Origin of the sequence: Streptomyces sp. NPDC048415 (assembly GCF_040651675.1) — a bacterium.
Taxonomy (GTDB): domain Bacteria; phylum Actinomycetota; class Actinomycetes; order Streptomycetales; family Streptomycetaceae; genus Streptomyces.
This window is the reverse complement of the sequence record NZ_JBEZKJ010000011.1, coordinates 1-115,343: the sequence shown is the minus strand read 5'-3', so window position 1 is coordinate 115,343 and position 115,343 is coordinate 1. Positions and strand designations below refer to the sequence as shown.

At 69.3% G+C, this 115,343-nt stretch carries 90 protein-coding genes, 4 pseudogenes and 1 riboswitch (1 of these 95 running past the window's edge); of the genes and pseudogenes, 63 read left to right on the top strand and 31 right to left on the bottom strand.

The features are described 5' to 3' along the window. The 10 genes and pseudogenes from lepB (AB0D27_RS10985) to AB0D27_RS10940 form a co-directional block, all read left to right on the top strand. Positions 1–613: pseudogene (lepB, locus tag AB0D27_RS10985) on the top strand (signal peptidase I) (it extends 480 nt beyond the left edge of the window). Next, complete coding sequence (gene lepB, locus AB0D27_RS10980) at positions 498–1,433, top strand: signal peptidase I (protein ID WP_362505299.1); 936 nt, start codon at positions 498–500, stop codon at positions 1,431–1,433. Before lepB (AB0D27_RS10985) ends, lepB (AB0D27_RS10980) begins: the two are co-directional and overlap by 116 nt. 133 nt (positions 1,434–1,566) lie before the next feature. Further along, positions 1,567–2,340 carry a signal peptidase I gene (lepB, locus tag AB0D27_RS10975; protein WP_362505296.1) on the top strand — a complete coding sequence of 258 codons (774 nt, stop codon included), beginning with the start codon at positions 1,567–1,569 and terminating at the stop codon, positions 2,338–2,340. Next, on the top strand, positions 2,330–2,830 hold the full coding sequence (locus AB0D27_RS10970; protein WP_362505293.1) for an NUDIX hydrolase: 501 nt from the start codon (positions 2,330–2,332) through the stop codon (positions 2,828–2,830). Before lepB (AB0D27_RS10975) ends, AB0D27_RS10970 begins: the two co-directional genes overlap by 11 nt. A 55-nt stretch (positions 2,831–2,885) precedes the next feature. Continuing rightward, a complete protein-coding gene (locus AB0D27_RS10965; RefSeq protein ID WP_003965949.1) occupies positions 2,886–3,194 on the top strand; it encodes a DUF2469 domain-containing protein in 309 nt (102 codons plus the stop codon). Positions 3,195–3,311: 117 nt separating this feature from the next. Continuing rightward, entirely contained in the window at positions 3,312–3,683 is a 372-nt protein-coding gene (locus tag AB0D27_RS10960; protein ID WP_362505290.1) for a YraN family protein, read from the top strand. Next, a complete protein-coding gene (locus tag AB0D27_RS10955; RefSeq protein ID WP_362505287.1) occupies positions 3,683–5,308 on the top strand; it encodes a YifB family Mg chelatase-like AAA ATPase in 1,626 nt (541 codons plus the stop codon). The genes AB0D27_RS10960 and AB0D27_RS10955 overlap by 1 nt, the downstream gene beginning before the upstream one ends. Beyond that, positions 5,305–6,450: a DNA-processing protein DprA gene (dprA, locus tag AB0D27_RS10950; RefSeq protein WP_362505284.1), complete on the top strand. Its 1,146-nt coding sequence runs from the start codon at positions 5,305–5,307 to the stop codon at positions 6,448–6,450. The genes AB0D27_RS10955 and dprA overlap by 4 nt, the downstream gene beginning before the upstream one ends. A gap of 281 nt (positions 6,451–6,731) precedes the next feature. Then, positions 6,732–7,574 (top strand): RNA polymerase sigma factor WhiG, encoded by an 843-nt coding sequence (gene whiG / locus AB0D27_RS10945; protein ID WP_330307583.1) that lies wholly within the window; start codon positions 6,732–6,734, stop codon positions 7,572–7,574. Between the two features lie 141 nt (positions 7,575–7,715). Next, positions 7,716–8,273 (top strand): helix-turn-helix domain-containing protein, encoded by a 558-nt coding sequence (locus AB0D27_RS10940; protein ID WP_362505356.1) that lies wholly within the window; start codon positions 7,716–7,718, stop codon positions 8,271–8,273. Between the two features lie 115 nt (positions 8,274–8,388). Here the strand turns inward: AB0D27_RS10940 and AB0D27_RS10935 are convergent, their stop codons facing one another. Then, positions 8,389–9,003: a M23 family metallopeptidase gene (locus AB0D27_RS10935; RefSeq protein WP_362505281.1), complete on the bottom strand. Its 615-nt coding sequence runs from the start codon at positions 9,001–9,003 to the stop codon at positions 8,389–8,391. 270 nt (positions 9,004–9,273) lie between these two features. Between AB0D27_RS10935 and rpsB the strand changes: the two genes are divergently transcribed. The 5 genes from rpsB (at position 9,274) to AB0D27_RS10910 (ending at position 13,968) form a co-directional block, all read left to right on the top strand. Continuing rightward, positions 9,274–10,215 carry a 30S ribosomal protein S2 gene (gene rpsB / locus AB0D27_RS10930; protein ID WP_362505278.1) on the top strand — a complete coding sequence of 314 codons (942 nt, stop codon included), beginning with the start codon at positions 9,274–9,276 and terminating at the stop codon, positions 10,213–10,215. 95 nt (positions 10,216–10,310) lie between these two features. Then, positions 10,311–11,147, top strand: coding sequence for a translation elongation factor Ts (gene tsf, locus AB0D27_RS10925; protein ID WP_362505275.1), 837 nt, complete (start codon positions 10,311–10,313; stop codon positions 11,145–11,147). A gap of 191 nt (positions 11,148–11,338) precedes the next feature. Then, positions 11,339–12,109 (top strand): UMP kinase, encoded by a 771-nt coding sequence (gene pyrH / locus AB0D27_RS10920; protein WP_362505272.1) that lies wholly within the window; start codon positions 11,339–11,341, stop codon positions 12,107–12,109. A gap of 171 nt (positions 12,110–12,280) precedes the next feature. Further along, positions 12,281–12,838: a ribosome recycling factor gene (gene frr / locus AB0D27_RS10915; protein WP_362505269.1), complete on the top strand. Its 558-nt coding sequence runs from the start codon at positions 12,281–12,283 to the stop codon at positions 12,836–12,838. Next, positions 12,838–13,968 carry a phosphatidate cytidylyltransferase gene (locus tag AB0D27_RS10910; RefSeq protein ID WP_362505266.1) on the top strand — a complete coding sequence of 377 codons (1,131 nt, stop codon included), beginning with the start codon at positions 12,838–12,840 and terminating at the stop codon, positions 13,966–13,968. Before frr ends, AB0D27_RS10910 begins: the two co-directional genes overlap by 1 nt. Positions 13,969–14,184: 216 nt before the next feature. On the opposite strand, the gene AB0D27_RS10905 is transcribed toward AB0D27_RS10910, so the two are convergent. Together AB0D27_RS10905 and AB0D27_RS10900 are read right to left on the bottom strand one after the other, a co-directional pair. Further along, complete coding sequence (locus AB0D27_RS10905) at positions 14,185–14,388, bottom strand: hypothetical protein (protein WP_362505263.1); 204 nt, start codon at positions 14,386–14,388, stop codon at positions 14,185–14,187. Between the two features lie 1,211 nt (positions 14,389–15,599). Continuing rightward, positions 15,600–16,046, bottom strand: coding sequence for a hypothetical protein (locus AB0D27_RS10900; protein ID WP_362505260.1), 447 nt, complete (start codon positions 16,044–16,046; stop codon positions 15,600–15,602). A 623-nt stretch (positions 16,047–16,669) separates the two neighbouring features. Here AB0D27_RS10900 and AB0D27_RS10895 point away from each other — a divergent pair. The 7 genes from AB0D27_RS10895 (at position 16,670) to AB0D27_RS10865 (ending at position 23,911) form a co-directional block, all read left to right on the top strand. Beyond that, a complete protein-coding gene (locus AB0D27_RS10895; RefSeq protein WP_362505257.1) occupies positions 16,670–17,074 on the top strand; it encodes a hypothetical protein in 405 nt (134 codons plus the stop codon). Positions 17,075–17,147: 73 nt separating this feature from the next. Then, positions 17,148–17,726 (top strand): VanZ family protein, encoded by a 579-nt coding sequence (locus tag AB0D27_RS10890; protein WP_362505254.1) that lies wholly within the window; start codon positions 17,148–17,150, stop codon positions 17,724–17,726. Between the two features lie 221 nt (positions 17,727–17,947). After that, positions 17,948–19,054 carry a 23S rRNA (adenine(2503)-C(2))-methyltransferase RlmN gene (rlmN, locus tag AB0D27_RS10885; RefSeq protein WP_362505251.1) on the top strand — a complete coding sequence of 369 codons (1,107 nt, stop codon included), beginning with the start codon at positions 17,948–17,950 and terminating at the stop codon, positions 19,052–19,054. Positions 19,055–19,123: 69 nt separating this feature from the next. Continuing rightward, positions 19,124–19,229: riboswitch (TPP riboswitch) on the top strand. A gap of 78 nt (positions 19,230–19,307) precedes the next feature. After that, positions 19,308–20,393 carry a thiamine ABC transporter substrate-binding protein gene (locus tag AB0D27_RS10880; RefSeq protein WP_362505248.1) on the top strand — a complete coding sequence of 362 codons (1,086 nt, stop codon included), beginning with the start codon at positions 19,308–19,310 and terminating at the stop codon, positions 20,391–20,393. A 38-nt stretch (positions 20,394–20,431) separates the two neighbouring features. Further along, a complete protein-coding gene (locus AB0D27_RS10875; protein WP_362505245.1) occupies positions 20,432–22,066 on the top strand; it encodes an iron ABC transporter permease in 1,635 nt (544 codons plus the stop codon). Then, a complete protein-coding gene (locus AB0D27_RS10870; protein WP_362505242.1) occupies positions 22,067–23,101 on the top strand; it encodes an ABC transporter ATP-binding protein in 1,035 nt (344 codons plus the stop codon). It abuts the gene before it with no gap. 9 nt (positions 23,102–23,110) lie between these two features. Continuing rightward, entirely contained in the window at positions 23,111–23,911 is an 801-nt protein-coding gene (locus AB0D27_RS10865; RefSeq protein WP_362505239.1) for a maleylpyruvate isomerase family mycothiol-dependent enzyme, read from the top strand. Positions 23,912–23,981: 70 nt separating this feature from the next. Here AB0D27_RS10865 and AB0D27_RS10860 read toward each other — a convergent pair whose 3' ends face one another. The 7 genes from AB0D27_RS10860 to AB0D27_RS10830 form a co-directional block, all read right to left on the bottom strand. Further along, a complete protein-coding gene (locus AB0D27_RS10860) occupies positions 23,982–24,668 on the bottom strand; it encodes an LAETG motif-containing sortase-dependent surface protein (RefSeq protein WP_362505236.1) in 687 nt (228 codons plus the stop codon). 159 nt (positions 24,669–24,827) lie between these two features. After that, positions 24,828–25,943 (bottom strand): Rossmann fold nucleotide-binding protein, encoded by a 1,116-nt coding sequence (locus AB0D27_RS10855; RefSeq protein WP_362505233.1) that lies wholly within the window; start codon positions 25,941–25,943, stop codon positions 24,828–24,830. A gap of 581 nt (positions 25,944–26,524) precedes the next feature. Continuing rightward, positions 26,525–26,932, bottom strand: coding sequence for a VOC family protein (locus AB0D27_RS10850; RefSeq protein WP_362505230.1), 408 nt, complete (start codon positions 26,930–26,932; stop codon positions 26,525–26,527). A gap of 238 nt (positions 26,933–27,170) precedes the next feature. Next, positions 27,171–28,784, bottom strand: coding sequence for a hypothetical protein (locus AB0D27_RS10845; RefSeq protein ID WP_362505228.1), 1,614 nt, complete (start codon positions 28,782–28,784; stop codon positions 27,171–27,173). Then, positions 28,766–29,503 carry an ATP-binding cassette domain-containing protein gene (locus AB0D27_RS10840; protein WP_362505353.1) on the bottom strand — a complete coding sequence of 246 codons (738 nt, stop codon included), beginning with the start codon at positions 29,501–29,503 and terminating at the stop codon, positions 28,766–28,768. The genes AB0D27_RS10845 and AB0D27_RS10840 overlap by 19 nt, the downstream gene beginning before the upstream one ends. Positions 29,504–29,745: 242 nt before the next feature. Continuing rightward, positions 29,746–31,128: an aspartate aminotransferase family protein gene (locus tag AB0D27_RS10835; RefSeq protein WP_362505225.1), complete on the bottom strand. Its 1,383-nt coding sequence runs from the start codon at positions 31,126–31,128 to the stop codon at positions 29,746–29,748. Further along, on the bottom strand, positions 31,113–31,628 hold the full coding sequence (locus AB0D27_RS10830) for an Lrp/AsnC family transcriptional regulator (RefSeq protein WP_362505222.1): 516 nt from the start codon (positions 31,626–31,628) through the stop codon (positions 31,113–31,115). Before AB0D27_RS10830 ends, AB0D27_RS10835 begins: the two co-directional genes overlap by 16 nt. 165 nt (positions 31,629–31,793) lie before the next feature. On the opposite strand from AB0D27_RS10830, the gene AB0D27_RS10825 reads away from it, so the two are divergent. Then, positions 31,794–33,233 carry a gamma-aminobutyraldehyde dehydrogenase gene (locus tag AB0D27_RS10825; RefSeq protein ID WP_362505219.1) on the top strand — a complete coding sequence of 480 codons (1,440 nt, stop codon included), beginning with the start codon at positions 31,794–31,796 and terminating at the stop codon, positions 33,231–33,233. Between the two features lie 73 nt (positions 33,234–33,306). Here the strand turns inward: AB0D27_RS10825 and AB0D27_RS10820 are convergent, their stop codons facing one another. Beyond that, positions 33,307–33,888: a hypothetical protein gene (locus AB0D27_RS10820; RefSeq protein WP_362505217.1), complete on the bottom strand. Its 582-nt coding sequence runs from the start codon at positions 33,886–33,888 to the stop codon at positions 33,307–33,309. On the opposite strand from AB0D27_RS10820, the gene AB0D27_RS10815 reads away from it, so the two are divergent. Together AB0D27_RS10815 and AB0D27_RS10810 are read left to right on the top strand one after the other, a co-directional pair. Further along, positions 33,864–34,703, top strand: coding sequence for a HAMP domain-containing sensor histidine kinase (locus tag AB0D27_RS10815; RefSeq protein ID WP_362505214.1), 840 nt, complete (start codon positions 33,864–33,866; stop codon positions 34,701–34,703). The genes AB0D27_RS10820 and AB0D27_RS10815 overlap by 25 nt on opposite strands. An 82-nt stretch (positions 34,704–34,785) precedes the next feature. Then, a complete protein-coding gene (locus tag AB0D27_RS10810) occupies positions 34,786–35,976 on the top strand; it encodes a spermidine/putrescine ABC transporter substrate-binding protein (protein WP_362505211.1) in 1,191 nt (396 codons plus the stop codon). Positions 35,977–36,466: 490 nt separating this feature from the next. On the opposite strand, the gene AB0D27_RS10805 is transcribed toward AB0D27_RS10810, so the two are convergent. Together AB0D27_RS10805 and AB0D27_RS10800 are read right to left on the bottom strand one after the other, a co-directional pair. Then, a complete protein-coding gene (locus tag AB0D27_RS10805) occupies positions 36,467–37,420 on the bottom strand; it encodes a 5'-nucleotidase (RefSeq protein ID WP_362505208.1) in 954 nt (317 codons plus the stop codon). 255 nt (positions 37,421–37,675) lie between these two features. After that, positions 37,676–39,196 carry a TerD family protein gene (locus AB0D27_RS10800; RefSeq protein ID WP_362505205.1) on the bottom strand — a complete coding sequence of 507 codons (1,521 nt, stop codon included), beginning with the start codon at positions 39,194–39,196 and terminating at the stop codon, positions 37,676–37,678. A 529-nt stretch (positions 39,197–39,725) separates the two neighbouring features. Between AB0D27_RS10800 and AB0D27_RS10795 the strand changes: the two genes are divergently transcribed. The 4 genes from AB0D27_RS10795 to AB0D27_RS10780 all read left to right on the top strand — a co-directional run bounded on the left by AB0D27_RS10795 (position 39,726) and on the right by AB0D27_RS10780 (position 44,087). Beyond that, on the top strand, positions 39,726–40,952 hold the full coding sequence (locus AB0D27_RS10795) for a VWA domain-containing protein (RefSeq protein WP_362505202.1): 1,227 nt from the start codon (positions 39,726–39,728) through the stop codon (positions 40,950–40,952). A 41-nt stretch (positions 40,953–40,993) separates the two neighbouring features. Then, positions 40,994–41,650 (top strand): DUF6308 family protein, encoded by a 657-nt coding sequence (locus tag AB0D27_RS10790; RefSeq protein WP_362505199.1) that lies wholly within the window; start codon positions 40,994–40,996, stop codon positions 41,648–41,650. 733 nt (positions 41,651–42,383) lie between these two features. After that, a complete protein-coding gene (locus AB0D27_RS10785; RefSeq protein WP_362505196.1) occupies positions 42,384–42,638 on the top strand; it encodes a hypothetical protein in 255 nt (84 codons plus the stop codon). 396 nt (positions 42,639–43,034) lie between these two features. Continuing rightward, positions 43,035–44,087 carry an ATP-binding SpoIIE family protein phosphatase gene (locus tag AB0D27_RS10780; RefSeq protein ID WP_362505193.1) on the top strand — a complete coding sequence of 351 codons (1,053 nt, stop codon included), beginning with the start codon at positions 43,035–43,037 and terminating at the stop codon, positions 44,085–44,087. A 239-nt stretch (positions 44,088–44,326) separates the two neighbouring features. Here the strand turns inward: AB0D27_RS10780 and AB0D27_RS10775 are convergent, their stop codons facing one another. After that, positions 44,327–45,754: a hypothetical protein gene (locus AB0D27_RS10775; protein WP_362505190.1), complete on the bottom strand. Its 1,428-nt coding sequence runs from the start codon at positions 45,752–45,754 to the stop codon at positions 44,327–44,329. A 224-nt stretch (positions 45,755–45,978) separates the two neighbouring features. Here AB0D27_RS10775 and AB0D27_RS10770 point away from each other — a divergent pair, with 224 nt between their 5' ends. The 3 genes from AB0D27_RS10770 to AB0D27_RS10760 all read left to right on the top strand — a co-directional run bounded on the left by AB0D27_RS10770 (position 45,979) and on the right by AB0D27_RS10760 (position 49,381). After that, a complete protein-coding gene (locus AB0D27_RS10770) occupies positions 45,979–47,268 on the top strand; it encodes an acyl-CoA dehydrogenase family protein (RefSeq protein WP_362505187.1) in 1,290 nt (429 codons plus the stop codon). Positions 47,269–47,341: 73 nt separating this feature from the next. Continuing rightward, complete coding sequence (locus AB0D27_RS10765) at positions 47,342–48,559, top strand: CoA transferase (RefSeq protein ID WP_362505184.1); 1,218 nt, start codon at positions 47,342–47,344, stop codon at positions 48,557–48,559. Between the two features lie 42 nt (positions 48,560–48,601). Next, positions 48,602–49,381, top strand: coding sequence for a crotonase/enoyl-CoA hydratase family protein (locus AB0D27_RS10760; protein ID WP_362505181.1), 780 nt, complete (start codon positions 48,602–48,604; stop codon positions 49,379–49,381). 286 nt (positions 49,382–49,667) lie between these two features. On the opposite strand, the gene AB0D27_RS10755 is transcribed toward AB0D27_RS10760, so the two are convergent. Then, positions 49,668–50,930, bottom strand: a complete 1,263-nt coding sequence (locus tag AB0D27_RS10755; RefSeq protein WP_362505179.1) for a helix-turn-helix domain-containing protein — start codon at positions 50,928–50,930, stop codon at positions 49,668–49,670. Positions 50,931–51,508: 578 nt separating this feature from the next. Between AB0D27_RS10755 and AB0D27_RS10750 the strand changes: the two are divergent. Together AB0D27_RS10750 and AB0D27_RS10745 are read left to right on the top strand one after the other, a co-directional pair. Continuing rightward, positions 51,509–51,802 (top strand): annotated as a pseudogene (locus tag AB0D27_RS10750) (SpoIIE family protein phosphatase); the annotation flags it as partial. Positions 51,803–51,998: 196 nt separating this feature from the next. Then, entirely contained in the window at positions 51,999–53,498 is a 1,500-nt protein-coding gene (locus AB0D27_RS10745; RefSeq protein WP_362505176.1) for a long-chain fatty acid--CoA ligase, read from the top strand. 203 nt (positions 53,499–53,701) lie between these two features. Here the strand turns inward: AB0D27_RS10745 and AB0D27_RS10740 are convergent, their stop codons facing one another. The 6 genes from AB0D27_RS10740 to AB0D27_RS10715 form a co-directional block, all read right to left on the bottom strand. After that, positions 53,702–54,571 (bottom strand): carbohydrate ABC transporter permease, encoded by an 870-nt coding sequence (locus AB0D27_RS10740; RefSeq protein WP_362505173.1) that lies wholly within the window; start codon positions 54,569–54,571, stop codon positions 53,702–53,704. Beyond that, entirely contained in the window at positions 54,568–55,527 is a 960-nt protein-coding gene (locus AB0D27_RS10735; RefSeq protein ID WP_362505170.1) for a sugar ABC transporter permease, read from the bottom strand. The genes AB0D27_RS10740 and AB0D27_RS10735 overlap by 4 nt, the downstream gene beginning before the upstream one ends. Continuing rightward, a complete protein-coding gene (locus tag AB0D27_RS10730) occupies positions 55,521–56,861 on the bottom strand; it encodes an ABC transporter substrate-binding protein (RefSeq protein ID WP_362505167.1) in 1,341 nt (446 codons plus the stop codon). Before AB0D27_RS10730 ends, AB0D27_RS10735 begins: the two co-directional genes overlap by 7 nt. Next, positions 56,858–57,838: a GNAT family N-acetyltransferase gene (locus tag AB0D27_RS10725; protein ID WP_362505164.1), complete on the bottom strand. Its 981-nt coding sequence runs from the start codon at positions 57,836–57,838 to the stop codon at positions 56,858–56,860. Before AB0D27_RS10725 ends, AB0D27_RS10730 begins: the two co-directional genes overlap by 4 nt. A 669-nt stretch (positions 57,839–58,507) precedes the next feature. Beyond that, positions 58,508–59,704: a DUF1343 domain-containing protein gene (locus AB0D27_RS10720; RefSeq protein ID WP_362505161.1), complete on the bottom strand. Its 1,197-nt coding sequence runs from the start codon at positions 59,702–59,704 to the stop codon at positions 58,508–58,510. A 205-nt stretch (positions 59,705–59,909) separates the two neighbouring features. Then, positions 59,910–61,016 (bottom strand): serine hydrolase domain-containing protein, encoded by a 1,107-nt coding sequence (locus AB0D27_RS10715; protein WP_362505159.1) that lies wholly within the window; start codon positions 61,014–61,016, stop codon positions 59,910–59,912. A gap of 467 nt (positions 61,017–61,483) precedes the next feature. Between AB0D27_RS10715 and AB0D27_RS10710 the strand changes: the two genes are divergently transcribed. Together AB0D27_RS10710 and AB0D27_RS10705 are read left to right on the top strand one after the other, a co-directional pair. After that, positions 61,484–62,848, top strand: a complete 1,365-nt coding sequence (locus AB0D27_RS10710; protein ID WP_362505156.1) for an FAD-dependent oxidoreductase — start codon at positions 61,484–61,486, stop codon at positions 62,846–62,848. Positions 62,849–62,911: 63 nt separating this feature from the next. Then, positions 62,912–63,433, top strand: coding sequence for a hypothetical protein (locus AB0D27_RS10705; protein ID WP_362505153.1), 522 nt, complete (start codon positions 62,912–62,914; stop codon positions 63,431–63,433). Here AB0D27_RS10705 and AB0D27_RS10700 read toward each other — a convergent pair. Further along, positions 63,426–64,577, bottom strand: coding sequence for a serine hydrolase domain-containing protein (locus tag AB0D27_RS10700; RefSeq protein WP_362505151.1), 1,152 nt, complete (start codon positions 64,575–64,577; stop codon positions 63,426–63,428). The genes AB0D27_RS10705 and AB0D27_RS10700 overlap by 8 nt on opposite strands. Before the next feature lie 297 nt (positions 64,578–64,874). Here AB0D27_RS10700 and AB0D27_RS10695 point away from each other — a divergent pair, with 297 nt between their 5' ends. Continuing rightward, positions 64,875–66,539, top strand: a complete 1,665-nt coding sequence (locus tag AB0D27_RS10695; RefSeq protein ID WP_362505149.1) for a sigma-70 family RNA polymerase sigma factor — start codon at positions 64,875–64,877, stop codon at positions 66,537–66,539. Between the two features lies 1 nt (position 66,540). Here AB0D27_RS10695 and AB0D27_RS10690 read toward each other — a convergent pair whose 3' ends face one another. Both AB0D27_RS10690 and AB0D27_RS10685 read right to left on the bottom strand, forming a co-directional pair. Next, positions 66,541–67,224, bottom strand: coding sequence for a glycerophosphodiester phosphodiesterase (locus AB0D27_RS10690; RefSeq protein WP_362505147.1), 684 nt, complete (start codon positions 67,222–67,224; stop codon positions 66,541–66,543). Positions 67,225–67,332: 108 nt separating this feature from the next. Next, complete coding sequence (locus AB0D27_RS10685; protein WP_362505351.1) at positions 67,333–68,448, bottom strand: adenosine deaminase; 1,116 nt, start codon at positions 68,446–68,448, stop codon at positions 67,333–67,335. A gap of 534 nt (positions 68,449–68,982) precedes the next feature. Here AB0D27_RS10685 and AB0D27_RS10680 point away from each other — a divergent pair. Next, the gene (locus tag AB0D27_RS10680) at positions 68,983–69,840 is read left to right on the top strand and encodes a DUF4190 domain-containing protein (RefSeq protein WP_362505145.1); all 858 of its coding nucleotides are present in this window, start codon (positions 68,983–68,985) and stop codon (positions 69,838–69,840) included. A 31-nt stretch (positions 69,841–69,871) separates the two neighbouring features. Here AB0D27_RS10680 and AB0D27_RS10675 read toward each other — a convergent pair whose 3' ends face one another. Further along, positions 69,872–70,453 (bottom strand): NADAR family protein, encoded by a 582-nt coding sequence (locus tag AB0D27_RS10675; RefSeq protein WP_362505143.1) that lies wholly within the window; start codon positions 70,451–70,453, stop codon positions 69,872–69,874. 178 nt (positions 70,454–70,631) lie between these two features. Here AB0D27_RS10675 and AB0D27_RS10670 point away from each other — a divergent pair, with 178 nt between their 5' ends. The 8 genes from AB0D27_RS10670 to AB0D27_RS10635 all read left to right on the top strand — a co-directional run bounded on the left by AB0D27_RS10670 (position 70,632) and on the right by AB0D27_RS10635 (position 80,355). Further along, positions 70,632–72,158 (top strand): gamma-aminobutyraldehyde dehydrogenase, encoded by a 1,527-nt coding sequence (locus AB0D27_RS10670; RefSeq protein ID WP_362505141.1) that lies wholly within the window; start codon positions 70,632–70,634, stop codon positions 72,156–72,158. A 75-nt stretch (positions 72,159–72,233) separates the two neighbouring features. Further along, the gene (locus tag AB0D27_RS10665; protein WP_362505139.1) at positions 72,234–73,481 is read left to right on the top strand and encodes a spermidine/putrescine ABC transporter substrate-binding protein; all 1,248 of its coding nucleotides are present in this window, start codon (positions 72,234–72,236) and stop codon (positions 73,479–73,481) included. After that, a complete protein-coding gene (locus AB0D27_RS10660) occupies positions 73,478–74,638 on the top strand; it encodes an ABC transporter ATP-binding protein (protein WP_362505136.1) in 1,161 nt (386 codons plus the stop codon). Before AB0D27_RS10665 ends, AB0D27_RS10660 begins: the two co-directional genes overlap by 4 nt. Then, entirely contained in the window at positions 74,638–75,567 is a 930-nt protein-coding gene (locus AB0D27_RS10655) for an ABC transporter permease (protein ID WP_362505133.1), read from the top strand. Before AB0D27_RS10660 ends, AB0D27_RS10655 begins: the two co-directional genes overlap by 1 nt. Further along, positions 75,568–76,368, top strand: coding sequence for an ABC transporter permease (locus tag AB0D27_RS10650; RefSeq protein ID WP_362505130.1), 801 nt, complete (start codon positions 75,568–75,570; stop codon positions 76,366–76,368). It begins immediately after the preceding gene. Positions 76,369–76,399: 31 nt separating this feature from the next. Next, positions 76,400–77,827, top strand: coding sequence for an FAD-dependent oxidoreductase (locus tag AB0D27_RS10645; protein WP_362505127.1), 1,428 nt, complete (start codon positions 76,400–76,402; stop codon positions 77,825–77,827). Positions 77,828–77,961: 134 nt separating this feature from the next. Then, positions 77,962–78,414 carry a hypothetical protein gene (locus AB0D27_RS10640; protein WP_362505124.1) on the top strand — a complete coding sequence of 151 codons (453 nt, stop codon included), beginning with the start codon at positions 77,962–77,964 and terminating at the stop codon, positions 78,412–78,414. Between the two features lie 129 nt (positions 78,415–78,543). Further along, complete coding sequence (locus tag AB0D27_RS10635; protein ID WP_362505121.1) at positions 78,544–80,355, top strand: glycoside hydrolase family 18 protein; 1,812 nt, start codon at positions 78,544–78,546, stop codon at positions 80,353–80,355. On the opposite strand, the gene AB0D27_RS10630 is transcribed toward AB0D27_RS10635, so the two are convergent. After that, positions 80,294–81,148 (bottom strand): phosphatase PAP2 family protein, encoded by an 855-nt coding sequence (locus AB0D27_RS10630; RefSeq protein ID WP_362505118.1) that lies wholly within the window; start codon positions 81,146–81,148, stop codon positions 80,294–80,296. The two genes, AB0D27_RS10635 and AB0D27_RS10630, sit on opposite strands and share 62 nt — an antisense overlap. 170 nt (positions 81,149–81,318) lie before the next feature. Then, complete coding sequence (gabT, locus tag AB0D27_RS10625; protein WP_362505115.1) at positions 81,319–82,653, bottom strand: 4-aminobutyrate--2-oxoglutarate transaminase; 1,335 nt, start codon at positions 82,651–82,653, stop codon at positions 81,319–81,321. 303 nt (positions 82,654–82,956) lie between these two features. On the opposite strand from gabT, the gene AB0D27_RS10620 reads away from it, so the two are divergent. From AB0D27_RS10620 to AB0D27_RS10610, 3 genes are all read left to right on the top strand, one after another. Beyond that, on the top strand, positions 82,957–85,092 hold the full coding sequence (locus tag AB0D27_RS10620) for an ATP-binding protein (RefSeq protein ID WP_362505112.1): 2,136 nt from the start codon (positions 82,957–82,959) through the stop codon (positions 85,090–85,092). A 115-nt stretch (positions 85,093–85,207) separates the two neighbouring features. After that, positions 85,208–86,866, top strand: a complete 1,659-nt coding sequence (locus tag AB0D27_RS10615) for a PucR family transcriptional regulator (protein ID WP_362505109.1) — start codon at positions 85,208–85,210, stop codon at positions 86,864–86,866. Between the two features lie 453 nt (positions 86,867–87,319). Then, the gene (locus AB0D27_RS10610; protein ID WP_362505106.1) at positions 87,320–88,765 is read left to right on the top strand and encodes an aldehyde dehydrogenase family protein; all 1,446 of its coding nucleotides are present in this window, start codon (positions 87,320–87,322) and stop codon (positions 88,763–88,765) included. Between the two features lie 174 nt (positions 88,766–88,939). Here AB0D27_RS10610 and AB0D27_RS10605 read toward each other — a convergent pair whose 3' ends face one another. Then, the gene (locus AB0D27_RS10605; RefSeq protein ID WP_362505103.1) at positions 88,940–91,783 is read right to left on the bottom strand and encodes a glycoside hydrolase family 3 C-terminal domain-containing protein; all 2,844 of its coding nucleotides are present in this window, start codon (positions 91,781–91,783) and stop codon (positions 88,940–88,942) included. A gap of 364 nt (positions 91,784–92,147) precedes the next feature. On the opposite strand from AB0D27_RS10605, the gene AB0D27_RS10600 reads away from it, so the two are divergent. From AB0D27_RS10600 to AB0D27_RS10570, 7 genes are all read left to right on the top strand, one after another. Beyond that, complete coding sequence (locus tag AB0D27_RS10600) at positions 92,148–93,833, top strand: extracellular solute-binding protein (protein ID WP_362505100.1); 1,686 nt, start codon at positions 92,148–92,150, stop codon at positions 93,831–93,833. 26 nt (positions 93,834–93,859) lie between these two features. Further along, a complete protein-coding gene (locus AB0D27_RS10595; RefSeq protein ID WP_362505097.1) occupies positions 93,860–94,894 on the top strand; it encodes an ABC transporter permease subunit in 1,035 nt (344 codons plus the stop codon). After that, complete coding sequence (locus tag AB0D27_RS10590) at positions 94,891–95,829, top strand: carbohydrate ABC transporter permease (protein ID WP_362505094.1); 939 nt, start codon at positions 94,891–94,893, stop codon at positions 95,827–95,829. Before AB0D27_RS10595 ends, AB0D27_RS10590 begins: the two co-directional genes overlap by 4 nt. Before the next feature lie 260 nt (positions 95,830–96,089). Further along, positions 96,090–98,309, top strand: a complete 2,220-nt coding sequence (locus AB0D27_RS10585; protein WP_362505091.1) for a 1,4-beta-glucanase — start codon at positions 96,090–96,092, stop codon at positions 98,307–98,309. Next, positions 98,309–100,291: a beta-galactosidase gene (locus AB0D27_RS10580; RefSeq protein WP_362505088.1), complete on the top strand. Its 1,983-nt coding sequence runs from the start codon at positions 98,309–98,311 to the stop codon at positions 100,289–100,291. The genes AB0D27_RS10585 and AB0D27_RS10580 overlap by 1 nt, the downstream gene beginning before the upstream one ends. Beyond that, positions 100,288–102,588: a glycoside hydrolase N-terminal domain-containing protein gene (locus AB0D27_RS10575; RefSeq protein ID WP_362505085.1), complete on the top strand. Its 2,301-nt coding sequence runs from the start codon at positions 100,288–100,290 to the stop codon at positions 102,586–102,588. The genes AB0D27_RS10580 and AB0D27_RS10575 overlap by 4 nt, the downstream gene beginning before the upstream one ends. A gap of 37 nt (positions 102,589–102,625) precedes the next feature. Next, positions 102,626–103,339 (top strand): hypothetical protein, encoded by a 714-nt coding sequence (locus tag AB0D27_RS10570; protein WP_362505082.1) that lies wholly within the window; start codon positions 102,626–102,628, stop codon positions 103,337–103,339. 106 nt (positions 103,340–103,445) lie between these two features. On the opposite strand, the gene AB0D27_RS10565 is transcribed toward AB0D27_RS10570, so the two are convergent. Then, positions 103,446–105,491, bottom strand: coding sequence for a glycoside hydrolase family 31 protein (locus AB0D27_RS10565; RefSeq protein WP_362505079.1), 2,046 nt, complete (start codon positions 105,489–105,491; stop codon positions 103,446–103,448). A gap of 576 nt (positions 105,492–106,067) precedes the next feature. Further along, a complete protein-coding gene (locus AB0D27_RS10560; RefSeq protein ID WP_362505076.1) occupies positions 106,068–107,081 on the bottom strand; it encodes a LacI family DNA-binding transcriptional regulator in 1,014 nt (337 codons plus the stop codon). 213 nt (positions 107,082–107,294) lie between these two features. On the opposite strand from AB0D27_RS10560, the gene AB0D27_RS10555 reads away from it, so the two are divergent. The 4 genes and pseudogenes from AB0D27_RS10555 (at position 107,295) to AB0D27_RS10540 (ending at position 110,795) form a co-directional block, all read left to right on the top strand. Next, positions 107,295–108,101 (top strand): endo-1,4-beta-glucanase, encoded by an 807-nt coding sequence (locus AB0D27_RS10555; protein WP_362505073.1) that lies wholly within the window; start codon positions 107,295–107,297, stop codon positions 108,099–108,101. A 134-nt stretch (positions 108,102–108,235) separates the two neighbouring features. Beyond that, positions 108,236–110,167, top strand: coding sequence for an acyl-CoA dehydrogenase family protein (locus tag AB0D27_RS10550; RefSeq protein ID WP_362505070.1), 1,932 nt, complete (start codon positions 108,236–108,238; stop codon positions 110,165–110,167). A 99-nt stretch (positions 110,168–110,266) separates the two neighbouring features. Continuing rightward, positions 110,267–110,590 (top strand): annotated as a pseudogene (locus tag AB0D27_RS10545) (hypothetical protein); the annotation flags it as partial. Further along, complete coding sequence (locus AB0D27_RS10540) at positions 110,493–110,795, top strand: hypothetical protein (RefSeq protein ID WP_362505067.1); 303 nt, start codon at positions 110,493–110,495, stop codon at positions 110,793–110,795. The pseudogene AB0D27_RS10545 and the gene AB0D27_RS10540, both read left to right, overlap by 98 nt. A 25-nt stretch (positions 110,796–110,820) precedes the next feature. Here the strand turns inward: AB0D27_RS10540 and AB0D27_RS10535 are convergent, their stop codons facing one another. Further along, positions 110,821–111,270: a lamin tail domain-containing protein gene (locus AB0D27_RS10535; RefSeq protein WP_362505064.1), complete on the bottom strand. Its 450-nt coding sequence runs from the start codon at positions 111,268–111,270 to the stop codon at positions 110,821–110,823. Positions 111,271–111,454: 184 nt separating this feature from the next. Between AB0D27_RS10535 and dxr the strand changes: the two genes are divergently transcribed. The 3 genes and pseudogenes from dxr to ispG all read left to right on the top strand — a co-directional run. Then, entirely contained in the window at positions 111,455–112,711 is a 1,257-nt protein-coding gene (dxr, locus tag AB0D27_RS10530; RefSeq protein ID WP_362505061.1) for a 1-deoxy-D-xylulose-5-phosphate reductoisomerase, read from the top strand. Further along, positions 112,708–114,012, top strand: coding sequence for a site-2 protease family protein (locus tag AB0D27_RS10525; RefSeq protein WP_362505058.1), 1,305 nt, complete (start codon positions 112,708–112,710; stop codon positions 114,010–114,012). The genes dxr and AB0D27_RS10525 overlap by 4 nt, the downstream gene beginning before the upstream one ends. Positions 114,013–114,173: 161 nt before the next feature. Beyond that, positions 114,174–115,247, top strand: a pseudogene (ispG, locus tag AB0D27_RS10520) (flavodoxin-dependent (E)-4-hydroxy-3-methylbut-2-enyl-diphosphate synthase); the annotation flags it as partial. Between the last annotated feature and the right edge of the window lie 96 nt (positions 115,248–115,343).

The window sequence follows — 115,343 nt, the reverse complement described above, 5'->3', positions numbered from 1 at the left end:
AAGCGGGTCATCGGCGTCGGCGGCGACACGGTCAAGTGCTGTGACACGCAAGGCCGGGTGACCGTCAACGGCACGCCGTTGAGTGAGCCCTACATCCAACCCGGCAACAAACCGTCCGAGTTCGCCTTCGAGGTGAAGGTGCCTGAGGGACGCCTGTTCGTCATGGGCGACCACCGGGCCAACTCCGCCGACTCCCGCTACCACCGCACCGACAAGTTCAGCGGCACCGTCTCCCAGAAGTCGGTCGTGGGCCGGGCCATGCTCATCGGCTGGCCCATCGGTCACTGGACCCGCCTGAAGGAGCCGAACACGTTCGCGACCGTGGCCGACGCGCCTGGAGGGTCGAACTCCGCTCTCGCTCTGTCGCATAGGGTGGCTCCTGCGGATCCAGACGGATTGATCCCGCTCCCGACCCCTGCGGAACTCCCGCTCGTTATGGGAGTGGTGGGCCTGCGTCGAAGACGACGCGGGCGGCGGCACGGAACTGAGGAGTGGATGTGGGGGATGTGGCGGTCGGCGCACGGTCCGGACACGAAGGTCCCGAAGGGCAGCCGGAGCGGCCCGACGATTCGGCAGCCCCGGCCGTAGAGGGCGTATCGAGCTCCGGGAGTGAGTCCGAGGACGGTGACGCTTCGACCGAGCGCGCCGAGCAGGACGCGAAGTCCAAGAAGCAGCGCTCCTTCTGGAAGGAGCTGCCGATCCTCATCGGCATCGCCCTGGTGCTCGCGCTGCTCATCAAGACCTTCCTGGTGCAGGCGTTCTCGATCCCCTCGGACTCGATGCAGAACACCCTTCAGCAGGGCGACCGCGTCCTGGTCGACAAGCTGACCCCCTGGTTCGGCTCCGAGCCGGAGCGCGGCGAGGTCGTCGTCTTCCACGATCCCGACAACTGGCTGGCGGGCGAGCCCACGGCCAACCCGAACGCCCTGCAGACGGTCCTCAGCTGGATCGGCCTGATGCCGTCCGCCGAAGAGAAGGACCTCATCAAGCGGGTCATCGGCGTCGGTGGCGACACCATCCAGTGCAAGGGCACAGGCCCCCTGACCGTCAACGGCAAGGCGCTGAACGAGGCGTCGTACGTGTACGCGGGGAACACCCCGTGCAGCGTCGACGAGGAGGGCGGCCAGTTCAAGGTCAAGGTGCCCAAGGGCATGATCTGGGTGATGGGTGACCACCGCCAGAACTCGCGGGACTCCCGCTACAACCAGGCGGACAAGAACCACGGCATGGTCCCCGTGGACAAGGTCGTCGGGCGCGCCATCGTGAAGGCCTGGCCCATCAACCGCTGGGGCACCCTCCCGGTCCCGGACACCTTCGGCCAGACCGGCCTGAGCAGCCAGGCGGCGGCCGCCGTCACCTCGCCGGGCGCCATGGCGCTGGTGGGCGCGGTGCCGCTGGTGCTGGTGCGGCGCCGCAGGAAGGCGTCCAAGTAACGCCCTGAAGTGTCTCCCGGGGCCGGTCGGCTCGGATTCGTCCGAGCCGGCCGGCCCCTTCTCGTCGGGAGCCGGGATCGTGATCAATCCATGGGCTGACCTCGGACCGTACCCCCGGGTAAGGTGCGGACCCATGGGTGGCGAGAGCACAACACGTACGGCCCCGCGCGGCGGTGGCGCCAGCAAGGGCACAGCGGGCGGCCGCATCGGACAGAGACTGTCCGGACTGGCCGTCGCGCTGGGCCTTGTGCTGTTTCTCGGAGGGTTCGTGTGGGGGGCGCTGGTCTACCGCCCGTACACCGTGCCCACCAGTTCGATGACGCCGACGATCGACGCGGGTGACCGGGTGCTGGCGCAGCGCGTCGCCGGGAGCGACATCAAGCGCGGCGATGTCGTCGTCTTCAAGCAGTCGACCTGGGGCGACGTGCCGATGGTCAAGCGCGTGGTAGCCATCGGCGGGGACAAGGTCGCCTGCTGCACCGGCGGGAAACTGACCGTCAACGGGAAGCAGATCGAGGAACCGTATCTGCCCAAGGGCTCGGCGGCCGAGCTGACCGGCATCCCGAGCGTCACGGTCCCGGACGGCAACCTGTTCCTGCTCGGCGACGAGCGAAGCGGCTCCCTGGACTCCACGGCCCACCTGACGGACTCCGCCAGCGGCACCGTGCCGCGCGGAGCCGTCAAGGGACGCGTCGACGCCGTCGTGTGGCCCATGAACGGCATGCTCCAGCGGCCGACCGGCTTCGAGGCGCTGGGCTCCCTCTCCCAGCCAGGGCCGCTGCGGCTGATCATCGGCGCGGTCATCGCCGGAGCGGTGCTCGTCCTGGGCGGTGCGGCGTACGGTCCGATCGCCAAGCGCGCCGGCCGGCGGGACCGCGCGCGGACGGAGCTCGCGGGTGCCCGCTGAGGACGTGGGTGGCCCTCGCAAGGTCGCTCGCGTAGTGCTGCTCGACCCCGAGGAACGCATTCTGCTGCTGCACGGGCACGAGCCGGACGATCGTGCGGACGACTGGTGGTTCACGCCCGGCGGCGGCCTCGAGGGCGACGAGACGCGCGAACAGGCCGCACTGCGGGAACTCGCCGAGGAGACAGGTATCACCGAGGTCGATCTGGGCCCGGTGCTGTGGCGGCGGATGTGTTCCTTCCCGTTCGCGGGGCGCCGCTGGGACCAGGACGAGTGGTACTACCTGGCCCGTACGACCCAGACGGCGACGGTGGCCGCGGGGCTGACGGACCTGGAACGGCGCAGTGTCGCCGGAGCGCGTTGGTGGACGTGCCAGGAACTGACCGAGGCACATGAGACGGTGTATCCGACCAGACTCGCCGAGCTGCTGCGCAGGGTGCTCGACGAAGGTCCCCCGGCCACGCCCGAGGTCCTCGACACCGAAATCGTCTAGGGGCTCGCGGGGCTGGCGCACAATAGGGGGACGCACGGCTGAAGGGGAACATGCCATGAGCGCCGAGGACCTCGAGAAGTACGAGACCGAGATGGAGCTGAAGCTCTATCGGGAGTACCGCGATGTCGTCGGTCTGTTCAAATATGTGATTGAGACCGAACGGCGCTTTTACCTCACCAATGACTACGAGATGCAAGTGCACTCGGTGCAGGGCGAGGTGTTTTTCGAGGTGTCCATGGCGGACGCCTGGGTGTGGGACATGTACCGGCCCGCCCGATTCGTTAAGCAGGTACGGGTACTCACGTTCAAGGACGTGAATATCGAGGAGCTGAACAAGAGCGACCTGGAGCTGCCGGGCGGCTGATGACCTGCGGTAATCGCTCGTGCGGGTGAGGGAGTTTTCCCCAACCGTTCGCTTGTCCACCAAGATCCAATAGCAAGTCGAAGTGGCCTCAATGTTGGCGCCGGAGGTGGTGCCGACATGAGCACGGGCAATGCACGCAGTGCACTTGGCAGGTATGGCGAGGATCTGGCCGCGCGGCGGCTGACCGAGACTGGGATGACGGTTCTGGCGCGCAACTGGCGCTGCGGCAGGAGCGGCGAGATCGACATCGTGGCCCGCGACGGCGACGCACTGGTCGTCTGCGAGGTGAAGACCCGCAAGACAGGTGCCTTCGAGCACCCGATGGCGGCCGTCACACCGGCCAAGGCCCAGCGCCTGCGCGGCCTGGCCGAACGCTGGCTCCAGGAACACGGGGGAGCGCCACCCGGCGGCGTCCGCATCGACCTGATCGGCGTCGTCCTCCCCGATCGCGGCGCGCCCGTGGTCGAGCACGCGCGGGGGGTGGCCTGATGGGATTCGCGCGTACGTGCTCGGTGGCCCTGGTCGGGGTCGAGGGCGTGGTGGTGGAGGTTCAGGCCGACCTGGAGCCGGGCGTCGCGGCCTTCACCCTGGTCGGCCTCCCCGACAAGAGCCTGACGGAGAGCCGGGACCGGGTCCGGGCCGCGGTGGTCAACTCCGGCGCTGAATGGCCCCAGAAGAAGCTGACCGTGGGGCTGAGCCCGGCCTCCGTGCCCAAGGGCGGTTCCGGTTTCGATCTCGCCGTCGCCTGCGCGGTGCTGGGCGCTTCCGAGCGCATCGATCCCCGCGTGCTCGCCGACATCGTGATGATCGGCGAGCTGGGGCTGGACGGCCGGGTCCGGCCCGTCCGGGGCATCCTGCCGGCAGTGCTCGCCGCGGCCGACGCCGGATATGAGCAGGTTGTGGTGCCGGAGTGCGCGGCCGCCGAGGCCTCGCTGGTGCCCGGCGTCTCGGTCCTGGGGGTCCGCAGCCTGCGCCAGCTGATCGCGGTGCTCACGGACGAGCCGGTCCCCGAGGAGGAACCCGACGAGCAGGGCCGCCCGGATCCGCTGTTGGCGGGCCTGCGCGTGCCCGGCACGGGGGAAGCCACCGGCCTGTGCGGCATCGCGGTGCCGGAGCACGACGGGGGGCACGACCTCGCCGACGTGGTCGGCCAGATGTCCGCGCGGACCGCGATGGAGGTCGCGGCGGCCGGCGGACACCATGTCTTCCTGCAGGGGCCACCCGGTGCGGGCAAGACGATGCTCGCCGAGCGGATGCCGTCGCTCATGCCGCGCCTGTCCCGGCAGGAATCCCTGGAGGTCACGGCGATCCACTCCGTCGCCGGTCTGTTGCCACCGGGCAAACCGATGGTGGACGTCCCGCCGTACTGCGCTCCCCACCACTCGGCGACCATGCAGTCGCTCGTCGGCGGCGGCAAGGGGCTCGCGCGGCCCGGCGCGGTCTCGTTGTCGCACCGAGGCGTGCTCTTTCTCGACGAGGCACCCGAATTCAGCGGTTTCGCGCTCGACGCCCTGCGCCAGCCCCTGGAGGCCGGACATGTGGTGATCGCGCGCAGCGCCGGTGTGGTGCGATTCCCGGCGAAGTTTCTGATGGTGCTGGCCGCCAACCCCTGTCCGTGCGGGCGCTTCAGCGCGGTGAACGACTTCTGTGAGTGCCCGCCGTCCTCCGTCCGCCGCTATCAGGCAAGGCTCTCCGGGCCGCTCCTCGACCGGGTCGATCTACGCGTGGAGGTCGAGCCGGTCACCCGGTCGGAGCTGACGGCTCGCGGGGTACAGGGCGAGTCGACGCGCACGGTCGCCGACCGGGTGAGCGCCGCCCGCGAGCGCACCGCCGCCCGGCTGACGGGGACCCCTTGGCATACCAACAGCGAGGTGCCGGGACGCGAGCTGCGCAGCCGCTGGCAGGCGCTGCCGGGAGCGATGGACGAGGCCGAGCGCGGACTGGAGCGAGGTGTGCTGACGGCCCGTGGACTGGACCGGGTGCTCCGGGTGGCCTGGACCGTCGCCGACCTCTCGGGACACGACCGACCCGATGCCGGGGATGTCGCCCTGGCTCTCCAGCTCCGCACCGGAATCCCGCGAGGGGTGCCGATGATGATCGGTTCGCCGACATGACGGACGACGAGCGCATGGCCCGAGTCGCCCTCGCCGGCGTCATCGAACCCGGTGACGAGGTCGGCGGGCGATGGCTGCGGGAGTTCGGGGCCGTGGAGGTGGCGCGGCGGCTGACGGAGGGAGGAGAGCCGCTGCCGGGGGTGAGCGGAACGCGGTGGGAGGGACTGCGGGGGCGGGCCGGCCGAGTGCGCCCGGAGCAGGACCTGGCCCGTGCCCGGGCCGCCGGAGTGAGATATATCTGCCCCGGTGAGCCCGAGTGGCCCGCCCAGCTCGACGATCTGGGAGACGCCCGACCCACTGGGCTCTGGGTGCGCGGGCGGCCCAGCCTGCGGATATGGGCGCTGCGCTCCGTCGCCGTCGTCGGAGCCCGGGCCTGCACGGAGTACGGCGCCCACATGGCGGCCACCCTCGGCGCGGGGCTCGCGGAGCGAGGCTGGGTGGTGGTGTCCGGCGGCGCCTACGGCGTGGACGGAGCCGCACACCGGGGAGCCCTCGGGGCAGGCGGCGCCACGGTCGCCGTGCTGGCCTGCGGCGTTGATCGGCCCTACCCCCGCGGACACACGGAGCTGATCACCAGGATCGCGGAGCAGGGTCTCGTGGTGGGCGAGTTGCCACCAGGTGACCACCCGACGCCGAGCAGATTCATCCTCAGGAACAGGGTCATCGCGGCGCTCACCCGGGGCACCGTGGTCGTCGAGGCGGCCTATCGCAGCGGTGCGCTGGTCACGGCTCGGGCGGCCCACCGCCTCGGGCGGTTCACCATGGGGGTGCCGGGTCCCGCCACGAGCGGGCTGTCCGCCGGGGTGCACGAACTGTTGCGCGGGGAAGCGGTGCTGGTCTCCGACGCCGCGGAAATCGCCGAGCTGGTGGGCGACATGGGCGAGCTGGCCCCGGACCGGCGCGGGCCCGTACTGCCGCGCGACCTGCTGGAGCCCGGCGCCGGACGCGTACTGGCCGCCCTGCCGGCGCGCGCTCCGGCAGCGGCGGAGGAGGTCGCCCGGGGTGCCGGGACCACCGTGGACGACGCGGTCGGGAGACTGTACGAACTCCGAGCACTTGGTTTCGTCGAACGACACGGCGATGGCTGGAAGTTGACACGCCAGGCGATGATCTCCCTCCGCCACGATCGGAGAGACTGCTGACCGAGCGTGTTCGGCCGTCCGGGGGAACGCCGAAAGCCTTGCGAATTCCCGCAGTTGGCGTCTCCCGGCGGTCACGCAGGGCGACGGTGGTGATGTTCGGGCGCGCCTCGTGGGATGTCCCCGCGTGCGGGTGATCCCCTGTTCTTCGCGCACTGCGACACGACAGTCACGCTACGCTCACGAGGATTCCGACTCAGACAGGCGATCTCGGCATCAGGCCGACAGCTCAAACAGCTCCCCTAGGCACTCCCAGTTCACGGCAGAACGGCACAAGGCGACGAATGCCCCAGCACACCTCCGGGTCCGACCGGGCGGCGATCCCGCCAGCCGCCCGCGACGGCGGCAGCGTGCGCCCGCCCGCTCCCTCGACGCTCGACGAGCTGTGGCGGTCGTACAAGGCGACGGGTGACGAGCGGCTGCGGGAACAGTTGATCCTGCACTACTCACCCTTGGTGAAGTACGTCGCGGGGCGGGTGAGCGTGGGTCTGCCGGCCAATGTCGAGCAGGCGGACTTCGTCTCGTCGGGGGTGTTCGGGCTGATCGACGCGATCGAGAAGTTCGACATCGAGCGGGAGATCAAGTTCGAGACGTACGCGATCACCCGGATCCGGGGCGCGATGATCGACGAGCTGCGTGCGCTGGACTGGATCCCGCGGTCGGTGCGGCAGAAGGCGCGCAATGTGGAGCGGGCCTACGCGACGCTGGAGGCGCGGCTGCGACGAACCCCCTCGGAGGGCGAGGTGGCCTCGGAGATGGGCATCGGGGTGGAGGAACTCCACGCGGTGTTCAGCCAGTTGTCGCTGGCCAACGTGGTGGCGCTGGAGGAGCTGCTGCACGTCGGCGGCGAGGGCGGTGACCGGCTGAGCCTGATGGACACGCTGGAGGACACCGCGGCCGACAACCCGGTCGAGGTCGCCGAGGACCGGGAGCTGCGGAGATTTCTGGCTCGGGCGATCAACACCTTGCCCGACCGGGAGAAGACCGTGGTCACGCTCTACTACTACGAGGGCCTCACGCTCGCGGAGATCGGCAATGTGCTCGGGGTGACCGAGAGCCGGGTGAGCCAGATCCACACCAAGTCGGTGCTCCAGCTGCGGGCGAAGCTGGCGAGTTTCGGCCGCTGAGCCCGACGGGGGCGCCGCGCTGAATCGTCCCTGCCCTTCTCGACTCGCACCTGCTCCTCCGGTCGGGGTGGGTGGAGTGGCTGCCGTCCGGGGCGGTCCCTCCGTACAGTGGTTGACGTGCCAAGGATTCGAGCGGCCTCCGTGGCCGAGCACCGGTCGATGCAGCGAGCCGCCCTGCTGGACGCGGCGCGGTCCCTGCTGTCCGAGGGCGGCACGGAGGCGCTGACCTTCCCGGCTCTCGCCGAGCGCACGGGGCTCGCGCGGTCCTCCGTGTACGAGTACTTCCGGTCGCGGGCGGCCGTCGTCGAGGAGCTGTGCGAAGTCGACTTCCCCGTCTGGGCGGCGGAGGTCTCGGCGGCGATGGAGCGGGCGGACGGCCCGGAGGGCAAGGTCGAGGCCTACGTCCGGCAGCAGCTGGCGCTGGTCGGGGACCGGCGGCATCGCGCCGTGGTCGCCATCTCCGCGAGCGAGCTCGACTCCGGGGCGCGGGAGAAGATCCGCGCCGCGCACGGCGGGCTCGTCGCGATGATCGTCGAGGCGCTCGGGGAAATCGGGCACGGGGAGCCGCGGCTGGCCGCGATGTTGCTCCAGGGTGTGGTGGACGCCGCCGTGCGGCGGATTGAGCTCGGTGCCGCGGAGGATCCGGCCGCCATTACCGATGCGGCGGTCTCCATGGCTCTGCGGGGCGTTCGGGGCTGAGGCTCTGTTTCTGGGCCCCCGGCGTCGGGGCTGAACTCCGGGTGGGCGCCTCGCAGGTGCTTGCAGGATGCCGCTGTGCCCACCCGTACCGCCCTGGCAGGACGATTGCCCACAGCTAGGACGGTCTTCCCAGCACCGGCAGCAGTCGCGACGGGCCCGCGTGCAACAGCCACGGTGGGAGCAGGGACAACGGGTCCAGGTACGTTTGCCCTCTGCGCAGGCCCCAGTGGAGGCAGGACGCCGGGCAGTGCGAGGCGCCGGGTTCCACCATGCCCAGTACTTCGCCCGCCATCACCTCGTCGCCCTGGTGAACCGTTGCCCGCACCGGCCCGTACGTCGTACGGAGCGGGGGTGTCCCCGTGCCCGACAGCTCCACCGAGATCACCCCGTGGCCCCCGACCCTGCCCGCGAAGGACACGCGGCCCGGTGCGACGGCCCGTACCGGCGTGTCCACATCCGCTGCGAGGTCCACGCCCCGGTGCCCCCGGCTGTATGCCGTCGCCGGGGGTTCCCAGCCCCGTACGACCAAGGGACGTACACCCACGGGCCAAGTGCGGGCGACAGCCGGAACCTGCGCATCGGTTCCCCCGGGCTCGGCCGCCTCCGACGGTCCCGGTGGGGCGGGGCTGTTCGGGCGGGCCAGGGCTGAGGGGGTCAGCGCGCCCAGGACGGTCACCGTCAAGCCCAGCAGCAGCCCCAGCCACGTCCGCACACATCGTTTCGCTCGCATGCGAGAACCGTCCCGCATCGGGCGGATCACGGCCGGGATCTGTGGAGTACCGGCCGGTTGTGGACAGCGGCGTCACCCGGTGCCTCCCGGGTCCCGTACACTTCTGATGGCGATCCGGGTCACCGGGTCGACTTCGCACGCCCCGACATCTGGTCATCAAAAGCCGGTGTCAGCGCCTCTCGGTCCCTAGTGGCAAGGCGCATCGCGGGCGTCAGGCGCGAGTGCCGTCCGGCACACGCGGCACAACCGAGAACACCAAGGAGAACGGCCATGGCCGTCGTCACGATGCGGGAGCTGCTGGAAAGCGGCGTCCACTTCGGTCACCAGACCCGTCGCTGGAACCCGAAGATGAAGCGCTTCATCTTCACCGAGCGCAACGGCATCTACATCATCGACCTGCTCCAGTCGCTGTCGTACATCGACCGCGCCTACGAGTTCGTCAAGGAGACCGTCGCCCACGGCGGCACGGTCATGTTCGTCGGCACGAAGAAGCAGGCGCAGGAGGCCATCGCCGAGCAGGCCACCCGCGTCGGCATGCCCTACGTCAACCAGCGCTGGCTGGGCGGCATGCTTACCAACTTCTCGACCGTCTACAAGCGTCTGCAGCGCCTCAAGGAGCTCGAGCAGATCGACTTCGAGGACGTCGCCGCGTCGGGTCTCACCAAGAAGGAGCTTCTCGTGCTCTCGCGCGAGAAGGCCAAGCTGGAGAAGACCCTCGGTGGTATCCGCGAGATGCAGAAGGTGCCCAGCGCCGTCTGGATCGTGGACACCAAGAAGGAGCACATCGCGGTCGGCGAGGCCCGCAAGCTCAACATCCCGGTCGTCGCCATCCTCGACACCAACTGCGACCCCGACGAGGTCGACTACAAGATCCCGGGCAACGACGACGCGATCCGCTCCGTCACCCTGCTCACCCGCGTGATCGCCGACGCCGTCGCCGAGGGCCTCATCTCCCGCTCCGGCGCCGGCAAGGCCGAGGGTGAGAAGGCCGCGGGCGAGCCGCTCGCCGAGTGGGAGCGCGACCTGCTCGAGGGCGAGAAGAAGGCTGACGAGGCTGAGGCTCCGGCCGCCGCCGAGGCCGAGAAGCCGGCCGAGGCCGCTGCTGAGGCTCCGGCCGAGGAGGCCCCCGTCGCCGAGGCCCCTGTCGCGGAGGCCCCCGCTGCCGAGGCCCCCGTTGCCGAGGCTCCGGCCGCGGACGCCGAGCAGGCCTGACCCCTCACCCCTTCGGGTTGTGAACGGCGGGGGCTCACAAAGCCCCCGCCGTTCGGCCCGTAGATCTTCAGACTTCGAGAGAGATTCCAGGAATCATGGCGAACTACACCGCCGCCGACGTCAAGAAGCTCCGCGAGCTCACCGGCGCCGGCATGATGGACTGCAAGAAGGCGCTGGACGAGGCCGAAGGCAACGTCGACAAGGCCGTCGAGGCCCTGCGCATCAAGGGCCAGAAGGGCGTCGCCAAGCGCGAGGGCCGCTCCGCCGAGAACGGCGCCGTGGTCTCCATCATCGCTGACGACAACACCTCCGGTGTCCTGGTCGAGCTGAAGTGCGAGACGGACTTCGTCGCCAAGGGCGAGAAGTTCCAGGCCGTCGCCAACCAGATCGCCGAGCACGTCGCCGCGACCTCCCCGGCCGACCTCGAGGCGCTCCTCGGCTCCGAGATCGAGTCCGGCAAGACGGTTCAGGCGTTCGTCGACGAGGCCAACGCCAACCTGGGCGAGAAGATCGTCCTGGACCGCTTCGCCCAGTTCTCCGGCGCCTACGTCAGCGCGTACATGCACCGCACCATGCCCGACCTGCCCCCGCAGATCGGTGTCCTGGTCGAGCTGGACAAGGCCGACGCGGACCTCGCCAAGGGCATCGCGCAGCACATCGCCGCCTTCGCGCCGAAGTACCTCTCCCGTGAGGACGTTCCGGCCGAGGTCGTCGAGACCGAGCGCCGTGTCGCCGAGGAGACCACCCGCGCCGAGGGCAAGCCCGAGGCCGCCCTCCCGAAGATCGTCGAGGGTCGCGTCAACGGCTTCTTCAAGGAAGCCACCCTTCTGGGTCAGCCCTACGCGCTGGACCAGAAGAAGTCCGTTCAGAAGGTCCTGGACGAGGCCGGTGTCACCCTGAAGCGCTTCGCGCGCATCAAGGTCGGCATCTGAGTCCGTACCGCGATCGACGCGCGACCCCTATAAGGTCGACAGCAGTCGTCCGCGTACGTCGGCACGCGCGCGTGCGTGTCGGACGACAGCAGATCTGACGAGGAGGCCATTGCCGAGCATGGGATGCGAACAACACCCCACCGGCAATGGCCTTCTTTGTATGTGCGACACGTAAAAGAGGCGAGATCTCCATGACCACCACCCAGGCCGACAAGGGCGAGAAGACCGACGACGGCAAAGGCGCGGGACGCTTTCTGCTGAAGCTTTCCGGTGAGGCGTTCGCCGGTGGCGGCGGACTGGGCGTCGACCCGGACGTGGTGCACAAGATCGCCCGCGAGATCGCGGCCGTCGTGCGCGGCGGCGCCCAGATCGCCGTCGTCATCGGCGGCGGCAACTTCTTCCGCGGCGCCGAACTCCAGCAGCGCGGCATGGACCGGGCGCGCTCCGACTACATGGGCATGCTGGGCACGGTCATGAACTGCCTCGCCCTCCAGGACTTCCTGGAGAAGGAGGGCATCGACAGCCGCGTGCAGACCGCCATCACCATGGGTCAGGTCGCGGAGCCGTACATCCCGCTGCGCGCCGTTCGGCACCTGGAGAAGGGCCGTGTGGTCATCTTCGGCGCCGGTATGGGCATGCCGTACTTCTCCACCGACACCACGGCCGCCCAGCGCGCTCTGGAGATCGACGCCGAGGCCCTGCTGATGGGCAAGAACGGTGTGGACGGGGTCTACGACTCCGACCCCAAGGCCAACCCGGAGGCCGTCAAGTTCGACTCGCTCGGCTACGGCGAGGTCATCACGCGCGACCTCAAGGTCGCCGACATGACCGCCATCACGCTGTGCCGCGACAACAAGCTGCCGATCCTGGTCTTCGAGCTCCTGGCGGAGGGCAATATCGCGCGGGCGGTCAAGGGTGAGAAGATCGGCACACTCGTGGGCGACCAGAGCGGCCGGGCCTGACGGGGGCCGCCCCGGACCGGGAAGAACCCCGGTCGAGGACGGACCCTGACCGGGGGATGGACAATGTCCTGCCGGTCCGGAACCGTTCAGGAATAAGACGCGACGCAGCCGGCCGCCGAACCCAATGAGGAAACAGCTGCCGGGCCTACTCAAGACACGCAGGAGCAAGTGGTGATCGAAGAGACCCTCCTCGAGGCCGAGGAGAAGATGGAGAAGGCCGTCGTGGTCGCCAAGGAGGACTTCGCCGCGATCCGCACCGGCCGTGCGCACCCGGCGATGTTCAACAAGATCGTGGCCGACTACTACGGCGCGCTGACGCCGATCAACCAGCTGGCCTCGTTCGCGGTGCCCGAGCCGCGCATGGCCGTGGTGACCCCGTTCGACAAGAGCGCGCTGCGCAACATCGAGCAGGCGATCCGCGACTCCGACCTGGGTGTCAACCCGAGCAACGACGGCAGCATCATCCGAGTGGTGTTCCCCGAGCTGACCCAGGAGCGCCGCAAAGAGTTCATCAAGGTCGCCAAGACCAAGGGTGAGGACGCCAAGATCTCGATCCGCTCCGTCCGCCGCAAGGCGAAGGAGACCATCGACAAGCTGATCAAGGATGGCGAGGTCGGCGAGGACGAGGGCCGCCGTGCGGAGAAGGAGCTCGACGACACCACCGCGAAGTACGTCACTCAGGTGGACGAGCTCCTCAAGCACAAGGAAGCGGAGCTGCTCGAGGTCTGATGAACGACTCTTCCTGGGGGGCGCCGCCACAAGCCGGGTACTGGGGGCCGTCCGAGCAGGGGCCTGTCCAGGGGGCAGCCCCGGCGGGTCCCACGTACGATGCGCATGACGCGCAGCACACTCGGCCCATGCCCATCGTGCCCGACGTACCCGCACTTGGCGGAGACCAGGATGGCGACCGGGGGGCCGCTCGGCTGAGCGGCCCCTTGTTCCGCGACGACACACCGCCGGCGGGGCCCCACGGGCCTCCGTCACACAAGCCGCAGGAGCCCATGCCCAGCGCCGCCCCGCAGCCCGCCCCCGCTCCTCAGAAGAAGAGCGCGGGACGCGACTTGGGCGCGGCCATAGGAGTGGGAGTCGGGCTCGGTGCGGTGATCGTCGCGTCGTTGTTCATCGTCAAGGCCGTCTTCGTCGGAGTGATAGCGGTCGCCGTGGTGGTGGGGCTCTGGGAGCTCACCTCGCGGCTCGAGGAACGCAAGGGCATCAAGGCGCCCCTGGTGCCACTGGCGCTCGGCGGGGCCGCCATGGTCGTCGCCGGATACGTCCGAGGTGCGGAGGGCGCATGGGTGGCGATGGCGCTCACCGCGCTGGCCGTCCTGGTCTGGCGCATGACGGAACCGCCCGAGGGCTACCTCAGGGACGTCACGGCGGGGGTCTTCGCCGCCTTCTACGTCCCGTTCCTGGCCACGTTCGTGGCCATGATGCTCACCGCTGACGACGGGCCGCGCCGCGTCCTGACCTTCCTGCTTCTGACGGTCGTCAGCGACACGGGCGCGTACGCGGTCGGCTGGCGCTTCGGCAAGCACAAGCTGGCGCCGCGCATCAGCCCCGGCAAGACCCGCGAGGGCCTGCTGGGAGCGGTCACCTTCGCGATGGCGGCGGGCGCGCTGTGCATGCAGTTCCTGATCGACGACGGCGTCTGGTGGCAGGGCCTGGTCCTCGGCCTCGCGGTGGCAGGCAGCGCCACGCTCGGCGACCTCGGCGAGTCCATGATCAAGCGGGACCTGGGCATCAAGGACATGGGCACGCTGCTGCCGGGTCACGGCGGCATCATGGACCGCCTGGACTCACTGCTGCCGACGGCTCCGGTGGTGTGGCTGCTGCTGGTGATCTTCGTAGGCTCGAGCTGATCTTCCTAAATCTGGGCTGACCTGCGTAAACGTACGTGAGGGGCTCGTCGTCCACAGGGCGGCGAGTCCCTCTCCGTATGTCTGCGACACTGGTAGGGCCATGCCTAAGCCCGGAGAACTGGAAGTGGCCGACGTCACAATGCCCTCTACCATGAGATTTCCGGGTAGAGGGCGCTTTATTGTGGCGCTGAGCCGTGTCACTCGCGCGCTGAGGGGTCAGAAGCCCCAGCGACGGTGTGACAGTTTCTCGTAGACCACCAGAAACGGTGCTACGTAGCCGGAGGCCTCGGCAGGCGATGCGTGACCAGTCATGATCAACACAAAGCCTGCTGCGAGCGCACCTCCGTAGGTGAGGGCCGTAACCCAGAAGGGTGGGTTGGGCTCCGATCCGGCCTGGCCTTGCGGCTGCAGTTCGCCCATACTCGTACTTGCTCCTGTCCGTGCAGCGGTACATGGGGTTGGAGGCCACCCGCTTCGTTTCGTAGGCGGGCGGGTGGCCACCCCATAAGGAGCGATACCCTGAGCGGCATCACGGTTACGATTCTGGCCCAGAGGGCTCGTCGCCGTCAATCGCAACATCGAAGGGGCGGAGCGTAATCTCCCTCGGATTCTGCGGCTCGATGCGAGTAGACACCTTTCAAATCAAGGCGCTTTGCCTAGTATGACCTTGGAATCCTAAACTTTGCAGATCGGTCGAGTGCGTCTCGGTCGTGAAGTGCTCTATCCATGGCTCGCTTCGAGCGTTCCGTGCTGTCGGGCATCAAGTGGGCGTACACCCGCAGAGTCAGTCCGGGATCGGAGTCCCCCAGTACTGGCTGACGGCCTTGGTTTTCCCACCGGCGTCCAGCAGCACGGATGCGTAGAAGTGCCTCAGGGCGATGCATGCCGTGCTCGCGTGCGGACTCGTAGTTGCCGTCCCCATCAGCTTCTGCAATCAGTCCGGCCGCCGCGAGCGCTGTCTTCCACTCCTGGATGTTGAAGTTGCTGCGCCAGACCACCCAGCTCGCAGTGTTCGTGGACAGGAGGCGAGCCGAGACTTTTGAGGGCCGTCAGGCTTCCGCCACAGCAGCGTGACCTCGACCGGCTTGTACGCGTCCATGTGGGCCCGTAGGACCTCGGCAACTGACGAGGGCAGCGATGCGTCCCGCTCCCCGCGTTCGGGTAGTCGAGGTCCACGACGGTCAGCCCGGCGCCCCCGGGACGCTCGTGGGCGACGCGCTCGCAGCGGTCGGTATGCCAGTACCGCGCGGCGGACCGCGTTGGCCGACTGCACGGCGCCGTGGTAGATCCAGTGCTCGCCGCGGTGCTGGTCCCGCAGCACGCTGGGGCGGGGTGAGCTTGCCCCCCCGGGCATATGCGCAGCGGCTGTTCAGAGAGCCGGTGGTAGCGGCCCTCCACATCCGCCTTCAACTCCATGTGCGCGCTGACCATGTGCTCTACCGGGTCGAACCCGTTGCGGGCCACGATGCCGAAGCCGATACGGTGCGCGCCCTTGGCGAACGCTCGCCAGTCGTGGTGCGTGCGGAGAACGTCTTGCCCTGCCGCGGCACCGCGCCGACCAGCAAAGACAGCCACAGCTTGGTGGCTATCACCAGGTTGCCCCGCTCGTCCACGCCCCACGGGAACGGCTTTCAGAAGTCCACCCGAGTCGCCCCCAGCAGCGGCGTACACCCCGCGGGCACTGCGAGCGGGTCGCGGTCAGCGATCCAGTAGGACACCCTGCGCCCGCTCCACGAGGGCGCCATGACGTACAGGGTCAGCGCCGCGGCGAGCCCCACGAAGCACGCGGCGGTGGTGACGATGCCCCGCAGCCGGACGCGGTCGTTGCGCTGCCGCGCCAGCTTCAGGTACTCGGCCGCGTCCTCCGCCTGCACGGCGGCCAGCCGCAGCCCCTTGCCCTCCGCGTCGAACACCCACCGGCCGACCAAGGTGGACCAGCGCCACGCGCCGCGCGGCGAGTAGGCCAGCAGCTTCGGCGTGTAGATGCACGGCAGGCGAACGGCGTGGTAGCCGACCATGGTGGAGTAGTGGCGCACCGCCCAGCGTCGCACCGCTTTGCGCTGGTCGGGCAGCTTCACTCAGTCCGGCAGGACCGGCATGCGGGCCTTGTGCTTGGCCTCCATCCACTCACTGACCGAGGGTGGGTAGACCTCGCGGGGCGGGTCGACCGGCGCATCCTCCGTGAGAACGTCGGCGTCCGGGTCGTCGGCGTCGGGGAGTTCGGCCTCCCCACTCGCCCGGCGCGGGCGCGTCGGCGGTCGGGGCGGGCGTCTTGTTGAGAGGGAACGGCATCACGTCGGCCGTCCGCTTCTCATGCCCAGCGCTACGCCCCGCGAGACCCCGTGATCGCGCGTGAGTTCCGCGGCCGACGGAAGCTCCACCATCGTCGGGTCGGACTTGATCAGAGTTTCATCGCTTTCGCGATCTCCAGAACGTGGAGCCGTAGGAGCCACGCAGCGGTGATAGTTCATGCGTCCGGTGATGCCACCTCAAATCAGGCTCAGATTCCGGTGCAAGTTCGAGAGTTAAACGGGTCAAATCGTGCCTTTCTGTAGGCATTCGGGAACTGGCATTCGATCATGCACTGATAAGCTCTGGGTAAACGGGGGAAAACGCGTGCGGCCGCTTCGGAGGCTCTTTGCTGCCCCCATTTCCGGGCGCCCTTGACCAGAGCGCCCGTAGTAAACGGGAGATTTGAAAAGTGAAGAACATTAAGCGGTCCCTGGGGGCTGCTGCATCGCTGGTGTCCATCCTGGGGACCAGCGTCATCCTTGCTCCATCAGCGTCCGCGACGCCTGCCGGTTGTGGTGAGCTGAGCAACGGCAACCTGTGCATCTCGGGCGGCAAGCTCGGCAAGAGCGCCACCTACACGTGGACCGTCGGCTACTCCCGCAACACCAGCGGCCAGATCATCGTGACGCTCGGCGACCAGCGCAAGAACGACCAGATCACCGCCCTGCCGAACTACTACGGCAGCAAGAAGACGAGCTCCGTCAGCAACTATGCCGAGCTGAGTCAGAAGCACTCCATCGACGCAGGCGACTGCATCCGCGGCGTCATGGAGTACAAGGGCACGATGTACGTCACCAAGTGGCGTTGTCCCTGACGGTACCCTCACGGGTGCCGCATGACGCGTGCGGCACCCAGAGCCCCGCCTCACCGTCAAGGGAAACGCCGTCGTGTGGGAAATCATTCTCTATCTGAATTTCGCCACCGTGGCGGGATTCCTGCTCTTCTGCGCGGTCATTCCCTGGGTGGCTGCCGCAATTGAAGCGCGCACGAGGGACGCAGTCCCGGTGCTGTCCCGCGTGTTCCTCGCGTTCTGCCTGATGGTAATCCTCGCGGCCACGCTGATCCCGAGCCAGCCGATCGGCAGCGGCGGGCAGCGGTACATCTCGTGGGCACCTGGTGAGGGCCTTTGGGGCGACGACCTGTCCACGGTCGGAATGGGCAGCATGGAGCACGACATGATCCTGCGGCTCCAGCTGGCGAACGCCCTGATGTTCGTCCCGCTCGGCCTGCTGCTGATGTTTGTCACTCGGCAGCCGCGCCTGCGCCGGGTCGTGCTGATCTGCCTAGCGTTGAGTGTGCTGATCGAGGCGACACAGTACGTGATGAACGCTGGTCGCACCGTGGACGTCGATGATGTCCTGTTCAACACCCTGGGCAGTCTCATCGGCGGCGTCCTGGCGCTCTTGCCCCGTCTCGCCTTCCTGAGCGAGGACTCTGAGGAGTCGGCGGATCCCGCCCTGGGCTGACCGCCCGAGCTTTTACGGCGGGCCTGGACGGACAGCCTTCTGGACGCTCGCCCGCAGAAAGCGTGCCGCCACCTGCACCGACGTGCCTGCCGCGAACCGTGGGCCGGGCCGTCTGTGGGCCGTCGGAGGGGGACCGACGATGACCAACAACGACCGTCAACGACCACTCCCGATCCGACGATCGCAGGTCACACGAATCGATCTGCGACACTGGTACAGCCATGCCTAAGCCCGGAGAACTCACTTTTGTCGCCCCGCGCGGAGCCAAGAAGCCGCCGCGGCACCTTGCCGATCTCACGCCCGCCGAGCGTAAAGAGGCCGTTGCCGCGATCGGTGAGAAGCCGTTTCGTGCCAAGCAGCTCTCGCAGCACTACTTCGCGCGGTACGCGCACGACCCCGCCGAGTGGACGGACATCCCGGCCGCCTCGCGCGGCAAGCTCCAGGAGGCGCTGCTCCCCGAGCTGATGACGGTCGTGCGGCATCTGTCCACCGACGCGGACACCACCCGTAAGACCCTGTGGCGGCTCTTCGACGGCACGCTCGTCGAGTCCGTGCTGATGCGCTACCCGGACCGGGTCACCATGTGCATCAGTTCGCAGGCCGGCTGCGGGATGAACTGCCCGTTCTGTGCGACGGGGCAGGCCGGGCTCGACCGGAATCTGTCCACCGGCGAGATCGTGCACCAGATCGTGGACGGCATGCGGGCCCTCAGGGACGGCGAGATTCCGGGCGGCCCCGCACGGCTGAGCAACATCGTCTTCATGGGCATGGGTGAGCCGCTCGCCAACTACAAGCGGGTCGTGGGCGCCATTCGCGCCCTCACCGACCCCGAGCCGGACGGGCTCGGACTCTCGCAGCGCGGCATCACCGTCTCGACGGTCGGACTAGTCCCGGCCATCCACCGGTTCTCCGACGAGGGCTTCAAGTGCCGCCTCGCCATCTCGCTGCACGCGCCGGACGACGAGCTGCGCGACACCCTCGTCCCCGTCAACACGCGGTGGAAGGTGCGCGAGGTGCTGGACGCCGGATGGGAGTACGCGGCCAAGTCCGGGCGGCGCCTGTCCATCGAGTACGCCCTCATCCGGGACATCAACGACCAGGCATGGCGCGGTGACCGGCTCGGGCGGCTGCTCAAGGGCAAGCCGGTGCACGTCAATCTCATCCCGCTGAACCCGACCCCGGGTTCGAAGTGGACCGCCTCGCGGCCCGAGGACGAGAAGGCGTTCGTCGAGGCGATCGCCGCCCACGGGGTGCCGGTGACCGTCCGGGACACCCGTGGTCAGGAGATCGACGGGGCGTGTGGTCAGCTCGCGGCGACCGAGCGGTAGTCTGACCCGCGTCAGTACATCTTGATAGCCAGCTTCTTCATAGCCAACATCTTCAAATCCAACATCTTCATATTCCGACAGGGGAGCGCCACAGCGCTGAGAGTGCGGGACAGACCGCAGACCCTCTGAACCTTGCCCAGGTCATTCTGGGTAGGAAGTTCGGTCATCACTCAAGCTGTTGCGCCCTGCCCGGGACCTGCCTTCAGGCCCCGGGCAGGGCCGCGTCTCTTCCTGGTCAGCCAGGAGGAATTCAGTGAGCACCACCAAGAAGTTCGCGGCCGTGGCCGTCGGCCTGGGCCTCGTCACGCTGCCGGCGCTGTCCGCGTGTGGGTCGTCCGGCAGCGGGAAATCCGCGGACTCCAAGACCGTCACGCTCGTCAGCCACGACTCGTGGGCCGTGTCGAAGAGCGTGCTCAAGGACTTCGAGAAGCAGTCCGGGTACACGGTCAAGGTCCTCAAGGACGGCGACGCCGGGCAGGCCGTCAACAAGGCCATCCTCACCAAGGACAACCCGCAGGGCGATGTCTTCTTCGGCGTCGACAACACCCTGCTGTCCCGGGCGCTCGACAACGGGCTCTTCCAGTCGTACGAGGCGAAGGGGCTCGGCCGGCTCGACGCCCAGTACCTGCTCGACAAGGACAAGCACCGGGTCACCCCGATCGACTACGGCGACATCTGCGTCAACTACGACAAGGCCTACTTCAGCCGGCACAAGCTGGCCCCGCCGGCCTCCTTCGACGACCTGACCAAGCCCGCGTACAAGAACCTCCTCGTCACGGAGAACGCGTCCACGTCCTCGCCCGGTCTCGGCTTCCTGCTCGGGACCGCCGCCAAGTACGGCGACGACGGCTGGCCGGACTACTGGAAGAAGCTCAAGGCCAACGGCGTGAAGGTCGTCGACGGCTGGGAGCAGGCGTACAACGAGGAGTTCTCCGGTTCCGCCGGCGGCAAGAAGGCGAAGGCCGACCGGCCGCTCGTCGTCTCGTACGCCTCCTCGCCGCCCGCCGAGGTCATCTATGCCGACCCGAAGCCCACGACCGCGCCCACCGGCGTCGCGGACGGCACCTGCTTCCGGCAGATCGAGTTCGCGGGGCTGCTGAGCAACGCCGGCAACACCAAGGGCGGCAAGGCGCTCATCGACTTCCTGGTCTCCAAGGAGTTCCAGGAGGACATGCCGCTGAACATGTTCGTGTATCCGGTGCTCAAGGGGGCGAAGGTGCCCGCGGAGTTCACCGCGTACGGCCCGGCGGCCAAGGACCCCGAGACCATGGCCCCGGCCAAGATCGCCGACAACCGTGACCAGTGGGTCAAGTCGTGGACCTCACTCGTACTGAAGTAGCGCCCGGGAGGCGTGGGAGCGCGGCGCGGGTGGGGCTCATGGCCCTGCCCGTCGTGTTCTTCGCCGTCTTCTTCGCCTATCCCGTGGCCGCGATCGTGGCCCGAGGCCTCAAGATCGACGGGGTTTGGCGGTTCGGACGGTTCGGTGACGTGCTCGCGCAGCCCGACATCCGGCATGTGCTGTGGTTCACCACCTGGCAGGCGCTCGCCTCCACAGCGCTCACGCTGCTGATCGCGCTCCCCGGCGCGTATGTCTTCGCGCGCTTCGATTTCAGGGGCAAGCACGTTCTGCGGGCCGTGGTGACCGTGCCCTTCGTGTTGCCGACCGTCGTGGTGGGTACGGCGTTCCTGGCGCTGGTCGGCCGGGGCGGACTGCTCGACGAGCTGTGGGGCGTACGGCTCGACACCACCGTCTGGGCGATCCTGCTCGCGCACGTCTTCTTCAATTACGCGGTGGTGGTACGGACCGTCGGCGGGCTCTGGGCGCAGCTCGACCCGGGCCAGGAGGAGGCCGCGCGGATGCTCGGCGCCTCCCGGTTCGCGGCCTGGCGCAAGGTGACGCTGCCGGCCCTGAGCCCGGCCGTGGCCGCCGCCGCGCTCATGGTCTTCCTCTTCACCTTCACCTCGTTCGGGGTGGTGCAGATCCTCGGCGGTCCCACCTTCTCCACCCTCGAGGTGGAGATCTACCGGCAGACCTCGGAGATCTTCGACCTTGCGACGGCGGCGGTGCTGACGATCATCCAGTTCATGGCGGTGGGCGCGGTTCTCGCCGTACACGCGTGGACCGTGCGCCGCCGGGAGACCGCCCTGCGTCTGGTGGCCCCGGAGACGACCGCGCGCCGGCCGCGCGGGGCGGGGCAGTGGGCGCTGCTGGGCGGTGTCCTGGCGAGCATCGTCGTCCTCCTCGTCCTGCCGCTCGCCGTCCTCGTGCAGCACTCCCTCGACGCTCCCGGATTCGCCTATTACAGGGCCCTGACCAGCGACGGCGGCGGCATCTTCCTTGTCGCGCCGATCGAGGCGATCGGCAACTCGCTGGAGTACGCGCTCGCCGCCACCGCCATCGCCGTACTGATCGGCGCTCTGGCGGCCGCGGCTCTCACCCTCCCCCACTCTCGGCTTCGCTCCAGCGGGGGGACCCCCATGACGGGCCGTCTGCTACGAGGATTCGACGCGCTGCTGATGCTGCCGCTGGGCGTGTCCGCGGTGACCGTCGGCTTCGGGTTCCTGATCGCGCTGGACGAGCCGCCGCTGAACCTCAGAAGCAGCTGGATCCTGGTGCCGCTCGCGCAGGCGCTGGTGGGTGTCCCCTTCGTCGTACGGACGATGCTGCCCGTGCTGCGGGCGGTGGACGGGCGGCTGCGCGAGGCGGCCGCCGTGCTCGGGGCCTCGCCGTGGCGGGTGTGGCGCGAGGTCGATCTGCCGATGGTGCGGCGGGCGCTGCTGATCGCGGCCGGGTTCGCCTTCGCGGTGTCGCTCGGCGAGTTCGGGGCCACCGTCTTCATCGCGCGGCCCGACAATCCGACGCTGCCGGTCGCCGTGGCCCGGCTGCTCGGACGGCCGGGCGATCTCAACTACGGCCAGGCGATGGCCCTTTCGACGATTCTGATGGTGGTGTGCGCGGTGGCGTTGCTGCTGCTGGAGCGGGTACGGGGAGACCGGACGGGGGAGTTCTAGATGCTGCTGAACCTTCAGGGTGCGACCGTACGCTTCGGCGGGCGGCCGGTGCTCGACGCCGTTGACCTCGCTGTCGCCGAGCACGAGATCGTGTGCGTGCTCGGACCGAGCGGCAGCGGCAAGTCCACGCTGCTGCGGGCGGTGGCCGGACTGCAGTCGCTCGATGCGGGACGCGTGGTACTGGGCGGACGCGACCAGTCGGCGGTGCCCGCGCACAAGCGGGGCATCGGCCTGATGTTCCAGGACCACCAGCTCTTCCCGCAGCGGGACGTGGGCGGCAATGTGGCTTTCGGGCTGCGGATGCACGGGGCGCCGAAGGGTCAACGAGCTTTGGAGGTACGGGAGTTGCTGGCACTCGTCGGGCTGCCGGGTGCCGAACGCAGGTCAGTGACGGAACTCTCCGGAGGCGAGCAGCAGCGCGTCGCGCTGGCCCGCGCCCTCGCCCCCCGCCCTCGGTTGCTGATGCTCGACGAACCGCTCGGCCAGCTGGACCGCTCCCTGCGCGAACGGCTCGTCGTCGAACTCCGTGAACTCTTCGGCGAGTTGGGCACGACCGTGCTCGCCGTCACGCATGATCAGGGTGAGGCCTTCGCGCTCGCCGACCGGGTCGTGGTGATGCGCGACGGTCGGATCGCCCAGTCCGGTACGCCTCTTGAGGTCTGGCAGCGTCCGGCGGACGAGTTCGTGGCCCGCTTCCTCGGCTTCGACAACGTGGTCGAGGCGACGGTGGTCGCAGAGGCCGCGGACACCCCGTGGGGGAAGGTTCCGGTGCCCGAGGACGCCCCCCAGGGGCTCCGTACGCTCCTCGTGCGGCCTGCGGGTGTACGGCTCGTGGACGCGGCGGACGGCCTGCGCTGCACCGTCGCCGCCCGCACCTTCCGGGGCACCCATGTCGCCGTACACCTGTACTCGGAGGGCGCGCCCCGACTTGAAGCGGCGTGCGCTCTGCGGGACGCGCCGGAGCCAGGGGACGTGGTGGGGGTGGAGTTCGACGCAGCCGAAATTGTCGTACTCGGGGATCCCTGGGCCGCATAGGGTGCGATCATGACGCTACTCGGACATGACCGCTACTGCGATGAGATCGATTCGCAGGTACGGCAGTTGAGGGACGTGGTGACCTCGGCAGGTGCGGATCTGTCCGCCACCGTGCCCACCTGCCCGGACTGGTCACTGGAGCAGCTGGTCCGGCACACGGGCGGGGCGCTGCGCTGGGTCGAACTCATCGTGCGTACGCGGGCTCAGGAGCACATCCCCGAGGACCGGATTCCGCTCGCCGGGGGACCGGAGGCCGCGGGCGACCCGGCCGCCCTGGACGCCTGGCTCGCGCAGACCGGCGCGATGCTCGTCGGCACACTGCGCGAGGCGGGACCCGACACGAAGGTGTGGGCCTGGGCCGGCGACCTCAGCTCCGGGTTCTGGGCGCGCCGGATGACGCACGAGCTGGCGATCCACCGCGCCGACGCGACGCTGGCCGCCGGCCTGCCGTACGAGGTCGATCCTGAGGTGGCTGCGGACGCGATCGACGAGTGGCTGGGGATCGTCGAGTACGTGCAGCGGACGGAGCAGGACGAGGCGGCGGCGGAGCTGCGCGGAGTCGGCCGCAGCATCCACCTCCACGCCACCGACACCACACCGGAGTTGAACGCCGAGTGGGTCGTCGAGCTCGCCGAGCGGGGCGTCACCTGGCGCCGGGGTCACGAGAAGGCGACCGTCGCGCTGCGCGGCCCGCTCACGGACGTCCTGCTGGGCTTCTACCGTCGACTTCCGCTGGACGGCGGCCGGTTGGAGGTACTGGGGGAGCGGGAGCTGCTGGAGTTCTGGCTGGAGCGGGCGACGTTCGGGTAGTTCCGGATGCCAAGGCATGTGGCCCGCCCCCTCGCTGAGGGGGCGGGCCACATGTGTCCGCGACGTGCGATCAGTTGGTCTTCGAGGCGCCACGGCGGCGCATGCCGAAGAAGACCGCTCCGCCGCCGACCACGACGAGCGCGCCGGCGATACCGGCGATCATGCCGGTGTTGGAGTTCGCACCGGTCTCGGCGAGGTTGGAGTCACCGGCCGCGGGGGACGGGGAGTTGTCGCCCGTCGTCGCGGGAGCGGTGGTGCTCTCGGAGGCCGACGGGGTCGCCGAGTCCGAAGGCGTCTGAGACGGGGACGGAGTCTGTGACGGCTTCGGGGTCTCCGAAGGCGAAGGCGTCTCCGTCGACTTGCACGCGTCGGACGGCGCGGTCAGGTTCGGCGAGATGTCCTCGTCGACTATGTTCGCGGCCTTGATGTGGACGCGGTACTGGCCCTTGGGGGCCCAGTCCTCCGAGAACGTCACGGTGGCGCCCTCGCGGGTGCCGGTGACCGTCTGGGTGCCGACCAGCTTCCCGTCGGCGCCGTTCGACTCGAGGTAGACCGAGACGGTGGCCTCCTTGCCCGAGGAGTCCGTGTCGGTCACGGTGATGATGCCCTTCCCGTTGTCGTCGCAGGAGGCGACGGCCGAGAAGTCACGGATGTTGCAGGCGAGTGCGTTGCCCGCGACGCCGAGCGCGAGCGCGGCCGAGGCGGATGCGACACCGAGGATTCGCACGGAACGTGCGGTGCGGCGAGATATGGACACGATTGCCCTTCACAGAATGCGCAACTGCGGGGGGTGGTGGGGGTTTTGTTGCGAAACACGCTGTGGCAACAGCACCCCCAGGAGTCTCACAGGTTTATAAGCGGGGCCTCAGCACTGTCAATGCATATGCCCGTCCCAGCCGTTGGCTTTGCCTTGTCATTAACCACCGAGGCGTTTGAGGGCCTCGGGAGCGTCCTCGATCCGGTCGACGAGGGCGATCCGCGACTCCATCGAGCGCTCACGGGCCAGCGACTGAAGAAGCGGCCAGGTGGGGTGTTTTTCGGTCCAGTGCGCGCGGTTCACCAGGACCATGGGGGTGGGTTCACCACGGGACTCGTAGTAGTTCGGCGTCGCGTTGTCGAAGATCTCCTGTACGGTCCCGGCGGCGCCCGGCAGGAAGACCACACCCGCGTTCGAGCGGGCCAGCAGGCCGTCCTCGCGGGTCGCGTTGGCGAAGTACTTGGCGATGTGGGCCGCGAAGGCGTTCGGCGGCTCATGGCCGTAGAACCAGGTGGGGATGCCGACGGAGGGGCCGCCGGCGGGCCAGCGCTCGCGTACACCGAAGGCGGCTTGCGCCCAGTCCGTCACCGAGGGGGTGAACGACGGTGCTCTGGCGAGAAGTTGGAGAGCCTCGGTGAGCATGTCGTCGCCGAAGGGGGCCGCGTACGCGCCGAGGTTCGCCGCCTCCATCGCGCCCGGGCCGCCGCCGGTGGCGACCGTGAGACCGGCGCGCGCCAGCTCACGGCCGAGGCGCGCCGCGCCCTCGTACGCCTCGGTGCCGCGCGCCATCGCGTGGCCGCCCATCACGCCTACCACCTGTGCGCCGACGAGGAGTTCGTCGAGCGCGTCCGAGACGGAGTCGTCGTGGATCGCCCGCAGCATCGACGCGAATATGTCGCCGTCGGCCTTGGTCCGCTGGAACCAGGCGTACGCCCGGGCGTCGGGCGTCGCCTCGTAGCCCGCGTCCAGCGAGTCGAAGAGTTCGTCGGGGGAGTAGAGCAGGCCCCGATACGGGTCGAAGGGCAGCCCGAGTATGGGCGGGAAGACCAGGGCGCCGGCGGCCCTGACCCTGGCCGCCGCGTCGGGGTCCATCGGGCAGCCGAGAAAGACGGCGCCCGCGGTGTCCACGGACAGCAGCACCTCCGTGCGTCCCGTCAAGTCAACTGCCTGCACACGGAATTGGGCGAGCGTGCCGCCCGTCGAGACGACCTCGTCGAACTCGGCGAGGGACTCGATCTCACGGTCACGGGAAGCGCGGAGGGGTGTCGGCTGCACGGGGTCATGCTAGGGCCTGGACGTTGGCCGGCTCGGCTGCGGGGGCGCCGGGCCGGAGGGGCTGGGGGCGTGTTCCCAGGGCTGCGGGGGCGCCCCGCCTGGGTCGCGCGGGGGCGAGCCTGGCGTTGGTTGGGGCGCCGAAGGCCTTGCCCCGGCCGCGGGGGCTGAAGGGCTCGCCGGGGGCCGGGGGCTGGGGGCGGCGTTCCGCGGGCTGCGGGGGCGCCCCATCTGGGGGCGAGCCTGGCGTTGGTTGGGGCGCCGCAAGCCTTGCCCCGGCCGCGGGGGCTGAAAGGCTCGCCGGGGGCCGGGCCCAATAGGGCCGCCGCTCAGGTGGTGGCCGTCGCGGTGGTGCGACAGGAGGTCGCGCTGTTGCGGCGGGCGGTAAGCCGCCGTACAGCGGCGCGGCGGAGGCCGTCGGGGCGTGCTGCCCGCGGCCTCCGGCCGGCAGCGTGCCCCCGGCGATCACCGCGGCGTTTCCGCCCCCGCGGCCCCTGCCCATCCCGTCCTTGGGGGCTTCGCCCCCGAACCCCCGCTCCGCAAACGCCGGAGGGGCTGAACTTTCGCCGGTCGGGGCGCCAGGATCAGCCTTGGACCGCCGCCGGGTCCATCCACATGACCTCCCATGTGTGGCCGTCCGGGTCGTCGAAGGCGCGGCCGTACATGAAGCCGTGGTCCTGGGTCTCGCCGGAGGTCGAGCCGCCCGCCGCGAGGGCCTTGTCGACGAGTTCGTCGACCTTCTCGCGGCTCTCGGCACTCAGACACAGCAGCACCTCGCTGGTCTTCGACGAGTCCGCGATCTGCTTCTTGGTGAAGTCCGCGTAGCGCTGCTTGCTGAGCATCATCGCGATGATCGTGTCGCTGATCACCACACAGGCGCAGTCGTCGGTCGTGAACTGCGGGTTGATCGTGTAGCCGAGCTCTGTGAAGAACTTCTTGGAGGTGTCCACGTCGGCCACGGGCAAGTTCACGAAGATCATCTGCTGGTACATGCGAGGTCTCCCGTCGGTGATGTGCCGTTCGCAGGGATAGACCGGAGGTCCGAGCGGAACTCATCGGCGGCGCGGATTTTTTTGTACGGGCACTCCTACCGGGCTCGTACGACACCCGTACCGGGTTCGTACGGCACTCCTACCGGGTTCGTACGACACCCGTACCGGACTCATACGACCCCCGTACCGGACTCATACGGGACTCGGAGGCCCCCGGCACGACCGTGTCGTACGGGGATCAGCGGATCAGAGGAAGCGCGGCCAGCTCGGCGACCGCCCAGGTCAGCGGGCCGAACAGGGCGAGCAGCGCGCCGACGCGCAGCGCGGCGGCGCCGCGCAGCAGCGTGGCGGGTGCGCCCAGCCGCAGCAGCGCCGCCGTGGTGTCCGCCCGCGCCTGCTTCGCCTCCACCGCGGCCGTGGCCAGCGTCAGCAGCGTGCACCCCGCGACCAGCAGGGATCCGAGCGTGGTCAGGGGCCCGAAGTCGGGGCGTGCGCCCGTGTACAGCGTCGCCATGGCGTACCCGCCCGACGCCACCGCGCACACCACGCCGAGCGGCTGCCCGATGCGCCGCGCCTCCGCCTGCAGCACCCGGCCGGCGAGCAGCCGCAGCGCGCCGGGCCGTACCGCTTGCAGCAGCTGTCCGCACAGATACGTGATCGCCGGCCCCGCCAGCGCCAGGCCGACCGCCGTCAGCACCCACCCGACCAGCACCCCGGCCGGACCTCCCACGAAACCGCCGGGCAGGGCCGGCCCCGGCGCCGGGCCCGAACGGCTCGCGTACGTCTCCACGGCGAGCCCCGCAGCGAGCGCGGCCGCACCCCAGGGCAGGCCGCTCGGGGTGGACTCCGGGGGCGGGAGCCTGTGCGGGTCCAGCTCGGGCGACGGTTGGCGGCCCGCGGTGCCGTCGGGCTCCCCTGCACCGGTATACGGAAACGAGTCGCCGGGGTGACCGAGGCCGACGGCGTCCGGGTCGACGCCGGTGACATCGCCCGCGCCCGCCCGCCGCCGGACACCCGCACTGGCGTACGCCTGCGTCCTCCAGTGGAAGCCGGGGCGGTCGGGGGCGGCGGTGTGCTCGTGCGCGTCGGTGCCGCCGTATGCCGCCGCGTCCCCGTTGACGCCGGGACCCTGATGCCCGCCGGTGTCCCCAGCCTCTCCAGCGACTCTCCGCGCAGGCGACGCGGCGGCACCAGCCGCACCCGGCGAACCAGCCGACCCTCGACCGCCCCCCGCGTGCCGCCCGCCACGCCGCCCTCCGCGCCCCGCGGCGCTTCCCACCACCTGCTGGCGCGCCGTGATCCAGGTGCGGCCGTAGGACCGCCCCTCGCGCTGCGGCCTTCCGCCGCGTGGTCGCAGTACCGTCGCGACCGCAGCGCAGGCAGCTAGAGGGACGAGGGTCAGCAGCGTCAGGGCCGCGGGCAGGGGCAGGGACTGGTCGGCGGCGAGGAACTCCGCCGCCGCGCCGTCGAACGGCATGCCCGTGAGGTCGCCGCGCAGATGGAGGAAGAAGAGCAGGGCGACCATCGAGCCGAGGGCGGTGGAAAGAGCCGTGGTGACGGCCGAGACGGCCATCAGGCGGCCCGTGCCCAGGCCGATGGCCGAGAGGCCGGGACGGGGACGGGTGCCGGGGTCGGTCCGGGCGACCGCGACCGCGAAGTAGACCGTGGCGGCGAGCGGAGCGACGCACCAGGCCAGGCGCAGGACGCTGGCGGCCGAGGCGTCCGGATGCGACATCGCGTACCCCAGCGTGCACAGCAGCAGGAAGCCGGTGCCCGCCGAGGCGGCGGTGACCAGGAGTCGGCGGAGCTGGATGAGGGGCTGGGCCCCGCGGGCTAGACGGAGAGCGAGCACGCGGCCCGGCCTTCCGTCTCGGCGACCGGGGGCAGATGGACGGTGTTCACGCGCCGTCCGTCGAGCAGTGACACCGTGCGGTCGGCGAGCGCCGCGGTGTCCGCGTCGTGGGTGGCCAGGACGACCGTGATGCCGTGTGAGCGGGCCGCCGTGGTGAGTGTGCGCAGGACATGCGCGCGGTCGGCGCGGTGCAGCGGCGCGGTCGGCTCATCGGCGAAGAGCACGGTGGGGGAGGGGACGAGGGCGCGGGCGATCGCCACGCGCTGGCGCTCGGCCTGAAGCAGGACGTGCGGGCGCTTGCGGGCACAGCCGCCGATGTCGAGGCGCTCCAGCCACTCCAGGGCGGCGGTCTTGGCGGCCCGGCGTCCGCAGCCGCGCAGCATCAGGGGCAGCGCCGCGTTCTCCCAGACGTTCAGCTCGGGGACGAGGACCGGGGCGGGGTCGATCCAGCCGAAGCGGTCGCGGCGCAGCCGTTCGCGGGTGAGCGAGCCCATGGTGTGCACGGGAGTGCTGTTGAACCAGACCTCGCCCCGCTCCGGCAGCAGCTGCCCCGACAGGCACCGCAGCAGCGTCGTCTTGCCGCTGCCGCGCGGGCCGCCCACCGCCAGGATCTCGCCGTCGCGGATCCCGAGCGAGACACCGCTGAGCGCGGGCGAGCCGTTGTGCTTGACGTGCAGGGCGCGTGCCCAGAGCACGTCGTTGTCCGGCGGGGCCACCATCGCGTACACCTCGTTCAGATCTGATTTGCGCTGCCTGGCGGCCTCCACGAGGTCGCGCAGTCCCCCGGTCGGGGGAACGAAGGCAGGGCCGATCGGTCACTGGGCACGCTAGGGATTCGGCGGCGGGAGGCCGGACAGCACGCGGCCCCGGGCGGCCGTTTCTCACTCGAACGGACGGCACCGGGGCCGGTGTGTTGCTCATCCAGAAGGAAGATCAGCGCTTCGTTGAAGCAGCCGTGGGACTACAGCTTCGCCCACGCCTCCGTCAGCACCTGACGGACGATCCCCTCGATCTCGTCGAAGGTCGACTGGTCGGAGATCAGCGGCGGCGACAGCTGGATGACCGGGTCACCGCGGTCGTCGGCGCGGCAGTAGAGGCCGTACTCGAAGAGCTTCTTGGAGACGAAGCCGTAGAGCACGCGCTCCGACTCCTCGTCCGTGAAGCTCTCCTTGGTGACCTTGTCCTTCACCAGCTCGATGCCGTAGAAGAAGCCGTTGCCGCGGACGTCGCCGACGATCGGCAGGTCGTGCAGCTTCTGGAGCGTCGAGAGGAAGTTGGCCTCGTTGTCCAGCACGTGCTGGTTGAGGTTCTCGCGCTCGAACAGGTCGAGGTTGGCCAGACCCACCGCGGCCGACACGGGGTGGCCGCCGAAGGTGTAGCCGTGCAGGAAGGTGTTGTCGCCCTTGTAGAACGGCTCGGCGATCTTGTCGGAGACGATGCACGCGCCGATCGGGGAGTAGCCCGAGGTCATGCCCTTGGCGCAGGTGATCATGTCCGGTACGTAGCCGAACTTGTCGCAGGCGAACATCGTGCCGAGGCGGCCGAAGGCGCAGATGACCTCGTCCGAGACGAGCAGCACGTCGTACCGGTCGCAGATCTCGCGCACCCGCTGGAAGTAGCCGGGCGGCGGCGGGAAGCAGCCGCCGGCGTTCTGCACGGGCTCGAGGAAGACGGCCGCGACCGTCTCGGGGCCCTCGAAGAGGATCTCCTGCTCGATCTGGTCGGCGGCCCAGCGGCCGAAGGCCTCCGGGTCGTCACCGTGGATCGGGGCGCGGTAGATGTTCGTGTTCGGCACCTTGTGCGCGCCCGGGACGAGCGGCTCGAAGGGGGCCTTCAGGGCCGGCAGGCCGGTGATGGACAGGGCGCCCTGCGGGGTGCCGTGGTAGGCGACCGCACGCGAGATGACCTTGTACTTCGTGTAATTGCCGGTGAGCTTGTGGTACTGCTTCGCCAGCTTCCACGCGGTCTCGACGGCCTCGCCGCCGCCGGTGGTGAAGAAGACCTTGTTCAGGTCGCCCGGAGCGTAGTCCGCGAGGCGCTCGGCGAGCTCGACGGCCTTCGGGTGGGCGTAGGACCAGATCGGGAAGAAGGCCAGCTCCTGCGCCTGCTTGAAGGCGGTCTCGGCCAGCTCGGTACGGCCGTGACCCGCCTGAACCACGAACAGACCCGCAAGACCGTCGAGGTAGCGCTTGCCCTTGTCGTCGTAGATGTAGGTGCCCTCACCACGGACGATGGTGGGAACGGGCGCGTTCTCGTACGAGGACATGCGGGTGAAGTGCATCCACAGGTGGTCGTACGCGGTCTTGCTGAGGTCCTTGGTGCTCACGGCTATCGGGTTCCCCACATGTAGGTCTGCTTCTTCAGCTTCAGGTAGACGAAGCTCTCGGTGGAGCGCACGCCGGGCAGGGCCCGGATGCGTTTGTTGATGACGTCCAGCAGGTGGTCGTCGTCCTCGCAGACGATCTCGGCGAGGATGTCGAACGAGCCCGCGGTCATCACCACGTACTCGACTTCCGACATGGCCGTCAGCGCTTCCGCCACCGGGTCGAGGTCACCCTCGACATTGATGCCCACCATCGCCTGCCTGCGGAAACCCACGGTGAGCGGGTCCGTGACGGCGACGATCTGCATCACGCCCTGGTCGAGCAGCTTCTGGACGCGCTGACGCACGGCCGCCTCGGACAGGCCCACGGCCTTGCCGATCGCGGCGTACGGGCGACGTCCGTCCTGCTGCAGCTGCTCGATGATGGCGAGGGAGACGGCGTCCAGCTGGGGACTGCCGTTCCTGGACTCGCGGGAGTCCCTGGGGTCTGCGCTTCGACTGGCCACGACCTCACTGTGCACGACGTCTCGACAGTTCCGCAAGGCCGCGGCGATGAAATTCGTTGTTTACGGGTACGCGTCTTGCGGATTTCGCAGTTCTGGGGCGACCAGGGGTGTTGAAAACGTGGGTGCACGGATTAGGGTGGGTGTCTCAGCGATTGGACACCCAAACTTGGAGGGCCGGCAGTGAGCACCGAGCTGCGTCGTCTGCGCAATTACATCGACGGTGAGTTCCGGGACGCCGCCGACGGACGGACCACTGACGTGGTCAACCCCGCGACCGGTGAGGCGTACGCGACCGCGCCGCTGTCCGGACAGGCGGACGTCGACGCCGCGATGGCGGCCGCCGCCGCGGCCTTCCCGGCCTGGCGCGACCAGACCCCGGCCGAGCGCCAGAAGGCCCTCCTCAAGATCGCGGATGCGTTCGAGGAGCGGGCCGAGGAGCTCATCGCGGCCGAGGTGGAGAACACCGGCAAGCCGATCGGGCTGACCCGGTCCGAGGAAATCCCGCCGATGGTGGACCAGATCCGCTTCTTCGCGGGTGCCGCCCGCATGCTCGAGGGCCGCTCGGCCGGCGAGTACATGGAGGGCATGACCTCGATCATCCGCCGCGAGCCGATCGGCGTCTGCGCCCAGGTCGCGCCGTGGAACTACCCGATGATGATGGCCGTGTGGAAGTTCGCCCCGGCGCTCGCGGCCGGCAACACGGTCGTCCTGAAGCCGTCGGACACCACCCCCGCATCCACCGTGCTGATCGCCGACATCATCGGCGGCATCCTCCCCAAGGGCGTCTTCAACGTCATCTGCGGCGACCGCGACACCGGCCGCGCGATGGTCGAGCACCCGGTCCCGGCGATGGCCTCCATCACCGGTTCGGTCCGCGCGGGCATGTCGGTCGCCGAGTCGGCCTCCAAGGACCTCAAGCGCGTCCACCTGGAGCTGGGCGGCAAGGCCCCGGTCGTCGTCTTCGAGGACACCGACATCGCCAAGGCCGTCGAGGACATCTCGGTCGCGGGCTTCTTCAACGCGGGCCAGGACTGTACGGCCGCGACCCGCGTCCTGGTCCAGGAGTCCATCCACGACGAGTTCGTCGCCGCGCTCGCCAAGGCCGCCGCCGAGACGAAGACCGGCCAGCCGGACGACGAGGATGTGCTCTACGGCCCGCTGAACAACCCGAACCAGCTCAAGCAGGTCGCCGGCTTCATCGAGCGCCTGCCCGCGCACGCCAAGGTCGAGGCGGGCGGTCAGCAGGTCGGCGAGAAGGGCTACTTCTACGCCGCGACCGTCGTCTCGGGTCTGAAGCAGGACGACGAGATCATCCAGAACGAGGTCTTCGGCCCGGTCATCACCGTGCAGTCCTTCTCGGACGAGGCCCAGGCGATCGAGTGGGCGAACGGCGTCGACTACGCCCTCGCCTCCTCCGTCTGGACGAAGGACCACGGCCGCGCGATGCGCCTGTCGAAGTCCCTCGACTTCGGCTGCGTGTGGATCAACACCCATATCCCGCTGGTCGCCGAGATGCCGCACGGCGGCTTCAAGAAGTCCGGATACGGCAAGGACCTCTCGGGGTACGGCTTCGAGGACTACACGCGCATCAAGCACGTGATGACGTCGCTGGACAGCTGATCCCGCATGAACCGCGCGGCCCCGGACGGGAGTTGATCCCGTCCGGGGCCGCGGTGTTCCCCCTCCGCGATGGTCAGGCGCTCTCGATACCGCTGCTGAGCGAGGGGAGGTCAGGCTCGCCGGGCTGGCCCGTCTCCTTGTGCTCCGTGTGCCCCTTCTGCCCCGTGTGCTCCTTGTGCAGGAACGGCGGCTTCTTGCCGGGCTCGGGCAGCGGCGGCAGGTCGGGCGCGGCCGGGAAGGAGATACCGGCCTTCGCCAGGATGGGCGCGCAGGCGTCCAGAGCGTTCTTGTACTCCTTCGACGTCGGATCGAAGTCCTTGCCGACGACCTTCACGTCCAGGCGTACATGCCCCTCCGCGTCCTTGGACGCGTGGAAGTCGGGGAAGTACTTCTGGCCTTGCCCGCGCATGCACGCGGCGAACTCGCCGTTCGCCGCTTTCACGTCACCGGGGGCTTTCGCGGTGGGCTTGTACGCGACTGCCAGCGCCGTTCCCTTGGGCGGCTCGGCGTGCCGGGACGCGGCGGGTTTCGCGGACGTCACGGTGGACGTGTCGGACGCCGAGGCCGCCGACGCGCTGACCGTGCCGAGCGTGGCGGCCGAGATCATGGCGCAGGCCAGGGCGAGCCGTCGTGGCCTGGGGACCAGAGCACGCATGGGGTTCCTCCCGGTGGTGGATCAGTGGGGCGGACACGTTCGATGACGTACTGGACCGCCTTGAGGGCGCGTTCGAGGCGCAGAAGCAGTTCGTGGCAAACGCCTCGCACGAGCTGCGTACGCCGCTCACCCTCCAGCAGGCGATCGTGGACGTCGCGCTCGCGGACCCCGGGGCGTCGGTGGAGAGCCTGCGGGCGGGGTGTCTGCGGGTGCGGGCGGCCGGGCAGGAGCAGGAGCGGCTCATCGACGCGCTGCTGACGCTGGCGCGCAGCCAAGGCGGGCTGCGGCGGCGGGAGTTCGCGGATCTGGCGGAGATCGTGCGGGGACGGTTGCCGGAGAGCGAGGATGAGGACGGGGACGAGGGCGGGACCGGGGCCGGGCCCCGGGTGCGGGCCGACCTCAACTCCGCCCCAGTACTCGGGGACCCCCAGCTGATCGAGCGGCTGGTGGTCAACCTGACCGACAACGCCGTACGGCACAACCACGCCGACGCTGAGGAGAGTTGGGTCCGCCTGTGGACGGGGCTGGAGGCCGGGCGTGCCGTCCTGCGGATCGCCAACACCGGCCCGGTGATCCCGCGCGACCAAGTGGCGGGACTCTTCCAGCCGTTCCGTCGCCTCGGCACCGCGCGCGTCCGGGGGCGCGACGGCCTGGGCCTCGGCCTCTCCATCGTCACGGCCGTCGCCACCGCACACGGCGGCACGGTAGAGGCCTGGCCCCGCCCGGAGGGCGGCCTGACCGTGCGGGTCACGCTACCGGGATGCCCTCCGACGCCGACCGGCTCGCCCGACGCCGTCGAGCGCCGGCTCAGCTGATCGACAAGGTGTCGGCCAGGAGAGCGACCGCTCGACGCAGCGTCCATTGTTCAGGCGAAGCCGGGGGCGCCATGCTGCCCGGGTGCCCGTGATGCGGAAGACCTCGCCCCTGTCCCGCCGGTCCCTGCTGCGTGCCCTCGGCGGTGGTGCCGCGCTCGGCGCCCTCGCCGGATGCGGGGTGCCGGCCGCGTATGTGGCACCCGGCGACCGGGCCGCGGCCGACCTCTCCGCCACGGACAAGCGGCTGACGTGGGCGAACTGGCCGCTGTACATCGACACCGACGACAAGCACACGACCAGGCGGCCCACGCTGGAGGCATTCGAGAAGCGCACCCGGATCTCCGTCGACTACATCGAGGAGATCAACGACAACGACGAGTTCTTCGGCAAGATCAGCCCGTCCCTGATGAACCACCAGCGGACGGGCCGCGATCTCATCGTCATCAGCGACTGGATGTGCGCCCGTTTCGTCCGCCTCGGCTGGGTCCAGGAGATGGACCGGACGAGGCAGCCGAACGTCACCAAGTATCTTGACCCGCTGCTGCGTTCACCCGCCTTCGACCCCGGGCGCAAGTCGTCGGTTCCCTGGCAGTCCGGGATCACCGGCATCGCGTACAACCGCCGCAAGGTCGGCCACGAGATCAACCACGTGTCCGACCTGTGGGCCGATGACCTCAAGGGCCGGGTCACCCTTCTCTCCGGCCTGGACGAGGCCTTCGCGCTCCTCATGCAGGGCAACGGCGTCGACATCACCCGGTGGACGGCCGACGACTTCCACCAGGTCTGCGACCAGGTCGAGAAGCACGTACACAGCGGCCAGATACGGCGCTTCACCGGCAACGACTACATCAAGGACCTCTCCAGCGGCGACGTGCTGGCCTGTCAGGCGTACTCCGGCGATGTCATCCAGCTCCAGGCCGACGACCCCGACATCCGCTTCGTCGTCCCCGAGGAGGGCGCCGAGCTGTGGGCGGAGTCGCTGATGATTCCCAACCTGGCCCGCCACAAGGCCAACGCGGAGAAACTCGTCGACTTCTACTACGAGCCGGCGGTCGCCGCCGAACTGGCCGCCTGGGTCAACTACGTCTGCCCCGTACCCGCCGCCCAGGACGTCCTCGCCTCCTCCAAGGACAAGGACACCGCCGCCCTCGCCGAGGACCCGCTGATCTTCCCCGACGCGACCATGCGCAAGCGGCTCGCGATCGCCCGCGACATCACGTCCAGCGAACGCACGGATTTCGCGAAGCGCTGGAACGCGATCGCGGGACTCTGAGCCCCGTTCGTCACCCCGTGTGACGAGGCATTTTAGTTGGCACAAAAGCGGGATAGTTGGCATCGGATGTTGCGGCCGGAGCAATCGATGGCAGCGTCCTGAACTTCGGTATCTGAAGAGACTTGACGTGCGACTTACTTGCCGAGCGGAGGGGTCGACGCGCCGTGCGCGTTAGTCTCCTCTTCGACTATCTCAGCTTTTGAGACGTCCAAGGGAGCGCCTTGGTCGCAGGCCTGGCCGAGCCGCGTCGCGTAGAGGCTGACACGTCGGCGAAGACGAGTCCGTTCTCCTTGCCCCAGGTCTCTTTCGTGGAGTGCGCTGGTGCGGGACACGAGCAAGCGCGCGTCTCCCACTCCTCGGAGGTCCTGGACGATGGGGCACAGCGAGATTTCATGCTGGGTGACTTCGCTCCAGGCGATGAATGAAAGGATGCGCGGGTCCGCTGCACGTGCAAGAGAGCCGGGCTCTTGTCCACGCTCTCGTGGGAAACCTACTCGGACGTCTCGGTGCTCTCCTCTTGGTTGACAACCCCGAATGGAATGTGGACGCTCGGTGTCGTCTGGGAGGTTCCTTTAAGATGGATTTCCTGGTCGTCGAAGAAGATGTGGGGCCTCAGTACATCCATGATCGAACCCTTGTCGATGCCCCCTAGGAAGAAAGCGTCATTGACTGTCACTCCCCAGTTGTTCAAACTCATTATGGCGCGCTCATGTGCTGGCGCATTGCGTGCTGTGACGATGGATACGTGAACGCGGATCGTGTAGTCCTCATTCTCCCTGCGACGTTCTTCCTCTCTTCGCTGCAGCTTGTTGATCTCGCGTAGGAAGTCCCGGAGGGGGCCTGCATCGTGAGGAGTGGCAACGTTCACGGTCTCGTGAGTGCGGAATACCTCTATGCCGCTCTGTTGGAAGACGCGCTCCGATTCATCGCCGGCGAGGACGCCGTCGAAGTCAAAGGCAATCCGCAGGTCCCTGTCCTCGGGGTCGTCGGCAACGGCGGAACCGAGGACCCGACCAGCAGGTAGCCCTGAGGTCACGGCCTCTCGGACGTCGTTTTCATCTGCAGACAGGAACAGTGACATGTGTAGGGCGCGCATAAACTTGTACGGTGCTCGACCTTGCATGAAGATGGCGCGACTTATAGGTAGGTCGTGTGATTTTATGGACTGCATGACCCGAAGTCCCGTGTCGGGGTCGTTGCGGGAGAGGATAATTACTTCGACCAAAGGGTCGCCTTCTGGGTTCAAGTCATTCAGCGATAGAATGCGGCGGATGAAAGAAAAAGCCACGCCGGGTTGGAGGGTGTTGTCCAGATTCTCTCGCTGATAGATGCGATAGCCTTCCTCGCCTTCTTTTCGGAACACGCCATCGGACTCTTTAAGGTCGAAGAGTGCGCTTGAGGCTATTCCGATGACCAGCCGGTTTTCGAGGCTATAGGGTGGCATGATGACTTCCCTTGCGTGCGTCGGAATGATGTCCTGTTCCTTCGCTTGGTGGAATTATGTCGCCGTGAGTTCGGCGCTCCTGAACTGTCCGTCGACCCACCGTTTTGCGTGAACACCCCGGCAGTGCCCGCCACTTCGACGGCGAGCGCCCAGATTGTGCCGTCGCGGCCTCCTTACCCTGATAGGCGGACGTTCCGTTACCGCGGTGGCGAGCCGATTCCCTCGCCGCGCGCGGAACTGATGCTCGCCGCCCAGTTATTCGACGTTGACTCCATAGGCGCGAGCGAGGCCGTCGAGGCCGTCTGCCCAGCCCTGGCCGAGGGCCCGAAGCTTCCATACCGGATGGCCGTCGGCACTGTGCCGGTAGAGCTCGGCGATGACCATGGCCCGGGTGGCGGGGTCGGCGGGAGGCTTGAACGTCCAGGCGGTGCCGCTCGTGCAGTCCAGGTCCAGAGCTGCGTGAGTGAGGGATCCGCAGGTCAGGCCGGTTTCGACGTCCATGTTGATGGCGACGGCCACCCGTCGCACATGTTCGGGCAGGGCGCACAGATGGATGGTGGCGCGTTCGACCGTGTGCGGTCCCTCCTGCTGTTTACCGAGGAGCCGTGCGCCGCCGGCGGCAGCGGATGGCTGGTTGTAGAAGACGAAGTCCTCGTCACCGGAGACTCCGCCGTCGTTCCCGAGTAGGAACAGAGCGAGGTCGGCGTCGGCGCCGGCGAAGCTGAAGGAGACGCGAAGTCCCCGCCAGGCTTCCTCGGGCAGGACGAGGGTCTGGCCCGGGATGAGCGCCGCGGACGCGGCCGGAGCTACAACAGGCGCGGGTTGCGGCTGGGAGAGAGTCTGTTGCTTCCACTCGGCGAACGGTCTGATCCGGTACGGGTCGCCGACCGTGGCCCGGTGGTCGGGAGATGTGTTGGCGCCGAGGGTGATGTCCAGGTCGGCGAGGGAGGGTTCGCCGGAGGCGGGGTCGTCTTGGGCGCCGTCCAGCAGGTCTTGGAGGCCGGGTACGCAGGTGGCGTCCAGCGGTTTGAGCGCGCTCGAGAGGTTACCGGAAGCGGTGGTGATGACGGAGCAGGCGACGTCCTGCCCGATGTCCAGGAACCGCAGGGCGTCCTCGGGTTCCCGCCAGGGTGTTGATTCGATCGCACGCTGTGTCCAGCGGCCATACGCGACGAAGCCGAGTCGCTGAGTGTCGGGCAGGCGAGTCATGACGGCCAGGTCGATGGCTTCGATGCCGGGCGCAGTGGCGAAACCCTCTTTGAGGGTGGCGACGATGTTGGAGCCCATGGCTGTCAACCACCAGAGGAGCCGGTCGCGTTTGGCGAGGTTCTTCAGGGCTGGGCGCCCGCTGGGCGTCAGGCCCGCGGTTTGGGTGGGCATCGTGTCGAGGTCCTGCTGTCGGATGACGACCGACAGGACGGTGCGGTCCACGCCGACTGCGCAGCCGGCGGCCGGATTGTCGGAGAAGGCGCTGTTCACGGCCTCGCAGACGGTGGCCTCGTCGTTGGAGAGCAGCGCATCCCACCACTGCCCGGCCTCGGTGACCATCTGCTCACGGACTACGTGGAGACGTGCTGTCTCCGCGGCCAGGTACGCGGGGGCGTCCAGTTGGGCGCGCTGCTTGGCGGAAGTCCGCTCTGCACGTGCCAGCCGGCCCACCCCTTGGAGGTGAAAGGACTGGGCCTCGGCGAGTGCCCACGGCAGGCCGAGCTGCGGAGCGGCGGGGATCACGGGCGGTTGCGCAGAGGCGAAAGACTGCAGGTGGACGCTGGTCATCTGGCGCCTCAGCTCCTGCAGCTGAGCGATGGCGGCGTCGCGCTCCGCCTCCTGTTGTGCTCTCTCCGCCTGGCGGCGTGCCCGCTCCAACTGGGCGGCCGAAGGAGCGACCGACCGGGTCTGCGTGGTACGACGTGTGCTGGTCCTTCGACGACTGCCGCTGAGAGAACTCGACGCGTAGAAGGGGCCGAGTCCCGTCGACACCCTTGCGCCGCCGCTGCCCACACTGAGCCTCGCCGCACGTGGACCGACGGAGGTCCGCACACCGCGTGTGGAGACACGCACACTCAGCCCAGGCACACCGACACGGAAACCGAACCCCATGGCCCACCCCTTTTCCCGGGGGCACAGTGTGGCACTAACAGACGCTTCGGGAGCAGGTGCGAGGCTCATCCGCCCCTGGGAAGTTCGTCATCCGGGGTCAGGAGGTAGTGACTGCAGGCGGCTCAGGGGGCGAATTCTGTCCAAAGCAGGGACGGTCGGGCATCAGGGGTCTACCGTTTCCCTCTCGGCGATCAAGGGGGCGAGGATGCAGACGACGTCGTTGCGTAAAGGGCAGAACACCGGGCTGTTGACGGCGCCGGTGGTGTTGGCGGTGTCAGTTCAGGGCTTGGCCGCGGACGTCTCGGCGCTGCTGCTGGGAGCGGACGGCAGGGTTCGGAGCGACGCCGACCTGGTCTTCTACAACCACCCAGCCCAAGACGCCGTGTCCGTCGCCGGGTCTGCGGTCACGGCCGACCTTGGGCGCGTGCCGGCCGACGTACACCGGGTGATCGTGGTGGCGAGCGCTGATCCGCTACAGCGGGGCGGAGTCTTCACTCGGGCACCTCTCTTGACGATTACGCAGGCCGGTACCTGCGTCCTGTCGTTCACGGCGCCGGACTTCACATCCGGGGAGACGGTCGTGCTTCTGGCGGAGCTGTATCGACGGAACGGCGGATGGAAGATCCGTGCTGTGGGACAGGGCTATGCCTCCGGTCTTGGTGGTCTCGCCACCGACTACGGTGTCGAGGTCGAAGCCGAGCCCGCCGCAACTTCCGCGCCGCTCCCCGTCCAAGGGCACCGGAATTCGGCTTCCACAGGTCCCGCAGTGGATTTCTCGAAGGTCGAACGACTGGCGCCCGGACTGCTGTCTCCGGCCCGCCAGGCCGGCAAGTCCCTTGTGGACCGCGGTATCGCGAATCGGCGGGCTGCGGTGTATCTGATCCTCGACCACAGCTGGTACATGAGGGAGCTGTACGCGTCATTCGCGGTACAGGCCTTCGCCGAGCGTGTCCTGGCTCTGTCCACCGCCCTCGACGACGACGGCAGCGTACCCGTCGTCTTCTCCAGCGGGAGGCAACCATTCCTGGAAGAGATCCGGCTGGACAATTACCGAGGTCGCATCGGACAGTTGCACACCCAGGTGGACTGGCGGCGGGGCAGGCTCGCCGAGTCGATGCGGCGTGCAATAGAGCATTACCAGGAATCCGGAGCCACTGATCCCGCCTTCATCGTGACCCAGGTCGGTGATGAGCCCTGGGACAAGGCCGAGGTCCGCTCCTTGCTGCAGAACACCGCATCACTTGGGGTGTTCTGGCTGTTCGTCGGGTTTGGGCGCGGCAAGCTCGCGTTCTACAAGAACCTCAACGCCTCCGCCTCCGCCACCTTCACCAACGTCGCCTTCTACGACGCGAGCAAGAACCCGGGATCGGTGCCGGACGAGCGGTTCTACGCTGGCCTCGTCGACGCCTTCGCCGCCTGGTTGCGGCATTGAAGCAGCCCCGGACAGCCCATGGCCCAGTTGCCCCACAGTTGATGTCTCACCGGCTGAGCAGCCTCATCACCTCTGATCAAGCTGCCTCGAACCTCCAGCGCTACTTCGGCACCGGTCTGCTGCAGGAAGCGGTGCCGTTCACGGGAAGTCGCTTCGAGCACCTCGCTGGAGGGGGTGATCGCCCGGCAGTCGCGAACACGGTGACTGCCGATGACCTGATTGCAGTGCAGACCTTGTCGGTCAGGATTCCCGCGCAGGCCGCCCTGGACCTCCTGGAAGGCGACCTTGCTGTCCGGGTGTCCAAGCTGCTGAGCCGTGTTCCCTTCGACATCGACATGGTCGAGGCCGAGGCTGGCGACCTGGCCGACGGATCGCCGGCACACGCTGCCTGGCACCTTCTTCGCGACCAGCCCGGAATCGGATGGGTCACGGCCGGGAAGCTCCTCGCCCGGAAGCGCCCGCGGTTGCTGCCTGTCTACGATCAGGTCGTTCGATGCGTCCTCGGTCGGCCCAAGTCTTTCTGGCTCGACCTGTATGCCGCGCTGCGTGTCGACAACTGGGCGGTGCATCACGAGCTGATGGCCCTACGGCAGGCCGCAGACCTCCCCGAGACCGTCAGTGCGCTGCGGGTCTGTGACGTGGTGCTCTGGATGAATCACCGTACGGATCATCAGCAGGGGAGCTGTACCGGGACCTGAAGTCCGTCGGCCGCGCACGAGGGAGCCTTACGCCCGGAGGACAGCTGGATCCCCTGCTCCGGCGACACGCCTTGTGACCTGCGCTGTACCAAAGTGCCAACTATCTCGCTGATTCCGTGCCTCCAGCAGCTGAAGCTCCTTGGCATCAGCGCAGGTCACGAACGTTGCCTCATGCCAACTAGCGATCCTGGTCACACCCCGTGACGAGGATTCTGAGTCTCGGGGGTACGCGGCCCCGAGGTTCATGCCGCCGTCGGTGCGATCGGCGGCTGCTCCCAAGCGAGGCTCATCTGCGCGCCGGCTTCCGCGCGCGCCGTGGCCACGAGGGTCGCGTAAGGGCCTGCGACCGCCGTGGCCACGCGGGTCGCGTAAGGGTCTGCGACGGCCGATGCCTCGTCAGCCCCATACGGGTAACTCCGTTGTGCACCAACCGCATCGCGGCGATCGCCGAGGGCGTCCTCGTCCGGCACCACGCCACGGCCTGAGGTGGACAGGCTCCGGGTTGGGTCCCGGATACGAACGGTGCTGACTTTCTCGTGTTCTGCGTCCGATGGATTGCCTCACGTCCGTCCGTAGCGTGGCGGACAGAACGGAGGATGTGCCCACGGATCTGTGGCACCGGCTACGTGAACACCCGTGCTCGTGGAAGCAACGGACGCGCGGCTGAATGCGTTTTCGACAAAAAATGTCGCCTCCGTATCCGCTAGTTACTCAGTTCTGAAAGGAGCACGTTATGAGTGCACATGTGTCCCGCATTGGCCGTCTGGCTGCCGTCACCTCTGCCGCAGTTGTCCTCGCCTGCACCGGAATCGGGGTCGGTACGGCGTCGGCGGCTGAGCAGAGCCACGAAGTCGGCTACTCGGCTCACGGCGGCGGCGGCCACGGCGGCGGCGGCCACGGTGGCGGCGGCCACGGTGGTGGTGGCGGCCACGGCGGCGGCTGGGGCCACGGCGACGGCGGCGACGGTTGGGGTGACGGCGGCTACTAAGACCAGGTCAGGCGTTCCCGGCGGGGGCTTCCCGGCCGGGAACGCCTGCTGTGTTGCAGGCCGTTGAGGGCCAAGACGACGGAGTGCAGGTCGATTGGCTCGTTAGTACAAACCTCAACTGACAGGTGGTGTCCCGCGCCCAGTGGCTTTCGTGCCCTGCACGCCTAGCGTCGATTTCACGGATGCGATCCGATCCCGCACACGCACAAGGAGCGGAACATGAACGCGACTACGTCCGCGGACACGCCACAAACGTCATCCCTCAAGAAGCCCCACGCCTCCCGGAGCCCGATCGCCCAGCACGCTGTCGACGTGGCAGTCCGCTATCGGCCTGCGCGATCGGAGACATCCGGCGACTGGATCGAGCTCATTGCGCTGCCCGAGAATCGCGTGGCCATGGCTGTGGGCAGTGTTGTGGGCTGCGGCCCGCGTGCCCGCGCCTGGATCGGCCGGCTGCGCGGCGCGCTCCGCAACCTCTCCTCGACCGGCCTGGCGCCCGACGAACTCCTGGGCCGTCTCGATCATCTCGCGGCCCGGTGGGGCCGGGGCCCTGACGAATGCGAGGGCATTTTCAGGGGAGCGACTTGTCTCTATGCGATCTACGACCCGGTCTCCCGGCACTGCGCGGTGTCCCGGGCCGGGCATCGGCCGCCCGCCGTAATGAGCCCCGATGGCCGGGTGGACTTCCCCGACGTGCCCGCCGGGCCGCCCCTCGGCCTGGGCAGCGGCTCCTTCACCACCGCGGAGTGGGAGGTGCCCGAGGGCAGCCAACTCGTGCTCTACGGCCACGGCCTGGTCCATCGCCGAGGAAAGGGCGCCGACGGCGGTTTCGCACTGCTGCGGAGGGTTCTGAGCCGAGCCGCCACCCGGAACGGCGTTGCGGGCCCGGAGGAGACCTGCGCGGCCGTGTTCGACGCACTGCTCCCCCTCCGCCCCGGCGGCGCCGTCGCGCTGATGGTCGCCCGCACCCGCGGCATGCGACCTGATCACGTCGCCGACTGGGATGTGCCCGCCGAGCCGGCGGCGGTGGCCGACCTGCGTGCTGCTGTTACGCGCCAGCTTGCGCATTGGGGTCTGAGTGACCTCGTCTTCACGACCGAACTGATCCTCAGCGAGCTGGTGAGCAACGCTCTCCGCTACACCACTGGACCGATCCACCTTCGGCTGCTCTGTGACGACGCCCTTACGTGTGAGGTGTTTGACTCCAGCCCCGCGTTCCCCCATCTGCGTCAGGTGGCCACCACGGACGAGAGCGGACGCGGTCTGTTTCTTGTCGCCCGGGTCGCCGAGCGTTGGGGGACGCGGCATACGCAGGCCGGCAAGGTGATCTGGACCGAGCAGACCCTGCCGCAGACGCCGCAGGGCGGGATGGATGAGCGGCCAGTTGCTACGACGGGGCACCCCTCACAAGGCAGTCGGGCAGGTCACTACGACCCCTGCCCGGTTTGAGGAGGGGCAAAGAGGAGGACGGAAACCCGCGCGGGGGCTGCGATGGCCTTGTGGTCGTCCCGGCCCCCGTTCGGTTTGCCACGCCGCCTGCCAGACAGCCCCGGCAACAGGACGGGAACGCCGGCTGTTGGGGTCGTGCCGGCACGGACAGTCCCCCTTCGGTCTTCCCTCGGTCTTCTCACAGGTGCGCGGATACGCCGTTGCAGACTCCGGCGTATCCGCGCCTCACGCTGCGGTTCTCATGACCCCTCTCGGAAGCCGATGTTGTCCTGGATGACTGTGCGCGGTGAAACGGGCACCTTCTCGGGATGGTCAAGGTCGAGCCTGGTGAATTCGATCCCGCGACTCCACACCGTTCGCAGGAACTCCTTGACGAACTCCGTGGTCAGTTGCTCTCCACCGCAGCGCCGGTAGCCGAATCCGAACGGCGCATAACCGGCCGTGTCGCAGACTGGGTACGCGGTGCCGTCGACCACTCCGTACACGGCTCCGAACGCGCTGTTGGTCATCTCTGCCCGACGGCCGTCCCTGACGGTGAACGGTGCGGGTGGAAAGGGACAGCGCGCAAGCCCGGCTTGGCGGCTTCTCGTCTCGGTGTTGTCGGCGGTCGTCGGCGCTGCCAGATACCTCTCGGGATCGAACTCCTCCGGGTTGCGCCAGTGCCGGGGGTCTCGGCTCGCTGAGGGGTGCACGGTGACAACACTGCCCAAGCGAGGCTCGGCACCTCGCTCGGTGCTCACGGTCGACAGGCTGGCTCCGTTCGGTGAAACCGTGCGGAAGAGCTCCATCACGTAGCGGTCGAGTGGGGTGAACGCGTCGCCGTCCGCCGTGTCCGGGCTGTTCGTCATCGTCCGTTCGAACCACGACCTGACGACCGGGTCGCCGTGGTCGGCGTCCAGCAGGGCCATGGTCTGGTAGAGCATGTTGCCCCACTGACTGAACGCCAGGAAGTTGTGGAAGCACTCGAAGACGATGTCCTCGCGGCGGAAGTGCTCGCCGCCCTGGCCGTTCTTGAGCCAGTAGTGGACGAAGGTGCCCTCCGAGTCCTGGACGTCGCCGTCGATCACTGCCTGCACCCGGCGGTCGATCCACTCCTTGAGCCGCGGGCGCAGTTCGCGCACCCGCATGATGCTCTCCCGCACGACGTCCTCGGTGGGATACCAGTGACCGAGGACGGCGGTGAAGCTCGTGCCGATCATCCGCACCTCGGGCGGGATGGCCTCGCCGGTGACGCCGAGGTGGAGGTCCCAGTAGAGGTCGAAATAGTTCTGGTAGTACTCGTGCATCAGTGGCTTGCCGGCGTTGGCATCGGCGAAGAGCCGGGCGAGGAAGCCGTCGACCTTGGGGGCGTACTTGGCTGCGTAGAGGTCCGGCGTGGTCGCCGAGGCGTAGATCTTCTTCCGCTCGTTGTCCGGACCTCGCTGGTCGTAGCCCGTGATGAAGACCGTGGTGCCCTCCTTGGGGTCGGGCGCCCACCCGTCGTAGAGCATGCCCCAAAAGTGCGGCGGAGCCGCGTTCTCCTTGCTCAGGGCGAGATCAATCATGGGCAGTACGGGCCGTTCGCCCACGTACTCGCTGCTCGAGAGGTAGGGCACGACGGCACGCTCGATGTAGTCCGGGTCGAAGGTCGGAGGAAGCAGTCCGACCCATGCGTCGGGTGTGGTCATGTTCGTTTCCTCTGATCGTGAGGTCGGCTCGCGCAGCCAGGACGGAGCCGCGGCTCTTCCCGAGCCGTGGAGCAAGGTTGACGCGACGGGGCTGTCGGGCGAATTGGTGCGAGAACACCAAATTAGTCGGAAATGTGGTGTTCGGCGCCCAGTGGCTGCGTCTCTGCTCCCTCCTAGCGTCGTTCGCACTGACCCATCGGATTCCCGATCGGAAGGAGCGGAACATGAAGGCGACACACGGCACAGCAGTCGACCCGGGCCAGACCGTCCCGAACGGCGCTTTCCCGAGCAGCAACGGAATGTCGTCCGGGGTGGAGCCGCCTGTACTGGGCGGACCGGAGCACTCCGACTACTACCTGCTGGACAACCTGCTCACCGACGAGCAGCGGGCCCTTCGCAAGAAGGTCCGCGAGTTCATGGACCGGGAGGTCACCCCAATCATCAACCCGTACTGGGAGCGGGCGGAGTTCCCCTTCGAGCTGTTGCCCAAACTGGCGCAGCTGGACGTCGCGGGCTTCCAGATTTCCGGCTACGGCTGCCCGGGGATGAGCAATGTGACGGCCGGCCTGGTGATCCTCGAACTGGCCCGGGGCGATCTGAGCATCTCGACGTTCGCCGGGGTCCACTCGGCCCTGGCCATGATGTCGGTCGCACTGCTCGGCTCCGAGGAGCAGAAGCAGCGCTTCCTGCCGCCGATGGCGCGCCTGGAGAAGGTCGGAGCCTTCGGTCTGACCGAGCCCGCGCACGGCACGGACGTGGTCAAGCTGGAGACGACCGCGCGCCGGGACGGGGATTCCTACGTCCTCAACGGCTACAAGAGGTGGATCGGCAACGCGACCTTCGCCGACTACGTGATCATCTGGGCCCGCGGGGAAGACGGGCACGTGGGCGGCTATGTGGTCGAAAAGGGCACGCCCGGGTTCGACGCCCAGGCCATCACGGGCAAGACGGCTCTGCGCTGTGTCCAGAACGCCCAGATCTCCCTCACCGACGTCCGGGTGCCCGCCGAGAACCGGCTGGCGAACGTCAACACCTTCCGCGACACCGAAAAGGTCCTGCTGGCCTCACGCTTCTGCGTCGCCTGGGAGTCGATCGGCGCCGCCATCGCGGGCTACGAGACCGCTCTGGCCTACGCCGAGCAGCGCAAGCAGTTCGGGATGCCGCTGGCCTCCTTCCAGCTCGTCCAGTACCGGCTCTCGCGGATGCTGGCGGACATCACCGACATGCTGTGTATGCAGCTCCGGCTCAGCCAGCTCATGGACGAGGGCGAGTACTCGATGCCTCGGGTCGCGCTGGCCAAAATGCACCACACCGAACGGGCCCGGGCGATCCTCGCCGACGCCCGCGACATGCTCGGCGGCAACGGCATCCTGCTCGACTACCACGTGGCCCGGCACGTGTGCGACATCGAGGCCATCGCCACCTACGAGGGCACCGACACCGTGCAGGCGCTGATCGTCGGCCGCGACATCACTGGCTACAACGCCTTCGTGCCTGTAGCGCCGAGCCACTGACCCGGCATGCAGCGCGGCGCCCCGCGTCAGCTCCGGGCACCGCGTGCGACCCCACGGAAGACAAGGAGCAGTCATGAGTAACACGCCCCTCCTGGAGGGACTGCACGTCGTCGATCTCGCGAGCTTCATCGCCGGGCCCGCCGCGGCCACCGTCCTCGGTGACTTCGGCGCCGACGTCGTCAAGGTGGAACCCCCGCACCTGGGCGACGCATACCGTTCGCTCAGCCGCATCCCTCCCAACCCCCAGGTCGAAGGGGTCAACTACCCCTGGCAGCTGGACAACCGCAACAAGCGCAGCATCGCGCTCAACCTCAAGTCGCCCGGCGCCCGGCCCGTGCTCGAGAGTCTGGTGCGGTGGGCCGACGTGCTGGTGACCAACTTCCCGCCGCATACGCGCGAGAAGCTGGGCCTGGACTACGACGCTCTGGCCCCCCTCAATCCCCGGCTGATCTACGCCGATGTCACCGGCTTCGGCGAGGAAGGTCCGGATGCGCATCTGCCCGGCTTCGACGTGACGGCGTACTGGGCGCGCAGCGGCCTGATGGACCTCACACGCCAAAGGGACGTGCCGCCGGCCATGACGGCTTTCGGATCGGGCGATCACTCCACGGCGATCACCCTGTTCGCCGGGATCATGACCGCGCTGTACCGGCGGGAGAAGACCGGCCAGGGCGCACGGGTCACAGCCTCGCTGCTCGCCGAAGGCGCCTGGGCGGCGAGCATGTGGCTGCAAGCCGTACTGGTCGGGGCGAAGCCCCCCCGCCCCATCGACCGGTCCGACCCGCCCAACGCGCTCGGGAACACGTACCGCACGGCAGACGACCGCTGGATCGTCCTCGTCTTCGTCAACGAGGACAAGCAGGTCCCGCTCTTCCTCAAGGCCATCGGTCATCCCGAGGCAGCGGAGAACCCCCGCTACGCCGATACCCCGAGCCGCCGCGCCCACGCCGCCGAGATCGTTGCCCTGCTGGACAAGACATTCGCGACTCGCTCCCTGGCCGAGTGGCGCGAGCTGCTCGACGCCGCGGGCCTCACGTACGGAGTCGTCCAGACGCTCGATGAGTGCGCCCAGGACCCCCAGCTCCACGCCAACCGGGTGTTCGTGCCGATCGACGACGGCAGCGATGACCCGCACCTGACCATCGACAGCCCCGTCCGACTGGACCAGGAACAGAAGGTCCGTCCGGGCCCGGCCCCCGACCTGGGCGAACACACCGAGTCCGTGCTCCGCGACCTCGGCTTCGACGCCGCCGGAATCGAGGAGCTGCGCAAGGCCGACGCCGTCGACTGAAGCCACTGCTCAGCAGCGCCACGGAAGAAGGGAACCACCATCATGACCACGGCCACGGACACGCCGACCGTACGGACTGCGGAAAACGACGGCATCTTCATGATCACGATCGACCGGCCGAAGGCTCGCAACGCCATCGACGGGGCCACCGCCCGGGCCCTGGCCGCCGCCGTCGACCGCCTCGAGGCCCGCGACGACCTCAGGGTCGGCATCATCAGCGGGGCGGGCGGTGTCTTCAGCGCGGGCATGGACCTCAAGGCCTACGCGGCCGGAGATACGCCCATCATCGAAGGACGGGGCTTCGCGGGGATCACCCGTGCCGAGATCAAGACCCCGCTCATCGCCGCCGTCGAGGGCTATGCGCTGGGCGGCGGAACCGAGATGGCGCTCGCCTGCGACATGATCGTGGCCGCGCGGAACGCCACCTTCGGGCAGACCGAGGTCCACTACGGCATCGTGCCGCCCGAAGGAGGCATGGTGCGCCTGCCCGAGCGCATCCCGCGCAACATCGCCCTGGAGCTTCTGCTCACGGGCGAGCCTCTGCCCGCTGAGCGCGCCGAGCGATTCGGTCTGGTCAACTACCTCACAGAACCGGGCCAGGCCCTGAAGCGGGCCGTGGAACTGGCCACCAGCATCGCGAACAACGCGCCCCTGGCCGTGGCAGCCGTCAAACGCGTCGTCAATGAGCGGCGGGCGTTCAGCGATCAGGACGCGTTCGTCGAGCAGGACCGGATCGTCGCACCGGTCCTTGCGTCCCACGACGCGCAGGAGGGCGCCCACGCCTTCGCGGAAAAGCGCCCACCGCACTGGCAGGGCCGCTGACACCGGCCCCGCCCGACAGGTGTTTGCGGGCCCCGGCCCGGGGCCCGCAAACAGGCACAGCCACCTGCGCACCGCAAGAAAGGGCGCCCACCGCATTGGCGGGGCCGCTGACACCGGCCCCGCCCGCGGCAAGCCGATTCCGGGCCTTGCCGTTGCCCCTGCCTTCCGACGGGCATGGTCGGCTACGCCAAAGCCTCTCGAACGAGCTGGGCCCCGGCCATTCGCGTGGCCGGTCCGCTGCCACCCACATCGCCAGTGACGGCATCACCGACCATCACCGATGTATTCATACGGGGCTGACGCGAAGGAGCGTCGAGCCGAGGTACTCAACGGCGAGCAGTGCGACTTCCAGATCGGTGTGCTCTTGCTGGACGGGGTATCCAAGGATTTCCTCGGATTTCCGAATGCGGTACTGCACGGTGTTCTTGTGGAGAATTTGAGCGCTCGCAGTGGCGGTGTAACTGCAGCCGGTGCCCAGGAATATCCGCACGGTCTCCCGAAGCCGTGCGCTGTTCTCGTCATCGACGGCCAACGGACCAAGGACGCCCCACACCCACGCGCGCATGTCGTCGACGTTCGTAGCCATCAAGGCGATGGGACCGACATGGGAGAAGTTTGTGAACTGGGGGGCTGGATTGGCCACTGCCGCAAGTTCCTGCGTGCGCACTGCCTGCCGATGCGTGGAGCGGAATCCCTCGATTCCGTACCCCATGCACCCAGCGCACACGCGCACGGAAGGATCGCTGCGCTCGACCACATGCGAAAGCTGCTTCCAGGAGACGTCGTTGCGCGAGCCGAACGGCAGCCAAGCCCAGGACAGGACTGCGTCTCGGGGGACGAACAGCGGCCTGGCGGGGCAGTCGAGCTCCTGGCCGATCTCATTGGTGATCCGGTGGAGTCGAGCAAGTTCCTCACCCCCACCCGTCAGTGTGGGCAACCAGGCCATCAGCCCGAGGTGATGCTGCTGGAGCCGGTAACCAAGGGCTGGTTCAGCCCACTTGAGGTCGACGTCCTTCTCGGTGAGGATGTCTCGCACGCGCGCGGCGCGCGCGGCGGTCTGGCTGAGGAGCCAGTGATCGCGTTCCTGTTGGTAGACCACGATGACATGCTCGGTTATCCGGTCGATGTAACCGAAGCTCACCTGCAGCATGCGCCGGTTGGTCGCGGTCGCGAGATCCTCGTCGGCGTCCTGTCGGTTGAGTTCGTCCAGACACCACTGCAGAAAACGCCAGTGGCCGATCCTGTAGGCCCTGACCATCGCGCTGAGGGAGATGCCCCTCTGAGCCAGCCTCCTGGCGTACTCAAAAGCAGCTGAAGGCCCCTCGATCTTGTCCAGGGGCATGTCGTTCTCGAAAATGTGCAGCAACGTGGCGACATTTTCCGCGACGCTCGCCTGCAGAATCTTAATGACGGTTGCGTCGCCTCTGAGCTCCGGGATCTCGGCAATAACATACTGCCCTACGTCGCGGCTGACCTCCGGGAGATGTGACCCTACGTTCCCCGCGACCACGGACAGTTGTTTTGCGGCCTCTGGATGCTCCGCAGCCATACGTCAACCTTACAGGGTGGTCCGTGACCTATCCGCTTCTTCGGGACGCGATGGGCCGCACTCCGGCGAGCCTGCGCGAATACCGCCGACGGATTGGTTCATCGGCACCAATTCCAACCCGAAGGTCGTATCGCGCGCCCAGTGGTTGTCGTGCGGTCCACGCCTAGCCTCTGGTTACTGACGGGACCCACCGGCGCACGATCTGGGGGAATCGACTCGCCTTTAAGCCGTTCTTCGCAAACGTCCTAGTCCAGGGGTGATCGGCGTTGGCCAGGATTGTCCGAGGCACTGGAGAGGTGCCCGACTCTGCGATCGCGATGATCGACGGCGAGGGGACGCTGGTCGGTTGGACGAGCACCGCGCAGCGGCTTGTCGGTTACGTGGCCGGGGAGGTGGCGGGCCGGCCCGCCTGGTTGGTGCTGCTGTTTCTCCAGAACGGGCTTTCCGCGGTGGAGGTCGCGGGATCGGGGCGGGAGTCGCTTCTCACCCGCACGCCGATCGGCATCGTCGTGCGGGACTTGGAACTGCGCGGCGCCTGGGTCAACGACGTCATCGAACTTCAGGACGGCGTCCCCGCTCTTCAACGCACCCTGCTTCCGCACGGCTTGAGGGACAGAGCGGCGATCGAGGCGGCCTCGCGCTACCTGTCGGCCGACGCGGACCACGGTGTTGGAGGCGACTGGTTCGATGTGATCTGGCTGTCCGGCGCCCGGGTGGCGCTTGTCGTCGGGGATGTCGTCGGGTGCGGCATCACCGCCGCGGCGACCCTGGGAAGGCTCCGAACGGCCATACGCATGCCGGCGGACATGGACTCGCCCCCCGACGCACTGCTGTCCCACCTCGATGACAGGGTCCGGCGACAGGCAATCGAGGCACTGCCGACCAAGTCACCAACCGACGACGTCACCCTGCTCCTGGCCCGGACCCGTGCTCTGAATCCGTGCCGGACCGTGTCCTGGGACCTGCCCCGGAACTCGGTCGTCGCAGGTGGGGCTGCCGCTGGACAACGGGCGGCAAGCTCGTCCGGGCTGAACAAGATCTGCCCGGGCACGATGGAAAGGATCTGGCATGAACCTCGCATCTCACGTGCTGAACAGCGCCCGGATTCATCCGGATCGCGCCGCGCTCCGTCTGGGAGACGCCGCTGTCTCCTATCGCGCGCTCGACCAGGGCAGCGCCCGCATGGCCGGACTGCTCCACAGCCGTGGCGTGAAGCCCGGGGACCGAGTTGCGATCATGCTGCCCAACGTCCCGGAGTTCGCCCTCGCGTACTTCGGCGTACTCCGCGCCGGCGGCATCGTCGTGCCGATGAACCCGCTGCTCAAGTCCCGTGAGGTCGCCTACTACCTCGGCAACTCAGGGGCCCGGCTCCTGTTCGCCTGGCACGCCTTCGCCGATGAGGCACGGACTGGTGCACAGCAGGCCGAGGCCGAGGTGGTCGTCGTCAGTCCCGGCTCATTCGACGAGCTGCTGATGTCCGCCGCACCCGTCGAGGATCTGACCGACCGGCACGAGGACGACACCGCCGTGATTCTCTACACCTCGGGGACGACCGGTCAGCCGAAGGGCGCCGAACTGACCCACGCCAACCTCACTCGCAACTGCGACATCGTGGGCGCCGAGCTGTTCCAGCTCACCGCCGACGACGTGATCTTCGGTGGACTGCCACTGTTCCACGCGTTCGGACAGACCTGCACTCTCAACGCCGCCGTCGCCTCCGGCGCGTGCCTCACGCTGCTGCCGCGCTTCGACGCGGCGAAAGCACTGGCAATCCTCGGCGAGCACGGGGTGACCGTCTTCGCCGGGGTGCCGACGGTGTTCAGCAGGCTGTCGCGGGAGCCCGACCGAGACGCCTACCCCGTCCCCCGACTGCGCGTGGCTCTCACCGGCGGCGCGGCGATGCCTGTCCAGGTGCTGCACGACTTCCAGGCCGCGTTCGACTGCGTCGTGCTCGAAGGGTATGGACTGTCGGAGACCTCGCCTGTCGCCTCGTTCAACACCCTGCAGGCCGGACCCAAGCCCGGTTCGGTCGGCATCCCGATCCGGGGCGTCGAGATGCGGGTGGTCGACAACGGCACGGAGGTACCGGACGGGGAAACCGGTGAGATCGCGATGCGCGGGCACAACGTGATGAAGCGGTATTGGCAACGCCCCGAGGAGACCGCCGCCGCGATCCGGGACGGTTGGTTCTACACGGGCGACATCGGCCGGGTCGATCAGGACGGATACTTCTGGATCGTCGGACGGATGAAGGACCTGATCATTCGGGGCGGGTACAACGTGTATCCCCGCGAAGTCGAAGATGTGCTGTACGAGCATCCGGCGGTCGCCGATGCCGCGGTCATCGGCCTCCCCAGCCCCGATCTGGGTGAGGACGTCGGGGCGGCGGTCGTTCTCAAGCCGGGCGCCCGAACGACAGCCGAGGAACTGCGTGAGTACGTCAAGCGGCAGGTTGCCGCCTACAAGTATCCGCGGAAGGTATGGATCGTGGACGCGCTGCCGAAGGGACCAACCGGCAAGATCCTCAAGCGGGAGATCGTCCCGCCGCCCGAGCCGGGCAGGCGATGAGGTGACTGGGACTGGACGGGTCTGCGATCTGTCCTACGCCCGAGCCGGTGCCTTCCTCGCTGACGGAAGACCTGTTCGATGCCGTAGACGAGGCGGTGGGCTTGGGGCCCGCCAGATCCTCTCGATCGATATGCGCGGGGCGGGATGAGAGCCGGCCGGACTCCACCCGAACTGTTTTTTCGCGCCGGTCACCGGATTCACTCCTACTTGAGGCCGCTGAGCATGACGCCGCGGATGTAGTGCTTCTGCAGCAGCAGGAAGAGGATCAGGACCGGCAGGATGCTCAGGACGAGGCCGGCCATGACGATGGGCATCGTGCGGGTCGGGTCGACGTAGTCCTGGAGAAGCTGGATGCCGACGGGCAGGGTCATCACGTCCGGGTTGGCGGTCGAGATGAGCAGCGCCCAGATGTACTCGTTCCAGGCGTCGACGAAGGTCAGCAGCCCGAGCGTCACCACGACCGGCATGGTCTGCGGCACCACGATCCGCCACCACACGGCGAACTCGCCGGCCCCGTCGATGCGCGCGGCCTCGAGGACCTCGTCCGGGATCGAGACCATGAACTGGCGCATCAGGAAGATCCCGAAGCCGTTGACGAGGAACGGCATGGCGAGCGCCGCGATGCTGACGGTCAGGCCCGCGCCGCCGCGCCCGAACAGGTCGTTGCCGCCCGCCAGCGGCCAGTGCACCAGGATCAGGAAGTGCGGGATGAAGAAGAGGAACGGGGGGAACATCATCGTCGACAGCACCAGACGGAAGATGAAGTTCCGGCCGGGGAAGCGGAGTTTGGCGAGCGCGTAGCCGGCGAGTGACGACGTGAGCAGCACCGATCCGGTGATCACGGCGGTGGCGATGACGCTGTTACGGAAGAGCACCGGCAGATCGAGCTGATCGATCGCCGCCCGGTAGTTGGACAGGTCGAACGCCTCGGGCAGGAACCGGTACGGCAGTGTGCCGGACTCGCCAGGCCCCTTGAAGGACGTCATCACCATGTCGAGGAACGGCACCACCGTGAGCACGGCGCCGGTCACGACCACCAGATACGACAGCCACGGGAAACGGCGGCGGATCATGCGTCCTCCCCCTTGCGCCGGAAGATCCACAACTGCACCAGGGTGACCAGGAGGACCACCACGAACAGCACGAAGGCGGCGGCGCTCGCAGTGCCCCAGTCGCCATACGAGAAGGCCTTCCGGTACATCTCCAGCGCGGCCACATTGGTCGCGTCACCCGGCCCGCCCTTGGTCATCACGATGATCAGCGCGAAGGACTGCAGGCCGGTGAGGAACTGGGTGATGCACACGAAGAGCAGGGACGGCCGCAGCAGCGGCAGTGTGATCTTCCAGAAGACGGTGACGGGCCCGGCGCCGTCGAGCGCGGCGGCCTCGTAGTACGACTCGGGAATGGACTTCAGCCCGGCGGTCAGGACGAGGATCGCCGTGCCGACCGAGGCCCAGGCCTGTACGACCACGACCGAGGGCAGCGCGGTGTCCGGGTCCTGGAGGAACGCCACCGAGCCGAGACCGAGGGCGTTGAGGACGCCGTTGACGAGCCCGCCCGGCTCGTACATGTACTTCCATACGTTGCCGACGGCGACGACGGTCGTGACGATGGGCAGGAAGTACAGGGTGCGCCACAGCCCCTGGAACCGCAGGTTGTCGATGCAGGTGGCGACGAGCACCGAGCCGGCGAGTGCGAGGGTCACGGTGCCCAGGGCGAACAGCAGCGTATTGGTGAGGATCGGCGCCAGGAAGGTCGATCCGTTCGTGAAGAGGCCGGTGAAGTTGTCCAGGCCGACCGGATCGATGTCGCCGAGGTCGAACCCGGCCCAGCGAGACATCGACAGCAGCAGCGCGAAGCCGAGCGGCAGGATCAGGAAGACCGCGAAGAACAGCAACGTCGGCGCCAGGAAGAGGTAGGCGACGACAACCTGGCGGCGCCGGGTCCGGCTGCGGCCGTCGACGGCGGGCGCGGCGGACCGCGGGCTGTGCGCCCGCTCGGTCGTCTCCGGCGCCAGGGTGTTCACCATGAGCGCGACACCTCCTGATCGACCTGACGGCGGATGGTGCGCAGTGACTCGTCGACCGACTGCTGACCGGTCCACAACGCCTCGATGTTCTTGCGCAGCAGCGATTTGGCCTGCTGCGCGCCCGGCATATTCGGCTCCGGCACCGCGTACGCCAGCGCGTCCAGGAACGGGCGCAGATTCGGATCGCTGCCCTCGCTCAGGAGCGTCCGCATGTCGTCGGCGCGGCCGGTCAGGGAGCCGACCGACACCTGCAGGGAGCTCATCCGGGTCGCTGTCGCGCCCTTCTTGGCGCTCTTCACGCTCACCTTGTCGGTGTTGAGCCAGCGCAGGAACTCCCAGGCCTCGCGCGGGTGCTCACTGGCCGCGTTGACCCCCAGCATGAAGCCGGTGGAGAGCGTGGCGCGCGCGTCGTCCGCCTCGGGGACGGGCAGCGGCGCGACGCCGACATCGCGGTAGTCCTTGCCCATCTGGGCCTTCAGGCTCCCGGTCCACCAGCCGGCGCTGACCACCATGGCCACCTGCCCGGACTGGAACGCCTTGTAGACGTTGACGCCGGGGGCGCTCGCACCCTTGACGACGAGGCGGTGCTCCAGATCGAACACGGCCCGGCCGGCCGGCGAGTCGATGGCGGTGCTCCTGCCGTCCGCGGAGACGAACGCTCCGCCGGCGGCGTTGAGCAGGGCGAGCGTCTGGCCGACGGTGGTGGAGTCGTCGTAGGTCGACAGCCCGAACCCCTGGACCAGCGTGTTGCCGTACGGGTCCCGCTTGGCGGTGCGGTAGGCCGTCTCCTCCAGCTCCCGCCAGGTGCGCGGAGGGCCCTCGACGCCGGCCTCGCGCAGCAGCCGCTTGTTGTAGTAGAGGGCGTACGTCTGCACCTCGGTGGGGTAGCCGTAGACCTTGCCCCCCACCGACGAGGAGCCGACCGCGGCCTTGCCGTAGCCGCGCGTGATCTCCTCGGCGTGCTCGGCGGGAGCGGCCCGCAGGACGCCGGCTTGGACGAGCTGGCCGTTCCACAGGCAGTACGGCTGGATGATGTCGGCGCCCTGGCCCGCGGCCTGCCGGACCATGAACGTGGTCAGCAGGTCCGTGAACTCGACGGCCTTCGTCCGCACCTTGACCCGGTCGTGCGTGGCGTTCCACTCGTCGACCGGGCCCCGCAGCGCCTCCTTGAGCGCCCCGCTCGCGTAGTGGGAGAGCAGGGTGAGGACGATCGGATCCCCGGGCCGCCCAGTGCCCTGGTGCGGCGCGGCGCATCCGGAGGCGAGCAGCGCCGAGGGGAGCGCGAGCGCGAAGTGACGGCGGCTCAGGCCGGCGGTGCGGCGTGACGGCGTCATCCGGCGGCCTCCCGGCGCATCACGCGGAACACCCGGGTCGTGGTGAAACCGGTCTTGCGGTACAGGTGGCCCGCCGGGGACTGCTCGCCGGTCCACAGGAACCACGCGGAGTGCGCACGGCGCGCCCGCATCCGTTCCAGGACAAGGTGGAGGAGGACTTCTCCGAGTCCGGTGCCGCGCATGTCCTCCAGCACACCGATCGGGCCGAACCGCTCGTCCACCGACTCGAACGCGCCGTGCATCGCCCAGCCCACCATGCGGCCCGAAGGGTCCCGGACGACGACGATCCGGTCGAGCGGCGTCCCCGCGGCCAGACAGTCCCGGATCGTGCGCGCCCAGTCCGGGCCGAAGTGGTTTCCGGCGAGCGCGAACAGGTCCACCAGATCGTCGTCGGACGGGGTGGAGAACCGGTAGCCCTGCGCCGTCAGTTCGTCCAAGCGGCACGCGACATCCTCCGGGAAGCGATAGCCGACCAGGCGGCGGTCCATCGCCGCCGCCTCGTACAGAGTGCGAAAGCCCAGGGACTCAAGGAGCCCGGCCGCCTCCGGGTACGCCTCGGCGTCCAGGCCGGGGAAGACGTAGTTCGGGGTGTACGAGGAGAAGTCCACCCGGGTGCGGCCGTGGCGGTGCAGCCAGTCGAGGGCGTCGGTCAGCAGCCGGCGGCCGAGACCGCGCCCGCGGGCGGCCGGGTCGACGAAGAAGAACGGGATCCAGCCCTGGTCCGGCTCCAGGTCGGTGCCGGCCATCGGCGTCAGACGGCGCACCGCGTAGGCGGCGCCGACGACACGGTCGCCGTCGAGGGCGACCCGAAGCCCCTCAGGATCGAAGTTGGCGTCGAGCAGCACCAGGGAGCGGAAGCGGTCCGGGGTGATGGGGTCGGCCGGCGCACTCCGGCGCCACGCCTCCACCAACAGCGGGCCGTCGCCCACGCGATAGCCACGAAACTCGGTCCGGGATTTCGTCGTGCGATCGGTCATCGACGGGGTGTCCTTCCATACGCAGGTCGCGGACGGCGTCGAACGTCGCCCGCAGCACTGCCTCGGTCTGGTGCGGGGTGCTCTGCGCCACGGCGATCAGGACGCAGTCCACGACGGCGAGTTGGGCGACGCCGCCGGCCATCGCGCCCGAGCGCGGTCCCGCTTGGCGTACCACCGTGGTGAGGACGGCGTCCGCGGTGTCGGCGACGGGGCTGGGCGCGGTGTCGGCGACGGGGCTGGGCGCGGTGTTGGCGAGGGCAGCGGCCAACGCGTCGCGGGGGCGGACCAGGCGGAGGACCCTGACGGTCTCGGGCGTGGTCCCCCGAGTGGGACACTCCGATGTACACGTCGCCGTCGCCGACCAGCCCGGCCGCGGCCGGCGCCTTTTGGGAGAGCTCGGGGTAGCCCCGGGGCGCGAGGGCACGGTTGAACCGGACCACCGTCGTCTCGGAGGTGTTGCGGGCCGCGGCCGGCTCGGCGACGGTCTGCCCGACCACCCCGGGCCGGGTCCGCCAGGATGTGGTCCGCGATCCGCTGCCTCGGCGGGGCCAGTGCGGCCTGGTCGGCGCGGATGCGCAGCAGGGCCTCCGGGGGCGGCTGTTGAGTCTGCCTGAGCGTCCGCTCCATTCAGGGGCGGAGCAGCAGGTCGCAGCGGTGGGGCAGCAGGTGTCAGGGGTAGAGCAGCACGTCGTCGCCGGCCCACCGGCTGGGCGGCGCCGGCGGATCGCACCGCGGTAGCGGGTCGTCGCCCGCGTCGACGGCGCGCCGCAACCGGTCGGACCCCCACAGCAGGTCGATGAAGTGACGGTGGCCGGTCCCCTCCACGCCGCCGTCGGCGGTGCGCCAGGCGAAGTTGTCCGGGTACAGCCGCCGCAGCGTGGCGAGCATCGCGACGGCGGTACGCACGGGAGCGAACGCCTCGCGGTCGGTGATGTGGAGCTGGACCCCGCGTAGCGGCCGTCCGGCGTATTTGTGGAAGGTCGGTACGTACCGCAGATCACGGAAGTGCACTCCCGGCAGGGCGAGTTCGGCGAGCGAGGGTGCGAACCGCGCGTCGATGTACGGGGCCCCGACGATCTCGAAGGGCTGCGTGGTACCACGGCCCTCTGAGAGATTCGTCCCCTCGAACAGGCAGGTGCCGGGGTAGACGGTGGCAGTGGCGGGCGTCGGAATGTTCGGCGAGGGCGGGACCCACGGCAGGCCGGTGGCCTCCGCGTCCATGGCGCGCTGCCAGCCGACAGCCCCGATCACCGTCAAGTCAGCGGCTCTGCCCGCTATTTGGGGCACAATCGAGGCGTTGAGATACCGGGCGAGTTCGCCGCAGGTGAGGCCGTGCCGGACGGGTACCGCGGCGCGCCCGACGAAGCTGGCCCACGCCGGGTCGAGCAGCGGGCCCTCGCTGACGAGTCCACCGAGGGGATTCGGCCGGTCGGCGACCACGAACCGTACGCCCGTACGAGCCGCCGAGACCATCAGGTCAAACATGGTCCACACGTAGGTGTAGAACCTGGCCCCGATGTCCTGCAGGTCGTACACCAGTGCGTCGACGCCGCTGTCGAGCAGCAGTTTGTCGAGGCGCTCGCCGCCGCACCGGTATGTGTCGTGGACCGGCAGGCCGGTGGTGGGGTCCGCCTGAGCGGCCTCGCTCTCGCCGGCCTGGCCGGTACCGTGCAGCCCGTGCTCGGGACCGAACAGGGCGACCAGCCGCGCGCCGGCCTCGAGCAGCGCGGGCGCGGCCGGGCGCAGGTCGGGGAGGACGCCGGTGTGGTTGGTCACCAGCCCGAGCCGGCCGGGCCCCGCAATTCCGGGCGACGCGTGCAGTCGTGCGATCCCGGTCGTCACCGCGACGCGGTCGTCCGTGCTCATCCTTCGCCCCCGTCTGCCGGTGACCTCTCGAAGCGGTGGCTGGAAATTTACTTGTATGTCCTGGAATTTTGCAATTACACACCAACGTTCGTGCCGAAGGCGGCCACGGCATCTCTTGCGGCGGCCGGAGCGGCGCGGCAACGCGAGGAGCGCCTCTGGCCGCCCGGCGGCCGTCACAGGAGCCTGATGCGCGCCGACGAGCGGGTCAGGCGCGCAGGCCCTTGAGCCCGTCGTAGGCGGCCATCACGACTTCGACTCCCCGGTTGTCGTCGCCGGGCTCGAGCATCTGGTTCGTCACATACGACACCGCCATGCGGGCGTCGGGCTCGATCATGACGATCGAGCCGCCCCAACCGCCCCAGCCGTAGGTGCTGCCGAACAGGCCGTAGCCCAAGCCCCAACGCATGGGCATGCCCAGGATGCGGTCCTCGCCGCTGAACTGCTCCTCCCACGCGCGGTCACAGCCCGCCTGGGACAGCAGCCGCACACCCCGCACCGTTCCCCCGCGCGCCATCACCGACTGCACGAGCGCGACCGAGCGGGCATTGCCGAATCCGCTCGCCGCGGGGATCTGCGCGCGGCGCCAGGCGACGCTGTTCCCGTCACGGACCCGCATCGGGGTCCCGGCGGCGGGGGTTGCGGTATGGCCGGGCGCGCTCGCGAGGTAGTCCTCGTCCTGCGACGGCGGCGGGATCGAGAGCGCGACCCGGGCGTCGTGCTCGGCGGCCAGCCCGATGTGGAAGTCCGCGCCCAGCGGCCCGGTCACCTCGTCGGCGAAGAACTCGCCCAGGCTGCGGCCGGTGATCCGGCGCACGACCTCGCCCACGAGGAATCCCTGGGTGAGCGAGTGGTATCCGGCCGCGGTGCCCGGCTCCCACTGCGGAGCCTGTGCGGCGAGCCGCGCCGTGGCGGACGGCCAGTCGTAGAGCTCCTCGACCGTCCCGTCCCAGTCGGGCAGTCCCGCGGTGTGCGCGAGCAGGTGTCGCACCAGCACCCCGTCCTTGCCCTCCGCTGCGAACTCCGGCCAGTACCGGGTGACCGGCGCGGCCAGGTCGAGCTCGCCGCGGTCGGCCAGGATGAGGGCGCACAGCGCCGTCATCGTCTTGGTGACGGACCAGACGCCTGTGATCGTGTCGCGCTGCCACGGGATCGTGCGGCCCGCGTCGGCGAATCCGCCCCAGACGTCCACCACCGGCTCGCCGTCCACGTAGACCGCCACCGAGGCGCCCACGTCCCCGGCGTCCAGCAGTGCGGCCAGCGCGCCGGGCACCGCGGTGAACAGGTCATCGTACGATCCCTGAATGTCGGCCATGCCCGAAATTAGCCCGCACCGGACCGCCGGGGTCAACCGAATTTGCGGCCCGACGCCGCGTCAGACATGCGTGCTGGGCGCCGACATCACTAGGAATCCTGGTCACGCGCGGCCGTCGCCTTCTCCTTCTCCCGCCACCACCAGAGCGCAACGGCCCGGTGGTCCTCGTCGAAGGCGGCGTTCAGAGGCCCTCCCCGATCGATCGCCGCTTCGAGGCGTGGATCGTCGCGCCGCACGAGACCGTACGCGGCCTCCCAGCAGGGCCCGCACCGCCTCTGCATCCCCCGCCCGGACCGCCGTCACGAGCCGTCTGTCGAGCCCGCCTTCGCCCATGCTGCCGCCCCCGCCGTCACCCCTCATAAGGCAGCCTTATGAGGTCATAGCCCCGACCCACCTACAGACTTAGGCTTGCCTTAGCTTAGGCTTCCCGTCGAGTCCCCCTGCCCCTGCTCGAAGGGAACCTGATCATGCCTCGCCCCCTGCGGGTAGCCATTGTCGGTGCCGGCCCCGCCGGCATCTACGCCGCCGATGCGCTGCTGAAATCCGCAGTGGCCGCCGAGCCCGGTGTGTCCATCGACCTCTTCGAGCGGATGCCGGCCCCGTTCGGCCTGATCCGTTACGGCGTCGCCCCCGACCATCCCCGGATCAAGGGCATTGTGACGGCCCTGCACCAGGTGCTCGACAAGCCGCAGATCCGCCTCTTCGGCAATGTCGACTACCCGCGCGACATCAACCTGGACGACCTGCGCGCCTTCTACGACGCGGTGATCTTCTCCACGGGTGCGACGGCCGACCGGGCGCTCGACATACCCGGCATCGACCTCGACGGCTCGTACGGCGCGGCGGACTTCGTCTCCTGGTACGACGGACATCCGGACGTCCCGCGGACCTGGCCCCTGGAGGCGGAGAAGGTCGCCGTCCTCGGCGTCGGCAACGTAGCGCTCGACGTGGCGCGCGTCCTCGCCAAGACCGCGGACGAACTGCTGCCGACCGAGATACCGCAGAACGTCTACGACGGCTTGAAGGCCAACAAGGCCCTGGAGGTCCACGTCTTCGGCCGCCGTGGCCCGGCGCAGGCGAAGTTCAGCCCGATGGAGCTGCGGGAGCTGGACCACTCCCCGAACATCGAGGTCATCGTCGACCCCGAGGACATCGACTACGACGAGGGCTCGATCGCGACCCGGCGCGGCAACAAGCAGGCCGACATGGTCGCCAAGACGCTGGAGAACTGGGCCATCCGCGATGCCGGAGACCGGCCGCACAAGCTGTTCCTGCACTTCTTCGAGTCGCCCTCCGAGATCCTCGGCGAGGACGGCAAGGTAGTAGGCCTGCGCACCGAGCGCACCGCCCTGGACGGCACCGGCAACGTCAAGGGCGCCGGCGAGTTCAAGGACTGGGACGTCACGGCGATCTACCGCGCCGTGGGTTACCTCTCCGACAGCCTGCCCAAGCTGCCCTGGGACGTCGAGTCGGGCACGGTCCCGGACAAGGCCGGCCGGGTGGTCGAGGAGACCGGCGAGCACCTGCGGTCGACGTACGTCACCGGCTGGATCCGGCGCGGACCTGTCGGCCTGATCGGTCACACCAAGGGTGACGCCAACGAGACGGTCGCCAGCCTGCTGGACGACTACGCGGGCGGCCGCCTGCAGGAGCCCGTTTCGCCCGCCCCCGAGGCCGTCGACGCGTTCCTCGGCGAGAGGGACGTCCGCTACACCACGTGGGAGGGCTGGTACCGGCTGGACGCCGCCGAGAAGGCGCTGGGCGAACCGCAGGGCCGCGAGCGCGTGAAGATCGTCGAGCGCGACGAGATGCTCGACGCGAGCGGCGCCTGAGTCTTTCCGGACCCCGAGCGGGGCGGTTTTGAACGCGTTCAAGTAGGGGCGTACGCTCCTGCCATGAGCGACAGAGCCGCCCTGCTCAAGGGCATCCGCGCGTGGCTTGTCATCTTCGTGGTGTGCCTGGTGCTCAGCGGCGCCACGGCCTTCCCCCTGGTGCACGAACTCCACTGGACCGAGGGCCTGTTGAGGTCCCTGTCCGTGCCCGAGCAGCTGCCCGTCCTGATGGACTGGATCGAGCGGGTCCGCCGCGGGCTCGACGCCACCGACGCGAAGTACCCCTTCCTGCTCTACGGCACGGACTGGCTGGCCTTCGCGCACCTGGTCATCGCGGTCGCCTTCTACGGGCCGTACCGCGATCCCGTCCGCAACATCTGGGTCGTCGAGTTCGGCATGATCGCGTGCGCCGGAATCGTCCCGCTGGCGCTGATCTCCGGGCCGCTGCGCGCCATTCCCTTCTGGTGGACCGTCATCGACATGTCGTTCGGGATCTTCGGGGTGATCCCGCTGTATCTCGTACGGAAGAAGATCAAGCGGTTGGAGGCGCTCACCCCGTATCCCGCAGCAGCTCTCGCTACTTGAGTGCCGCCGGCGCGATCCGCCGGGCGACCGGATTCATCTCCTCGCCCTTCGCGTCGGTCGAGTTGACCGAGTGGACGAGGGTGCGGGAGAGGTCCCGGGTGGCCGCGACCACCGCGCTGTAGCCGTAGCGGGCGCCCGACTTGAGCCAGTAGACCGTGCCCTTGTACGCGAAGCGCTGGAGCCCGGCGCTCATGTCGGCGCCCTCGATGCCGGAGGGCACGGTGAACATCTCCTCCAGCTGCGGCTCGGGAACCAGATCGCCCCGGAAGAGATGGGTGATCAGGCGCTCCAGGTCCGCCGTCGTGGAGACCATGTCGCCCGCTGCCCACCGGTCCGCCTGGTTCCAGTCGGTGACATCCACGAACTTCGTCGTGCCGTCGGCCCGCTTCACCGCCTGGTAGCCGTGGTTGTGCGGCCCGTGGATGCGGGGGTCGGTGCCCGGGAAGTACGTATGGTGCATCCCGGCGGGCCCCAGGATCCGCCGGGCCGCCTCGTGCGCGTACGGATGCCCGGTCACCTTCTCGATCAGCATGCCGAGGATCGTGTAGTTGATGTTCAGGTAGTCCTGCTGAGCGCCCGGCGCGAACTCCGGTCCCTTCGCCACCGCCGACGCCACGACCTCCTTGGGCGTCAGGGTGTCGAAGCGGTGCGCGTACGCGTCCTCGAAGGAGTCGCCGAAGCCGTCACCGGCCTGGATCCCGCTGGTGTGGTTCAGTAACTGTCGTACGGTGACGGGCTCGAAGGCGGGCGTCAGGAGACCGGGCAGATAGCGCTGGACCGGCGCGCCCAGCTCGACCTTGCCCTCGACGGCGAGCTGGAGCACGACCGCGGCGGTGACGACCTTCGTGGTGGAACCGGCGCGGAAGAGGGCGCCCGGGTCGGCCTTTCGGCCGCTGTCCAGGTCGTGCACGCCCGCGCTGCCGCGCCAGCTGCCGTCGGTGCCCCCGACCCGTACGAGCGCCGCGGCCGCATCCGCGTCGGGGAGCCCGGTGAGCGCGGCGCGCAGGGCCTCGGCGTTGGGTCCGGCCGTCCGCGCGGCGCCGTGGACGCCGGGCGAGGCGAACGCCGGTGCGCTCAGCGGCCCGGCGGCTAGACCGAGGGCGAGGGCGGCGGAGAGGACAACGGCGGTGCGGTGTAGGAACATTGAGCGCTCCTGTGGACGGTGTGGACGGCCTGGACGGTCTCGCAGTCGAAGTCGATGTTCATCCTCCGGCCGTACGCGACCCCCGGGATCCTCACCAAGGAGGGCGCCGCCCCCCGGTGCGGGCCCAAGGGGCGCCCTTAGGGGTCCGGGGGGATTTCCCCGAGGGAGCTTCGAGAGTTCCGCCGCCACCCGCCTCCGCGAAAAAGTGTTATCGCGACACGGTGTCCCCCGTCTCCCCATCCGGACGTGCCTTCGTCCCTCACAGCGGCGGCTGCGAAAGTACGTTCCGAGGACGAGGTGACCGTGGGAAGGACGTACGTGGACGGGCGGCAGTGGCGCTCCACCATCGCGGCCGCGCAGGCGGGTGACCGGCGCGCGCTCGACGAACTGGTCACGGGCTGGCTGCCCCTCGTCTACAACATCGTCGGCCGCGCCCTGAACGGCCACGCCGACGTCGACGACGTCGTGCAGGAGACCATGCTGCGGGCCGTCGACAACCTCGGCTCGCTGCGCGATCCGGACAGCTTCCGGTCCTGGCTGGTCGCCATCGCGATGCGACAGATCCGCGACCGGGCGCGCCGCCGGACCTCCGAGACGCTCGACGACGGCGCCGGCGAGCAGGCCGCCGACTTCGCCGAACTCACCGTGCTGCGGCTCCATTTGGAGGGGCAGCGGCGCGAGGTCGCGGAGGCGGTGCGCTGGCTCGATGACGAGGACCGTCAGCTGCTGTCGCTGTGGTGGCTGGAGGTCGCGGGCGAACTCACCCGGCGCGACCTCGCGGCGGCCGTCGGCATCAGCCGGCAGCACGCCGCCGTCCGCGTCCAGCGGATGAAGGAACGCCTGGAGACCGCGCGCGGGATCGTCCGGGCGCTCGACTCGTCCTGCCCCGACCTGTCCGAGGTGACCGCCCGCTGGAACGGGCGGTCCGACTCGGTGTGGCGCAAGCGGCTCGCCCGGCACATCCGGGGCTGCGCCTCCTGCTCGGGTGCGCGCGAGGCGGTCGTACCGGCCGAACGGCTCCTCGTCGGCATCGCGCTCGTCCCCGTACCGGTCGGCTTCACGCTCTCGCTGGCCCTGGGCGGCAAGACGGCGGTGGCCGCCACCGGCGCAGGCTGGTCCGCCAAGGTGATCGGCGCGCTCACGAAACCGGCGGTCGCGGTGACGGCGGGCGCGACGATCGCCGCGGGGGGCGCGTACGTCGTGACGCAGGCCCCGGACAGACCGCCCCCGCGCGCCGCCATCGCCCCGACGGCGGCGAGCACGGCCCGCCCGCCGTCCCGGACAGCGTCCGCGGTGGTGACTCCGCCGCCGTCCAAGGCCGCGGTGGTCTCGTACGGCACGGTCGTCGACGCCGTCGACCGGGTCCCTGCCCCGACCGCACAGCCCGCGGCCCCGCCGCACCGGCCCGAGTCGGGGCTCACCAGCAGCGGCGGCCCGAAGGCCGTGATGCAGCACCGCGGAGACAGCGTGACGCTCAAGGGTCAGGGCTACGTCCTGGTGCGCTGGCAGATCTCGCCGAAGAGCCGGCCCGGCTCGCTGGTCATGCCGACGTGGACCGGTCTCGAGGGGAAGATCTTCCATGTGGCCTCGGGCGGTGGCCGACGGATGGACGACCTCCTCTCGGGCAGTCCCGACGGCTACGCCACCGGCATGGGCGGGCCGAGCATCGGATACGCCGTACTGCCCGCCGGCACCCAGCAGATGTGGCAGAACGAGTATTTCTATCTCGACGGCACCGTCACCCTCACGCAGAACGAGCGGGGTTGCGACTACGGCCTGATCGTCTTCCCGTCGAGCTGGGACGAGATGAACAAGGACGTCATGACCGGCCCCGCCCAGGGTGCCATCCGCTACGGCCTGACCCGCGACAACGGCGAGGACACGGCTCCGGTACCCCAGTACGTGACCCGCTCCACCCCCGCCGACCCGGCGACCGTTCCCCAGCCCTCCGACGTCGGGTGACTCAGGCCTTGCGCAGGGCACACAGCGCGTCGATACGGTTGGTGGTGATCGAGTCGACGCCCACGTCGAGGAGGCGTCGCATGGAGCGGCGGGTGTCCGGGGTCCACACGGACAGCAGATAGCCGTCGCGGTGGACACGGGCGGCGAATGCCCGATCGACCAGTCCGAAGCGGTAGTTGAGCCAGCGCGGCCGTACGGCTTCGAGCAAGGCGGGGCGCGGCGGCGCGAGGGTCGTCCAGGTCAGTGCGATCTCCGCGGCGGGGTCGGCGGCGCGCACCGCGAGCATGGCGGGGGCGCCCGCGCAGTAGTACACCCGCTCTCGCGCCCCCCACTCGCGGACGACGTCGACGATCCGGCGTACGGCCTTGCCGTCGGCCGCACCTGGCAGGTCGACCATGATCCGGCTGTCCCCGGTCGCGGCGAGCGCGTCCACGAGCGTGGGAACCCCGCCGGCGGTGAGCCCGCGCACCTCGTCCCAGGACAGCGAGAGCAGCGGCCGTTCCCGCTCCCACAGTCGCTTCAGTGTCTCGTCGTGCAGCAGGACGGGTACGCCGTCACGGGTCAGCCGTACGTCGATCTCGACCGCGTCCGCGCCCAGTTGGAGCGCGGAACGCAGCGAGTCGATCGTGTTCTCGCGGACGCGGTAGGGGTCGCCGCGGTGGGCCACGGCAGTCACGGTGCGCATGGGCCCATTGTGAAGGTTCGGTGCCGCGAGCCGGCTCGTGGGGGAGTGGTGGTCACGCGACGCGCGCTCTCGGACAGCTGGGCCAGCCTGATCCAGTGCGTGGGTGGGTCAGGGCGCCAGCCAGGTCGAGGCGTACGTGTCGATCTCCTCGGCGAGCTTCGTCTTGCCGGCCTCGTCCAGGAACGACGCCTCGACCGCGTTCTTGGCGAGCGCGGCGAGGCCCTGCTCGTCGAGGTCGAGGAGACGGGCGGCGACCGCGTACTCGTTGTTGAGGTCGGTGCCGAACATCGGCGGGTCGTCGGAGTTGACGGTGACGCGCACGCCGGCCCGCACGAACTCCTTGATGGGGTGCTCGTCGAGGGTGCGGACCGCGCGGGTGGCGATGTTGGAGGTCGGGCAGACCTCCAGGGCGATGCGGTGCTCGGCGAGGTGGGCGAGCAGCTCCGGGTCCCGCGCGGAGCTGGTGCCGTGGCCGATGCGCTCGGCGCGCAGATCGTTCAGCGCGTCCCAGACGGTCTCCGGCCCTGTCGTCTCACCGGCGTGCGGCACCGACCGCAGTCCGGCCGCGATCGCACGGTCGAAGTACGGCTTGAACTGCGGCCTCGGTACGCCGATCTCGGGGCCGCCGAGTCCGAAGGAGACGAGTCCCTCCGGCCGCAGCCGGTCGTCGGTCGCGAGCCGCAGGGTCTCCTCGGCGGCCTCGAGCCCCGCCTCGCCGGGGATGTCGAAGCACCACCGCAGTACGACACCCAGCTCGGCCTCCGCGGCCTTGCGGGCGTCCTCGATCGCGTCCATGAAAGCGAGCTCGTCGATGCCTCGGCGGGTGGAGGACCACGGGGTGATGGTCAGCTCGGCGTAACGGACCTGCTGCCGGGCCATGTCCCGCGCGACCTCGTACGTCAGCAGCCGTACGTCCTCCGGCGTGCGGATGAGGTCGACGACGGACAGATACACCTCGATGAAGTGGGCGAAGTCCGTGAAGGTGAAGTAGTCCACGAGCGCCTCGGGGTCGGTCGGCACCTTGGAATCGGGGTGTCGGGCGGCGAGGGTGGACACGATCCGCGGGGAGGCGGAGCCGACGTGGTGCACGTGCAGTTCGGCCTTGGGCAGTCCGGCGATGAAGGCGTGCAGATCGCGTGCGTCGCCGCGTGCGGTGCTGAGGTCGGTCAAGGGTTCCTCCCCGGAACGGCGTCCCCCGAAGGTGGTCGACGGGACGCGGGTGATCGGCTGATCGTTGACTCGGGGATCATCGTAGGCGGCGCCTCACGCGGGGCGGCCTCGGGCCGTAGCATGACGGAACGTACGAGACGGAGGGGGACCCCGCGCATGCCCGACGACGCCCAGACTCCGGAAGAGCCACGCGACACAACCGCGTGGACTCCCCCGGGCCAGGGGACGCCGGCAGCGCCGGGAGACGGGGAGCCGGGCAGCGAGCCGGAGGGCGAGGCGTCTGCGGAGCGCAGGTCGCCTGACCGCGCCGAGGGCCACACGTCCGGTCCACAGCCGGACGACGCCCCTGCCCGGAGCGCAGTGCCGCTCGGGAGCCTCTTGCCGAGTTCCGAGGCCGAGGATGCGGCGCCGGTGGACGACCGCGCCGCGGATTCCGGGCACCGGGACGCGGTGGGAGCGGAGCGCAGGTCGCCCGGTGTTGTCCCCGGGGGCCACACGTCCCGGCCCGGGTCGGGGGGTGCCCGTCCCGGGGGCGCAGTGCCGCTCGGGAGCCTCTTGCCGAGTTCCGAGGCCGAGGATGCGGCGCCGGTGGAGGACCCTGCGCCGGGCGCGGGGCACCGGGACGCGGCGGGAGCGGAGGAGGGCCTTCCGGAGGCGCCGCCCCAGGACACCGCGCGTGCCGGTGGCCCCGCCCCGGATCCTCGCGCCGAGCAGACGGCCCCGTCTCCTCAGACCTCCCATGTCCACCTGACCAAGCCCCCCAGCGAGCCTCGCCCCACGCCGAACCCCTGGGCTCCGCCCGTGGACACGGGCTCCGCCGGGTGGAGCGGCGGGCCCACGCCCCCCGCCCCCAACGAGCCGACGGTTCCCGGCGTCCCGGGGGCGAGCGCGCCGAACGCCGGCCCTTGGGCCAACCCCTTCGCCCCGCCGTCCTCCTCCGGCAACCCCTTCGCGCCCCCCGCGGCCCGCACCCCCTATCCCCAGCCCGCGCCGGAAGAACACGTCCCCCCGCCGCCCATCGCCCCGGACGGCCCGGGGCGGCCGGCGTACCCCTACGACTACCCGCAGTACGCTCCCGTCCCGCCGCAGGGCCCCTACCAGGGCGGCTACGGCTGGCCCCCGATGCCGTCGGCGCCGAGCAACGGGATGGGTACCGCCGGTCTCGTGCTGGGGATCCTCGCGGCGGTGGTGTTCTGTCTGTGGCCGCTGGCCATCGTGCTGGGAGTGCTCGGCGTGATCTTCGGTGTGATCGGTCGTCGTAAGGCGCGCAGGGGCGAGGCGAGCAACCCCGGGCAGGCGCTGGCCGGGATCATCTGCGGAGCCGTCGGCATCGGCCTGGGCATCGCGATGCTCGTCTTCCTCATCGTCGTCCCGGACGACAGCGGCAGTGGTGACTCGGGCGGCGACGACGGCTTCTCCACCGCCCTCGTCATGGAGCAGCCGTAGAGGAGCCGCACCTGCCGTCCACCGGGAACGGCTAGCGCAGTCGCTCCCGCGCCTCCATCAACGCGAACCCCAGCAGATTGGGCCCCCGCCACCGCTCGGGATTCGCCGCCCGCTCGTCGTCCTTCGCGAGCCCGATGCCCCACACCCGGTCCAGCGGGCTCGCCTCGACCAGCACCCGCTCACCCGTGCCCAGCAGGAACTCCCGCAGATCGGCGTGCGCGGCGAACTTGTGGACGCTGCCCTCGACCACGATCCCGAGCCGCTCGCGCTCCCATATGGTCTCGTCGAAGCCGCGCACGAGCCGCCCCGCCTTCTTCGCCAGCGCGGGACTGGACGCGTCGAGCGCGCGCCGCTCCGCCTCCGCGTCGCCGAAGAGCCGGGCCTTCGACGCCATCATCCAGTGCTCCGCCGTCGCATACTCGACATCGTCGACGGCGAACGGTGAGGGCCACCACTGACTCAGGCAGCTCGCGCTCACCTGTCCGTCGAGTCGCGGGCGGTGCCCCCAGAAGTGCAGGTACTTGACCCTCGCCCCCGAGCGGACCGCGCTGACCAGCGTCTCCCAAGAATCGATCTTCCCCATGCACGCCACTGTGGCACGCACCACTGACATTCCGTCCCGCCTTTTCCAGAAGGACTCGACACCTGGTCGACAGATTCCGTCGCGTAACCAAAAGGCAACAACGGAATCACTTGTTGGAGTCCCCTAGCTCTGTCAGGATCGGCACTCAAATCGAGCTGGAGCTACGCCGACCCCCGCGCCAGCGGGAAGGGTGGCGGAGGAGAGCGACATGCACAAACCGGGCCATCGCTTCCAGGCGCAGGACCGCCTCGCGGACGGCGCGCAGTACATCGCGGGGCGGCTGACCAAGGGCACCTCCGGCCGCACGCACGCGGTCGTGAACCCCGCCACCGGCGAAGAGGTGTACACCTACGAGCTGGCGAGCACCGTCGACGTGGACGCGGCCGTCTCCGCCGCCCGCGAGGCGTTTCCCGGCTGGGCGGGCGCCACCCCGGGCGAGCGCTCCGACGCGCTGCACCGCTTCGCCGCCGTGCTCGCCGAGCGTGCCGACGAGTTCGCCAGGGCCGAGTCGCTGCAGTGCGGAAAGCCCCTCAAGCTGACGCGCGAGTTCGACGTCCCGGGCACCATCGACAACACTGCCTACTTCGCGGGCGCGGCCCGGCACCTCCAGGGCCAGTCCGCGGGCGAGTACTCCGGCGACCACACCTCATACGTACGCCGTGAACCCATCGGCGTCGTCGGCTCCATCGCCCCCTGGAACTACCCTCTCCAGATGGCCGCCTGGAAGATCCTCCCGGCGATCGCCGCGGGCAACACGATCGTCCTCAAGCCCGCCGAGCTGACCCCGCTCACCTCTCTGCTGTTCGCCGAGGCGGCCACCGAGGCGGGGATCCCGGACGGTGTCATCAACATCGTCACGGGCCTGGGCAAGGAGGCCGGTGAGCACCTCGTCGGCCACCCCGATGTGGCGATGACCTCCTTCACCGGGTCCACCGCCGTCGGCAAGCGCGTCGCGGAGATCGCCACGTCGACCGTCAAGCGCCTCCACCTGGAGCTGGGCGGCAAGGCGCCCTTCGTCGTCTTCGACGACGCGGATCTGGAGGCCGCCGTGCACGGCGCTGTCGCCGGGTCGCTGATCAACACTGGCCAGGACTGCACGGCCGCCACGCGCGCGTACGTGCAAAGGCCCCTCTACGAAGAGTTCGTTTCGAGGACGGCCGCTCTCATGGCGTCCGTCCGGGTGGGCGACCCGTTCGCGCCCGACACCGACCTCGGCCCGCTGATCTCGCACGCTCAGCGCGACCGCGTCGCCGGCTTCGTCGACCGGGCCCGCGACTACGCGCGCGTGGTCACTGGCGGAGAAGCCCCACAGGGTGATCTCAAGAGCGGCGCCTACTATGCGCCCACGCTCGTCGCCGACGCCGCCCAGGACAGCGAGATCGTGCAGGCCGAGATTTTCGGCCCGGTGCTCGTCGTGCTGCCCTTCGACACCGACGAGGAGGGCATCGCGCTCGCCAACGACACGCCGTACGGACTCGCGGCCTCCGCCTGGAGCCGTGATGTCTACCGCGCGAACCGCGCGACCCGCGAGATCAAGGCGGGCTGCGTCTGGGTCAACGACCACATTCCGATCATCAGCGAGATGCCGCACGGCGGCTACAAGGCGTCCGGCTTCGGCAAGGACATGTCCGCCTACTCCTTCGAGGAGTACACGCAGATCAAGCACGTCATGTTCGACAACACCGCGGTGGCCAGGAAGGACTGGCACCGCACGATCTTCGGGGACCGGCCCTAGCCGAGTTTCGGCTGAGGCCAAGAGGCAGACCAGGCCACGACCACGGCCGCAACCCTTCCGAAAGGGCACCAGAGCATGGAGCAGTACGAGCCCGAACGCCTGTCCCCGGTCCAACTGGCCGCCCTACGGCGCAGTTTCAGGAACGGCAGGGCCTCCCTCAGCCGCCGGTCGCTGCTGCGCGCCTCCGCGGGCGGCGCGCTCGCCGTCGGCGGTCTGGGGGCGCTGAGCGCCTGCGGGATCCCCGCCGCCGGCAAGACCCAGGGCGGCGTCTCGGCCGAGGACCACTCGGCCAAGGAGAAGACGATCAACTTCTCCAACTGGACCGAGTACATGGACGTCGACGACAGCGAGAAGCACCACCCCACGCTCGACGCGTTCACCCAGCGGACCGGTATCAAGGTCAAGTACACCGAGGACATCAACGACAACGTCGAGTTCTTCGGCAAGATCAAGCCGCAGCTGGCGGCGGGCCAGGACACCGGGCGCGACATCATCGTCGTCACCGACTGGCTGGCGGCGCGCCTGATCCGTTTCGGCTGGGTGCAGAAGCTCAACGCCTCCAACCTGCCGCACGCCTTCACGAACCTGTCGGACCAGTTCCGCAATCCGGACTGGGACCCCGGGCGCGCCTACTCCTACCCCTGGCAGGGCATCTCGACCGTCATCGCCTACAACAAGAAGGCGCTCGACGGCATCGAGGTCAAGTCGCTCTCCGACATGCTCGACAACCCCAAGCTCAAGGGGCGCGTCGGCTTCCTGTCCGAGATGCGTGACAGCGTCGGCATGACGCTGCTCGACCTGGGCAAGGACCCGGAGAAGTTCACGGACGACGACTTCGACGCGGCGATCGCCCGTATGCAGAAGGCCGTCGACAAGGGCCAGATCCGCCGCTTCACCGGCAACGACTACACGTCGGACCTCACCAAGGGTGACTTCGCGGCCTGTATCGCCTGGGCCGGCGACGTCGTCCAGCTCAAGGCGGACAGCCCCGACGTCGACTTCCTCATCCCGGACAGCGGCTATCTGACGTCCACGGACAACATGCTGATCCCCAACAAGGCACGTCACAAGACGAACGCCGAGCGGCTCATGGACTACTACTACGAACCCGAGCCCGCCGCGGAGCTCGCCGCCTACATCAACTACGTGTGTCCCGTCGACGGAGTGAAGCCCTATCTCGCGAAGATCGACAAGAACGCGGCGAACAACCCGCTGATCATTCCTGACAAGGCCATGGCCGCCAAGTCTCACGCCTTCCGCTCGCTGACGCAGAAGGAAGAGACGGCCTACGAAGAGAAGTTCGCGAAGCTCACAGGGGCGTGACCACGATGACGAATGACAACAGCGGCGACGTCCGCCTCTCCGGGATCAGCAAGACGTACGGCTCCTTCACGGCCGTCCACCCGCTCGACCTGACCGTGCCCCAGGGTTCCTTCTTCGCCCTCCTCGGCGCGTCGGGCTGCGGCAAGACCACCACCCTGCGGATGATCGCGGGCCTGGAGGAGCCCACTTCGGGGACGGTGTCCCTGGGCGAGCAGGACGTGACGAACCTGCCGCCCTACAAGCGGCCGGTGAACACCGTCTTCCAGTCGTACGCCCTCTTCCCGCACCTCGACATCTTCGAGAACGTCGCCTTCGGCCTGCGGCGGCGCGGCATCAAGTCGGTGAAGAAGCAGGTCGAGGACATGCTCGACCTCGTACAGCTCGGCGAGCAGGCGCGCAAGAAGCCGCACCAGCTCTCCGGTGGGCAGCAGCAGCGCGTCGCCGTGGCCCGCGCGCTGATCAACACCCCCAAGGTGCTGCTCCTCGACGAGCCGCTCGGCGCCCTCGACCTCAAGCTGCGCCGCCAGATGCAGCTGGAGCTCAAGCGCATCCAGACCGAGGTCGGCATCACCTTCATCCACGTCACGCACGACCAGGAGGAGGCCATGACGATGGCCGACACGGTCGCCGTGATGAACGCGGGCCGCGTCGAGCAGCTCGGCTCGCCCGCCGACCTCTACGAGAACCCGAACACCACCTTCGTCGCCAACTTCCTCGGCACCTCCAACCTCATCGAGGCCGAGGTCGACTCCAAGAGCGGCGACGAGATCGTCCTCAAGGCGGGCGGCGGCAAGCTCGTCCTGCCCGAGGCGCGATGTTCCGCGCCCACCACGACCGGCGGCAAGGTCCTGGTCGGTGTGCGCCCGGAGAAGATCTCCCTCACCCACGCCGACGACGCGGGCGAGATCCCGGTGGGCCGCAACCGCATCACCGGCAAGATCGCCGACTCCAGCTTCATCGGCGTCTCCACCCAGTACGTCATCGACAGCGCGGTCTGCCCCGAGTTCGAGGTCTACGCCCAGAACATCGACCGCGACTCCCGGCTCACCCCCGGCGCCGACGTCGTCCTGCACTGGTCCCCGGCGCACACCTTCGGCCTGGACGCCACGCAGGACATCGACGCGGGCGTCGAGACCGTCGAGGAAGAGGCGGCCTGATGTCCACGCTCACCGAGGCGCCCCCGCCTCTCGCGCCGACCGCCCCGGAGAAGAAGCCGCCCCGCAAACGCGGCCGCCTCGTCCCGTACTGGCTGCTGCTGCCCGGCATCCTGTGGCTGATCGTCTTCTTCGCGCTGCCGATGATCTACCAGGCCTCCACGTCCGTCCAGACGGGCTCCCTGGAGGAGGGCTTCAAGGTCACCTGGCACTTCCAGACGTACTGGAACGCCCTCGTCGACTACTGGCCGCAGTTCTTTCGCTCGGTGCTCTACGCCGGTGCGGCCACGATCCTGTGCCTGCTGCTCGGCTATCCGCTCGCGTATCTGATCGCCTTCCGCGCGGGCCGCTGGCGCAACCTGATCATGATCCTGGTCATCGCGCCGTTCTTCACCAGCTTCCTGATCCGCACGCTCGCCTGGAAGACGATCCTCGCGGACAGCAGCCCTGTCGTGCACACCCTCAACTCGCTGCACATCCTGTCCGTCACGAACTGGCTCGGCATGACCGACGGCCACCGCGTGCTGGCCACGCCACTGGCAGTGGTCTGCGGACTCACGTACAACTTCCTGCCGTTCATGATCCTGCCGCTCTACAGCTCGCTGGAGCGGATCGACGGACGTCTGCACGAGGCGGCGGGCGACCTTTACGCCAGGCCGTTCACCACGTTCCGCAAGGTGACGTTCCCCCTGTCGATGCCGGGTGTGGTGTCCGGGACGCTGCTGACGTTCATCCCCGCCAGCGGTGACTACGTGAACGCCGACCTGCTCGGCTCCACGGACACCCGGATGGTCGGCAACGTCATCCAGACCCAGTTCCTGCGGATTCTCGACTATCCGACGGCCGCGGCGCTTTCCTTCATCCTCATGGCCGCGATCCTCATCATGGTCACGCTCTACATCCGTAAGTCCGGGACGGAGGATCTGGTTTAAATGGCCTTCGTACGCTGGCTCAAGCGTCATCTCGTGGTCATCGCGGGACTCCTGACACTCGGATATCTGCTGCTGCCCAATGTCGTCGTCACGGTGTTCTCCTTCAATAAGCCGAAGGGGCGCTTCAATTACGAGTGGCAGCAGTTCTCGACGGACGCATGGCGCGACCCGTGCGGGGTCGCCGACATGTGCGGCTCACTCTCGATCAGCCTTCAGATCGCCGTCTGGGCGACGATCGGGGCCACCGTCCTGGGCACGATGATCGCCTTCGCGCTGGTCCGCTACCGCTTCCGCGCGCGCGGCGCGGTGAACTCGCTGATCTTCCTGCCGATGGCGATGCCCGAGGTCGTGATGGCCGCCTCGCTGCTCACCCTCTTCCTCAACATGGGCGCTCAGCTGGGCTTCTGGACGATCCTGATCGCCCACATCATGTTCTGCCTCAGCTTCGTCGTCACCGCCGTCAAGGCACGTGTCATGTCGATGGACCCGCGCCTGGAGCAGGCGGCGCAGGACCTGTACGCCGGTCCGGCGCAGACCTTCCTGCGCGTCACCCTGCCCATCGCGGCCCCCGGAATCGCCGCGGGTGCGCTGCTCGCCTTCGCGCTCTCCTTCGACGACTTCATCATCACCAACTTCAACGCCGGCTCGACCGTCACCTTCCCCATGTTCGTCTGGGGCTCGGCCCAGCGCGGAACACCCGTTCAGATCAATGTCATCGGTACGGCCATGTTCCTCGTCGCCGTACTGTTCGTCCTGGCCGGAATGGTCGTGGGCAACCGCCGGAACAAGCAAAAGGCATAACCCTCGCAAACCCTTGTAGGGAGTTGAAATCATGGCCCCAAGCGCCATGACCCCTTGGAATCACTGGACGAAGTCTCTTTCCGACGCCCAGCCGGTCTCGTACTGGCTGGACGACCCCGGCAAACCCCGTCCGGAGCCCGCGCTCACCGGCGCCGAGACCTGCGACCTGCTCGTCGTCGGCGGCGGCTACAGCGGACTGTGGACGGCGCTGATCGCCAAGGAGCGCGACCCGGGGCGCGAGGTGGTCCTCGTCGAGGGCCGTGAGGTGGGCTGGGCCGCCTCCGGCCGCAACGGCGGCTTCTGCGCCGCCTCGCTCACGCACGGTCTGGCCAACGGCCTCACCCGCTGGCCCGAGGAGATCAGGAAGCTGGAGGAACTGGGCGCCCGCAACCTCGACGCGATCGAGGCGGCGGTCGCCCGCTACTCGCTCGACTGCGACTTCGAGCGCAGCGGCGAGATCGATGTCGCCACCGAGCCGCACCAGGCGGCCGAACTGCGCGCGTGGCACGAGGAACTGGAGCGCGAGGGACTCGCCGACGGCATCGAGTTCCTCGACACCGAGGCGGTACGGGAACAAGTCGACTCACCGACATTCCTCGCCGGGCTGCACGACCGCCGCGGCGTCGCCATGCTCCACCCCGCCAAGCTCGCCTGGGGCCTGAAGAGGGCATGCCTGCGGCTGGGGGTGCGGGTGTACGAGCACACTCCCGCGCTCCAGTTGAAGCCGTACGGCGCCGGCATGGCCGTACGCACGCCGTACGGTTCGATCCGCGCCCGCCGGGTCGCGCTGGGCACCAACATCTTCCCGAACCTGGTCAAGCGCGTGCGGGCGTACACCGTGCCGGTCTACGACTACGCGCTGATGACCGAGCCGCTCACCGCCGACCAGCTGGCGTCGATCGGCTGGAAGAACCGCCAGGGCCTTGGGGATTCCGCGAACCAGTTCCACTACTTCCGGCTGTCGGCCGACAACCGGATCCTGTGGGGCGGTTACGACGCTGTCTACCCGTACGGCGGCCGGATGCGCGCGGAGTACGACGACCGCCCGGAGACCTACGCCAAGCTCGCCGGGCACTTCTTCACCTGCTTCCCGCAGCTGGAGGGCGTCCGCTTCAGCCACGCCTGGGGCGGCGCGATCGACACCTGCTCGCGTTTCTCGGCGTTCTTCGGCACGGCCCATCAGGGCAAGGTCGCGTACGCGGCGGGGTACACCGGCCTCGGGGTGGGCGCCACCCGGTTCGGCGCGGACGTGATGCTCGATCTGCTCGCGGGGGAGCGCACGGAACGTACCGAGCTGGACATGGTGCGCAAGAAGCCGCTGCCGTTCCCGCCGGAGCCCTTCGCCTGGACCGGCATCGCGCTCACCAAGTGGTCGCTGGCGCGGGCGGACACGCGCGGCGGCAAGCGCAATCTCTGGCTGAAGACGATGGACAAGCTGGGGCTCGGCTTCGACAGCTGACCGTTGACGGGTTCGACAGCTGACCGAGACGCGCCTCCCGTCAACAATTATTCAGAACCCGCGTAATGCCCGGCCCGAACCTCCCTCTCCCTTGTGACGCGACCAGCGTCGACACGAGAAAGGGAGGTTCCGCCATGACAGGGGCTAAGACGGCGGTCGAGTGGCTGGCATCGGTGGCTCCGGATCCCGAGGCCTGCCGGTGGGAGTGGGAGCGCAATCCGATGGGGGTCGCGCTGCTTCCGGCGGGCAGGGCCTGGGACGTACTCATCCTGCCGGGCGAGCTCGGCTATCCGACGCTCGACGTGCTCAGCAGGGTGATCGACCAACTCGGCCCGGTGCTCGTCGACTTCGGCGACGCCCGGATGGGTTTCTTCGTGCCCGCGGGCACGGCGGCCCGGTGGCTCGGCACGGGGGTGCGCACTGCGGGTCGCGGTACCTGGATCGTGGTGCCGTACCCGGGCCGGTCGACCGGCGGGGTCCGCTGGCTGATTCCGCCGGACGGCTCGGGCACGCTCACGGATCCCGGTCTGCTGGAACTGGCCATGCACGAGGCCGCGGCGGGTCTCGCCGGAAACGAGGACCGATAGCCGTGACGGGGCCGGACCCCGGCAACGGTCACAGGCGTCGTACGCGTCAGAGGTCTTGACAACAGAATTGGTCTGGACCAAGTTGGGCCGCGCTCCACCCTCCCGATTCCCCCATGCCCGGAGGCAGTTGTGGATCGCACCGGACCGTTCGTACCTCGAAGACTTCTCGCCGTGTGCACGGCCACCGGCCTGGCCGTATCCGGCCTTGCCGCGCTCTCGTCGGCCGCCCGTGCGGCCGACGCGGACCTCGCCAGGAACGGCGGGTTCGAGTCGGGCCTCGACGGCTGGACCTGCACGGCGGCCGCCACCGTCAACTCACCTGTGCGAAGCGGAAATTCGGCGCTGAAGGCGACCCCGGCCGGCAGCGACTACGCACAGTGCTCCCAGACCGTGACCGTCAAACCCGACTCCCAGTACACCCTCTCCGGCTACGTCCGCGGCAGCTATGTCTACCTCGGGGCGAGCGGCACCGGCACCACCGACGTCTCCACCTGGACCCAGTCCGCGACCGACTGGCAGCAGCTCACCACCACCTTCCGCACCGGCACCGCCACCAGCAAGGTCACGATCTACACGCACGGCTGGTACGGCACGGGCACCTACTACGCCGACGACCTCTCCCTGGTCGGCCCCGGTGTCGACGCCGGCCGGCCCCCGGCCGCGCCCACCGGCCTGGCGGTCGGCGCGGTCACGTCGTCCACGGTCGCCCTGTCCTGGTCGACGGTGCCCGGCGCGACCGGTTACGCCCTCTACCGCGACGGCGTCAAAATCCAGACGGCCACCGGCACTTCGGCGACCGTGAGCGGCCTGTCACCCTCCACGGCGTACTCCTTCCAGGTCGCCGCGACCAACGACGCGGGGGAGTCCGCGAAGTCGGCGACCGTCACGGCAACCACCTCCGCCGGGTCGGGCGGCGGCTCTGCGGACCTCCCCACCCACGCCCTCGTCGGCTACCTCCATGCGAGCTTCGCCAACGGCGCCGGCTACACCCGCATGGCCGACGTACCCGACAGCTGGGACGTCATCGACCTGGCGTTCGGCGAACCCACCTCCACCACTTCCGGCGACATCCGCTTCACTCGCTGCCCGGTCACCGAGTGCCCGACGGTCGAGAGCGACGCCGACTTCAAGGCGGCCATCAAGGCGAAGCAGGCGGCGGGCAAGAAGGTGCTGATCTCGATCGGCGGCCAGAACGGCCAGGTGCAGCTCACCACCACGGCCGCCCGCGACACCTTCGTCTCCTCGGTCTCGAAGATCATCGACACCTACGGCCTGGACGGCCTGGACATCGACTTCGAGGGCCACTCGCTCTCCCTGGACGCGAGCGACACCGACTTCAAGAGCCCGACGACGCCGGTGATCGTGAACCTGATCTCGGCGCTGAAGACACTGAAAGCCAAGTACGGTACGAAGTTCGTCCTGACGATGGCCCCGGAGACCTTCTTCGTCCAGCTCGGCTACCAGTACTACGGCACCGGCAAATGGGGCGGCCAGGACCCGCGCGCCGGCGCCTACCTCCCGGTCATCCACGCCCTGCGCGAGGACCTGACCCTCCTGCACGTCCAGGACTACAACTCCGGCTCGATCATGGGCCTCGACAACCAGTACCACTCCATGGGCGGCGCCGACTTCCACATCGCCATGACCGACATGCTCCTGACCGGTTTCCCGGTAGCGGGCGACGCGAACAACGTCTTCCCGCCCCTGCGCCCCGACCAGATAGCCATCGGCATGCCGGCCTCGACGAACGCGGGCAACGGCTACGTGTCCCCGACCGAGGTGGACAAGGCCCTCGACTGCCTCACCAAGAAGAGCAACTGCGGCTCGTACACCACCCACGGCACCTGGCCGGCCCTGCGCGGCCTGATGACCTGGTCGGTCAACTGGGACCGGTACTCGAGCTGGGAGTTCTCGACGAACTTCGACGGGTATTTCGGCTGAGGAACATCGCGAGTCCTCTCAGCAGCACGGCGCACAGGCACCAGCTCGCCACCACGTCCAGGGGCCAGTGGTAGCCGCGGCGGATCAGGCCGAAAGCGACCAGGGCGTTCAGGACGAGACAGGTGATGACCAGCCCGCGGCGGGCGACCGTGATGCGCAGCCAGGGGAGGAGGAGCAGGGTCGCGGCGCCGTACGCGACGGCCGCGGTCGCCGTATGGCCCGAGGGGTAGAAGCCCGTGCCCGGGCCCATGACCGGGGGGCCCGGGCGGGCGAGGAGTTCCTTCAGGGGGACGATCAGTGCCGGTACGGCGGCCATCAGCACCGCCGCCCCGGTGGACGGCAGCCACCAGCGGTCGATACCTGCCCGGCGGGCGCGGACGGCCACGTACCCGAGGACGACGGTGAGGACCGGCACGGCGACCGTGATGTTGCCGAGGCCGGCGAGGAGTTCGTAGACGCGGGCCGGGTGGACCAGGGAGCCGCTGAGGCGTTCGTCCGCGCGGGCGAGGGGGCCGTGGGCGGCGACCTGCCAGGTGATCAGCGCGAAGAGGAGGGCCGGGAGGCCGAGGAGGAAGGTCGGCCGCCCCGGAACAGGGGGGGTAGTTCCGAGGCGGCCGTCCAGATCGGAATGCCGCGCGCCCCGGGGGGTTTGGGGCGGGCGACTGTCCGATCGGTGAGGAGATCCGGAGCCGGAAGCTCCGAGTGTGTGCGCGAGGGCACGACCAGGGCGAAGCTGGGGAGGCCTCGACCCGGTGTCACCCACAGTCCCCTGTGGGCGGGGTGTATCTCTCATCTGGGTAGAACTTACGACAGGGGGTCCTGCTCCGACAGACGGAATCGCGTCCCGTCATGCACCTCGCACACCTTCTTCACACGCTCTGACCCTGGCCGCCCTGGCACCGGAACCAAGCGGAATCCGGTGTGACCGGTGATCCGGAGTCCGCTGCTGGGGCGGCTGGGGCGTCAGATGCGGGCGAAGGCCTGCTCGATGATGTCGAGGCCCTCGTTCAGCAGGTCCTCGCCGATGACCAGCGGGGGCAGGAAGCGGAGGACGTTGCCGTAGGTGCCACAGGTCAGGACCAGCAGGCCCTCCTGGTGGCAGGCCTTGGCGAGGGCGCCGGCCGCCTCCGCGTTCGGCTCCTTGGTGGCGCGGTCCTTGACGAGCTCGATGGCGATCATGGCGCCACGGCCGCGGACCTCGCCGATGATGTCGAACTTCTCGGCCATCGCGCCGAGGCGGGCCTTCATGACGGCCTCGATGTTCTTCGCCTTGGCGTTGAGGTCGAGCTCCTTCATCGTCTCGATCGCGCCGAGCGCACCCGCGCAGGCCACCGGGTTGCCGCCATAGGTGCCGCCCAGGCCGCCCGCGTGCGCGGCGTCCATGATCTCGGCGCGGCCGGTGACGGCGGCGAGCGGCAGACCGCCCGCGATGCCCTTGGCGGTGGTGATCAGGTCGGGGACGATGCCCTCGTCCTCGCAGGCGAACCACTGGCCGGTGCGGCAGAAGCCGGACTGGATCTCGTCTGCCACGAAGACGATGCCGTTGTCCTGGGCGAACTTGCTGATGGCGGGAAGGAAGCCCTTGGCGGGCTCGATGAAGCCGCCCTCGCCGAGCACCGGCTCGATGATGATCGCGGCGACGTTCTCGGCGCCGATCTGCTTGTTGATCATGTCGATGGCCTGGGTGGACGCCTCGGCGCCGGCGTTCTCCGGGCCGGTCAGCCAGCGGTAGCCGTACGCCACCGGGACGCGGTAGACCTCGGGCGCGAACGGGCCGAAGCCGTGCTTGTACGGCATGTTCTTGGCGGTCAGCGCCATCGTGAGGTTCGTGCGGCCGTGGTAGCCGTGGTCGAAGACGACGACGGCCTGACGCTTGGTGTACGCACGGGCGATCTTGACGGCGTTCTCGACGGCCTCGGCGCCCGAGTTGAACAGGGCCGACTTCTTGGCGTGGTCACCCGGCGTGAGCTCGGCCAGCGCCTCGGCGACGGCGACGTACCCCTCGTACGGCGTGACCATGAAACAGGTGTGGGTGAAGTCCTGCAGCTGGGCGGAGGCCCGGCGTACGACGGCCTCGGCGCTCGCGCCGACGGATGTCACGGCGATGCCGGAGCCGAAGTCGATCAGACGGTTCCCGTCGACGTCCTCGATGATCCCGCCGCCGGCGCGCGTGGTGAACACAGGGAGCACCGAGCCCACACCGGCCGCGACCGCGGCGATACGGCGGGCCTGCAGCTCCTGCGACTTCGGGCCGGGGATGGCGGTGACGACGCGGCGCTCCTGCGGAAGTGCGGTCATGAGGGGCTCCCTGATGATCTTGCGAAACGGGGGTGCGGCGGTGGTTCCTAGGGACGGCTGCCGACCGGTGTTTTCGGACGCTTACGTTCTTTCTTCGCAGGCTAGGGCCGGGGACAGGGGGTGGGCATGCTCCATGTGGGCGGTGTCGGGGGATTCGCTTGTCCGTGATGGACATAGAGCGGCGGGCGCGCCGCCGCCGGGTATCCGTGCGGGCCCGGCCGTGTAAACGGTGAACTCGCCCCGTGAGGGCACTAGATTGACTCGCGGACGACGCACGGAGCGGCTGGTCAGGGGGCAAGGGCGATGGACAGCGACGGGACGCAGGACGCGCGGGGCACGCATGCCAATCGTGTGCCGCGTCCGGCGGGGCCGCCAGATGTGCCGGTGGCGCCCGGTGTGCCGCCCCGGCCCGCGCGGGCGCCCGGCGTGCCGCCGTTGCCGGACGGGTCGGACTTCCTGGCCTGGGTGCGGGCGCCCCGGCCCGAGACGGCGCCCGGGGTGTGGCGGTTCGGGCACCGGCCGCGGCCCGAGGAGGAGCCGGAGCGGATTCCGGCGCGGCAGCTGCTGAGCGGGGCCGTGATCGCGTTTCTGGTCGGCTGGCTGGTCTGGTCGCTGCTGTGGAACGGCTACCTGGGCGGCTGGTGGGTGCTGCCGCTGGAGCTGTTCACCCCTGACTCCTGGCGGCACAGCGGCGATCGCGTCGGAAACGCGTTTCTCTGGTACGGCTACTACACGCTGATCGCCCTCATCATCGTGATCGCCGTCGGCCGGCTCGGCCGATGGGGTGAAGTGTGGCGGCGCTACGGGCTGCCGGCCTGGCAGCGGGCCGCTCCCGTGAGCGAGCGCCCGCCCGCGCCCGAGGAAGACCCCGCCCAGTGGAACCAGCTCCGTGCCGCCGGTGCGAGCGACGCCGCCGACCGGCTCGCCGCCGAGGCCCGTACCGGGCTGATGCGCGACGTCGACCACGCCCGGATCGCCCGCGCCTGGCAGGGCGTACGGAGCGGACGGCACAGCCTCGCCACGTTCACCGGGGCGGTGCTGAAGGACGGCGCCGCCGCCTGTCTGCATCCCTCCGGAGAACGCGATCTGCCCGGCCGGCTCGCCCGGCACGATCTCGTGACCGGGCAGGTGCGGCTCGGGACGACGGCGGACGATCCGCGCAATCCGTATGCCTATCGCGGCACCGGACTCGCCCTCGGGCCCGACCTGCTGGGCACTTCGCTGCTCGCCGTCGGCCCCGCCGGCTCCGGGAAGACCGGTGGTGTCGTCTGGCCGCTCGCCGAGTCGCTGTGCCTGCACGCGCTCGCCGGGCGGGCCGCGGTGGTCGTGGTGGGTGCCGCGGGCGCCGGGCTCGGGCCCGTGGACGCCTACGACGTCGTCGTACGGATCGGGAATCCCGAGTCCGTGTACGACCTCGACCTGTACGGCGGGACCACCGACCCCGACGAGGCCGCGGCCGTGCTCGCCGAGGCGCTCGTCGGGGATCTCGCCGATCCGCACCCCGGAGGCGACAGCCGGCGGTCGACCACCGTGCTCGCCCAGCTGCTGGGCCCCTTCCAGGCCGTCCACGGCCGGTTCCCGTCGGTGCCCGAACTTCGGCAGCTCCTCGACGGCGCTCCCGGACCGCTGGGCGCGCTGCGCAAGGCACTGGAGGACACCGGACAGGAGTCGCTCCTGCGGGAACTCGACGCACGCGCGCGCCAGTTGGGTCAGCCGGGGGACGGAGGGGCGGTGCTCGCGGACCGGGTGGCGCTGCTCGACCGGCCCGCGTTCGCGGGGTTCTTCGACACGTCCGGACAGTCGCGGCCCTTCTCGCTGCGGGCCCTCGACCATCCGGTGCGGGTACGGATCGATCTGCCCGCGCGCGGGCACGCGGACGCCTCGCGCATCCTCGCGAGGCTGGTGCTCGCCCAGTTCACGGCGAGTGTCGCGGTGCGCGAGGACAGGTCGCTGTTCGCCTGTCTGGTGCTCGACGACGCGACGGGGATCGTCACGCCCGAGGCCGTACGCGGGATTCAGCGGCTGCGGTCCGGAAACGCAGGCGCCGTGCTGACCCTGCGCACGCTCGACGACGTGCCCCGGCCGCTGCGCAGCCCGCTGCTCGGCGCCATCGGCTGCCGCATGGCACTGGCCGGGCTCACCCCCTGGGACGGGCAGGACTTCGCCGAGGTCTGGGGCAAGGAGTGGATCGAGGCGCGGGACGTCACCGACCGGCAGATCATCGCCGAGACCCCGGCGGGCAAGGCCGTGCACATGTTGCGGCGGGTGATCACCGGGCACGCGCCGACCGCCCGGGCCGTCACCGTGCGGCAGGTCGAGCGGGAGCGGTGGTCCGCGTCCGAGCTGGCGCACGGGGTGCCGCCGGGGCACGCGGTGCTGTCGCTGACGAGTGTGCAGGGGGAGCACGCCCCGCCGTTGCTGGTGGATCTGCGGAGCTGAGCGGGACGTATGGGCATGCGGTCACGCGGTGACCGTACGGTGAGGCAGAATCGACACAGGTCGTTCATACGTGGCGGCCAAAAGATCACAAAGATCACACAGACCTGAAGGCCTCATGCCCCCCACGCTCGCCTCGCTCGTCCACCACTCCGCGCTGAAGCTCACCGTGCGCGCGGGCGAGGACCGCCTGGATGTGCCCGTCCGCTGGGCGCACGTCAGTGAGCTCGCCGACCCCGTGCCGTACATGGAGGGCGGGGAGCTGTTGCTGATCACCGCGCTCAAACTGGACGCGGAGGACCCCGAGGCCATGCGGCGCTATGTGAAGCGGCTGGCGGGATCCGGGGTCGTCGGGCTCGGCTTCGCCGTCGGGGTCAACTACGAGGAGATCCCGAAGGCGCTCGTCGACGCGGCGGAGGAAGAGGGGCTGCCGCTGCTGGAGGTGCCCCGGCGCACGCCCTTCCTCGCCATCAGCAAGGCGGTGTCCGCCGCTATCGCCGCGGATCAGTACCGCGCCGTCACCGCCGGGTTCGCCGCGCAGCGCGAGTTGACCAAGCAGGCGCTCAGCGACGGGCCCGAGGGGCTGCTGTCCGCGCTCGCCGGGCAGGTCGACGGATGGGCGGCGCTGTACGACGCTTCCGGGGCCCTCGTCGCCACCGCGCCCGACTGGGCGGGGCGCCGCGCCGCGCGGCTCACCCCGGACGTGGAGCGGCTGCGGGAGCGTCCCGCGCCGGCCAGTTCGGTGGTGGGGGGCGAGGACCGCGTCGAACTGCACTCCCTCGGGACCGGGCGGCGGCCACGCGCCGCGCTCGCCGTGGGGACCGCCGCGGCCCTCGGCACCGCCGAGCGGTACGCCGTGCACTCGGCGATCGCCCTGCTCACGCTCACCACCGAGCGGTCCCGGCCGTTGCACGCGGCCGAGCAGCGGATCGGCGCGGCCGTGCTGAGGATGCTGCTGGCCGGAGAGCCCGATCACGCGCGGGCCGTCGCCGGGGACCTGTACGGCGAGCTGCTCGACGCGCCCTTCCGGCTGATCCTCGCCGAGTCGGCGTCCGCGTCCGCCGCGCGGGCGCACGCCGACGGGCACGCGCGCGTGGGTGCCGCGGCGCTCTCGAAGGCGGCCGTCGCCGTGCCCGACACCAACGGCGACCCGCTCGGCGGGCTCGCCGAGATCGTCGAGTCCGCCGCCGCGCGCTCCGGTGAGTCGGTGCTCGTCGTGCCCGTCGGGGAGCGGCTCGTCGTACTCGCCGTGGACGGGGGTGCGGCGGTCGCCGCGTGCGGGGAGTACGCGGTGGCTCTGGAGGCGGCGCGGGCTGCTGTACGGGAGCAGCCCGTCGGGGACGAGGACGAGCTGGTCGTCGGGCTCTCGGCGCCCGCCGGGCCGATCGCCGCGGCGGCCGCCTACAAGCAGGCCGAGCAGGCGCTGTCCGTGGCCCGGCGGCGCGGGAGGTTCCTCGTGGAGCACGAGGAGCTGGCGGCCGGGTCCGTGCTGCCGTTGCTCGCGGATGACGCGGTTCGGGCGTTCGCGGACGGGCTGCTGCGGGCGCTGCGCGAGCATGACGCGACCGGACGGGGGGATCTGGTGGCCTCGCTGCGGGCGTGGCTGTCGCGGCACGGGCAGTGGGACGCGGCGGCCGCCGATCTCGGGGTTCACCGGCACACCCTCCGGTACCGGATGCGGCGGGTCGAGGAGATCCTGGGGCGGTCGCTGGACGACCCGGATGTGCGGATGGAACTCTGGCTGGCGTTGAAGGCGACGGCCGCGGCGGGGGAGTGACGGGCCGGTGGCGAGCCGGCCCGTGGTGGGGCCGGCCCGTGGCGGAGGCGGCCCGTGGCGAGCTGGCCCATGGCGAGCTGGCCCGTGGTGGGGCCGGCCCGTGGCGAGCTGGCCCGTGGCGTGGCCGGCCGGTGGAGGAGCCGGTCTGTGGAGGAGTTGCTGATGGCTGCAGTCGCTTCCTCCGCCCCTATCTCCCCCACTCTCGGCTTCGCTCGAGCGGGGTGACCCCCATCGTCCCTGGGGGCTCGCTGGGGGCTCGGCCCCCAGACCCCCGTATCGCGCCGACGCGCTCGTCCTCGAACGCCGGACGGGCTGAAAGTCTCCGACCTGACAAAGTGGCGTGGGCCGCCCTGGGACTGCTACGAGTCGGACAAGCGCCCCCTGGTCCCCGCGGCCCTACCGTGGATCCGAAAGCCAAGGACACCTCAACCTCGGAAGGGCCGGGACTTCACAATGACTTCCACCCACGCCTTCTGGCTCGCCGGCCGCCAGGCCACCGGTGAGACCACGTTCGACGTCACCTCGCCGTGGGACGGCCGAGTCGTCGGCCAGGTCAGCGTGCCGACGGAGGCGCAGGTCGAGGAGGCCGTGGCCGCCGCCTATGCCGTGCGCGACGAGTTCGCCGCCACCCCGGCCCACGTGCGCGCCGCCGCCCTCGACCACGTCAGCAGGCGCCTGGTCGAGCGCACCGAGGAGATCGCGCAGCTCATCTCCGCCGAGAACGGCAAGCCGATCAAGTGGGCCCGCGGCGAGGTCGGCCGCGCGGTGTCCGTGTTCCGGTTCGCCGCCGAGGAAGCGCGCCGCTTCAACGGCGGCGAGGCTCAGCGCCTCGACACCGACCTCGGTGGCCAGGGCCGCCTCGCCCTCACCCGGCGCTTCCCGAAGGGCGTCGTCCTCGGCATCGCTCCCTTCAACTTCCCGCTCAACCTGTGCGCCCACAAGATCGCCCCGGCCATCGCCGCCGGCGCGCCGATCATCCTGAAGCCGGCGCCCGCCACCCCGCTGTCCGGCCTGATCATCGGCGACCTGCTCGCCGAGACGGAGCTGCCCGCCGGCTCGTGGAGCATCCTCCCGGTCGCCAACGACCGCATGCCCGCCCTCGTCCAGGACGAGCGCCTGCCCGTCATCTCCTTCACCGGGTCCGAGAAGGTCGGTTACGCGATCATGGACTCGGTGCCGCGCAAGCACTGCACCCTGGAGCTGGGCGGCAACGGCGCGGCCGTCGTGCTCGGCGACTGGGCGAGCGACGAGGACCTGGACTGGGCCGCGACCCGCATCGCGACCTTCTCCAACTACCAGGGCGGCCAGTCCTGCATCTCCGTGCAGCGTGTGATCGCCGACGCGTCGGTGTACGAGCGGCTGCTGCCGCGCGTGGTCGCCGCCGTCGAGGCCCAGGTGACCGGTGACCCGTCCGACGCCAAGACGGACGTCGGCCCGCTGGTCAGCGAGGACGCCGCCCAGCGTGTCGAGTCGTGGGTCGACGAGGCCGTCCAGGCCGGTGCCACGCTGCACACCGGTGGCAAGCGCGACGGCGCCTCCTACGCGCCGACCGTGCTCACCGACGTACCGGCGGACGTCACGGTCTCCTGCGAGGAGGTCTTCGGGCCGGTCCTCACCGTGCAGAAGGTGGAGGGGGAGGCCGCCGCCTTCGCCGCCGTCAACTCCTCCAAGTACGGGCTCCAGGCCGGTGTGTTCACGCACGACCTGCAGACCGCCTTCCGCGCCCACCGCGCGCTGGAGGTGGGCGGCGTAGTGATCGGCGACGTGCCGTCCTACCGCGCCGACCAGATGCCGTACGGCGGGGTCAAGCAGTCCGGTGTCGGCCGCGAGGGCGTGAAGTTCGCGATGGACGACTACACCTACGAGCGGGTGCTGGTGCTGACGGGCCTCGCGCTCTAAGGGCGTGGACGCCGACGGCCGGAGCCCGCTGTGCGGGGGCTCCGGCCGTCGGCGTATCTCCGGATGGCCGGAAGTCGCCATAGCTTGTGACAATCATTTTCAGGTAAGCTCTTCGAAGGGGCCCGGCACCGATGCCTTCCGGTGCCGGACCCCTGTATCAGCCTCTCCGGACCCTCAGCCGGAGAAGCCGACGTGCGCGAGCCGCAGCGGGCCGCGCAGCCCGAGATGGACGTCGTGCACACCCGCGGCGCTCATCCCCGCGCCGAGCGTGGTGTAGTCGTACGGTCCCTTCGTCCCGCTCACCGTCAGCACGGTGACCGACGAACCGCCGTCCAGGGAGAGTTCCACGACCCCCTCGCCGGACGCCTCGATGGTGACGCCCGTGACACCGTCGCCGAAATCGCAGTCGCGGTAGACGAGTTCACCCGCTCCGTCGCCCGCCGGCGTCACCGCGTCGCCCGCCACCTTCGTACGGTCGACGAGGACGATGCCCCGCTGTTCGTCGAAGTCGGCTGCGTTCAGGCCGCGTTCGAGGGCCGGGCGGGGTGCGCCAGGCTCGCCGTCGAGTTCGACCGTCGTACGGAGTCGGAGATCCTCGCTGGACGCGCCGACGAGGAGTTCGTACCCGCCCGGCTCCAGGCGCGGGCGGCCGAGCGCCACGTCCCAGAACTCGAAGGCGGACAGCGGGACTTCGAAAGCGAAAGACATGGAGGCGCCGGGAGTGAGGTGGACCCGGCGGTGTGCCACCAGCTCGCGGCGCGGGCGCGGCACGGACGGGTCGACGGCGCGGATGTAGACCTGGGCCACCTCGTCGGCGGCCACCTCGCCGGTGTTGGTGAGGGTGAACGAGACCGTCAACGTGTCGGCACCCTCGCGCACATGAAGATCCGCATACGCGAACGACGTGTACGACAAGCCGTGTCCGAACGGGAACAGTGGCGTGCCCTCGAAGTACAGGTACGTCTGGCGGGCGCCGATCACGTCGTAGTCGAGGAGGTCGGGCAGGTCCTCGTCGGCGGCGTACCAGGTCTGCGGGAGGCGGCCCGCGGGGGAGACGTCGCCGGCGAGGACGCGGGCCAGGGCGGTGCCCGCTGCCTGTCCGCCGTGCGCGGTCCACAGGACGGCGGGCAGATCGGCGTGGTCGACCGCGTACGGGTACGCGGAGACCAGGGCCAGCGCCGTGTGCGGGTTCGCCGCGCGGGCGGCACGCAGCAGCCGTTCCTGGTGGGCGGGCAGCCGGAGCGTGGGGCGGTCCTCCGTCTCGCGGCCGTTGATGTGCGGGTCGTTGCCCGCGACGACGAGCACCACGTCGGCGGCGGCCGCCGCGCGGGCCACCGCGTCCTCGCCCCGCTCGGTGAACTCCAGCTCCAGAGTTTCCGCGTTCTCGTCGGCAACCTTGACGCCGTCGGCGGCGACAGAGACGTACCTGCCCGTCCCTGCGTGCTTCAGGAGGTGACCGTTCTCGTGGGATCCGGAGGGTTCCAGGCGGAATGTCTCCTGGACGACCCAGCCGCCGGGCTGGTCGGCGGAGGCGCGCACATAGCCGTCGTCGGCGACCGACAGATAGCGGCCGTCGGGGGCGCGCAGGGTCAGGACGCCCTCGCCCCAGTCGATGAGCGCCAGTTCGGTGCCGGTGGCGTCGGCGGTCAGCGGCGGCAGGTCCGTGCGGCCCGCGAGCAGCGCCGGGTCCAGGGCGCCCTCGGCGCCGCGCACCTCGTCGGCCGCGTCGTCGACGGCGGGCACCGACAGATACGTACCGTACGACGTCCTCAGACGGACCCGGTCCACGCCCTCGGCGAAGTCCACGCGCTCGGCGCCGAAGCGCTCGTACAGGCCCTCCAGGGGTGTCGAGCGGTGGATGAGTGTGCCGCTGTACCAGTCGAGTTTGGACTCGTCGGCGAGCAGGCCGACGACGGCGACGCGGACGTTGGGGCCCAGTGGCAGCAGACCGTCGTTCTTGAGGAGGACGATCGCCTGCTCCGCCGCTTCCCGGGCGAGCGCGCGGTGAGCCGGGGTGTCGAAGTCCTTGATGTCGGCGTAGGGGTCCGCATGCGGGTCGAACTCGCCGAGGCGGAAGCGGACCGCCAACTGGTGGCGGACCGCCGCGTCGATGTCGGTCTCGCTCAACAGGCCCCGGACCAGGGCGCCCTGGACGCGCTCGACGATCCTGGAGCTGTCCGTGCCGTGGTCGGTGAAGCTGTCGACGCCGGCGAGGATCGCGGCGGCGGTGGCCTCCTCGTGGGTGTCGAAATAGTGCTCGGAGTCGACCAGGTTGGAAGGCGCGCCCGCGTCGGAGCAGACCAGCAACTCCTGGTCCGTCCAGGTGCGCAGGTGCTCGCGCAGATACGGCGAGAGGTGGTTGGGGCGGCCGTTGACCAGGTTGTACGCGGGCATCACACCGGCCACCGCGCCCGCTTCCACCGTCTCGCGGAAGGCGCGCAGGTCGTACTCGTGCAGCACGCGCGGGCGGACCGAGGAGGACGAAGTGTCCCTGTTCGTCTCGTTGTTGTGCGCGAGCCAGTGTTTGAGGACGGGCGCCGTGCGCCAGTAGTCCGGGTGGTCGCCGCGCAGGCCGCGGGTGTACGCCGTGGCGATGGCGGAGGTGAGCTTCGGGTCCTCCGAGTAGCCCTCCCCGTTGCGGCCCCACAGGGGGTGGCGCAGCAGGTTGACCGTGGGGGACCAGACGTTGAGGCCCACGCGGTCGTCGCGGGCCCCCATGGCGCGGGTCTCGGCCGAGACCGCCTCGCCGACGCGGCGTACGAGATCGTCGTTCCAGGTCGCGCCGAGGCCCACGGCCTGCGGGAACACCGTCGCCGGGCCCATCCAGGCCACGCCGTGCAGGGCCTCCTGGCCGGTACGGAAGGCCCCGACGCCGAGCCGCTCGACGGCGGGCGCGAACTGGTGCAGGAACGCGATCCGTTCGTCGAGTGTGAGCCGCCCCAGCAGGTCGTCGATGCGCTTCGCGAACGGCAGTCGCGCATCACGGAAAGGTGGCGAAGGCGGCGTTTGTGCGGTCACGTGGTGATCCCTTTGCGGTGGAGCGGCGAGGCACTTTCGAAGCGCTTCGATGCTCATTCGACCGAGGGGTGGGTGTCAAGACACCCTGGCGCAACAACTCCGTTTCCTCACCGCGACTTCAAGTGCCAGGCGGGCCCGATCTGTTACGTGACACCTCCGAGGAATCTTGGAATCGACCCTTGTGCACCCCCAGGTGTTCACTTAACCTCGCAGCAACATCGAAGCGCTTCGACTCACAGGACGTCCCTCTTCGGAGGGCGGGGTCCTCCGAGGACCGCTTCAGCTCAGCCAGTTCCACTCAAGACACCGCAGCCGACGGCTTCCCCGCCGGGTGTCCTGCTGTGCGCCATGAAGGGTTGACGCAATGACGCCGAACTCCGCCACCTCCGCTCCCAGCCGGAGAAGCTTCCTCGCCTCCACGGCGGTCGCCGCGGCCGCCGTGGCCGGCGGAATGCCGCTGCTCACCGCCTGCGGCGGCGGGCAGGACGGCAGGAAGGAGGGCACCACCTCCGGGAAGGACGCCCAGAAGATCCTTCCGACCTTCGTGGCGTCGAGCGTCGTGAGGCCCGACATCCCGGCGAAGAACGGGTCGGCGGCGGGGTTCACCACGGCGATCGCGATGGCCGATCTGAAGACCTCGGTGACGAAGAAGCTGGGCAGCGGCGGCCAGCTCAAGATCCTGGCGCCCCTGTGGGGCACCCCGCCGGCCAACGACAACGCGTACTACAAGGCCATGAACGAGGCCATCGGCGTCGAGGTGACCTGGCAGAACCAGGACGGCAACACCTACGACGAGAAGCTGGGCGCCATCCTCGCCTCCAGCGACATCCCGGACGTGGTGGTCGTGCCGGGCTGGAACCTCACCGGCCGGATCCCCAGCGCCGTCAACGCCAAGTTCGCCGACCTCGGCCCCTACCTGTCCGGCGACAAGGTCAAGGAATACCCGAACCTCGCCGCGGTCCCGACGGACGCCTGGCAGCGCGCCATCTTCGGCGGCCGGCTCCGTGCCATCCCGATGCCCGGCTCCAATGTCACCAACATCGCGCCGTTCTACCGCAAGGACCTCTTCGACAAGAAGGGCTATCAGGTCCCCAAGAGCCCTGAGGAGTTCCTGTCCTGGGCGAAGGAGGCCACCGACGCCAAGGGAGGCGTCTGGGCCTGCGACGACATGAAGTGGACGGCCTTCAACGTCTTCGGCGTCCTGAACGGCAGCGACAAGGCGCTGTGGTGGAACCTCACCGACGGCAAGCTGATCAACCGCGTCGAGACCGACGAATACCTCGAAGCCCTGGAGTGGGCGCGCAAACTCTTCGCGGCGGGCGTGGTCCACCCGGACGCGCGGGCCGGCAAGACCACCAACCCCGCGAGCACCCGGTTCACCGCGGGCAAGATCCTGGTCTACAACCAGGACCTGTCCGACTGGTTCGGCAAGACGTCCGAGCAGCGCACCCAGAAAGCGGACTTCGAGATGGGCGCGATGGACATCTTCGGGGCCGACGGCGGCAACCCGGTGCTCTGGGCGGTCCAGCCCTCGAACATCTTCACCTTCGTCAGCAAGAAGGCCTCCAAGCAGCAGATCAAGGACCTCCTCGCGATCGCCGACTTCTGCGCGTCGCCCTACGGCACCAAGGAGTGGCTGCTCACCAACTACGGCGTCGAAGGCACCGACTTCGCCCTGAAGAAGGGCGTGCCCACCAAGACCACCAAGGGTGTGAACGAGGTCGTCGGCGCCTTCGACTACACCGGCGACCCGGCCCCGTTCATCGCCCACCCCGACTTCCCCGACGTCACCAAGGGCATGGTCGAGTGGCAGCAGCGTATGGGCGCCTTCACCAAGAAGTCCTCCTTCTACGGGCTCACCATCACCGAGCCGAACCGCTGGTCCAACCTCGCCGACGACTTCGAGCAGCTCGAGGACGACGTCGTGCGTGGCCGCAAGAAGATCAGCGACGTCCAGCAGGCCGTGTCCGACTGGAAGAAGAAGGGCGGCGACGACCTGCGGGCCTGGTACAAGAAGCTGCTCGACGACAACGGCTCCACGGCCAAGTGACCCAGGGCTGAGGCGAGGAGAAGGCCGTGTCCCACAGCACGGTGCCTCGGAGCAGGGCCGAGGCGAAGACATCCGCGAAGACACCGGTGGCGTCCGGCGGCGCCGCCGGTTCCCGGGAGAAGCGAGGCTCGGGGAAGGTGAGCTTCCGGCTCAGGTTCAGACGTGACCGCACCTTGATCCTGATGACGCTTCCCGCGGTCCTGCTGCTCCTGCTCTTCAACTACATACCGATCCTCGGCAACGTGGTCGCCTTCCAGGACTACGACCCGTACGCCGGTGACAATGGTTTCGTCGCCATGCTGCACAGCCCCTGGATCGGTTTCGAGCAGTTCCAGCGGATCTTCCAGGACTCGGCGTTCTGGCACGCGGTACAGAACACCTTCGTGCTGTTCTTCCTCCAACTGCTGCTGTTCTTCCCGGTTCCGATCCTGCTCGCGCTGCTCATCAACACCGTGGTGCGGCCCCGGGTGCGGGCGGTCGCGCAGGCGGTCATGTACCTGCCGCACTTCTTCTCGTGGGTCCTGGTCGTCACCGTCTTCCAGCAGATCTTCGGCGGCGCCGGCGTGATCGCTCAGACCCTGCGCCAGCACGGGCACACCGGCTTCGACGTCATGACCAATCCGCACGTCTTCAAGTACCTGGTCACGGTCCAGATGGTCTGGAAGGACGCGGGCTGGGGCATCATCGTCTTCCTCGCGGCCCTGGCATCCGTCTCCAACGACCTGTATGAGGCGGCCGCGATGGACGGCGCCGGACGCCGGCGCCGCATGTGGCACATCACGCTGCCCGCGCTGCGTCCGGTGATCGCTCTGCTGCTTGTCCTGCGCGTGGGCGACGCCCTCACCGTCGGGTTCGAGCAACTGCTGCTCCAGAGGCAGGCGGTGGGACCCGACGCCTCCGACGTCCTCGACACCTATGTGTGGTGGAACGGCATCCGCAACCAGGACTTCAGCTATGCGGCGGCCGCCGGCCTGATCAAGGGCCTCGTCGGACTGACCCTCGTCCTCGTGGCGAACAAGGTCGCCCACGTCATGGGCGAGCAGGGGGTGTACAAGAAGTGACCGCCGTAATCGACCGGCCTCCGGTGAAGAAGCCGAGTCCCTGGGCCGCTCCGGCCCGTCCCGCCTGGGAGGAGGAGCCGCACAAGGCCGGGACAGCCGCCAAGGGCACCGTCCTCGGCATCGCCTGCTTCGCGATCCTCTTCCCGCTGTGGATCGTGATCGTGACGAGCCTGTCCTCGAAGAAGACCATCGACGAGACGGGCGGTCTTGTGGTGGTCCCCAAGGACATCACCTTCGTCGCCTATCACGAGCTGCTCAGCGGCGGCCAGGTGCAGCGGGCGGCGCTCGTCAGCATCGGTGTCACGCTCGTCGGCACGCTGTTCAGCATGGCGGTGTCGGTGTTGTGCGCCTACGGCCTCTCGCGCAGCGGCACGCTGGGCCACCGCTGGATCCTGATGACGCTGCTCGCCACGATGTTCTTCGGCGCGGGGCTCATCCCGACCTATCTCCTGGTGCAGGCGCTCGGGCTGACGGACACCTATCTCGCGCTGATCCTGCCCAGTGCGGTCAGTGTCTTCAACATCCTGGTCCTGCGCGGGTTCTTCATGGGGATCTCGCCCGAACTCATCGACAGCGCCCGCATCGACGGCGCGGGGGACTGGCGCATCCTCTGGAAGATCGTCATGCCGCTCTCGCGGGCGGTGCTGGCGGTGATCTCCCTGTTCTACGCGGTCGGCTACTGGAGCGCCTGGTTCAACGCGTCGATCTATCTGACCGACCAGAACATGATGCCTCTGCAGAACGTCATGATCCAGCTGGTGCAGAAGCAGCAACGCCCGGTCGGCCTCGCCACCCAGATCAACACCGGGCAGTTGTCGCCGCTGTCCATCCAGATGGCCGTCATGGTGATGGCGCTGCTTCCGGTCGCGATCCTCTCGCCGTTCGTCCAGCGGCACTTCAAGAAGGGCATGCTCACCGGCGCGGTCAAAGGCTGACTTGCGTCAGCCCGCTGTCTCCGGCCCGCTGACCCCGCTGCGGCCGACCTGCTCCTGGTCAGCGGCCGGCCGCGGCGGGCCCAACGGTTCGCTCCGCGGGGCCAACGGTTCGCTCCGCGGGGCCGGCCGGAACTCGCGGTCCGTGGACTGCCCGCCCGCCGTGAGCTGCGGGTCCGCCGTGGCCGGTCGCGCAGTTCCCCGCGCCCCTGTAGGGGCGCTGTCACCAACCCCGCTTCCCACTCCCCCGAACGAGGTATGTCATGCGCACGCCCCGCCTGAGTAGACGAGCTGTCCTCGCCGGGACCGCTGCCGCCGCCGCGCTCACCGCCGTCCCCGTGCTCGGGGCCCCGTCGTACGCCGCCGAAACGGCCGCCACGCCTTCGTACCGCTGGCGCAACGCCGTCATCGGTGGCACCGGCTTCGTCACCGGTGTGCTGTTCCACCACGCCGTGCGCGGTCTCGCCTACGCCCGTACCGACATCGGCGGCGCCTACCGCTGGGACGCCGGCGCGGCCCGCTGGACGCCGCTCACCGACCACCTCGGCTGGGACGACTGGAACCTGCTCGGCGTCGAGGCGCTGGCCGTCGATCCCGCGCATCCGAACCACCTCTACCTCGCTCTCGGCACCTACGCCCAGGCGTGGGCGGGCAACGGCGTGGTCCTGCGCTCCGAGGACCGCGGCACCACCTGGACCCGCACCGACCTGTCCGTGAAGCTCGGCGCCAACGAGGACGGGCGGGGAGCCGGGGAACGGCTCCTCGTCGACCCGCGCGACAGCGACACCCTGTGGCTGGGCACCCGGCACGACGGGTTGCTCAAGTCGACCGACCGGGGCGCGACCTGGGCAGCCGTGACCGGCTTCCCGGCGACCGCGAGCTCCTCCGGGCAGGGCGTCACCTTCCTCGTCGCGGCCGGGCGCACCGTCTACGCCGGCTGGGGTGACGGCGACGGCACCTCCGCGACGGCGAACCTGTACCGCACGGCCGACGGCACGACCTGGGAGGCGGTCCCCGGGCAGCCGTCCGGCACCGCCGCCAAGGTCCCGCTCCGCGCCGCGTACGACCCGCACACCCGCGAGCTGTATGTGACGTACGGCAACGCCCCCGGGCCCAACGGCCAGTCCGACGGCAGCGTGCACAAGCTGCGGACGGCCACCGGCAACTGGAAGGACGTCAGCCCCGTCAAGCCCGGCGGCACCACAACCGACGGTTCGGCGGACACCTTCGCCTACGGTGGTGTGGCGGCCGACGCCTGCCGTGCGGGCACCGTCGTCGTCTCGACCAACAACCGCTGGGCGGACGGCGACACGGTGTTCCGCACCACCGACGGCGGCCGTACCTGGACGTCCCTCAAGGACGCCGCTGTCTTCGACGTGTCCGAGACTCCCTTCCTCAACTGGGGTGGTACGCAGCCCAAGTTCGGCTGGTGGATCCAGGCGGTCGCCGTCGACCCGTACGACTCGAAGCACCTCGTGTACGGGACCGGCGCGACCCTCTACCGCACCCGCGACCTCAAGAAGTGGGCTCCGGAGATCCGCGGCCTGGAGGAGACGGCCGTGCGCCAGCTGATCTCGCCCCCGGCCGGGGAGGCGCACCTGCTCAGCGGACTCGGGGACATCGGCGTGATGTACCACGAGCGGCTCACGGCGTCTCCGTCGCGCGGCATGGCGACGAACCCCGTGTTCGGGTCGGCGACGGGACTCGCGCAGGCCGCGGCCAAGCCCTCGTACGTCGTCCGCACGGGATGGGGCGACAACGGCAACGGCGCCCACTCGAACGACGGCGGGCAGACCTGGGCGCCCTTCGCGGCCCAGCCCGACATCGCCAAGAACGCACCGGGGCCGATCGCCACCAGCGCCGACGGCGGTACGCTGCTGTGGTCCTTCGTGCACTGGGACGGCACGAAGTACGCGGCGCATCGCTCAACGGACAACGGCGCGACCTGGTCCGAGATCTCCTCCTTCCCGAAGGGCGCCACGCCGGTCGCCGACCCGGCCGACCCGACGCTCTTCTACGCATACGACACCGACACAGGAACGCTATACGCCAGCACTGACAGTGGCCGTTCCTTCACGGCGCGTGCGAGTGGGCTGCCCTCCGGCGACAGTCAGTTCAAGCTGGTCGCGGCGCCTGGACGCTCCGGTGACCTGTGGCTGAGCGTGAAGTGGAACGGCCTGTACCGGTCCACCGACGGCGGCGCGAGCTTCGACAAGGTGACCAGCTGCTGGGCCTCGTACACGCTTGGCTTCGGCAAGGCGGCCGACGGCGCCGACTACCCGGCGATCTACCAGGTCGGTTCGACGGAGACGATCACCGCCGTCTACCGCTCGGACGACGGGGCCAAGACCTGGGTCCGGATCAATGACGACGCCCACCAGTGGGGCTGGATCGGTGAGGTCATCACCGGCGACCCGCGCGTCTACGGCCGGGTGTACCTCGGGACCAACGGGCGCGGCATCCAGTACGGGGAGCCGGTCTGATGTCCACGTACAAGCGGCCGAGTCTCAGTGACGCCACCCGGGGCCGCATCCTCTTCGGCGGCGACTACAACCCCGAGCAGTGGCCCGAGGAGACCTGGCAGGAGGACGTACGCCTCATGAAGGAGGCCGGCGTCAACTCCGTCACCCTCGGTGTCTTCTCCTGGGCGAAGCTCGAACCACGCCCAGGGGCAAGGGAGTTCGGCTGGCTCGACCGGCTGATGGACCTGATGCACGACAGCGACATCGGTGTCGTCCTCGCCACGCCCACCTCCTCGCCCCCGCCCTGGATAGGCCGTCTGCACCCCGAGACACTGCCCCGGGACGAGGACGGGCGCGTCGAATGGTGGGGCTCCCGCCAGCACTTCTCGCACTCCAGTGCCGTCTACCGCCGGTACGCCGCCGCCATCACCGAGGACCTGGCCGCCCGCTACGGCAGCCACCCGGCCCTCACGATGTGGCACATCAACAACGAGTACTGCACCTTCGACTACGGCGACGAGGCGGCCGCCGCCTTCCGCCGCTGGCTCCAGGACAAGTACGCCACCGTCGAGGCTCTCAACGAGGCCTGGGGCACAGCCTTTTGGAGCCAGGGCTATGACGGGTGGCACGAGATCCTGCCGCCGCGCCACGCCCACTACATGAAGAACCCGACGCACGTCCTCGACTTCAAGCGCTTCACCTCCGACATGCTCCTGGAGTGCTGTGTCGCCGAGCGGGACATCGTCCGCCGGCACACCCCGCGCGTCCCGGTGACCAGCAACTTCATGCCGATGTGGGTGGGGCAGGACGGCTGGAAGTGGGCCGCCGAGGAGGATGTCGTCTCCGTCGACATCTATCCGGATCCGCGCGACCCCTTCGGCGCGCAGAACGGTGCGCTCATCCAGGACCTGACACGCTCCCAGGCGGCGGGCGGCCCCTGGATGCTCATGGAGCAGGCCGCCGGGCCGGTCAACTGGCGCGGCGTCAACCACCCAAAACCGCGCGGCATCAACCGTCTCTGGTCCCTGCAGGCCGTCGCGCGCGGCGCTGACGCCGTCTGCTACTTCCAGTGGCGCCAGTCCCGGCAGGGCGCGGAGAAGTTCCACTCGGGGATGTTCGGCCACGCGGGGGAGCGGGGCCGTACCTTCCAGGAGATCAAGCAGCTGGGCGGCGAACTCGCCTTGATCGGCACTGAGGTGACGGACAGTCAACTGCGATCCGACATCGCCGTCCTGCACGACTGGAACGCGTGGTGGGCGGGTGCGCAGGACGGCCGTCTCTCCAGCGAGGTCGACTACTTCGAGGTCGTACGGGCCTGGCACCGCGCCCTCTGGGAGGCCCACCTCGCCTCCGCCTTCGCGCACCCCGAGCACGACCTCACCGCGTACAAGCTCGTCGTCGTACCGCAGCTGTATCTGCTCACGGACGCCGCGATCGACAACCTCCTCGCGTATGTACGAGGAGGGGGCACCCTCGTCTGCGGTTTCCTCACCGGCGTCGCCGACGAGGACGACCGGGTGCGGCCCGGTGGCATGGACATGCGGCTGCGCGAGCTGTTCGGCGTCCGCACGCTGCACGAGTGGTGGCCGCTGGACGCGGGAGAGCGCGCCGAATGCGACGGTTTCCGGGGGACCCTGTGGTCCGAGGAGATCGAGGCCGAGGACGCGGTCGTGGAGGCCGTGTACAAGGGCGGCGAGCTGGACGGGCTGCCCGCCGTGCTCCGCAAGGGCGGCGCCTGGTACGTCTCCACGCTTCCCGAACCAGCCGCTCTGCGCGCCCTGTTGGCGGACGTGGCGGACCGCGCGGGCGCCCGCCCGGTGCTCGACGGGATCCCCGCCGGCGTCGAGGTCGTCCGGCGCGGCGCGCTGCTCTTCGTACTGAACCACGGGCAGGACGCGGTGAGCGTCGACGTGCCGGGCGACCACCGGGATCTGCTCACCGGCGCGTCCGTGACCGGCTCCGTCCGTCTGGAGCGCTATGGAGCGGCGGTACTGGCGCCATGACCGGCCGTGCGCGTGACCCGGACGACCGTGACCGTGCCCTCATCGCGCCCGTCCACGGGACCTGCGACCGTGACCGTGCCCTCACCGCGCCCGTCCACGGGACCTGGGAGCCCTTGCCCGCGGCCCGCTGGGAGGACGCCTTCCTGAGCGGGAACGGCACGCACGGCGCCACGGTGTTCGGCGATCCGAACAGCGACCGGGTCATCGTCACCCAGCACAGCCTGATCCGGCCCAACGGCAGTCAGGGCGCGCGTCCGCCCGCGCTCGCCGACCGACTGGGCGACGTACAGGACCGGTTGCTCGCCGGCGAGACCAGCGCCGGGGAGGACTTCACCGACGGTCGCCCGCTGCTGTGGGTGCAGCCCTTCCATCCGGCGTTTCAGGTGCGGCTGCGCCGGCCGGCCGCCGAGTGGCGCTCGTACCGGCGCGAGGTCGACTTCACCACCGGTGTCGTCAGCGCCGAGTGCGGCGGCTGGCGCAGCGAGGTGTTCGTCTCGCGCGCCGACGACGTGGTCGCGCAGTACGTGACCGAGTCCGACCTGACCGTCGATGTGACTCTCGACCACCGACTGCCGGGCGCACCGAGGGACCTGACGGTGGGTCACAGTGCCGTGCTCACCGCCGACGGCGCCCTTCTCGTGCTGCGGGCCCGCTACCCGGACAGCGAGCGGGCGTACACGGGAGTCACGCTCGTCGTCACCGGCGGTCGAACGCGGACCACCCTGCCCGGCGTCCGGATCGCGGGCGCTCGCTCGCTGCTCCTGCTCACGCGTGTCCGGCGGCACACCGGTGAACTGGACGCGCCGGCCGAGGCCCGTGCGCTGCGGGCCCTGTTGCCCCCGGCCGACCATGACAGTGACGCGGGCGAGAGGGCATACACCCACCTCCTCGCCCGCCACACCGCCCTCCACCGCCCCGCCTACCTGCGCGCTTCCCTGGACCTGCGCGCCGACGGCACCGAGCGGGGCCTGCCCGGCTCGGAGTTGGTCTGCCGCCCCAAGAGCACCGCCCTCCTGGAGCGGCTCTTCGCGGCGGGCCGCTACCACCTGCTGTCCGCCGCCGGAACGCTGCCACCACGGCTGACCGGTCTGTGGACCGGCGACTGGGACACCGCCTGGTCCGGGGCGTTCACCACGGACGCCAACCTCAATCTCCAGACCGCGTCCGCCGCCGCGGCCGGGCTCCCGGAGGTCACCGAGGCCCACGCCGCCCTGGTCCACGGTCAGTTGCCCCACTGGCGCGACAACGCCCGGGCGGTCTTCGGCGCCCGAGGAGTCGTCGCGCCGGCGCACACCGACGGCGAGTCCGGGCACATCTACCACCTCAGCCGCGAGTATCCGCTGCACGTGTGGACCGCGGGCGCCGACTGGCTCCTGAAGCCACTCGTCGACCACGACGAGACGCGCGGCGCGCGCGACCCCCGCCTGGCCGCCGCGCTCGCCGAAGTCGCCTACTTCTACGAGGACTTCCTGACCCGGACCGACGACAACGGCCACCTCGTCGTCGTGCCGTCGTACTCCCCGGAGAACCGTCCCGCGAACGCGAGCTGGGTCACCCTCAACGCCGCCATGGACCTCTCCGCGGCCCGGCACGCCCTGCGCACGGCCGCCGACTACCACCCCGGACCCGACGCCGAACGCTGGCGCGCGCTCGCCGACCGGCTGCCACCGCACCGCGTCAACGCCGACGGATCGCTCGCCGAATGGGCCTGGCCCGGCCTCGAGGACACCTACGACCACCGGCACCTCAGCCACCTCTACGGAGTCTGGCCGCTCGACGAGATCAACCCGTACGACACCCCGGAGCTCGCCTCGGCCGCCCATCGCGCCCTCGAACTGCGCGGCGCCGAGAACGACTCCGCGCACGGCCACCTCCACCACGCGCTGGTGGCAGCCCGGCTGAGGGACGCGGAGCGCGTGGCGGCGGCCCTGGACAACGTGCTGGCCGGGGACTTCTTCCACATCTCCCTGATGAGCGGGCACTACCCGAACCGCCATGTCTACAACGCGGACGCGGCCCACACGCTCCCGGCCGTGCTCATCGAGATGCTGATCCAGTCCACGCCGCAGCGGCTCGTCCTCCTCGCCGCGGTCCCCGCCGCCTACCCGAGCGGCGAACTCCGGGGCATTCGGACGAGGTTCGGCGCCGAGGTCGACCTGACCTGGAGCCCCGAGGAGCGCACGGCCGTCATCCGGCCCACCCGCACCCTGCAGATCGACCTCAGGACTTCCTCCGGAGCGAGGCCGCTCTCGCTGCGCGCCGGAGAAGACTGCGTCCTCACCCTGGGGCCGCAGTAGATCCACCGCAGTTCCCCCCACCCATGGAAGGGACACCATGGCAACACGCACACTGAACAGGATCACCAAGGCCCTGATCGCCCCCGCGCTCGCGCTCGGCGCCACCATCGGCCTCGCCTCCGCGCCCGCCCAGGCAGCCGTCTGGAGCTCCTGCGACCAGTGGGGCAACACCTCGCTGAACGGCTACACGCTCTACAACAACATCTGGGGCTCCGGCGCCGGTGCCCAGTGCATCTGGGCCAACTCCGGAACCAACTGGGGCGTCAACGCCAACCACCCCAACACCGGCGGCATCAAGTCGTACCCCAACTCCAAGAAGGTGGTCAACAAGTCGATCACTTCGCTCGGTTCGCTCACCGGCAGCTACAACGTCACGGTGCCGTCGTCCGGCGCGTACAACACCTCGTACGACATCTGGGACACCGGCTACAAGTACGAGGTCATGCTCTGGGTGAACAAGACCGGAGCCGTCGGCCCGCTCGGCACCTCGCAGGGCAACGTGACGCTGGGCGGCCACACCTGGACCGTCTACAAGGGCAACAACGGCTCGAACGACGTCTTCTCGTTCGTGCGCACCTCGAACTCCAGCTCCGGCACCGTCAACGTGCTGTCCATCCTCAAGTGGATCAAGGACACCAAGGGCTGGTTCGGCAACGTGACCATCGGCGACGTGCAGTTCGGCTTCGAGATCACGTCCTCGTCGGGTGGTCTCGACTTCACGACCAACAGCGAGACGGTCAGCAGCAGTTGATCCACCCATGAGAGTGCTGCCGGCCCCCGGCGGGGGACCGGCCGCACTTCCGTCTCAGGCCCCCGCGACGGGCAGCCGCGGGCGGGGGACCGGCCGCACTTCCGTCTCAGGCCCCCGCGACGGGCAGCCGCGCCCCGTCCCGCAGGAACAGCGGGATGCGGTCCAGCGGGGCGTCGACGGTCACGGCCGCGCCCCCTTCGTACGTCTCACCCGTCCACGCGTCCGTCCAGCGGGCACCCGCCGGGAGATACGCCGTACGCACCGTCGCGCCCGCCGTGAGCACCGGCGCGACCAGGAGGTCGGGGCCGAAGAGGTACGCGTCGTCCACCGACCAGGCGGCCTGGTCGTCCGGGAACTCCAGGAACAGCGGGCGCATCACCGGCAGCCCCTCCTCGTGGGCCTCCCGCATGACGTCGAGCACGTACGGCTTCAGGCGCTCGCGCAGCCTCAGATACTTCTCCAGGATGGCGCCGGCCTCCTCGCCGTACGACCAGACCTCGTTCGGACCGCCGGTCATGTCGGGGCCGAGGGGGCTGCCCGGGTCGCGGAATCCATGCAGGCGCATCAGCGGGGACAGCGCGCCGAACTGGAACCAGCGGACCATGACCTCGCGGTACGCCGGGTCGTCCGGGTCGCCGCCGTGGAAGCCGCCGATGTCCGTGTTCCACCAGGGGAGGCCGGACAGCGCGGTGTTGAGCCCCGCGGCGATCTGGCGGCGCAGGGTCGCGAAGTCCGTACCGATGTCCCCGGACCACAGCGCGGCACCGTAGCGCTGACTGCCCGCCCAGGCCGAGCGGTTGAGGGTGACGACCTCGCTCTCACCGGCGGCGAGCATGCCCTCGTAGAAGGTGCGGGCGTTCTCGCGGGGGTAGAGATTGCCGACCTCCAGGCCCGGACCCGCGTAGTAGCGCAGGTTCTCCGAGAAGCCCGGCTTCAGCTCCGGCTCGCAGGCGTCCAGCCAGAAGGCCTTGATCCCGTACGGGTCCAGATAGTTGTCCTTCACACGCGACCACACGAAGTCGCGCGCCTGCGGGTTCGTCGCGTCGTAGAAGGCCACCTGGACCGTGGACGCGACCTCCTTGTCGGGCCAGTCGGCGTGCGCCGTCGGACCGTACTCGGTGCCGATGAAGTGGCCCCGCTGCTCCATGAGTTGATGGTTCTCCGAGAGGGGTGAGACCGACGGCCAGACGGACACGACCAGCTTGACGCCCAGCTCGGTCAGCTCGCGCTGCATCGCCGCCGGGTCCGGCCACTGCGCCAGGTCGAACTTCCACTCGCCCAGGTGCGTCCAGTGGAAGAAGTCGCAGACGATCACGTCCAGGGGCAGGCCCCGGCGCTTGTACTCCCTTGCCACCGCGAGGAGTTCGTCCTGCGTGCGGTAGCGCAGCTTGCACTGCCAGAAGCCGGCCGCCCACTCGGGCAGCATCGGCGTACGGCCGGTGGCGGCGCTGTAGCGGCGCTGCGCGTCGGCCGGGGCGCCCGCCGTGATCCAGTAGTCCAGCTGGCGGGCCGAGTCGGCGACCCAGCGGGTGCCGTTGCCCGCCAGCTCCACCCGGCCGATGGCCGGGCTGTTCCACAGCAGGGTGTAGCCGCGGCTGGAGGTGAGCACCGGGATGCTCACCTCGGCGTTGCGCTGGATGAGGTCCAGGACCGCGCCCTTCTGGTCGAGCAGACCGTGCTGGTGCTGCCCGAGGCCGTACAGCTTCTCGTCCTCGTACGCGGCGAAGCGCTGCTCCAGACGGTGGTGCCCGTTGCCGGTCGGGGTATAGAGGCGGGAGCCGGGCCACCAGAAGTGGGCGCGCTCCTCGGCCAGCAGCTCGGCCCCGTCCCGCGTCCGTACGAAGCGGATCAGGCCCTCGGCGCTGACCTCGACGCTCAGCGCGCCGACCGTCAGCCGGCCTTCCCCGCCCTCGATCTTGACGGTGCTCTCGGTGACCGGGGGCTCGTCGAGCAGCGCGCCGGGCAGGCCCTCGAGGACCGGGCCGCCGAGGCGCGCGCGGACCCGGACCGCGTCCGGACCCCACGGCTCGATACGGACGGTCTCCTGGCGTCCGCTCCACTCCAACGCGCCGTCCCGCTCACGGAACATGCCGACGGTCGGGGAGGACTGCGCGAGGCTGACCTGAGTCTGGGTTTCGGCAGGCTGATTCACGTGGGTTGCTCCTGAAGGAAGGAGTAAGGAAGGAAGGAGTAAGGAAGGAGTGGCGACAGCCCCGGCGCGGCTCTGACAGCGCCGGAACAGGTAGGGGTGCCTCAACGGCCGTATGGCGTGAGGGAAGTGGCGGCGCTTTGCGGGGGTGGGCGTGTGTTTGGTGGGGGCGGATTGGGCGAGCGAGGGGGGAGCGGGCGGGTGGGCCGGTCCCGTGGTGCGGGGTCGGGTGCACCGGCCCCCTGGTGCGGGGGTCGGTCGTGTCCCGGCTCCGTGGTGGGTGGTGCGGTTGGTGCCGCCGGGTGGTGCGGGGGTCGGTGGGGTGCCGGCCCGGTGGTGGGTGGTGCGGTTGGTGCCGCCGGGTGGTGCGGCGGTCGGTCGGGTCCCGGCCCGGTGGTGCGGGGTCGGGCGGGGCCGGTCCCGTGGTGCGGGGTCGGTGGGGTGCCGGTCCCGTGGTGGGTGGTGCGGCTGGTGCCGCCCAGTGAGGCGGGGATCGGCCCGCTGCCGGTCCCGTCCGGCGGGGACCGGCCCGGTACTGGTCCCGTAAGCCGCGGGATCGACCAGGCGCCGACCCGTGGTTCAGGAAGCCGCCGGGGCCGGCCCCGTGCTCGCCCGTACCGTCAACTCGGGCGCGATCAGCACGACTTCGCCCTTGCCGTGTCCTTCGAGCTTCGCGACCAGATGCTCGACGGCGTGCCGGCCCATCTCCTGCGCGGGGATGGCGACCGAGGTCAACCGCACCGAGGCCTGCGTGGCGACCTGGTCCGGGCAGATCGCGATCACCGACACGTCCTCGGGCACGGCCCGCCCCTGCTGGCGCAGCAGCGCGAGCAGCGGCTCCACCGCGGACTCGTTCTGCACGACGAAGCCCGTGGTACTCGGCCGCTCGTCCTGGATCCGGGCCAGCGTCAGGGCCATCGCGTCGTACCCGCCGTCGCAGGGGCGGTGCAGCACCCGCAGGCCCAACTCCCGCGACCGGGACCGGAGTCCGTCGAGGGTGCGTTCGGCGAAGCCGGTGTGCCGCTCGTAGACCGCGGGCGCCTCGCCGATGACAGCGATGTCACGGTGCCCGAGCATCGCCAGATGCTCGGCGCACAGCGCACCCGTCGCCCCGAAGTCGAGATCGACGCAGGTCAGTCCGGAGGTGTCGGCGGGCAGACCGATGAGCACCGACGGCTGGTCCGTCGCGCGCAGCAACGGCAGCCGCTCGTCGTCCATTTCGACGTCCATCAGGATCATCGCGTCGGCGAGCCCGCTGCCGGTGACCCGGCGTACCGCGTCGGGGCCCTCCTCGCCGGTGAGCAGCAGCACGTCGTACCCATGGGTGCGGGCGTTGGTCGCCACCGCGATGGCGATCTCCATCATCACGGGTACGTACATGTCGGTACGGAGCGGAATCATCAGCGCGATGATGTTGGACCGGCTGCTCGCCAGGGCCCGGGCGCCCGCGTTCGGGTGGTAGCCGAGCTCCTGGATGCTCCGCTCGACCCGCTGCCGGGTGCCCGCGGAGATGGACCGCTTGCCGCTGAGGACATAGCTCACCGTGCTCGCCGAGACTCCGGCGTGCTGGGCGACCTCGGCGAGGGTGACCATCCAGCTCTCCAAGCTTTGTGAAGCGCTTCGACAGTGCGCGTGTTGCGGATAGGGGCGAGTGAGGGTGGCTCGACACTAGCTCGGTGGAGAAGGTGTGTCCATAGGTTGTCGAAGCGCTTCGACAACTAAATTCCTGAGCGCGTCATGGCAACCTCTTGAACGCGCGGTGGCCACTGAGGGGCGTACACAGACCGTCCCCCGGAAGGACCCCCGATGCAACACCGCCGACCGCGCCTGTCCAAGAAGGCGAAGACACTTCTCGCGAGTTCGGTGGCGCTCGCGGCCGCCGCCGGAGTCACCGTCGCCCGGGCGGGCGAGGACAGCAAGAAGTGCGGCGCCTTCGACACCGTCACGACGGGCAAGTACTACGTCAACAACAACCTCTGGGGGCAGGACGACGGCACGGGAACCCAGTGCGTCTGGGACACCTCGCGCTCCGGCGACACCATCGGCTGGGGCACGAAGTACAGCTGGACCAGCAAGGCCGGCAAGGAAAACGCGGTGAAGTCGTACGCCAGTACGGTGCTCGGCTGGCACTGGGGCTGGAAGGTCGACAAGGCGGCCACCGAGCTGCCCGTCCGGGTCGGTGACCGCAAGCCGGTGAAGACCAGCTGGGAGTTCTCGGTCAGCTCCGACCCCGGAACCATGAACGTCGCCTACGACCTGTGGCTGCACGCCAAGAACAACGCGGACTGGCAGGACCAGCCCACCGACGAGATCATGGTCTGGCTCAACCGGCGGGGCGGCGCGGGCCCGCTCGGCACCAAGTACGGCAGCGTCAGCCTCGACGGTTCCATGTGGGACATCTACCAGGGCGACATCGGCTGGAAGGTGTACTCCTTCGTCCGCCGTACCAACACCACCAAGGCCAGTCTCAACCTGGACGACTTCACCCAGGCCCTGGTCCGCCGCAAGCTGCTGAGCAACGACAAGTACCTCTCCGGTATCGAGTCGGGCAGCGAGGTCTTCCACGGCTCCGGGCGGCTCGACACGAAGTCGTACGGGGTGGACATCGGCTGACGGCGCGTAAAGACGATCGGCCGAACGGCCGCGCGAGGACTGGTGGGGTCCCGCTGAATCGGGTACATACGATCGAGTAGCACCGGTCGGTAAGGAACTGCCCCAAGATCCCTATTCGCGGCGAGGTGACCCTCATGTCCGCAACACCCCACCAGCCCACCGTCACCGAACGTGAGGCCCGCCAGGTCGCCGAGGCCGCGCGTGAACAGGACTGGCGCAAGCCGAGCTTTGCCAAGGAGTTGTTCCTCGGCCGCTTCCGGCTTGACCTGATCCACCCGCACCCCATGCCGTCCGACGAGGCCGCGCAGCGCGGCGAGGAGTTCCTCACCAAGCTGCGCGACTTCTGCGAGACGGAGATCGACTCCGCCCGCATCGAGCGCGAGGCGCGGATCCCGGACGAGACGATCAACGGGCTCAAGGAGCTCGGCGCCCTCGGTATGAAGATCGACACCAAGTACGGCGGTCTCGGTCTGACCCAGGTCTACTACAACAAGGCGCTCGCCCTGGTCGGCTCCGCGAGCCCGGCGATCGGCGCCCTGCTCTCCGCGCACCAGTCGATCGGTGTACCGCAGCCGCTGAAGCTCTTTGGCACCCAGGAGCAGAAGGACACCTTCCTGCAGCGCTGCGCCCGCACCGACATCTCCGCCTTCCTTCTGACCGAGCCGGACGTGGGTTCCGACCCGGCACGGCTCGCCACCGCCGCGGTGCCGGACGGGGACGACTACGTCCTCGATGGAGTGAAACTCTGGACGACCAACGGCGTCGTCGCCGACCTGCTCGTCGTGATGGCGCGGGTGCCGAAATCCGAGGGTCACAAGGGCGGCATCACGGCGTTCGTCGTGGAGGCCGGCTCCGAGGGCGTCACCGTCGAGAACCGCAACGCCTTCATGGGCCTGCGCGGCCTGGAGAACGGCGTCACCCGCTTCCACCAGGTGCGGGTGCCGGCGGCGAACCGGATCGGCCCCGAGGGTTCGGGCCTCAAGATCGCCCTGACCACCCTCAACACCGGCCGGCTCTCGCTGCCCGCCATGTGCGTGGGCGCGGGCAAGTGGTGTCTGAAGATCGCCCGGGAGTGGTCGGCGGCGCGTGAGCAGTGGGGCAAGCCGGTCGCGTTCCATGAGGCGGTCGGCGCGAAGATCTCCTTCATCGCGGCGACGACCTTCGCCCTGGAGGCCGTCCTCGACCTGTCCTCGCAGATGGCCGACGAGAACCGCAACGACATCCGCATCGAGGCCGCCCTCGCCAAGCTGTACGGCTCCGAGATGGCCTGTCTGATGGCCGACGAACTGGTCCAGATCCGCGGTGGCCGCGGTTTCGAGACCGCCGAGTCGCTCGCGGCCCGTGGAGAGCGCGCGGTGCCGGCCGAGCAGATCCTGCGCGACCTGCGCATCAACCGCATCTTCGAGGGCTCCACGGAGATCATGCACCTGCTGATCGCCCGGGAGGCCGTTGACGCCCACCTGTCCGTCGCCGGCGACCTCATCGACCCCGACAAGTCCCTCTCGGACAAGGCGAAGGCGGGCGCGGGCGCCGGTGTCTTCTACGCCAAGTGGCTGCCGAAGCTGGTGGCGGGTCCAGGCCAACTCCCGCGGGCGTACAGCGAGTTCAACCAGCACGTGGATCTGTCCCCGCACCTGCGGTACGTCGAACGCAGCGCCCGCAAGCTGGCCCGCTCCACCTTCTACGCCATGTCCCGTTGGCAGGGCCGCATGGAGACCAAGCAGGGCTTCCTGGGCCGGATCGTCGACATCGGCGCGGAACTCTTCGCGATGAGCGCGGCCTGCGTACGCGCCGAACTCCTGCGCACCACCGGGGACCACGGCCGCGAGGCCTACCAGCTCGCCGACGCCTTCTGCCGCCAGTCCCGCATCCGCGTCGAAGAACTCTTCGCCCGCCTGTGGACCAACACCGACGACCTCGACCGCAAGGTGGTCAAGGGCGTCCTGTCGGGCACGTACACCTGGCTGGAGGAGGGCGTCATCGACCCGTCCGGCGAAGGCCCCTGGATCGCCGACGCGACACCCGGCCCGAGCAAGAAGGAAAACGTCCACCGCCCCATTCGCTGAACGCCCGCCCATTCGGCAACCTTTTCCCCCGATTCTTGGGGGGAATTCCCCTGCCGAGTCTCGGTCTGGACGCCCTCACCGGCACAATCGTGCGAGCCGGTGAGGGCAGGATGCTGCGCCGCATCGAGCGCGTCGCCGAACAGGTGGGTTCCCTGGAAAAGGACCTCAAAGCTGACCGACGGGGAAGTGCGGGCGCTCCCCCCGGAGTTCAAGGAGCGGTACGCGGGCGGGGAGAGCCTCGACGACCTGTTGCCGAAGGCCTACGCCGCGATGCGCGCGGCGGCCCGGCGTTGTCCTCGGCATGCGCCACTTCGACGTACAGATCATGGGTGGCGCGGCATCGCACTTCGGCGATATCGCCGAGATGCAGACCGGCGAGGGAAAGACCCTGGTCGGCACCTTGCCCGTATATCTGAAAGCCTTGACCAGCAAGGGATTTCACCTCGTCACGCCAATGACTACCTCGCGGAGCGGGATGCCGAGTGAATGGGGCGCGCGTACCGGCGGCCTCCACTTCACCGCGCCGACGCTGGATACGGCGGAGGGGGTCGTCGAGGGCGCGTTCGCCGCGCCCGAGGCCGGCGCCCGGCCGGGGAGGTCCCGGGCCGGGCGCCGCCGCAAGCGGTGAGCCGCGGACTAGCAGTACTTGCGGACTAGCAGTACTTGTCGCTCGGATCCCGCGTCGTCCACGAGCACGAGTCGACCTTCGAGCCGCTCGCCTTGGTGAGCGTGGCGGTGTCGCTCGTGTTGTTCCAGACGTACGCGCCGCGGTCCTGGTACTTGTTCGATGCGGTGTCCGAGCCGCTGCCCGTGTGCACCTTCATCGTCTTTCCCGCCCCGATCTTCACGTTGGCGAAGGTGTACTTGTGGTTCGAGACGTCCTTCAGGATCCAGCCCCTGAGCGAGATCGCCGAAGAGCTGGTGTTCTTGATCTGCACCCACTCGCCGTTGAGGCTCGTGTTGGAACGGTTGTCCGAGCCGGGGCTGTCGAACCAGACGTGGTAGATCGTCACACCGCCGGCCGCCTCGGCCGGAGTGCTGAGAAACGTGCCCGTCAGTACCGCGGCACCGGCGAGCGCGGGCAGAGCAGCGCGTATCCGCATGAGAACCCCCAGGGTGTTGTGCGCCGGCCGGTCGTCCACCGGCCAGGGCTGAAGTGTTATCAAATGATCTTCACCTTGCGTCCATAAATGGGGTTGTTGCTCCCCAAGGCGCCCCGGAGTGGTACGGCGGCGAGAAAGGGGGCGCCCTGTCCTGCCGGGGACCCGTTGCGGCCACAATGGGGGGATGAGCGACAGTCCAGCCCCCCTCGCTGATCCGCATCTTGTCTTCGACCCCGTGGACGGAGTCCGGGATGTCGTGATCCTCGGCTCCACCGGCTCGATCGGCACCCAGGCCATCGATCTCGTGCTGCGCAACCCCGACCGGTTCCGCGTCACCGGGCTCTCCGCTGCGGGCGGGAGGGTCGCACTGCTCGCCGAGCAGGCCCACCGGCTGCGCGTGCGGACGGTCGCCGTTGCGCGTGAGGACGTCGTACCGGCGCTGCGTGAGGCGCTCGCCGCTCAGTCCGGCCCGGGCGAGGGCCTCCCCGAGATCCTCGTGGGAGCGGACGCGGCGACCCGGCTCGCCGCCTCGGACTGCCACACCGTACTCAACGGCATCACCGGTTCCATCGGCCTCGCGCCCACCCTCGCCGCCCTGGAGGCGGGCCGCACCCTCGCGCTCGCCAACAAGGAGTCGCTCATCGTCGGCGGCCCGCTGGTGAAGGCGCTGGCCAAGCCGGGCCAGATCATCCCGGTCGACTCCGAACACGCCGCCCTCTTCCAGGCCCTCGCCTCGGGCACCCGTGCCGACGTCCGCAAACTCGTCGTGACCGCTTCCGGAGGCCCCTTCCGGGGACGTACGAAATCGGAACTGGCCGACGTGACCCCCGAAGCCGCGCTGGCCCACCCCACCTGGGCCATGGGACCCGTCATCACGATCAACTCCGCGACCCTGGTCAACAAGGGGCTGGAAGTCATCGAGGCGCACCTCCTCTACGACATTCCCTTCGATCGCATTGAGGTGGTCGTGCACCCGCAGTCGTATGTCCACTCGATGGTGGAATTCACGGACGGATCGACGATCGCTCAGGCGACGCCCCCGGACATGCGGGGGCCGATCGCCATCGGGCTCGGCTGGCCCGAGCGCGTCCCGGACGCGGCGCCCGCTTTCGACTGGACCAAGGCGTCGAGCTGGGAGTTCTTCCCGCTCGACACCGACGCGTTCCCCTCGGTCGGGCTCGCCCGGCACGTGGGGCAGCTCGCGGGCACGGCCCCGGCGGTGTTCAATGCCGCAAACGAGGAGTGCGTGGACGCGTTCCTGAACGGCACGCTGCCGTTCAATGGGATCATGGAGACTGTCACGCGGGTGGTCGAGGAACACGGCACACCGCGTACGGGAACTTCTCTCACCGTCGCGGACGTCCTCGAAGCGGAGACCTGGGCGCGCGCCCGGGCCCGTGAACTGACGGCAGCGACGACAACCGCGGAGGCTCGTGCATGACGACCCTGATGATGATCCTCGGCATAGTCGTCTTCGTGGTCGGCCTGCTCATCTCGATCGCGTGGCACGAGCTGGGGCATCTGTCGACGGCCAAGCTCTTCGGCATTCGCGTGCCGCAGTACATGGTCGGCTTCGGCCCGACCATCTGGTCGCGCAAGAAGGGTGACACCGAGTACGGGATCAAGGCGGTCCCGCTCGGCGGCTACATCCGCATGATCGGGATGTTCCCGCCCGGCCCCGACGGCCGTATCGAGGCCCGTTCGACCTCCCCGTTCCGCGGCATGATCGAGGACGCCAGGTCGGCCGCCTTCGAGGAGCTCAAGCCCGGCGACGACACCCGCCTCTTCTACACGCGCAAGCCGTGGAAGCGCGTGATCGTGATGTTCGCCGGTCCCTTCATGAACCTCGTCCTGGCCGTCGCGATCTTCCTCGGCGTGATGATGACGTTCGGCGTCCAGACCCAGACCACCACGGTCGGCAAGGTCTCCGACTGCGTCATCCAGCAGAGCGACAACCGGTCGAAGTGCGAGAAGGGCGACCAGGCCGCGCCCGCCAAGGCCGCCGGGCTCAAGGGCGGCGACAAGATCATCGCGTTCGACGGCAAGGCGGTCGGCGACTGGTCGAACCTCCAGTCCGACATCCGCGCCAACCCCGGCAAGGACGTCACGATCACCGTCATGCGCAAGGGACAGCAGGTCGACCTGACCGCTCACCTGATCAAGAACCAGGTCAGCAAGACCGACGGCAACGGCGGCTATGTCGAGGGCAAGTACGTGTACGCCGGCTTCCTCGGCTTCACACCCGCCTCCGGCATCGTCGAGCAGTCCTTCTCGCAGTCCGTGAACCGCATGGGCGACATGATGCAGAACGGCGTCGAGTCCCTCCTCTCGCTGCCGGGCAAGATCCCGGATCTGTGGGACGCGGCCTTCGGAGACGGCCCGCGCAAGGCCGACTCCCCCATGGGCGTGGTCGGCGCGGCCCGTATCGGCGGCGATGTCTTCACGCTCAACATCCCGGCGTCGCAACAGGTGGCGATGATGCTTCTGCTCGTCGCGGGCTTCAACCTCTCCCTCTTCCTGTTCAACATGCTCCCGCTGCTCCCGCTCGACGGCGGGCACATCGCGGGCGCCCTGTGGGAGTCGCTGCGCCGCAGTACGGCGAAGGTGCTGCGGCGGCCCGACCCGGGTCCCTTCGACGTGGCGAAGCTGATGCCGGTCGCGTATGTGGTGGCCGGAATCTTCGTCTGCTTCACGATCCTGGTCTTCATCGCGGACGTGGTTAACCCGGTGAAAATCTCCTAGTAAGGCAGCGTTCGCGGCGGCCGGGCATCCTCTGTGCCCGGCCGCCACTAATGAGTGCGTTTACGGGCGGGATGTGCTCGGGCGAGGACCCGTGCCGTAATCTCGAAGCCTGGAGCCCACGATTCCGGGACCTTGATCCATAACTTGGGGTTGCACAGCAGATGACTGCGATTTCTCTCGGCATGCCGTCCGTTCCGACCAAGCTGGCCGAGCGCCGGAAGAGCCGACAGATCCAGGTCGGAACCGTGGCCGTGGGCGGAGACGCACCCGTCTCCGTGCAGTCCATGACGACGACGCGTACGTCGGACATCGGCGCCACGCTGCAGCAGATCGCCGAGCTGACCGCGTCCGGCTGCCAGATCGTCCGAGTGGCCTGCCCCACGCAGGACGACGCGGACGCCCTCGCGACCATCGCCCGCAAGTCGCAGATCCCCGTCATCGCGGACATCCACTTCCAGCCGAAGTACGTCTTCGCGGCGATCGACGCCGGCTGTGCGGCCGTCCGCGTCAACCCCGGCAACATCAAGCAGTTCGACGACCAGGTCAAGGAGATCGCGCGGGCCGCCAAGGACACCGGCACCCCGATCCGGATCGGCGTCAACGCGGGCTCGCTCGACCGGCGGCTGCTCCAGAAGTACGGCAAGGCGACGCCCGAGGCGCTCGTCGAGTCGGCGCTGTGGGAGGCCTCTCTCTTCGAGGAGCACGACTTCCGGGACATCAAGATCTCGGTCAAGCACAACGACCCGGTGGTCATGGTCAACGCGTACCGGCAGCTGGCCGCCGCGTGCGACTACCCGCTGCACCTCGGCGTGACCGAGGCGGGCCCCGCCTTCCAGGGCACGATCAAGTCGGCTGTCGCCTTCGGCGCCCTGCTCTCCGAGGGCATCGGTGACACGATCCGCGTCTCGCTGTCGGCCCCGCCCGCCGAGGAGGTCAAGGTCGGCCTCCAGATCCTGGAATCCCTCAACCTCAAGCAGCGCGGCCTGGAGATCGTCTCCTGCCCGTCCTGCGGCCGCGCCCAGGTCGACGTCTACAAGCTCGCCGAGGAAGTCACCGCCGGTCTCACCGGCATGGACGTCCCGCTGCGCGTCGCCGTCATGGGCTGCGTGGTGAACGGCCCCGGCGAGGCCCGCGAGGCCGACCTCGGCGTCGCCTCCGGCAACGGCAAGGGGCAGATCTTCGTCAAGGGCGAGGTCATCAAGACCGTGCCCGAGTCGAAGATCGTGGAGACCCTCACTTGCCGCTGCGGATGAGTTCGTTGCCCTTCTCCGTGTCCAGGGACGCCTTGAGCATGACGCGCATCGCACTCACCTTCTCCTGACCGGGGAACA

What these genes read in the sequence shown, in the direction of transcription:
- rpsB (WP_362505278.1), top strand. Translation starts at nt 9,274, where the DNA reads ATGGCCGTCGTCACGATGCGGGAGCTGCTGGAAAGCGGCGTCCACTTC.
- AB0D27_RS10710 (WP_362505156.1), top strand. Translation starts at nt 61,484, where the DNA reads ATGCCTCGCCCCCTGCGGGTAGCCATTGTCGGTGCCGGCCCCGCCGGC.
- AB0D27_RS10800 (WP_362505205.1), bottom strand. Translation starts at nt 39,196, where the DNA reads ATGACCAGCGTCCACCTGCAGTCTTTCGCCTCTGCGCAACCGCCCGTG.
- AB0D27_RS10760 (WP_362505181.1), top strand. Translation starts at nt 48,602, where the DNA reads ATGACCACGGCCACGGACACGCCGACCGTACGGACTGCGGAAAACGAC.
- AB0D27_RS10785 (WP_362505196.1), top strand. Translation starts at nt 42,384, where the DNA reads ATGAGTGCACATGTGTCCCGCATTGGCCGTCTGGCTGCCGTCACCTCT.
- AB0D27_RS10740 (WP_362505173.1), bottom strand. Translation starts at nt 54,571, where the DNA reads ATGATCCGCCGCCGTTTCCCGTGGCTGTCGTATCTGGTGGTCGTGACC.
- AB0D27_RS10575 (WP_362505085.1), top strand. Translation starts at nt 100,288, where the DNA reads ATGACCGGCCGTGCGCGTGACCCGGACGACCGTGACCGTGCCCTCATC.
- AB0D27_RS10615 (WP_362505109.1), top strand. Translation starts at nt 85,208, where the DNA reads ATGCCCCCCACGCTCGCCTCGCTCGTCCACCACTCCGCGCTGAAGCTC.
- AB0D27_RS10955 (WP_362505287.1), top strand. Translation starts at nt 3,683, where the DNA reads ATGGGATTCGCGCGTACGTGCTCGGTGGCCCTGGTCGGGGTCGAGGGC.
- AB0D27_RS10910 (WP_362505266.1), top strand. Translation starts at nt 12,838, where the DNA reads ATGAACGACTCTTCCTGGGGGGCGCCGCCACAAGCCGGGTACTGGGGG.
- AB0D27_RS10650 (WP_362505130.1), top strand. Translation starts at nt 75,568, where the DNA reads ATGGCCTTCGTACGCTGGCTCAAGCGTCATCTCGTGGTCATCGCGGGA.
- AB0D27_RS10805 (WP_362505208.1), bottom strand. Translation starts at nt 37,420, where the DNA reads ATGCCACCCTATAGCCTCGAAAACCGGCTGGTCATCGGAATAGCCTCA.
- AB0D27_RS10690 (WP_362505147.1), bottom strand. Translation starts at nt 67,224, where the DNA reads ATGCGCACCGTGACTGCCGTGGCCCACCGCGGCGACCCCTACCGCGTC.
- AB0D27_RS10570 (WP_362505082.1), top strand. Translation starts at nt 102,626, where the DNA reads ATGGCAACACGCACACTGAACAGGATCACCAAGGCCCTGATCGCCCCC.
- AB0D27_RS10865 (WP_362505239.1), top strand. Translation starts at nt 23,111, where the DNA reads ATGACGCTACTCGGACATGACCGCTACTGCGATGAGATCGATTCGCAG.
- AB0D27_RS10610 (WP_362505106.1), top strand. Translation starts at nt 87,320, where the DNA reads ATGACTTCCACCCACGCCTTCTGGCTCGCCGGCCGCCAGGCCACCGGT.
- AB0D27_RS10875 (WP_362505245.1), top strand. Translation starts at nt 20,432, where the DNA reads ATGGCCCTGCCCGTCGTGTTCTTCGCCGTCTTCTTCGCCTATCCCGTG.
- AB0D27_RS10795 (WP_362505202.1), top strand. Translation starts at nt 39,726, where the DNA reads ATGCAGACGACGTCGTTGCGTAAAGGGCAGAACACCGGGCTGTTGACG.
- AB0D27_RS10670 (WP_362505141.1), top strand. Translation starts at nt 70,632, where the DNA reads ATGCACAAACCGGGCCATCGCTTCCAGGCGCAGGACCGCCTCGCGGAC.
- AB0D27_RS10775 (WP_362505190.1), bottom strand. Translation starts at nt 45,754, where the DNA reads ATGACCACACCCGACGCATGGGTCGGACTGCTTCCTCCGACCTTCGAC.
- AB0D27_RS10620 (WP_362505112.1), top strand. Translation starts at nt 82,957, where the DNA reads ATGGACAGCGACGGGACGCAGGACGCGCGGGGCACGCATGCCAATCGT.
- AB0D27_RS10705 (WP_362505153.1), top strand. Translation starts at nt 62,912, where the DNA reads ATGAGCGACAGAGCCGCCCTGCTCAAGGGCATCCGCGCGTGGCTTGTC.
- AB0D27_RS10735 (WP_362505170.1), bottom strand. Translation starts at nt 55,527, where the DNA reads ATGGTGAACACCCTGGCGCCGGAGACGACCGAGCGGGCGCACAGCCCG.
- rlmN (WP_362505251.1), top strand. Translation starts at nt 17,948, where the DNA reads ATGCCTAAGCCCGGAGAACTCACTTTTGTCGCCCCGCGCGGAGCCAAG.
- AB0D27_RS10700 (WP_362505151.1), bottom strand. Translation starts at nt 64,577, where the DNA reads ATGTTCCTACACCGCACCGCCGTTGTCCTCTCCGCCGCCCTCGCCCTC.
- AB0D27_RS10540 (WP_362505067.1), top strand. Translation starts at nt 110,493, where the DNA reads ATGGGTGGCGCGGCATCGCACTTCGGCGATATCGCCGAGATGCAGACC.
- AB0D27_RS10870 (WP_362505242.1), top strand. Translation starts at nt 22,067, where the DNA reads ATGCTGCTGAACCTTCAGGGTGCGACCGTACGCTTCGGCGGGCGGCCG.
- AB0D27_RS10580 (WP_362505088.1), top strand. Translation starts at nt 98,309, where the DNA reads ATGTCCACGTACAAGCGGCCGAGTCTCAGTGACGCCACCCGGGGCCGC.
- AB0D27_RS10720 (WP_362505161.1), bottom strand. Translation starts at nt 59,704, where the DNA reads ATGAGCACGGACGACCGCGTCGCGGTGACGACCGGGATCGCACGACTG.
- AB0D27_RS10780 (WP_362505193.1), top strand. Translation starts at nt 43,035, where the DNA reads ATGGCTGTGGGCAGTGTTGTGGGCTGCGGCCCGCGTGCCCGCGCCTGG.
- AB0D27_RS10640 (WP_362505124.1), top strand. Translation starts at nt 77,962, where the DNA reads ATGACAGGGGCTAAGACGGCGGTCGAGTGGCTGGCATCGGTGGCTCCG.
- AB0D27_RS10960 (WP_362505290.1), top strand. Translation starts at nt 3,312, where the DNA reads ATGAGCACGGGCAATGCACGCAGTGCACTTGGCAGGTATGGCGAGGAT.
- AB0D27_RS10550 (WP_362505070.1), top strand. Translation starts at nt 108,236, where the DNA reads ATGTCCGCAACACCCCACCAGCCCACCGTCACCGAACGTGAGGCCCGC.
- AB0D27_RS10850 (WP_362505230.1), bottom strand. Translation starts at nt 26,932, where the DNA reads ATGTACCAGCAGATGATCTTCGTGAACTTGCCCGTGGCCGACGTGGAC.
- dxr (WP_362505061.1), top strand. Translation starts at nt 111,455, where the DNA reads ATGAGCGACAGTCCAGCCCCCCTCGCTGATCCGCATCTTGTCTTCGAC.
- AB0D27_RS10840 (WP_362505353.1), bottom strand. Translation starts at nt 29,503, where the DNA reads ATGGTGGCCCCGCCGGACAACGACGTGCTCTGGGCACGCGCCCTGCAC.
- gabT (WP_362505115.1), bottom strand. Translation starts at nt 82,653, where the DNA reads ATGACCGCACTTCCGCAGGAGCGCCGCGTCGTCACCGCCATCCCCGGC.
- AB0D27_RS10645 (WP_362505127.1), top strand. Translation starts at nt 76,400, where the DNA reads ATGGCCCCAAGCGCCATGACCCCTTGGAATCACTGGACGAAGTCTCTT.
- AB0D27_RS10965 (WP_003965949.1), top strand. Translation starts at nt 2,886, where the DNA reads ATGAGCGCCGAGGACCTCGAGAAGTACGAGACCGAGATGGAGCTGAAG.
- AB0D27_RS10655 (WP_362505133.1), top strand. Translation starts at nt 74,638, where the DNA reads ATGTCCACGCTCACCGAGGCGCCCCCGCCTCTCGCGCCGACCGCCCCG.
- AB0D27_RS10935 (WP_362505281.1), bottom strand. Translation starts at nt 9,003, where the DNA reads ATGCGAGCGAAACGATGTGTGCGGACGTGGCTGGGGCTGCTGCTGGGC.
- AB0D27_RS10525 (WP_362505058.1), top strand. Translation starts at nt 112,708, where the DNA reads ATGACGACCCTGATGATGATCCTCGGCATAGTCGTCTTCGTGGTCGGC.
- AB0D27_RS10665 (WP_362505139.1), top strand. Translation starts at nt 72,234, where the DNA reads ATGGAGCAGTACGAGCCCGAACGCCTGTCCCCGGTCCAACTGGCCGCC.
- AB0D27_RS10535 (WP_362505064.1), bottom strand. Translation starts at nt 111,270, where the DNA reads ATGCGGATACGCGCTGCTCTGCCCGCGCTCGCCGGTGCCGCGGTACTG.
- AB0D27_RS10770 (WP_362505187.1), top strand. Translation starts at nt 45,979, where the DNA reads ATGAAGGCGACACACGGCACAGCAGTCGACCCGGGCCAGACCGTCCCG.
- AB0D27_RS10790 (WP_362505199.1), top strand. Translation starts at nt 40,994, where the DNA reads ATGTCTCACCGGCTGAGCAGCCTCATCACCTCTGATCAAGCTGCCTCG.
- AB0D27_RS10585 (WP_362505091.1), top strand. Translation starts at nt 96,090, where the DNA reads ATGCGCACGCCCCGCCTGAGTAGACGAGCTGTCCTCGCCGGGACCGCT.
- AB0D27_RS10560 (WP_362505076.1), bottom strand. Translation starts at nt 107,081, where the DNA reads ATGGTCACCCTCGCCGAGGTCGCCCAGCACGCCGGAGTCTCGGCGAGC.
- AB0D27_RS10675 (WP_362505143.1), bottom strand. Translation starts at nt 70,453, where the DNA reads ATGTCAGTGGTGCGTGCCACAGTGGCGTGCATGGGGAAGATCGATTCT.
- dprA (WP_362505284.1), top strand. Translation starts at nt 5,305, where the DNA reads ATGACGGACGACGAGCGCATGGCCCGAGTCGCCCTCGCCGGCGTCATC.
- AB0D27_RS10725 (WP_362505164.1), bottom strand. Translation starts at nt 57,838, where the DNA reads ATGACCGATCGCACGACGAAATCCCGGACCGAGTTTCGTGGCTATCGC.
- AB0D27_RS10820 (WP_362505217.1), bottom strand. Translation starts at nt 33,888, where the DNA reads ATGCGTGCTCTGGTCCCCAGGCCACGACGGCTCGCCCTGGCCTGCGCC.
- AB0D27_RS10745 (WP_362505176.1), top strand. Translation starts at nt 51,999, where the DNA reads ATGAACCTCGCATCTCACGTGCTGAACAGCGCCCGGATTCATCCGGAT.
- pyrH (WP_362505272.1), top strand. Translation starts at nt 11,339, where the DNA reads ATGACCACCACCCAGGCCGACAAGGGCGAGAAGACCGACGACGGCAAA.
- tsf (WP_362505275.1), top strand. Translation starts at nt 10,311, where the DNA reads ATGGCGAACTACACCGCCGCCGACGTCAAGAAGCTCCGCGAGCTCACC.
- lepB (WP_362505296.1), top strand. Translation starts at nt 1,567, where the DNA reads ATGGGTGGCGAGAGCACAACACGTACGGCCCCGCGCGGCGGTGGCGCC.
- AB0D27_RS10905 (WP_362505263.1), bottom strand. Translation starts at nt 14,388, where the DNA reads ATGGGCGAACTGCAGCCGCAAGGCCAGGCCGGATCGGAGCCCAACCCA.
- whiG (WP_330307583.1), top strand. Translation starts at nt 6,732, where the DNA reads ATGCCCCAGCACACCTCCGGGTCCGACCGGGCGGCGATCCCGCCAGCC.
- AB0D27_RS10755 (WP_362505179.1), bottom strand. Translation starts at nt 50,930, where the DNA reads ATGGCTGCGGAGCATCCAGAGGCCGCAAAACAACTGTCCGTGGTCGCG.
- AB0D27_RS10730 (WP_362505167.1), bottom strand. Translation starts at nt 56,861, where the DNA reads ATGACGCCGTCACGCCGCACCGCCGGCCTGAGCCGCCGTCACTTCGCG.
- AB0D27_RS10715 (WP_362505159.1), bottom strand. Translation starts at nt 61,016, where the DNA reads ATGGCCGACATTCAGGGATCGTACGATGACCTGTTCACCGCGGTGCCC.
- AB0D27_RS10630 (WP_362505118.1), bottom strand. Translation starts at nt 81,148, where the DNA reads ATGAGAGATACACCCCGCCCACAGGGGACTGTGGGTGACACCGGGTCG.
- AB0D27_RS10555 (WP_362505073.1), top strand. Translation starts at nt 107,295, where the DNA reads ATGCAACACCGCCGACCGCGCCTGTCCAAGAAGGCGAAGACACTTCTC.
- AB0D27_RS10600 (WP_362505100.1), top strand. Translation starts at nt 92,148, where the DNA reads ATGACGCCGAACTCCGCCACCTCCGCTCCCAGCCGGAGAAGCTTCCTC.
- AB0D27_RS10765 (WP_362505184.1), top strand. Translation starts at nt 47,342, where the DNA reads ATGAGTAACACGCCCCTCCTGGAGGGACTGCACGTCGTCGATCTCGCG.